128 protein-coding genes and 5 pseudogenes (1 of these 133 running past the window's edge) are annotated in these 115,343 nt (G+C 39.2%); 83 read left to right on the forward strand and 50 right to left on the reverse strand.

Annotation, left to right across the window (positions count from 1 at the left end):
• Positions 1 to 44: 44 nt before the first annotated feature.
• The 13 genes from I593_RS08185 to paaA all read right to left on the reverse strand — a co-directional run bounded on the left by I593_RS08185 (position 45) and on the right by paaA (position 12,029).
• Positions 45 to 656 (reverse strand): DUF805 domain-containing protein, encoded by a 612-nt coding sequence (locus I593_RS08185; RefSeq protein ID WP_016167086.1) that lies wholly within the window; start codon positions 654 to 656, stop codon positions 45 to 47.
• A 313-nt stretch (positions 657 to 969) separates the two neighbouring features.
• Positions 970 to 1,572 (reverse strand): carnitine operon protein CaiE, encoded by a 603-nt coding sequence (locus I593_RS08190; RefSeq protein ID WP_016167087.1) that lies wholly within the window; start codon positions 1,570 to 1,572, stop codon positions 970 to 972.
• 37 nt (positions 1,573 to 1,609) lie between these two features.
• Complete coding sequence (locus tag I593_RS08195) at positions 1,610 to 2,551, reverse strand: PaaX family transcriptional regulator (RefSeq protein WP_016167088.1); 942 nt, start codon at positions 2,549 to 2,551, stop codon at positions 1,610 to 1,612.
• A gap of 65 nt (positions 2,552 to 2,616) precedes the next feature.
• Positions 2,617 to 3,909: a phenylacetate--CoA ligase PaaK gene (gene paaK, locus I593_RS08200; protein WP_016167089.1), complete on the reverse strand. Its 1,293-nt coding sequence runs from the start codon at positions 3,907 to 3,909 to the stop codon at positions 2,617 to 2,619.
• 60 nt (positions 3,910 to 3,969) lie between these two features.
• Positions 3,970 to 5,181, reverse strand: coding sequence for a 3-oxoadipyl-CoA thiolase (pcaF, locus tag I593_RS08205; RefSeq protein ID WP_016167090.1), 1,212 nt, complete (start codon positions 5,179 to 5,181; stop codon positions 3,970 to 3,972).
• A gap of 13 nt (positions 5,182 to 5,194) precedes the next feature.
• The gene (locus I593_RS08210; protein ID WP_016167091.1) at positions 5,195 to 6,751 is read right to left on the reverse strand and encodes a 3-hydroxyacyl-CoA dehydrogenase; all 1,557 of its coding nucleotides are present in this window, start codon (positions 6,749 to 6,751) and stop codon (positions 5,195 to 5,197) included.
• A 3-nt stretch (positions 6,752 to 6,754) separates the two neighbouring features.
• Positions 6,755 to 7,546 (reverse strand): 2-(1,2-epoxy-1,2-dihydrophenyl)acetyl-CoA isomerase PaaG, encoded by a 792-nt coding sequence (gene paaG / locus I593_RS08215; protein ID WP_016167092.1) that lies wholly within the window; start codon positions 7,544 to 7,546, stop codon positions 6,755 to 6,757.
• Positions 7,546 to 8,316, reverse strand: coding sequence for an enoyl-CoA hydratase-related protein (locus I593_RS08220; protein ID WP_016167093.1), 771 nt, complete (start codon positions 8,314 to 8,316; stop codon positions 7,546 to 7,548). Before I593_RS08220 ends, paaG begins: the two co-directional genes overlap by 1 nt.
• A 21-nt stretch (positions 8,317 to 8,337) precedes the next feature.
• Positions 8,338 to 9,396, reverse strand: coding sequence for a 1,2-phenylacetyl-CoA epoxidase subunit PaaE (paaE, locus tag I593_RS08225; protein WP_016167094.1), 1,059 nt, complete (start codon positions 9,394 to 9,396; stop codon positions 8,338 to 8,340).
• A gap of 68 nt (positions 9,397 to 9,464) precedes the next feature.
• Complete coding sequence (gene paaD, locus I593_RS08230; RefSeq protein ID WP_016167095.1) at positions 9,465 to 9,965, reverse strand: 1,2-phenylacetyl-CoA epoxidase subunit PaaD; 501 nt, start codon at positions 9,963 to 9,965, stop codon at positions 9,465 to 9,467.
• Positions 9,966 to 9,990: 25 nt separating this feature from the next.
• Positions 9,991 to 10,746, reverse strand: coding sequence for a 1,2-phenylacetyl-CoA epoxidase subunit PaaC (gene paaC / locus I593_RS08235; protein ID WP_016167096.1), 756 nt, complete (start codon positions 10,744 to 10,746; stop codon positions 9,991 to 9,993).
• A 17-nt stretch (positions 10,747 to 10,763) separates the two neighbouring features.
• Positions 10,764 to 11,054, reverse strand: a complete 291-nt coding sequence (gene paaB / locus I593_RS08240; protein WP_016167097.1) for a 1,2-phenylacetyl-CoA epoxidase subunit PaaB — start codon at positions 11,052 to 11,054, stop codon at positions 10,764 to 10,766.
• 30 nt (positions 11,055 to 11,084) lie between these two features.
• A complete protein-coding gene (paaA, locus tag I593_RS08245; RefSeq protein ID WP_016167098.1) occupies positions 11,085 to 12,029 on the reverse strand; it encodes a 1,2-phenylacetyl-CoA epoxidase subunit PaaA in 945 nt (314 codons plus the stop codon).
• A 261-nt stretch (positions 12,030 to 12,290) separates the two neighbouring features.
• Between paaA and paaZ the strand changes: the two genes are divergently transcribed.
• The 5 genes and pseudogenes from paaZ (at position 12,291) to I593_RS08270 (ending at position 18,249) form a co-directional block, all read left to right on the forward strand.
• The gene (paaZ, locus tag I593_RS08250; protein ID WP_016167099.1) at positions 12,291 to 14,399 is read left to right on the forward strand and encodes a phenylacetic acid degradation bifunctional protein PaaZ; all 2,109 of its coding nucleotides are present in this window, start codon (positions 12,291 to 12,293) and stop codon (positions 14,397 to 14,399) included.
• A gap of 192 nt (positions 14,400 to 14,591) precedes the next feature.
• Positions 14,592 to 16,034: a spinster family MFS transporter gene (locus tag I593_RS08255; protein ID WP_026440850.1), complete on the forward strand. Its 1,443-nt coding sequence runs from the start codon at positions 14,592 to 14,594 to the stop codon at positions 16,032 to 16,034.
• 414 nt (positions 16,035 to 16,448) lie between these two features.
• Positions 16,449 to 16,793: pseudogene (locus tag I593_RS20015) on the forward strand (SMI1/KNR4 family protein).
• A 692-nt stretch (positions 16,794 to 17,485) separates the two neighbouring features.
• Positions 17,486 to 17,698: a cupin domain-containing protein gene (locus I593_RS19755; protein ID WP_016167102.1), complete on the forward strand. Its 213-nt coding sequence runs from the start codon at positions 17,486 to 17,488 to the stop codon at positions 17,696 to 17,698.
• Complete coding sequence (locus I593_RS08270) at positions 17,698 to 18,249, forward strand: GNAT family N-acetyltransferase (protein ID WP_016167103.1); 552 nt, start codon at positions 17,698 to 17,700, stop codon at positions 18,247 to 18,249. Before I593_RS19755 ends, I593_RS08270 begins: the two co-directional genes overlap by 1 nt.
• Positions 18,250 to 18,318: 69 nt before the next feature.
• Here the strand turns inward: I593_RS08270 and pobA are convergent, their stop codons facing one another.
• A complete protein-coding gene (pobA, locus tag I593_RS08275; protein ID WP_016167104.1) occupies positions 18,319 to 19,533 on the reverse strand; it encodes a 4-hydroxybenzoate 3-monooxygenase in 1,215 nt (404 codons plus the stop codon).
• A gap of 141 nt (positions 19,534 to 19,674) precedes the next feature.
• On the opposite strand from pobA, the gene I593_RS08280 reads away from it, so the two are divergent.
• A complete protein-coding gene (locus tag I593_RS08280) occupies positions 19,675 to 20,490 on the forward strand; it encodes an IclR family transcriptional regulator (protein ID WP_016167105.1) in 816 nt (271 codons plus the stop codon).
• Between the two features lie 158 nt (positions 20,491 to 20,648).
• Here the strand turns inward: I593_RS08280 and I593_RS08285 are convergent, their stop codons facing one another.
• Positions 20,649 to 21,245: a hypothetical protein gene (locus tag I593_RS08285; RefSeq protein ID WP_016167106.1), complete on the reverse strand. Its 597-nt coding sequence runs from the start codon at positions 21,243 to 21,245 to the stop codon at positions 20,649 to 20,651.
• A gap of 333 nt (positions 21,246 to 21,578) precedes the next feature.
• On the opposite strand from I593_RS08285, the pseudogene I593_RS20395 reads away from it, so the two are divergent.
• A pseudogene (locus tag I593_RS20395) lies at positions 21,579 to 21,731 on the forward strand (IS982 family transposase); the annotation flags it as partial.
• Positions 21,732 to 22,336: 605 nt separating this feature from the next.
• Here the strand turns inward: I593_RS20395 and I593_RS20830 are convergent.
• The 9 genes and pseudogenes from I593_RS20830 to I593_RS08330 all read right to left on the reverse strand — a co-directional run bounded on the left by I593_RS20830 (position 22,337) and on the right by I593_RS08330 (position 32,945).
• On the reverse strand, positions 22,337 to 22,573 hold the full coding sequence (locus I593_RS20830; protein WP_016167107.1) for a hypothetical protein: 237 nt from the start codon (positions 22,571 to 22,573) through the stop codon (positions 22,337 to 22,339).
• 75 nt (positions 22,574 to 22,648) lie between these two features.
• Complete coding sequence (locus tag I593_RS08295) at positions 22,649 to 23,992, reverse strand: hypothetical protein (protein WP_228130568.1); 1,344 nt, start codon at positions 23,990 to 23,992, stop codon at positions 22,649 to 22,651.
• Positions 23,949 to 24,977, reverse strand: coding sequence for a hypothetical protein (locus I593_RS08300; RefSeq protein WP_016167109.1), 1,029 nt, complete (start codon positions 24,975 to 24,977; stop codon positions 23,949 to 23,951). The genes I593_RS08295 and I593_RS08300 overlap by 44 nt, the downstream gene beginning before the upstream one ends.
• Positions 24,977 to 27,841, reverse strand: coding sequence for a type VI secretion system Vgr family protein (locus I593_RS08305; protein WP_016167110.1), 2,865 nt, complete (start codon positions 27,839 to 27,841; stop codon positions 24,977 to 24,979). The genes I593_RS08300 and I593_RS08305 overlap by 1 nt, the downstream gene beginning before the upstream one ends.
• A 271-nt stretch (positions 27,842 to 28,112) precedes the next feature.
• A pseudogene (locus I593_RS20835) lies at positions 28,113 to 28,856 on the reverse strand (tyrosine-type recombinase/integrase); the annotation flags it as partial.
• A 306-nt stretch (positions 28,857 to 29,162) separates the two neighbouring features.
• Positions 29,163 to 29,945, reverse strand: a complete 783-nt coding sequence (locus I593_RS08315; RefSeq protein WP_016167113.1) for a hypothetical protein — start codon at positions 29,943 to 29,945, stop codon at positions 29,163 to 29,165.
• A 140-nt stretch (positions 29,946 to 30,085) separates the two neighbouring features.
• Positions 30,086 to 30,286 carry a helix-turn-helix transcriptional regulator gene (locus I593_RS08320; protein WP_016167114.1) on the reverse strand — a complete coding sequence of 67 codons (201 nt, stop codon included), beginning with the start codon at positions 30,284 to 30,286 and terminating at the stop codon, positions 30,086 to 30,088.
• 187 nt (positions 30,287 to 30,473) lie between these two features.
• Positions 30,474 to 31,127, reverse strand: a complete 654-nt coding sequence (locus tag I593_RS08325) for a phage/plasmid replication protein, II/X family (protein ID WP_016167115.1) — start codon at positions 31,125 to 31,127, stop codon at positions 30,474 to 30,476.
• A gap of 573 nt (positions 31,128 to 31,700) precedes the next feature.
• On the reverse strand, positions 31,701 to 32,945 hold the full coding sequence (locus I593_RS08330) for a tyrosine-type recombinase/integrase (RefSeq protein ID WP_016167116.1): 1,245 nt from the start codon (positions 32,943 to 32,945) through the stop codon (positions 31,701 to 31,703).
• A gap of 456 nt (positions 32,946 to 33,401) precedes the next feature.
• On the opposite strand from I593_RS08330, the pseudogene I593_RS08335 reads away from it, so the two are divergent.
• Positions 33,402 to 34,134: pseudogene (locus tag I593_RS08335) on the forward strand (Fic family protein).
• A 310-nt stretch (positions 34,135 to 34,444) separates the two neighbouring features.
• Here the strand turns inward: I593_RS08335 and I593_RS08340 are convergent.
• The 14 genes from I593_RS08340 to I593_RS08405 all read right to left on the reverse strand — a co-directional run bounded on the left by I593_RS08340 (position 34,445) and on the right by I593_RS08405 (position 53,981).
• Complete coding sequence (locus tag I593_RS08340) at positions 34,445 to 35,107, reverse strand: hypothetical protein (RefSeq protein WP_016167119.1); 663 nt, start codon at positions 35,105 to 35,107, stop codon at positions 34,445 to 34,447.
• Entirely contained in the window at positions 35,107 to 36,987 is a 1,881-nt protein-coding gene (locus I593_RS08345) for a dynamin family protein (RefSeq protein WP_016167120.1), read from the reverse strand. Before I593_RS08345 ends, I593_RS08340 begins: the two co-directional genes overlap by 1 nt.
• The gene (locus tag I593_RS08350; RefSeq protein WP_016167121.1) at positions 36,962 to 39,106 is read right to left on the reverse strand and encodes a hypothetical protein; all 2,145 of its coding nucleotides are present in this window, start codon (positions 39,104 to 39,106) and stop codon (positions 36,962 to 36,964) included. Before I593_RS08350 ends, I593_RS08345 begins: the two co-directional genes overlap by 26 nt.
• Before the next feature lie 404 nt (positions 39,107 to 39,510).
• Positions 39,511 to 41,313 carry a GmrSD restriction endonuclease domain-containing protein gene (locus tag I593_RS08355; protein WP_016167122.1) on the reverse strand — a complete coding sequence of 601 codons (1,803 nt, stop codon included), beginning with the start codon at positions 41,311 to 41,313 and terminating at the stop codon, positions 39,511 to 39,513.
• An 831-nt stretch (positions 41,314 to 42,144) separates the two neighbouring features.
• Positions 42,145 to 42,969 (reverse strand): hypothetical protein, encoded by an 825-nt coding sequence (locus I593_RS08360; protein WP_016167123.1) that lies wholly within the window; start codon positions 42,967 to 42,969, stop codon positions 42,145 to 42,147.
• 10 nt (positions 42,970 to 42,979) lie between these two features.
• On the reverse strand, positions 42,980 to 43,606 hold the full coding sequence (locus I593_RS08365; RefSeq protein WP_016167124.1) for a hypothetical protein: 627 nt from the start codon (positions 43,604 to 43,606) through the stop codon (positions 42,980 to 42,982).
• A 91-nt stretch (positions 43,607 to 43,697) separates the two neighbouring features.
• Entirely contained in the window at positions 43,698 to 44,951 is a 1,254-nt protein-coding gene (locus I593_RS08370; RefSeq protein WP_016167125.1) for a restriction endonuclease subunit S, read from the reverse strand.
• Positions 44,941 to 46,578, reverse strand: coding sequence for an HsdM family class I SAM-dependent methyltransferase (locus tag I593_RS08375; RefSeq protein WP_016167126.1), 1,638 nt, complete (start codon positions 46,576 to 46,578; stop codon positions 44,941 to 44,943). Before I593_RS08375 ends, I593_RS08370 begins: the two co-directional genes overlap by 11 nt.
• Positions 46,572 to 49,631 carry a type I restriction endonuclease subunit R gene (locus I593_RS08380; RefSeq protein ID WP_016167127.1) on the reverse strand — a complete coding sequence of 1,020 codons (3,060 nt, stop codon included), beginning with the start codon at positions 49,629 to 49,631 and terminating at the stop codon, positions 46,572 to 46,574. Before I593_RS08380 ends, I593_RS08375 begins: the two co-directional genes overlap by 7 nt.
• A 379-nt stretch (positions 49,632 to 50,010) precedes the next feature.
• Entirely contained in the window at positions 50,011 to 50,241 is a 231-nt protein-coding gene (locus I593_RS08385; RefSeq protein ID WP_016167128.1) for a helix-turn-helix transcriptional regulator, read from the reverse strand.
• A gap of 68 nt (positions 50,242 to 50,309) precedes the next feature.
• On the reverse strand, positions 50,310 to 51,239 hold the full coding sequence (locus I593_RS08390) for a recombination directionality factor (RefSeq protein ID WP_016167129.1): 930 nt from the start codon (positions 51,237 to 51,239) through the stop codon (positions 50,310 to 50,312).
• Positions 51,240 to 51,360: 121 nt separating this feature from the next.
• The gene (locus tag I593_RS08395) at positions 51,361 to 52,404 is read right to left on the reverse strand and encodes a YqaJ viral recombinase family nuclease (protein WP_016167130.1); all 1,044 of its coding nucleotides are present in this window, start codon (positions 52,402 to 52,404) and stop codon (positions 51,361 to 51,363) included.
• A gap of 149 nt (positions 52,405 to 52,553) precedes the next feature.
• The gene (locus I593_RS08400) at positions 52,554 to 53,600 is read right to left on the reverse strand and encodes a DUF932 domain-containing protein (RefSeq protein WP_016167131.1); all 1,047 of its coding nucleotides are present in this window, start codon (positions 53,598 to 53,600) and stop codon (positions 52,554 to 52,556) included.
• Between the two features lie 63 nt (positions 53,601 to 53,663).
• Positions 53,664 to 53,981 (reverse strand): hypothetical protein, encoded by a 318-nt coding sequence (locus tag I593_RS08405; RefSeq protein ID WP_016167132.1) that lies wholly within the window; start codon positions 53,979 to 53,981, stop codon positions 53,664 to 53,666.
• 813 nt (positions 53,982 to 54,794) lie between these two features.
• Between I593_RS08405 and I593_RS08410 the strand changes: the two genes are divergently transcribed.
• Both I593_RS08410 and I593_RS08415 read left to right on the forward strand, forming a co-directional pair.
• Entirely contained in the window at positions 54,795 to 55,913 is a 1,119-nt protein-coding gene (locus I593_RS08410; protein WP_016167134.1) for a hypothetical protein, read from the forward strand.
• A gap of 107 nt (positions 55,914 to 56,020) precedes the next feature.
• Positions 56,021 to 56,542 carry a hypothetical protein gene (locus I593_RS08415; protein ID WP_016167135.1) on the forward strand — a complete coding sequence of 174 codons (522 nt, stop codon included), beginning with the start codon at positions 56,021 to 56,023 and terminating at the stop codon, positions 56,540 to 56,542.
• A 107-nt stretch (positions 56,543 to 56,649) separates the two neighbouring features.
• On the opposite strand, the gene I593_RS08420 is transcribed toward I593_RS08415, so the two are convergent.
• The gene (locus I593_RS08420) at positions 56,650 to 57,516 is read right to left on the reverse strand and encodes a hypothetical protein (RefSeq protein ID WP_016167136.1); all 867 of its coding nucleotides are present in this window, start codon (positions 57,514 to 57,516) and stop codon (positions 56,650 to 56,652) included.
• 70 nt (positions 57,517 to 57,586) lie between these two features.
• Positions 57,587 to 58,528 (reverse strand): YagK/YfjJ domain-containing protein, encoded by a 942-nt coding sequence (locus I593_RS08425; RefSeq protein ID WP_016167137.1) that lies wholly within the window; start codon positions 58,526 to 58,528, stop codon positions 57,587 to 57,589.
• 518 nt (positions 58,529 to 59,046) lie between these two features.
• On the opposite strand from I593_RS08425, the gene I593_RS19770 reads away from it, so the two are divergent.
• Entirely contained in the window at positions 59,047 to 59,925 is an 879-nt protein-coding gene (locus I593_RS19770) for a hypothetical protein (protein WP_016167138.1), read from the forward strand.
• A gap of 40 nt (positions 59,926 to 59,965) precedes the next feature.
• On the opposite strand, the gene I593_RS08435 is transcribed toward I593_RS19770, so the two are convergent.
• From I593_RS08435 to I593_RS08445, 3 genes are all read right to left on the reverse strand, one after another.
• Positions 59,966 to 61,102, reverse strand: coding sequence for a tyrosine-type recombinase/integrase (locus tag I593_RS08435; protein WP_016167139.1), 1,137 nt, complete (start codon positions 61,100 to 61,102; stop codon positions 59,966 to 59,968).
• Positions 61,103 to 62,196: 1,094 nt separating this feature from the next.
• Positions 62,197 to 63,228, reverse strand: coding sequence for a phage portal protein (locus I593_RS08440; protein ID WP_228130569.1), 1,032 nt, complete (start codon positions 63,226 to 63,228; stop codon positions 62,197 to 62,199).
• A gap of 47 nt (positions 63,229 to 63,275) precedes the next feature.
• Positions 63,276 to 65,057 (reverse strand): terminase large subunit domain-containing protein, encoded by a 1,782-nt coding sequence (locus I593_RS08445; RefSeq protein WP_016167141.1) that lies wholly within the window; start codon positions 65,055 to 65,057, stop codon positions 63,276 to 63,278.
• A gap of 140 nt (positions 65,058 to 65,197) precedes the next feature.
• Between I593_RS08445 and I593_RS08450 the strand changes: the two genes are divergently transcribed.
• From I593_RS08450 to I593_RS08560, 25 genes are all read left to right on the forward strand, one after another.
• Positions 65,198 to 66,118, forward strand: a complete 921-nt coding sequence (locus tag I593_RS08450; RefSeq protein ID WP_016167142.1) for a GPO family capsid scaffolding protein — start codon at positions 65,198 to 65,200, stop codon at positions 66,116 to 66,118.
• Between the two features lie 14 nt (positions 66,119 to 66,132).
• Positions 66,133 to 67,161: a phage major capsid protein, P2 family gene (locus I593_RS08455; RefSeq protein ID WP_016167143.1), complete on the forward strand. Its 1,029-nt coding sequence runs from the start codon at positions 66,133 to 66,135 to the stop codon at positions 67,159 to 67,161.
• Positions 67,162 to 67,163: 2 nt separating this feature from the next.
• Positions 67,164 to 67,994, forward strand: a complete 831-nt coding sequence (gpM, locus tag I593_RS08460; RefSeq protein ID WP_016167144.1) for a phage terminase small subunit — start codon at positions 67,164 to 67,166, stop codon at positions 67,992 to 67,994.
• 3 nt (positions 67,995 to 67,997) lie between these two features.
• Positions 67,998 to 68,396 carry a head completion/stabilization protein gene (locus I593_RS08465; RefSeq protein ID WP_016167145.1) on the forward strand — a complete coding sequence of 133 codons (399 nt, stop codon included), beginning with the start codon at positions 67,998 to 68,000 and terminating at the stop codon, positions 68,394 to 68,396.
• The gene (locus I593_RS08470; protein ID WP_016167146.1) at positions 68,393 to 68,596 is read left to right on the forward strand and encodes a tail protein X; all 204 of its coding nucleotides are present in this window, start codon (positions 68,393 to 68,395) and stop codon (positions 68,594 to 68,596) included. The genes I593_RS08465 and I593_RS08470 overlap by 4 nt, the downstream gene beginning before the upstream one ends.
• A gap of 10 nt (positions 68,597 to 68,606) precedes the next feature.
• Positions 68,607 to 68,978 (forward strand): hypothetical protein, encoded by a 372-nt coding sequence (locus tag I593_RS08475; RefSeq protein ID WP_026441115.1) that lies wholly within the window; start codon positions 68,607 to 68,609, stop codon positions 68,976 to 68,978.
• A 14-nt stretch (positions 68,979 to 68,992) separates the two neighbouring features.
• Positions 68,993 to 69,508, forward strand: a complete 516-nt coding sequence (locus tag I593_RS08480; RefSeq protein ID WP_026441116.1) for a glycoside hydrolase family 108 protein — start codon at positions 68,993 to 68,995, stop codon at positions 69,506 to 69,508.
• 2 nt (positions 69,509 to 69,510) lie between these two features.
• A complete protein-coding gene (locus tag I593_RS08485; protein ID WP_016167149.1) occupies positions 69,511 to 69,903 on the forward strand; it encodes a phage tail protein in 393 nt (130 codons plus the stop codon).
• Positions 69,903 to 70,340: a phage virion morphogenesis protein gene (locus I593_RS08490; protein ID WP_016167150.1), complete on the forward strand. Its 438-nt coding sequence runs from the start codon at positions 69,903 to 69,905 to the stop codon at positions 70,338 to 70,340. Before I593_RS08485 ends, I593_RS08490 begins: the two co-directional genes overlap by 1 nt.
• Positions 70,337 to 70,450, forward strand: coding sequence for a Com family DNA-binding transcriptional regulator (locus I593_RS21045; RefSeq protein WP_081401230.1), 114 nt, complete (start codon positions 70,337 to 70,339; stop codon positions 70,448 to 70,450). Before I593_RS08490 ends, I593_RS21045 begins: the two co-directional genes overlap by 4 nt.
• Positions 70,451 to 70,492: 42 nt before the next feature.
• Positions 70,493 to 71,341 carry a DNA adenine methylase gene (locus I593_RS08495; RefSeq protein WP_016167151.1) on the forward strand — a complete coding sequence of 283 codons (849 nt, stop codon included), beginning with the start codon at positions 70,493 to 70,495 and terminating at the stop codon, positions 71,339 to 71,341.
• An 80-nt stretch (positions 71,342 to 71,421) separates the two neighbouring features.
• Positions 71,422 to 71,946, forward strand: coding sequence for a phage baseplate assembly protein V (locus tag I593_RS08500; protein WP_016167152.1), 525 nt, complete (start codon positions 71,422 to 71,424; stop codon positions 71,944 to 71,946).
• 12 nt (positions 71,947 to 71,958) lie between these two features.
• Positions 71,959 to 72,321 (forward strand): GPW/gp25 family protein, encoded by a 363-nt coding sequence (locus I593_RS08505; RefSeq protein ID WP_228130570.1) that lies wholly within the window; start codon positions 71,959 to 71,961, stop codon positions 72,319 to 72,321.
• Complete coding sequence (locus I593_RS08510) at positions 72,318 to 73,214, forward strand: baseplate assembly protein (RefSeq protein WP_016167154.1); 897 nt, start codon at positions 72,318 to 72,320, stop codon at positions 73,212 to 73,214. The genes I593_RS08505 and I593_RS08510 overlap by 4 nt, the downstream gene beginning before the upstream one ends.
• A complete protein-coding gene (locus I593_RS08515) occupies positions 73,207 to 73,728 on the forward strand; it encodes a phage tail protein I (protein ID WP_016167155.1) in 522 nt (173 codons plus the stop codon). Before I593_RS08510 ends, I593_RS08515 begins: the two co-directional genes overlap by 8 nt.
• 8 nt (positions 73,729 to 73,736) lie before the next feature.
• A complete protein-coding gene (locus tag I593_RS20035) occupies positions 73,737 to 74,750 on the forward strand; it encodes a phage tail-collar fiber domain-containing protein (protein ID WP_016167156.1) in 1,014 nt (337 codons plus the stop codon).
• Positions 74,751 to 74,875: 125 nt separating this feature from the next.
• Positions 74,876 to 75,490, forward strand: a complete 615-nt coding sequence (locus tag I593_RS08525; protein WP_016167157.1) for a phage tail sheath protein — start codon at positions 74,876 to 74,878, stop codon at positions 75,488 to 75,490.
• Positions 75,491 to 75,528: 38 nt separating this feature from the next.
• Positions 75,529 to 75,834, forward strand: coding sequence for a hypothetical protein (locus I593_RS08530; RefSeq protein ID WP_016167158.1), 306 nt, complete (start codon positions 75,529 to 75,531; stop codon positions 75,832 to 75,834).
• A 141-nt stretch (positions 75,835 to 75,975) separates the two neighbouring features.
• Positions 75,976 to 76,599, forward strand: coding sequence for a phage tail sheath C-terminal domain-containing protein (locus I593_RS08535; RefSeq protein WP_016167159.1), 624 nt, complete (start codon positions 75,976 to 75,978; stop codon positions 76,597 to 76,599).
• An 11-nt stretch (positions 76,600 to 76,610) separates the two neighbouring features.
• A complete protein-coding gene (locus I593_RS08540; protein ID WP_016167160.1) occupies positions 76,611 to 77,117 on the forward strand; it encodes a phage major tail tube protein in 507 nt (168 codons plus the stop codon).
• Between the two features lie 44 nt (positions 77,118 to 77,161).
• Positions 77,162 to 77,488, forward strand: coding sequence for a phage tail assembly protein (locus I593_RS08545; RefSeq protein ID WP_016167161.1), 327 nt, complete (start codon positions 77,162 to 77,164; stop codon positions 77,486 to 77,488).
• Positions 77,489 to 77,502: 14 nt separating this feature from the next.
• The gene (locus tag I593_RS20040) at positions 77,503 to 77,622 is read left to right on the forward strand and encodes a GpE family phage tail protein (protein WP_081401254.1); all 120 of its coding nucleotides are present in this window, start codon (positions 77,503 to 77,505) and stop codon (positions 77,620 to 77,622) included.
• Positions 77,619 to 80,204 carry a phage tail tape measure protein gene (locus tag I593_RS08550; RefSeq protein ID WP_016167162.1) on the forward strand — a complete coding sequence of 862 codons (2,586 nt, stop codon included), beginning with the start codon at positions 77,619 to 77,621 and terminating at the stop codon, positions 80,202 to 80,204. The genes I593_RS20040 and I593_RS08550 overlap by 4 nt, the downstream gene beginning before the upstream one ends.
• Positions 80,205 to 80,214: 10 nt before the next feature.
• Positions 80,215 to 80,628 (forward strand): phage tail protein, encoded by a 414-nt coding sequence (locus tag I593_RS08555; protein WP_016167163.1) that lies wholly within the window; start codon positions 80,215 to 80,217, stop codon positions 80,626 to 80,628.
• Entirely contained in the window at positions 80,625 to 81,608 is a 984-nt protein-coding gene (locus tag I593_RS08560; RefSeq protein WP_016167164.1) for a contractile injection system protein, VgrG/Pvc8 family, read from the forward strand. Before I593_RS08555 ends, I593_RS08560 begins: the two co-directional genes overlap by 4 nt.
• 51 nt (positions 81,609 to 81,659) lie before the next feature.
• Here I593_RS08560 and I593_RS08565 read toward each other — a convergent pair whose 3' ends face one another.
• Both I593_RS08565 and I593_RS08570 read right to left on the reverse strand, forming a co-directional pair.
• Positions 81,660 to 82,076 carry a type II toxin-antitoxin system HicB family antitoxin gene (locus tag I593_RS08565; RefSeq protein ID WP_016167165.1) on the reverse strand — a complete coding sequence of 139 codons (417 nt, stop codon included), beginning with the start codon at positions 82,074 to 82,076 and terminating at the stop codon, positions 81,660 to 81,662.
• Between the two features lie 76 nt (positions 82,077 to 82,152).
• Entirely contained in the window at positions 82,153 to 82,332 is a 180-nt protein-coding gene (locus I593_RS08570) for a type II toxin-antitoxin system HicA family toxin (RefSeq protein WP_005289169.1), read from the reverse strand.
• A 165-nt stretch (positions 82,333 to 82,497) separates the two neighbouring features.
• On the opposite strand from I593_RS08570, the gene I593_RS08575 reads away from it, so the two are divergent.
• Entirely contained in the window at positions 82,498 to 82,683 is a 186-nt protein-coding gene (locus I593_RS08575; RefSeq protein ID WP_016167166.1) for a hypothetical protein, read from the forward strand.
• A 548-nt stretch (positions 82,684 to 83,231) separates the two neighbouring features.
• Positions 83,232 to 83,570 (forward strand): hypothetical protein, encoded by a 339-nt coding sequence (locus tag I593_RS20405; protein ID WP_154653737.1) that lies wholly within the window; start codon positions 83,232 to 83,234, stop codon positions 83,568 to 83,570.
• A 45-nt stretch (positions 83,571 to 83,615) separates the two neighbouring features.
• On the opposite strand, the gene I593_RS08585 is transcribed toward I593_RS20405, so the two are convergent.
• Complete coding sequence (locus I593_RS08585) at positions 83,616 to 84,440, reverse strand: hypothetical protein (RefSeq protein ID WP_016167168.1); 825 nt, start codon at positions 84,438 to 84,440, stop codon at positions 83,616 to 83,618.
• Positions 84,441 to 84,980: 540 nt separating this feature from the next.
• Here I593_RS08585 and I593_RS08590 point away from each other — a divergent pair.
• The 5 genes from I593_RS08590 to I593_RS08605 are packed head-to-tail and all read left to right on the forward strand — an operon-like array spanning position 84,981 to position 86,615.
• Entirely contained in the window at positions 84,981 to 85,202 is a 222-nt protein-coding gene (locus I593_RS08590; protein ID WP_016167169.1) for a hypothetical protein, read from the forward strand.
• Positions 85,199 to 85,375: a hypothetical protein gene (locus I593_RS20625; RefSeq protein WP_016167170.1), complete on the forward strand. Its 177-nt coding sequence runs from the start codon at positions 85,199 to 85,201 to the stop codon at positions 85,373 to 85,375. Before I593_RS08590 ends, I593_RS20625 begins: the two co-directional genes overlap by 4 nt.
• Positions 85,372 to 86,049 (forward strand): hypothetical protein, encoded by a 678-nt coding sequence (locus tag I593_RS08595; RefSeq protein ID WP_026441119.1) that lies wholly within the window; start codon positions 85,372 to 85,374, stop codon positions 86,047 to 86,049. Before I593_RS20625 ends, I593_RS08595 begins: the two co-directional genes overlap by 4 nt.
• Positions 86,050 to 86,058: 9 nt before the next feature.
• The gene (locus tag I593_RS08600; RefSeq protein ID WP_016167172.1) at positions 86,059 to 86,376 is read left to right on the forward strand and encodes a hypothetical protein; all 318 of its coding nucleotides are present in this window, start codon (positions 86,059 to 86,061) and stop codon (positions 86,374 to 86,376) included.
• An 11-nt stretch (positions 86,377 to 86,387) separates the two neighbouring features.
• Positions 86,388 to 86,615 (forward strand): hypothetical protein, encoded by a 228-nt coding sequence (locus I593_RS08605; RefSeq protein ID WP_016167173.1) that lies wholly within the window; start codon positions 86,388 to 86,390, stop codon positions 86,613 to 86,615.
• On the opposite strand, the gene I593_RS08610 is transcribed toward I593_RS08605, so the two are convergent.
• Positions 86,578 to 86,919, reverse strand: a complete 342-nt coding sequence (locus I593_RS08610; protein WP_016167174.1) for a helix-turn-helix domain-containing protein — start codon at positions 86,917 to 86,919, stop codon at positions 86,578 to 86,580. The genes I593_RS08605 and I593_RS08610 overlap by 38 nt on opposite strands.
• 112 nt (positions 86,920 to 87,031) lie before the next feature.
• Here I593_RS08610 and I593_RS20410 point away from each other — a divergent pair, with 112 nt between their 5' ends.
• The 9 genes and pseudogenes from I593_RS20410 to I593_RS20630 all read left to right on the forward strand — a co-directional run bounded on the left by I593_RS20410 (position 87,032) and on the right by I593_RS20630 (position 92,379).
• Positions 87,032 to 87,196 (forward strand): toxin-antitoxin system HicB family antitoxin, encoded by a 165-nt coding sequence (locus tag I593_RS20410; protein ID WP_016167175.1) that lies wholly within the window; start codon positions 87,032 to 87,034, stop codon positions 87,194 to 87,196.
• 148 nt (positions 87,197 to 87,344) lie between these two features.
• Entirely contained in the window at positions 87,345 to 87,728 is a 384-nt protein-coding gene (locus tag I593_RS08615; protein WP_016167176.1) for an ogr/Delta-like zinc finger family protein, read from the forward strand.
• A 7-nt stretch (positions 87,729 to 87,735) separates the two neighbouring features.
• Entirely contained in the window at positions 87,736 to 90,462 is a 2,727-nt protein-coding gene (locus tag I593_RS08620) for a toprim domain-containing protein (protein WP_016167177.1), read from the forward strand.
• Between the two features lie 69 nt (positions 90,463 to 90,531).
• Positions 90,532 to 91,167 carry a DUF2528 family protein gene (locus I593_RS08625; protein ID WP_016167178.1) on the forward strand — a complete coding sequence of 212 codons (636 nt, stop codon included), beginning with the start codon at positions 90,532 to 90,534 and terminating at the stop codon, positions 91,165 to 91,167.
• 3 nt (positions 91,168 to 91,170) lie between these two features.
• A complete protein-coding gene (locus tag I593_RS08630; protein ID WP_016167179.1) occupies positions 91,171 to 91,488 on the forward strand; it encodes a hypothetical protein in 318 nt (105 codons plus the stop codon).
• Positions 91,476 to 91,814, forward strand: a pseudogene (gene ssb / locus I593_RS08635) (single-stranded DNA-binding protein); the annotation flags it as partial. The gene I593_RS08630 and the pseudogene ssb, both read left to right, overlap by 13 nt.
• A 26-nt stretch (positions 91,815 to 91,840) precedes the next feature.
• Positions 91,841 to 92,038 (forward strand): hypothetical protein, encoded by a 198-nt coding sequence (locus tag I593_RS08640; RefSeq protein WP_016167181.1) that lies wholly within the window; start codon positions 91,841 to 91,843, stop codon positions 92,036 to 92,038.
• A gap of 2 nt (positions 92,039 to 92,040) precedes the next feature.
• On the forward strand, positions 92,041 to 92,196 hold the full coding sequence (locus I593_RS20415) for a hypothetical protein (protein WP_016167182.1): 156 nt from the start codon (positions 92,041 to 92,043) through the stop codon (positions 92,194 to 92,196).
• A 6-nt stretch (positions 92,197 to 92,202) separates the two neighbouring features.
• The gene (locus I593_RS20630) at positions 92,203 to 92,379 is read left to right on the forward strand and encodes a hypothetical protein (protein ID WP_016167183.1); all 177 of its coding nucleotides are present in this window, start codon (positions 92,203 to 92,205) and stop codon (positions 92,377 to 92,379) included.
• Positions 92,380 to 92,416: 37 nt separating this feature from the next.
• On the opposite strand, the gene I593_RS08645 is transcribed toward I593_RS20630, so the two are convergent.
• The 3 genes from I593_RS08645 to I593_RS08655 form a co-directional block, all read right to left on the reverse strand.
• Complete coding sequence (locus I593_RS08645; RefSeq protein WP_026441120.1) at positions 92,417 to 93,565, reverse strand: tyrosine-type recombinase/integrase; 1,149 nt, start codon at positions 93,563 to 93,565, stop codon at positions 92,417 to 92,419.
• Positions 93,566 to 93,735: 170 nt separating this feature from the next.
• Complete coding sequence (locus tag I593_RS08650; protein WP_016167185.1) at positions 93,736 to 94,005, reverse strand: hypothetical protein; 270 nt, start codon at positions 94,003 to 94,005, stop codon at positions 93,736 to 93,738.
• A 1-nt stretch (position 94,006) separates the two neighbouring features.
• Entirely contained in the window at positions 94,007 to 94,630 is a 624-nt protein-coding gene (locus tag I593_RS08655) for a hypothetical protein (protein WP_016167186.1), read from the reverse strand.
• 223 nt (positions 94,631 to 94,853) lie between these two features.
• On the opposite strand from I593_RS08655, the gene I593_RS08660 reads away from it, so the two are divergent.
• The 31 genes from I593_RS08660 to I593_RS08810 form a co-directional block, all read left to right on the forward strand.
• The gene (locus I593_RS08660) at positions 94,854 to 95,126 is read left to right on the forward strand and encodes a helix-turn-helix domain-containing protein (protein ID WP_016167187.1); all 273 of its coding nucleotides are present in this window, start codon (positions 94,854 to 94,856) and stop codon (positions 95,124 to 95,126) included.
• 10 nt (positions 95,127 to 95,136) lie between these two features.
• Positions 95,137 to 97,287, forward strand: coding sequence for a Mu transposase C-terminal domain-containing protein (locus tag I593_RS08665; RefSeq protein ID WP_016167188.1), 2,151 nt, complete (start codon positions 95,137 to 95,139; stop codon positions 97,285 to 97,287).
• A 55-nt stretch (positions 97,288 to 97,342) separates the two neighbouring features.
• The gene (locus I593_RS08670; protein ID WP_026441121.1) at positions 97,343 to 98,092 is read left to right on the forward strand and encodes an AAA family ATPase; all 750 of its coding nucleotides are present in this window, start codon (positions 97,343 to 97,345) and stop codon (positions 98,090 to 98,092) included.
• 12 nt (positions 98,093 to 98,104) lie between these two features.
• A complete protein-coding gene (locus I593_RS08675; protein ID WP_016167190.1) occupies positions 98,105 to 98,818 on the forward strand; it encodes a hypothetical protein in 714 nt (237 codons plus the stop codon).
• Positions 98,808 to 99,029 carry a hypothetical protein gene (locus tag I593_RS08680; protein ID WP_016167191.1) on the forward strand — a complete coding sequence of 74 codons (222 nt, stop codon included), beginning with the start codon at positions 98,808 to 98,810 and terminating at the stop codon, positions 99,027 to 99,029. Before I593_RS08675 ends, I593_RS08680 begins: the two co-directional genes overlap by 11 nt.
• Positions 99,010 to 99,360, forward strand: a complete 351-nt coding sequence (locus I593_RS08685) for a hypothetical protein (RefSeq protein ID WP_016167192.1) — start codon at positions 99,010 to 99,012, stop codon at positions 99,358 to 99,360. Before I593_RS08680 ends, I593_RS08685 begins: the two co-directional genes overlap by 20 nt.
• Positions 99,361 to 99,370: 10 nt before the next feature.
• Positions 99,371 to 99,580 carry a TraR/DksA C4-type zinc finger protein gene (locus I593_RS08690; RefSeq protein ID WP_016167193.1) on the forward strand — a complete coding sequence of 70 codons (210 nt, stop codon included), beginning with the start codon at positions 99,371 to 99,373 and terminating at the stop codon, positions 99,578 to 99,580.
• A 10-nt stretch (positions 99,581 to 99,590) separates the two neighbouring features.
• Positions 99,591 to 100,208 (forward strand): DUF3164 family protein, encoded by a 618-nt coding sequence (locus tag I593_RS08695; protein ID WP_016167194.1) that lies wholly within the window; start codon positions 99,591 to 99,593, stop codon positions 100,206 to 100,208.
• Positions 100,209 to 100,235: 27 nt separating this feature from the next.
• Positions 100,236 to 100,508 (forward strand): HU family DNA-binding protein, encoded by a 273-nt coding sequence (locus tag I593_RS08700; protein ID WP_016167195.1) that lies wholly within the window; start codon positions 100,236 to 100,238, stop codon positions 100,506 to 100,508.
• A 92-nt stretch (positions 100,509 to 100,600) separates the two neighbouring features.
• Positions 100,601 to 100,915, forward strand: a complete 315-nt coding sequence (locus I593_RS08705) for a hypothetical protein (protein ID WP_016167196.1) — start codon at positions 100,601 to 100,603, stop codon at positions 100,913 to 100,915.
• Positions 100,916 to 100,976: 61 nt separating this feature from the next.
• On the forward strand, positions 100,977 to 101,390 hold the full coding sequence (locus tag I593_RS08710) for a hypothetical protein (RefSeq protein WP_016167197.1): 414 nt from the start codon (positions 100,977 to 100,979) through the stop codon (positions 101,388 to 101,390).
• Positions 101,387 to 101,686, forward strand: a complete 300-nt coding sequence (locus I593_RS08715) for a hypothetical protein (RefSeq protein WP_016167198.1) — start codon at positions 101,387 to 101,389, stop codon at positions 101,684 to 101,686. The genes I593_RS08710 and I593_RS08715 overlap by 4 nt, the downstream gene beginning before the upstream one ends.
• On the forward strand, positions 101,683 to 102,114 hold the full coding sequence (locus I593_RS08720) for a gp16 family protein (protein WP_016167199.1): 432 nt from the start codon (positions 101,683 to 101,685) through the stop codon (positions 102,112 to 102,114). Before I593_RS08715 ends, I593_RS08720 begins: the two co-directional genes overlap by 4 nt.
• Complete coding sequence (locus I593_RS08725) at positions 102,080 to 102,514, forward strand: Mor transcription activator family protein (protein WP_016167200.1); 435 nt, start codon at positions 102,080 to 102,082, stop codon at positions 102,512 to 102,514. Before I593_RS08720 ends, I593_RS08725 begins: the two co-directional genes overlap by 35 nt.
• 119 nt (positions 102,515 to 102,633) lie before the next feature.
• Complete coding sequence (locus I593_RS08730) at positions 102,634 to 103,035, forward strand: M15 family metallopeptidase (RefSeq protein WP_016167201.1); 402 nt, start codon at positions 102,634 to 102,636, stop codon at positions 103,033 to 103,035.
• Positions 103,032 to 103,628 carry a DUF7940 domain-containing protein gene (locus I593_RS19775; RefSeq protein ID WP_016167202.1) on the forward strand — a complete coding sequence of 199 codons (597 nt, stop codon included), beginning with the start codon at positions 103,032 to 103,034 and terminating at the stop codon, positions 103,626 to 103,628. Before I593_RS08730 ends, I593_RS19775 begins: the two co-directional genes overlap by 4 nt.
• Before the next feature lie 63 nt (positions 103,629 to 103,691).
• On the forward strand, positions 103,692 to 104,126 hold the full coding sequence (locus tag I593_RS08740; protein ID WP_026441124.1) for a hypothetical protein: 435 nt from the start codon (positions 103,692 to 103,694) through the stop codon (positions 104,124 to 104,126).
• Between the two features lie 9 nt (positions 104,127 to 104,135).
• Entirely contained in the window at positions 104,136 to 104,483 is a 348-nt protein-coding gene (locus I593_RS08745) for a hypothetical protein (protein ID WP_016167204.1), read from the forward strand.
• On the forward strand, positions 104,480 to 104,794 hold the full coding sequence (locus I593_RS08750) for a hypothetical protein (protein WP_016167205.1): 315 nt from the start codon (positions 104,480 to 104,482) through the stop codon (positions 104,792 to 104,794). Before I593_RS08745 ends, I593_RS08750 begins: the two co-directional genes overlap by 4 nt.
• Positions 104,795 to 105,343 (forward strand): DUF3486 family protein, encoded by a 549-nt coding sequence (locus I593_RS08755; RefSeq protein WP_016167206.1) that lies wholly within the window; start codon positions 104,795 to 104,797, stop codon positions 105,341 to 105,343.
• Positions 105,340 to 106,887 (forward strand): hypothetical protein, encoded by a 1,548-nt coding sequence (locus I593_RS08760; protein ID WP_016167207.1) that lies wholly within the window; start codon positions 105,340 to 105,342, stop codon positions 106,885 to 106,887. The genes I593_RS08755 and I593_RS08760 overlap by 4 nt, the downstream gene beginning before the upstream one ends.
• 66 nt (positions 106,888 to 106,953) lie before the next feature.
• Positions 106,954 to 107,586: a hypothetical protein gene (locus I593_RS08765; protein WP_016167208.1), complete on the forward strand. Its 633-nt coding sequence runs from the start codon at positions 106,954 to 106,956 to the stop codon at positions 107,584 to 107,586.
• A 121-nt stretch (positions 107,587 to 107,707) separates the two neighbouring features.
• The gene (locus I593_RS08770; RefSeq protein WP_016167209.1) at positions 107,708 to 109,285 is read left to right on the forward strand and encodes a DUF935 domain-containing protein; all 1,578 of its coding nucleotides are present in this window, start codon (positions 107,708 to 107,710) and stop codon (positions 109,283 to 109,285) included.
• Positions 109,285 to 110,607 (forward strand): phage head morphogenesis protein, encoded by a 1,323-nt coding sequence (locus tag I593_RS08775; protein ID WP_016167210.1) that lies wholly within the window; start codon positions 109,285 to 109,287, stop codon positions 110,605 to 110,607. Before I593_RS08770 ends, I593_RS08775 begins: the two co-directional genes overlap by 1 nt.
• Positions 110,608 to 110,701: 94 nt before the next feature.
• Positions 110,702 to 111,178 (forward strand): phage virion morphogenesis protein, encoded by a 477-nt coding sequence (locus tag I593_RS08780; protein WP_016167211.1) that lies wholly within the window; start codon positions 110,702 to 110,704, stop codon positions 111,176 to 111,178.
• A gap of 205 nt (positions 111,179 to 111,383) precedes the next feature.
• Entirely contained in the window at positions 111,384 to 112,457 is a 1,074-nt protein-coding gene (locus I593_RS08785; protein ID WP_016167212.1) for a phage protease, read from the forward strand.
• Positions 112,454 to 112,864: a hypothetical protein gene (locus I593_RS08790; RefSeq protein ID WP_016167213.1), complete on the forward strand. Its 411-nt coding sequence runs from the start codon at positions 112,454 to 112,456 to the stop codon at positions 112,862 to 112,864. Before I593_RS08785 ends, I593_RS08790 begins: the two co-directional genes overlap by 4 nt.
• Positions 112,861 to 113,769, forward strand: a complete 909-nt coding sequence (locus I593_RS08795; protein WP_016167214.1) for a Mu-like prophage major head subunit gpT family protein — start codon at positions 112,861 to 112,863, stop codon at positions 113,767 to 113,769. The genes I593_RS08790 and I593_RS08795 overlap by 4 nt, the downstream gene beginning before the upstream one ends.
• A gap of 11 nt (positions 113,770 to 113,780) precedes the next feature.
• Positions 113,781 to 114,209: a gp436 family protein gene (locus I593_RS08800; RefSeq protein WP_016167215.1), complete on the forward strand. Its 429-nt coding sequence runs from the start codon at positions 113,781 to 113,783 to the stop codon at positions 114,207 to 114,209.
• Positions 114,203 to 114,811 carry a phage protein Gp37 gene (locus I593_RS08805; protein WP_016167216.1) on the forward strand — a complete coding sequence of 203 codons (609 nt, stop codon included), beginning with the start codon at positions 114,203 to 114,205 and terminating at the stop codon, positions 114,809 to 114,811. The genes I593_RS08800 and I593_RS08805 overlap by 7 nt, the downstream gene beginning before the upstream one ends.
• Before the next feature lie 296 nt (positions 114,812 to 115,107).
• Positions 115,108 to 115,343: the start of a phage tail sheath C-terminal domain-containing protein gene (locus I593_RS08810; RefSeq protein ID WP_026441125.1), read on the forward strand. Its footprint extends 574 nt past the window's final position; the window shows 236 of its 810 coding nt (coding positions 1–236); its start codon is at positions 115,108 to 115,110; its stop codon lies beyond the right edge, outside the window.

Genomic DNA, 115,343 nt, shown 5'->3' on the forward strand with positions numbered 1-115,343 from the left:
TTTAAGTTTGTTAAAGTCGCATTATCTTAAATTTGCTAATCGAACTACTTCGCAGGCTCTCCCCACTGGTTCGATTCAGGCTTGGTTTCCATTACAGTCCAAATCAGCAATGGAATAAGCCCAATAATCGTAAACATCAAAAGCATCCACCACCCCGAACGGTCTACATCATGTAAACGACGTACTCCGGCTGCAAGCGTGGGTAATAAAAAAAACAGTGAAAGTAAGCCTGAGATAGCATCTATTCCATTGTCACTCATGCCCATAATACCCAGACTTAAGCCAATCAGCAGCCCAATTAAAATTTGGAATAAATAGAAATACCAATATTCTTTACGACGTGCGCGCCCTGAAAAATTGGCATAATTCTTTAAACATTTAATAGTCCAATCAAATAAACCAAAGTTTTCTTCAGTTCGTAGTTGTTCTGCATGCTGATTATTTGTTTTTTTAAAAACAGGCTGACGCGCAAATGCCTGCACATAAATACTGACAGCCTGATTTAAATCGTTCACAGCAAAATCGACATTTTGACCACGTGCGGGTGAAGTATGGTCTTTCCATTCCGAACCAAAAAAGCTGTAGCGCTTTCCATCGTCCCCTTGAATCACGCCTTCATTAATCTGGAAATTAAAATCTACTAATGTACCTTTCATTATAAAGTTCCAATTGATATTCAATATTTTATTGTTGGAAATATCATCATACTGGAACATTTTATTTTATAAAGCAAATTCCTGTAATCCGCTCTAAAATGCCCTACTGGCGATTTTTAAAGACTGTATCCATTCAACTTTTTAACACATCCAATCAATATGAAAAGTTGTCTTCCCCCAAACACAGAACAGGACGATTTTCGCGATCTAAAATTTGAAGTGTTGAAGAATATTGAATCTAACAATTTGGAAAAATAGATAATTAAACAATGTTATGGCTTCACGTGAAGCCATATATTCCGAAGTCTCAACTTTAAACTGCTTTGCTCTTAATTACATGGTCAGTATTAAAATGTGTATGTGTTAAACGCGTTGCTGAGTTTTCCGTTAAGGGTTCAACCTCTTGTAGACTATTTAAACAGCGTAGAGTCAAATCCATATATTGCTGTGTACCCTTAAATTTCCACGCAATTTCTTTTTCATCCAAGCTACGAATCACGCGTGCAGGACTACCGACCACCAAAGAATTTGCTGGAATTTCAGCTTTGGCTTTGACGGTACTATTGGCACCGACAATGCTATTTTCGCCAATAACTGCTTCATCCAAAATTACGCTGTTCATGCCAATTAAGACATTTTTAGCAATACGGCAACCGTGCAAAATTGCACCATGTCCAATATGACCAAACTCTTCGACCACGGTGACATTGTTCGGGAAGCCATGAATAATGCAGGAATCCTGTACATTGGCATTTTTATGAATATGAATGCCGCCAAAGTCTGCGCGCAAGGCAGCAAAAGGACCAATATAAGCCCCTTCTTCAACAATTACATCCCCAATTAAAACTGCTGTGGGATGCACATAAGCTTTTGGGCTCACCACGGGAATGACGCCATCGATGGCATAACACGGCATAGTTTCTTCCTTAAACTGTAGGGCTATTTTTAAGAGCTTAGTAACTCGGCTCTTCTTGCTTTAAGCCACCAAAACGCTTATAGAATTGTGGATGTGCAGGTGGCATTGAACCTTCTGACGTCCGTGCGATGTCGAGGAAGAATTCATCCCCTGCCAGCACCACGGTTTGATAGAGATTACTGCTTAAATTACGTGAATTGAGCGACAGCCAATTCGATGGTAATAATTCAAAAGGTAAATTCGGATCTTTCAACAAAATTCGACGATATTGATGAATCAATAAAATTCGAATTTGAAATGCTTGCATCGGATCGAGTTCATCTTCACTTTCGACCAAATTAAAGAATTCTCTGAAATCACTGATGAACTTTTCATAACGCTGATGTAGCTCTTGTACAGGCCAATTGATTTCGACCATGCGCTTCACAGTTGGATAAGACTCTTGCCATAACTGTAAAGCTTCAGCTTTAAAGATCACCACTTGGTCGGTCATCTTTAAACTAAGCAACAAATTTTGTAATTTGAGATGATCACAACCTGGATAGGCCATGACATTAGTGGCAATGTTGGCAAAACCGAGCCATTCCAACTCTTTTTTCAAGGTGACTTTATTTTCCAACTCAACAGAACTGAGTAAAACCAGATCCCATTTTTGGTCCCATTCTTGTTGGGTGAAACTATAAATTTTCTGGTCGGCCATAATAAAACGTTGGCGACTGCTTTCCGTGACACGGTAGTAACTGGTACGTCCAATTTTCTCGGAAATCAGCCAACCATTTTGGACAAGGCGAAATACGGCTGTACGAACTGAACGCTCGTTAAAACCAAACACATCCATTAACTGAATTAAGCTGGCAAGACTAATAATGCCACCACGGTGAAAAATACAGTCACCAAAGATGGTCATAATCAGAGAGGTACCGCTCAGAGCTTCGTTGCTAATGAAATCATCAATAACTTGTTTTAATTTTAGATTCATTTCGTTCAACTATTACCTTGTCAGATCGGAATGATAAATCATGAGATCTATCATTCAACTAAAACTTATGCCGATTTTCGAATATCAAAGACGCGTTGCGCTTTCCCCTCAGAACGTGGCAAGCTACCTTCTGGTAAAATTTCAACCATCACTGAAATACCCACCATGGTCTTAATTTGGGCTTTCAATAAAGCTGCAATTTGTGGCGTCAACGTTTCACTCACATCTCTACGCATTTCAGCACGAATATGCAAAGTATCCAAGTGTCCTTTTTTGCAAATTTGAATTTGGTAGTTTGGTACCAATTGTGGAATATGTAAAATTTGCTCTTCAATTTGTGAAGGGAACACATTTACCCCACGAATAATCATCATGTCATCGCTACGACCCACAATTTTATCCATACGGCGCATAGGACGCGCAGTCCCTGGCAATAAACGTGTCAAATCGCGGGTACGGTAGCGAATTACAGGCATGCCTTCTTTGGTAATGGTCGTGAACACTAACTCGCCCAACTCACCATCAGGGAGCACTTCCCCTGTTTCAGGGTGAATGATTTCTGGGTAGAAATGATCTTCCCAAATGGTTGGACCATCTTTGGTTTCTAAACATTCCATTGCGACGCCTGGCCCCATCACTTCAGATAAACCATAAATGTCCAAAGCATTAATACCGAGACGATCTTCAATCTCACGACGCATTTCATTGGTCCATGGCTCAGCACCAAAGATGCCTGTTTTGATTGAACAGTCTTTTGCTGTACCAAATTTCTTTTCTAACGCTTCAATAATGTTTAAGCAGTACGATGGTGTCACCATCAATGCTGTCGGCTTAAAGTCATGAATCAATTGTGCTTGACGCTCAGTTTGACCACCTGACATTGGAATTACGGTTGCACCCAAGCGTTCTACGCCATAATGCGCACCTAAACCGCCTGTAAACAAACCGTAGCCATAAGACACTTGAATGGTATCTTTATTCGACAAGCCCGCTGCACGTAATGAACGTGCCACAACATCTGACCAGACATTAATATCATTTTGGGTATAACCCACCACAGTCGGCTGACCTGTCGTACCTGATGAAGCATGAATACGAATAATTTGTTCCTGCGGCACAGCAAACATGCCAAACGGATAGTTATCACGTAAATCTTTTTTGGTTGTAAATGGAAACTTTGCCAAGTCTTCTAAAGATTTGAAATCATCAGGATGTACCCCTGCTTCATCAAATTTCTTTTTATAGACTGGGCTATTTTGATAGGCGTGTTGCAGTGTCTTTTTCATACGCTCCAATTGCACACTACGTAATTCATCCACCGATACCGTTTCGATTTTTTCCATTGCATTGTTATTCATATTTTGTCTCCTAATACAGTCATCCTGACTGCGGGGTATTCCATTTTTTGGATTATTTCCTTAATCCACATTTTCTATAATCAGTGCGACACCCTGTCCTACGCCAACACACATCGTACAAAGTGCATATTTTCCATTACGGCGCTTAAGTTCTTTCATCGCAGTAATCACCAAACGTGTTCCGCTCATCCCCAGTGGATGACCCAGTGCAATTGCACCGCCATTTGGGTTGACACGCTGATCATCATCTTGCAAACCGAGTTCACGCATCACGGCAAGCGATTGCGCTGCAAAGGCTTCATTTAGTTCAATCACATCCATTTGATCGAGGGTTAAGCCTGTTTGCTTCAATACTTTTTGTACCGCAGGCACAGGACCAATGCCCATGTATTTGGCTTCAACGCCAGCTTGCGCAATTGCCACCACTTTCGCCAGTGGTTTTAAGCCATGGTTACTTGCAAACTCTTGGCTGCCCAATAATACACAAGCCGCGCCATCGTTTACACCTGAGGCGTTGCCCGCAGTCACCGAACCACCTTCTTTACGGAAAGGCGCTTTTAAAGCTGCCAAGGTCTCAAACGTGGTATCCGCACGTGGATGTTCATCGGTATCAATGGTAATGCTGTTTTTCTTACGGTCTTGAATGGTCACTGGCAAAATTTCTTCTGCTAGAATGCCATTTTGCTGTGCCACTGTGGTTTTTTGCTGACTGCGGTAAGCAAATAAGTCTTGATCATCACGGCTAATTTGATACTTTTCCGCCACATGTTCAGCCGTTTCAGGCATGCTATCCACGCCAAAATTCGCTTTAAATTTTGGATTGATAAAACGCCAGCCAATGGTGGTATCGAATATTTCAGGGGTACGGCTAAAAGCTGTGGTTGCTTTAGATTGTACAAACGGTGCGCGGCTCATCGACTCCACACCACCAGCCAATACAAACTGGACTTCACCCGATTTAATCGCACGTGCCGCCAGTCCTACCGCATCTAAACCAGAGGCACATAAACGGTTTACGGTAATGGCTGGAACTGAATCGGGTAAACCAGCCAATAAGGATGCCATACGTGCGACATTACGGTTGTCTTCACCTGCTTGGTTGGCACAACCTAAAATCACCTCATCCAGTTCATTCCAAGGCAAATGTGGATGCTGATTTTTCAAATATTGAATCGGCAAGGCAGCCAAATCATCGGCACGAATGCCACTTAAACCACCAGCATAGCGACCAATCGGTGTACGAATACCATCTAAAATATAAACTTGTTCCATTTGTCTTCTTCCTTTAGCCAGCAATAAGAAATTGTTGTGATTGCGGGCTGTTTTGCACCTGTCCTCGTGCAGTTTTCTTCGCTAAATATATACTTGGTCTGTAGCGTTCTTCACCATAAATACGATACAGATTTTTTAGAATTTTTAAAATAGTGTTATATCCTATTTTTTCTGCCCACTGAAATGGACCTTGCGGATAGTTCACACCATATTTCATTGCATAATCAATATCTTGTTCAGATGCAATACCATGTAAAACCGCTTCACATGCTTCATTCACCAACATGGAAATAGTTCGTAACACATAAAGTCCTGCATGATCCTGTGTCCAAAGTGGTATCACATCCATACCAATGAACAAAATATCAACAACAGACTGATCAACTTCCGAACATGCCACTGAAGCTACAACAGGAATCGCCTTGGCTTGCGCCCAATCTGCATGCCAATCCATCAACATGACTTTTTGATTTGCATAATCCAGATCGACCGACTCGCCCAATGAAAGACGGATTGAAACTTCACCGACTAGGATTTCATCCTGTGCGCCTTCTACAAACTTCACTTCAAGGTGCGAAGCATGTGCCAAACGTTGAATTAAACCAGACGAATGCTTCCAATCACCTTTCACGGTAATCGCTAATTTCTCAACAGATTTGGCATAACGAACTGGCAATTCAAACTGTAGTGTTGGCGTTGCTTGCGCATAATCGTAAAAACCCTGTTTGGTTTTACGACCGAAACAGCCTGCATCCACCAATTCTTTTTGAATCAACGAGGGACGATAACGTGGTTCATAAAAGAATTCTTGATAGACACTTTGCGTGACTGAAAAATTCACATCCTGACCAATCAAATCAGTCAATTCACACGGTCCCATGGCAAAACGACCACATTCACGCAGAATAAAATCGAGTTCTTCAGGGCGTGTCACATTTTCCTGTAGCGCACGGAAAGCTTCCGCATAATAAGGACGCGCCACACGATTGACGATGAAACCCGGGGTGGATTTTGCCAATACAGGCACTTTTTTCCATGACTTCATTAATTCCAACAAAGCATCTGCAATTGCGACTGAACTTTTTAAGCCACGGATAATTTCCACCAATTTCATTACAGGTGCCGGGTTAAAGAAATGCAAACCCACTACACGCTCTGGATGTGGAATCGCAGCAGCAATGGCTGTAATTGAAATTGAAGAAGTATTCGATGCAAAAATCGTATTTTCAGAACACACCGCAGCCAACTGCTGGAAAAGACTTTGTTTCACTTCTTTTTTTTCAACAATCGCTTCAATAATCAGTTGCGCAGATGCTAACTTTGGCAATTCCTGTGCAATGCTTAAATTAGCAAAGGTACTGTCATACAGCTCCTGCGTCATTTTTCCCGCTTGCACGCGCTTTGTGAGTTGTGCAGCAAGTTGCTGTAACGCAGCTTCAGTTTTTGTCGCATCTACATCATACACAAAGGTTGGATGTCCATGCATCGCAGCCAATTGGGCGATACCAATTCCCATGGTACCTGCACCAATTACAGCGACAGGTGCCTGCTGTAAATTGATCTTATCCATGTTTTAGCAACCTTTATATTCTGGAGTACGCTTTTGCATAAATGCTTGTACGCCTTCGCGGTAATCACTTGAACGACCTGCCAAACGCTGTAAATCACGTTCTAGAATCAACTGATCATCTAAATTATTGTGAGCAGCGGCATGAATAGCTTTCTTAATTAGGGATAAACCATAGGTTGGTTGTTTCGCCAAATGTTCAGCCAGTTTTTGTGATTCTGCTTTCAAGGCATCATCTTCAACCACTTGCCAAATCATACCCAATTGCACCGCTTGTTCTGCTGGAATTTTATCGCCCAACATGGCTAAGCCCATTGCCTGCGCACGACCCACCAAACGTGGCAGGAACCATGTTCCACCAGAATCTGGAACCAAACCTAAGCGACAAAACGCTTGGATAAATGACGCTGATTTTGCAGCAACCACCAAGTCACATGCCAAAGCAATGTTGGCACCCGCACCTGCTGCAACGCCATTCACGGCACAGATCACAGGTTTAGGCATTTCAGTAATCAGTTTGATCAGCGGGTTGTAATATTTTTCAATCGACAAGCCTAAATCGGGTGCATCTGCATTTGGATCCACCACACGGTCATTTAAGTCCTGACCTGCACAGAAACCACGTCCTTCTGCCGAAATTACCACTGCACGAATATTGCTGTCTTTAGACCATGCTTTGAGTACGCTCGATACTTCTTTGTGCATGGTTTCATTAAAGCTGTTGAGCTGCTGTGGACGGTTAAAAGTGAGATAGCCCACTGCATTTTTTTCTTCAACAATTACGGTTTGGTATTCCATTACACACCTCTAAATTCTGGTTTTCTTTTCTCTAAAAATGCATTGATGCCTTCTTGGCGGTCTTGAGTTGCTGCCAACCAAACGAAATGCTGACGTTCTAGCTTTAAACCTTGGCTTAAGGTCACTTCATGAATCGATTTCAATGATTGCTTGATGACACGAATCGCCAATGGTGCCTGTTTGGCAATTTTTTCTGCCAATTCCACCGCATATTGCACGGTTAAACCGACTGGACATACTTGGCTGGTAATGCCATGTTGCAAAGCGGTTTGCGCAGAAATCATTTCACCTGTCATTGCCCAGCGCATGGTGAGTTGCTGCCCGACCAAACGGGCTAAACGCTGCGTACCGCCTGCGCCTGGCAACATGCCGAGTCCAATTTCTGGCAAAGCAAATTGTGCATTTTCACCCGCAAGCACGATGTCGCCATGCAGTGCCAATTCAAAGCCCGCACCAAAGGCATAGCCGTTGATGGCCATAATCAAGGGTTTAGAAAATTCATCGATGCGTTTCCACAACTGTGGACGCAAATCTTGCTGAATACTGACCACATCCAACTTAGACAACTCATTTAGGTCTGCACCTGCGGCAAAACATTGTGAATTACCTGTAATCACCACCGCTTTGACCGATGAATCTGCTTCTAGCTGTTGTAGATAATCGGTAATTTCTTGCAAGGTGGCATTGTTTAAGGCATTGCGTTTTTCAGGTCGATTCAGTTCAATCAGGATTACGCCCGATTTTGGAGAACTGGTTTTAATGTATTCCATCTTACCGCTCCTTGTTCAGGCTTATTCGTCAAAGCTCAAACGAACATTGGCTGAAGTTGGCAATGCCTGACAGCTCAACACATAACCTTTTTCCACTTCATCTTGTTCAAGGCTATAGTTGATCGCCATTTCGACCTGACCTTCTAGCACCTTACATTTACAGGTTGCACAAACACCGCCTTTACATGCATATGGCAAGTCCGCACCTGCACGCAGCGCTGCATCTAAAATGCTGTCATCTTGTTTAGACACTTCAATGATCAGTTCACGACCATCGAGAATAATGTTGACCTTTTCTTCGCTACGGCTTTCGATTTGCTGTGCCGTTGCGCGTGGCGCTGTGCCCGTATTAAAGCGTTCGGTGTGAATTTTGCTGCGCTCAATACCAAATGTTGGCAGTACTGTTTCTACAGCGGTCATCATTTCTTCTGGACCACAAGCAAAGCAATGATCCGTGTCAGCATTAATCAATTCAGCTTTGATGAGTTGCTGTAATTTTTCTGCATCAATACGACCATTGAAAATTTCACTGTCGTTCATTTCACGAGAAAAGATATTGATCAGTTGCAAACGCTCTTTAAAACGGTCTTTCAAATCCATGATTTGTTCTGCAAACATGGTTTGTTTCCAAGAACGGTTGCCATACACCAAAGTAAACTGTGCATCTGCTTGGCGGTTTAAGACCGATTTCACAATCGATAAGATTGGGGTAATGCCGCTGCCCGCAGCAAAACCAAGATAGTTTTGACCACCGACTTTCGCGGCTTTCTGGAAGAACACGCCTTGTGGTGGCATCACTTCAAGCACATCGCCTGCTTTTAAGTGATCATTCGCCCACGTTGAAAATTGACCCTGATCAATTTTCTTAATCGCAATGCTCATGTCTTCTGCCACATCACTACAAATGGAGTAGCAACGACGCAATTCACCTTCATCCGTCATATGACGAATGGTTAAGTGTTGTCCTGGTTGATAATCAAATGCAGCGAACTGCTCAGGTGCCAAATCAAATGAAATGCAAATCGCCTGTTCAGTTTGTGGCTGAATGGATTTAATCGTTAATGGTACAAATTGGCTCATCTAAAATTCCCTCTTTCTTTTCGATTTTTTCAATGTGTGAGACATGGGTTCTTTGCAAATGTCCTGAATTAAATGCACTTGAAATAATCGAAAGGTTCTAAGCAGTCTTGGCAACGATATAAGGCTTTACATGCTGTCGAACTGAATTCACTTAATAATTTGGTGTGCTGACTATGGCAGCGCGGACATTGAATGCCATCGGTCAAAGCGACATGCGTACCACAACTGTGAGAATTACCCTGCGGCGGCGCAATGCCATATTGCTGCAATTTTTCTTTACCCGCTTCACTCATCCAATCCGTGGTCCAAACTTCAGAAAGATCCACCACCACTTTTACTGGGGTCAAACCTTTGGCTGCAAAAGCTTGGGTAATATCTGCCGTTAAAACATCTGTCGCAGGGCAACCGCTATAGGTGGGCGTGAGTCGCACGACAATTTCATTCTGCGCGTTGAGTTCAACACCACGAATCATGCCTAAGTCGAGTACCGACAACACTGGAATTTCAGGATCAGAGACCTGCGCTAACACACTCCAGCATTCATCTGCGACATGTCGAATTAAATTCATACGACTCACTCCCTGTGATTTCGTTTTACCAAGCCATATTTGGATATGAACGTTGTATGTATTGCATTTCTGCGAGGATGTAACCTAAATGTTCCGTGTGCAGTCCTTGTTTTGCACCACTTCGATAGGCACCAGTCTCTGGAAGGCTGAGTTGCATACGGGCCAATTCTGACTGCACTGTCTCAAGCCATTGATCTTTTAAAATCTGAAGATTTGGAATTAAACCCGCATCCACCAACTGTATTTCATCAGCGCTGAGTTGGAACAATTCTTGAGTAAACCGCCATAACTGGTTTAAACCATTTTGAGTTTTTTCATGTGCTTCTACCGTACCTAAACTCAAGCGCTCCATCCATGTGGTCGAGAAGCGCAAGTGGTATTTCACTTCTTTCAAAGATTTGAGTGCAAATGCTGACACATCGGCATGGCTGCTGTTGGTGAGTGCCGCCAACAATAAGGCATGATAGTGATCCATCAACCATTGACGCACGATGGTTTGGGCGAAATCACCATTCGGCTGTTCAGCCAACAATAAATTACGGTATTCACGTTCGGTTCTGAAATACGCCAGTTGATCTTCATCACGGCCTAAACCTTCAATCTGACCTGCAAGGCTTAAAGCTGTGCGTGCCTGACCCAACAAATCTAGACCAATATTGGCTAAGGCAATGTCCAACTCTAATTCAGGTGCATGTCCGCACCATTCTGCCAAACGGTGTGACAGGATTAGTTGACTATCGCCCACATGTAACAGGAATTCTGCTAAAACTTGTGTACTCATCGTTTTTCTCCCTTCCCTTACATGTGCTCAATGCCATCTGGAATGTTGTAAAACGTTGGGTGGCGATAGACCTTATCTAAAGACGGATCAAAAAATTCTGGTTTTTCATCTGGTTGAGAAGAAGTTATCAGTTCAGATTTCACGACCCAAATGCTGATACCTTCATTGCGACGTGTATACACATCACGTGCATTTTGCAATGCCACTTCATCATCCGATGCACGTAAGCTGCCCACATGACGATGACTTAAACCTTGTTTGCTGCGAATGAACACTTCGTAAAGTGACCAGTTATTTTTGTTATCCATGACCTTATTTCCCTTCATCTCTGATCTGAATTAAGCAACTTTCTGTGCTTGCTGCTGTTCTTGCTGTTTCTTGGCATACACTGCGGCAGATTCACGTACCCATGCACCGCCTTCCCATGCCTTACGACGTGCTTCAATACGCTCGTGATTACATGGACCTTTACCAGCAATCACGTCAAAGAATTCATTCCAATCCACCTCACCAAATTCGTAATGACCAGTGTCTTCGTTGAATTTCAAGTCTGGATCTGGAACGCTTAGACCGAGTTGCAAGACTTGTGGTACGGTGTTGTCGACAAACTTTTGACGCAAAGCATCGTTACTGAATAATTTGATTTTCCACTGCATGCTTTGTGCACTATTTGGAGAATTATCATCACTTGGGCCAAACATCATCAGGGCTGGCCACCAGAAACGATTCACCGCATCTTGTGCCATTTTCTTTTGTTCTTCAGTGCCATTTGCCAATTGCATCATGGCTTCAAAGCCTTGGCGCTGGTGGAAACTTTCTTCTTTACAGATACGCACCATGGCACGCGCATAAGGACCATAAGAGGTACGGCAAAGCGCAACCTGATTCACAATGGCAGCACCATCCACCAACCAGCCAATCGCAGCCACATCAGCCCACGTTAAAGTTGGGTAGTTAAAAATCGATGAATATTTCATGCGACCTGCGATGAGCTTATCCATCATGTCATCACGGTCAGCACCTAAAGTTTCTGCGGCACTATAAAGATACAAGGCATGACCTGCTTCATCTTGAACTTTAGCCAACAATACTGCTTTACGTTTTAACGATGGTGCACGTGTAATCCAGTTGCCTTCTGGCAACATGCCCACAACTTCAGAGTGGCCGTGTTGACCAATTTGGCGAATTAAGGTTTTGCGGTAGGCATCTGGCATCCAATCCTTTGGCTCAATTGAAATGTCCTTTTCAATGCGCTGATCAAAAGCTTGTTGTTGGTTATTCATTTTTCCCTCACTTATCCCAAGTGTCGATACAATTAAATTAAAACGATACACAAATAAAATCAATATTAATTTTTAGGTATCATTTAATTAAAATTCAAATTTTACCACAAGTTATTGTTTTTATTGTTTTTATTAAATTTTATTTTTTGATTTGATTTTTTTACATACGAATTACGATTGACTTTCAGACGTTTTAATACCAAATTATGAAACATCAAAATTAAAAAACAGCTTAAAACGTATCATAAAAGGAGTTTTACCATGCTAGAGTTAGAAAACAACTCAGTGGAGCAACACGATACAACTGAAGAGCACCAAGCTCAGACCCTTAAAACCCTGAGTTCTTTGGTGTGTGGACAGGAATATTCTTCGCAGGCGGAATTACGTACGGTTTATCATGCCATTACAGGTGAAGCGATTTATCAAGTGAGTAGCCATGGCATTAGCACCAAAGCCATTGTGGATTATGCGAAAAAGCAAGGTGCAGCCATTGCGACGTGGACTTTCCACCAACGTGCCAATGCCCTGAAACAAGTCGCACAATATTTATTAGAGCGTAAAGAACACTATTACGAACTCGCCAAAGCAACGGGCTGTACCCGTAAAGATGTATGGATTGATGTTGAAGGTGGGATTGGAACTTTATTTGCTTACTCTAGCCTTGTGCGTCGTGAACTGAGTGATGAAACCGCGCTAGTAGAAGATGCATGGATTCCATTGTCTAAACACGGCAATTTTGGTGCTAAACATATTCTGACCTCTAAAGCGGGTGTGGCATTACATATTGATGCCTTCAACTTCCCAATCTGGGGTATGCTAGAAAAAATTGCACCGACGCTTTTAGCAGGTGTGCCATGTATTGTGAAACCTGCAACCGAAGGTGCTGAACTTACCCATGCGGTGGTGAAAGATATCTTGGCAAGCGGCTTCCTACCAGCAGGTTCACTGCAACTCATCTGCGGTCAAATTTATGATTTAATTGAACATTTAAACCCACAAGATACCGTTACGTTCACAGGTTCCGCAGCCACAGGGCAAAGCCTGCGCGCGAATCCTCACCTAAACCAATACTCAATTCCATTTTGTATGGAAGCAGACTCAGTCAACAGTGCAATTTTGACTGAACACGCCAATGATGAAACCATCGATTTATTTGTCCGTGAAGTTTTCCGCGAAATGACCACCAAAGCAGGACAAAAATGTACCGCGATCCGTCGTGCCTTTGTTCCAGCGGCATTGCTCGAAACCGTGCAAACACGTTTAGTGGCAAAACTACAAAAAGTTGTAGTCGGCGACCCTGAAATTGAAGGCGTGACTATGGGTGCCTTGGCCAGTGTGAAACAAAAATTCAGTGTTGCTGAAAAAGTGGAACAACTTAGCGAAGATGCCAAAATTGTGCTTGGTGGACACTTGCGCCAAGACTTCGAAATTCAAGCAAAAAATCCTGAAAAAGGCGCATTTTACCCACCAACTTTGCTTGTTTGTGAGCAACCAACTGAAGCCAAGCATATTCACGAAGTAGAAGCCTTTGGTCCAGTTTCTACTTTGATGCCGTATCAAAATCTGGCTGAATTGGCAGATCTAGTGGCGCGTGGTGAAGGCAGCTTGGTGGCTTCTGTGGTGCGTAATGTCGATGAGAACATTGAAGCACTGATTACTAAAATTGCACCTTGGCATGGTCGCGTACATATTCTGGATGCGGAAAGCGCGAAAGAAAGTACAGGCCATGGTTCTCCACTTCCGTATTTGGTGCATGGTGGTCCAGGTCGTGCGGGTGGCGGTGAAGAACTCGGTGGTTTACGTGCGGTGAAACACTATATGCAACGTACCGCTTTGCAAGGTTCACCAAATGCCATGACCCAAGTTGGTCATAGCTGGACAGCAGGTGCACAAGTGTTTGAAGACCGCGTACACCCATTCAAAAAAGACTTTGATGAACTCCGCGTGGGTGAACGTTTACTTACAGCACGTCGTACTGTGACCGAAGCAGACATTGTGAATTTTGCCTGCCTAAGTGGCGACCACTTCTATGCACACATGGATAAGATTGCAGCGGCAGATTCTCTGTTTGGTGATCGCGTGGCACATGGTTATTTCATTGTCTCTGCCGCTGCTGGTCTGTTTGTAGATGCAGCAGCAGGTCCAGTCATTGCCAATTATGGTATGGATAACCTGCGTTTTGTAGAACCCGTAAAAATTGGCGATACCATTCAAGTCGAATTGACCTGTAAGCAAAAAACACCAAAACCACAACGTGATCCAGAGCAAAAACCGCATGGTGTGGTGGTTTGGGACATTAAAGTCAAGAACCAACGTAATGAATTGGTGGCAACCTATGACATTTTGACCTTGGTTGAACGGGCGGCCTAAGTCTGACATATAACGAAAGAGAATCACATGATTCTCTTTTTTTTATAATAAAAAATAATTGTATCTTTTTATCACAAAGTAATTGACCCCGTCTGATTTAACCCGTAGATTAAAAATAAGACGATACACAATAAAAACAAAAATAAATATAAAAGTATCAAATAACCTCAAACAGTCAGCACAGGAAGTTGCGTGATGAACGATAAATCCATCGATATAGAACTGGTTGAAAGGACGATTCAACCAGAAGCACAAAATTTTGAACACCAGCCAGTTTCAGACCATTCACCTATGCATGATCAAACGACGCAAATGCGTAGCAGTGCCTACCATTGGTATGTCGTGATTATTTGTATGGTGGCCTACATTCTTTCTTTTGTAGATCGTCAAATTTTATCCTTGATGATTGAACCAATTAAACATGACCTGATGCTGAGTGACACCCAATTCAGCTTGTTGCAAGGTTTAGCATTTTCATTGTTCTATGCGGTTATGGGTGTACCGATTGCAGCCCTTGCCGACAAAAAATCACGGATTAAAATTATTGCGATTGGGATTGCCTTCTGGAGTTTTGCTACGGCAGCTTGCGGCCTAAGCAAGAATTTTCTACAAATGTTCTTGTCCCGCCTTGGTGTGGGTGCAGGTGAAGCGGCTCTTTCTCCAGCCTTCTATTCCATTGTTGCCGATCTTTTCCCTAAAGAAAAATTGGGGCGTGCTCTTGGTCTATATGCGATTGGTGCATTCATTGGTTCAGGGCTTGCCTTCTTAATTGGTGGTTATGTGATTGGTTTACTCAAAAATGTAAACTTAGTGACTCTACCCTTGATTGGTGAAATTAAAACTTGGCAACTGACCTTTATGATTGTCGGTTTACCTGGGGTGTTATTGGCGTTGTTAATGATTTTGACGGTGCGTGAGCCTGAGCGTAAGGGTTTGAAAATTGGTCAAGATGGTCAAGTAGTAAAAGCCTCTTTCAAGAACTCGATTGCCTTTATTAAAACCCATAAAAAGACTTTCTTCTGTCACTTTATTGGTTTCTCTTTTTACACTATGATGCTGTACGCATTACTTGGTTGGGCACCTGCGTTCTATATGCGTAATCATGGCTTAGATGCCAGCCAAACAGGTTATATTCTTGGGATTATCATTTTGGTTGCCAATACTTCGGGCGCATTATTCTGCGGTTGGCTTATCGACTGGTTCTCTAAACGTGGGTATAGCGATGCAGCGATTCGTAGCGGTATGATCGGCTGTGCAGCCCTTATTATTCCAAGCGTCTTGTTTACACAAGTGGATAACATTTACCTGTCGTTTGCGCTGATTTTTGTGGCGATGTTCTTCTCGACATTTCCGATTCCAGCATCTGCAGCAGCAACACAAATGCTCACGCCAAACCAGTTACGTGCCCAAGTCTCAGCCAAGTTCCTTTTGGTATCAAACTTAATTGCTTTAGGCATTGGAACTACGGCTGTTGCTTTAATAACCGACAAATATTTCCAAAATACCGTGATGGTGGGTAATTCAATTTCGATTGTGAATGCTGTAGCAGGCGTACTTGGTACATTCTTACTGTACAAAGGCTGCCAATATTATCGTGATAGTATTCAAGTGGAAAAAGCGGCTGAACACTTATAATCATTTCACATTTTCGAATCCGTTCTAGCGAAAGGTTCTCCTTTCGCTTTTTTATTTACTCACGATAAGACGTTTTGGATCTGTTTATTTTCAACGGATCATTGAGCAGAAATCACTTCTACCCCCGCTTACTTTATAAAATACATATTCTTATTCTAATAGACACCAGATCTCACAAAGAAATGAACAGAGAGTCGTATCTAACTTGGTCACTTTAAATGGGTTCTAACAAATGTACTTCATATAATCGCCATTATGTTAAATTGATCTAAAATTTTTAATGCTATGGAACTATTATGAGTATAGAAAAAATTATTAAAGCAATAAAAAATTATAGACTTACATGAATTAGATGATGACTTTTCTGGTATCAAAGATGAAAAACTAATTACTTTGGCAGAAAAAACTCTCGATTTGAAATTTCCTGATGACTATAGGTTTTTTTTACAAGTATTAGGATGTGGTGACTTAGGTGGTCGAGAGTTTTACTGAGTGATTGATTCAGACTTTATTAATTCATCCATACCAGATGTTGTCTGGATAACATTACAAGAGAGATTGGAATCAGGTCTGCCTAATAATTATATCGTTATTAGTGATACTGGTGATGGGAGTTATGTTGTATTGAATTGCATAGAATGTGATGAAGATAAAATCATGATATGGACACCTGGCATAAATGACCCAAATACTTCATTTGACCGATATTACAGTGATTTCGAAACTTTTTTTTATGATCAAATCGTTAACTTAATCTAAAATTAACATAATGCACGTTATACGCAATTCAATTTTTTATTTCATATAATTCAATGTTTTAATAGTTTACTATACTCCATGATTACTTATTAAACAATGTTCCACGGTTTTGTGTAGTCTCATTTACCCCTAAAAGATAAAAAATTGTCCAGATGAAATATGAATAGATGTCCAAGTAGTTATTGATTTTGCAATAAGATATCAAGCACGTTAAATCCCATCTTCATTCATGCTTCTTGATGATTTTTCAATAAATGCCAGTGATCTGTTGTTGATTGATCTCGATTCCCATCTTCGAAACTGTATCTTCAGGATATTGATTAGCATTATTTTGCGGTAAAAATCTATTATCTTAAATTATTTCTAATATATTGGATTTTAAATCCTGATCAGATGCTGACATGGATATACATCAACAGATTTCACAGCGTATTCGTGAACTAGGTCTAGCGAGGTTATACCTTGGAAGATCTGACGAATGGACTGGGAGTTTCGCTTGCCAATGTATTCAGTGGCATGGAATTCCTCACATCCTTTAAGCCACTGTTACGCCATGCCGAGCAACCGGTTTGGCAAGATCCTGAATCTGGCTATATTCGGTGTAGCCTTAGCCCACTGGGTTTGAAAACCTCAGTACAACTGGTTGAAGTGCATTTTCCCGGACATGCACACGTCACCTACGACATCATGCCATGCAGCAGCCAATCTGGATTACCACTGGGCAATTTGAGATTCAATTGGGTGAACAAACTTATCAACTGTATCAGGGCGATGACCTTGCCCTCTGTGTAGATCATCCCATTATTTTTATCAATCCAAATGTAGAGCCTTATCGTTATGTTTTAGCGATTGAAGATAGAAAAATCCCATACAATATGCGCCTTACACCTGCTTGGAACCTGTGATGTCACAAAGTGAAGCCTCTTTAACCGAGTTTAAACTGATTGAATGTAATGAAACCGAGCATGCCGTTGCTATTTTAGAGATTCTGAATGAGGCGATACTAAATTCCACCGCCCTGTATGACTATCAGCCACGCACATTAAAAAATATGCAAACGTGGTTTGCGACCAAACGAGAGCAGAATTTTCCTATACTCGGCATTATCAACCCGACTGGAAAATTACTCGGCTTTGCAACATGGGGAACCTTTAGAGCCTTTCCTGCCTATAAATATACGGTTGAGCACAGTGTGTACATTCACCATGAGCATCGCGGTTGCGGGTTGAGTAAAATTCTGATGCAGACACTGATTGAAAAAGCACAACAGCAACAATTGCACGTCATGGTGGGCTGTATCGATGCCGAGAATACTGCCAGCATTCGATTACACCAAAAGCTCGGTTTTACCCATTCAGGCACGATTCAACAGGCAGGATTTAAATTTGGGTGTTGGTTAGATGCCGCATTTTACCAACTAACGCTTACGACCCCTCTAGATCCTCTGGATGGTTAAACTCAATTCCATCTGTTTAAAAATAAAAAAGAGAGCATTGTGCTCTCTTTTTAGAATAGAAAAAATGGGTTAACTGGCTTGCTGAAATTCACTTAAATGCTTAATTTCATAGGGTAAACCGACATAGTTTTCTGCCAATGTGGTTTGCCCAGCCAATGAACCGAGGATATAGCTCAATTCAGCCTGTTTAATCTTATGATCAAACTCGCTTTCGGTTTCAAAACGATGCAATAAATGCGTCATCCACCAAGAAAAACGTTCTGCTTTCCACACCCGTTGCAAACATTTTTCCGAATATTCATCGATGCCCTGCTCGGAACCATCTAAGTAATACTGAATGAAGGCACTGGATAAATAGGCAATATCTGATGCTGCCAGATTCAAACCTTTCGCGCCTGTCGGTGGGACAATATGTGCAGCATCACCTGCCAAAAACAGTTTGCCAAACCGCATCGGTTCCGTCACAAAGCTACGTAATGGCGCAATGCTTTTCTCAATCGATGGACCTGTGACGAGTTTTTCTCGACTTTCAGGGTCTAGGCGGTTTTTCAACTCCTCCCAAAACTGTTCATCTGACCAGTTGTCGACATGATCGGTCAATGGCACTTGTAAATAATAACGGCTGCGGGTTTCTGAACGCATACTACATAAGGCAAAGCCACGTTCCGACTGCACATAAATCAACTCATCTGCCACAGGTGGTACATCTGCCAACACACCTAACCAGCCAAAAGGATAGACTTTTTCAAAGGTTTTAATCTTGTCTTCAGGCACACTGGCTCGACACACGCCATGAAAACCATCACAACCTGCAATGAAATCACACTCAATTTGATACGACTGGTTTTGATATTCAAAAGTTACTTTCGGCTGCGTATAAAAATCATCAATCTGCACATTCTGCACTTCATAATATGAGCTCAAACCCGCTTGCTCACGGGCATGCATTAAATCTTTGGTCACTTCGGTCTGACCATACACGGTCACTCGCTTACCACCTGTCAGTGCAGCTAAATCCAGTCGATGCTTTTGTCCTTGAGTCAGAATTTCAATACCTGAATGCGGTAAACCATGCGCCTTGAGGTTTTGATCAACACCAGCTTCGGTCAACAAATCTACCGAAACCTGTTCCAAAATTCCTGCGCGAATACGCGACGCAACATAGTCAGCGCTGCGCTGTTCAATAATAATATGATCAATGCCTGCTTTATAAAGTAACTGTCCGAGTAGCAACCCTGCGGGACCTGAACCAATAATTGCCACTTTGGTTTTTACAATTTCCATGCTGTTCATCCTTGTTCGTTCCTTGTTTCAGATTACGCTGGGATGTTTTTTTGAGCTATATCGCCATATTGAAATTGACCGTATGCCATTAGAGTTGTCCGAATATCGGACAAAAATAATTCATTTTTCAGGATAAGCAGTATGGAAGCTGAGCAAAACAAGGTCATACATCCACATTCACAAGACGTTATACTTCAAGCCGATTACATTACAGGTTTAGCCAAAGGCTTACATATTTTGGAAGCCTTCGGAGTCGATCGACAGCGTCTGAACGTAACCCAAGTGGCTGAGCGCACAGGCATCAGTCGTACTGCAGCGAGACGACATTTAAAAACCCTGAAGTTTTTAGGTTATTTGGAAACCGATGAACATTATTTTTGGTTAACGCCACGAGTCTTACGTTTTTCTAGCGCTTATTTAAGTTCAGCACATTTGCCTAAAGTGGCGCAATCTTTACTGAACTTACTCTGTGCACAGACATCTCTAACCTTTTCCATGGTGGTTTTAGATGAACATGAAGTGGTGCCGATTGCCCGAAGTTATCTACCACAACAAGATCAGTTTCGGGTCAATCCATATGGTATGCATTTGGGCAATCGCCTGCCTGCCCATGCCACTTCGACAGGTAAAGTTTTACTAGCCGCTTTATCGAAAGAAGAGCAACAGACTTGGGTAAATAAATATGGACTTAAACGTTTAACCCCTTTAACTATTACCGATAAAAATCGATTCTATGCCGAACTTGAAAAAGTGGCTTTATCGGATTATTGCCTGTCTAAAGAAGAACATGAGTTAGGTATTATTGCGCTAGCAGTACCCGTATTAAATGCACAAGGTCAGACCATTGCTGCCATTAATTGTATGTCGCAAAGCAACCGTACCAGTGAAGAGTATTTAATACAGCAAGTTTTACCATTGTTGAGACATGCGGCAAATGAGTTGCGTGGCTTAATTTAAAACCATCTTAGCCTTAAGCTCTACTCAGACATCTAAAAGTTAAACATTTAATCCAGAACATGTACCGAATGATTCGCATATGTATTCAGCATAAAAAAGCCATGATAATTACATGGCTTTTTTCAATTTTAAGAGATAAAAATAAGTGCTATATCCGCTTATTTCACAGGAATCATAAGATGTTGATAAGGGGTTCCTGACCACATGATATAAGGAACTGAGGTGTCAGGTTGTGCACTTTTTGGATACATATCATAAAAACTTTGTGATGCGCCCACAATCATGACATGTGGACCTGTTTGCAGCCAATGATTGTTTGCGGTTGGTTTAGTTGCATAAGGATCAACATTGCTCGCGTCAGTCCCACCCATAAGCATGTACATAAAACCGACTTTACCCTCAACAGGTTTTTTATGACCAATCCAAGCTTCTGCCCATGCCAATGCAGCGGGATCCATACACATCGGGTCTGGGCCAGGTGTTGCAGGATTATCGGGCATACATGTAAAGTTATTTTGTCCTTTGTGTAAGGTACGCATTTTTCCGTTTGCATCCATCGCAACAATTGTCGCTTTTGCACTGACACTCATCGGAGCAGCGCTCATTGCACTGACAATCGCTTTTTTATCTGCAGTTGAAAGTGAACTTTGCATAGAAGCTTCCATACTCGAACCACCGTAGGATTCCATTGCGAAAGCCATCGGGACCAATAAAGAAACATATCCAGCAGTGATTAAAAACTTGAGGAAATTCATGGCATATCCTCCGATTTTGAGGTTAAGTGTGTAATAAAAACTTCCGTTCAGCACTACACCTGCCATAGCTTTAAAAAAAATGGAATGAAACTCAAGATTATCATTCTTATAAAGTCTATTTTTTAACCACAACAAGATAAAGTCAATATTATGGATACCTTATATTACAAAACAAAAATTTTTATAAAAATCAGTACTATGATGCCTTGCTCAATTTATTCTGTGTTTCTTTTTGCTTATATAATTTTCGGAATTTTGTATGACTAACAATGCTACTATACAAACAAGCCAATGATTCATCTTGTGAAAACATCGGCTTAAGTAGGATTCGAGCTATTTAGCCTGTTAAAAGGGAAGTATCATTTGGTGACGAGTAAAGCTAGAAGTATTGAAGGATAATTAGCTGGGATTTATGCTTCTTTATGTGCTTACCAATTATGCCATCGAAACAAGCCAACTATTCGAGTAAAGCAATTATTGGATTAAAACAGGATTAGGGTTAATTAACAAATTAGGCCAAACTCATACCCAAGTTGTCACATAAATTTGAGTGACTTAGAAACATTCTATCTTTAAAAGCTTTATGCAACAAAGCCCACTTAAACTATAAATTGAATCTTCACGAAATATTTTTAATGAAAAGCCATTGAATGGCATAAACCTCAGGCTGTAAGTTAAAATTTTTCAGCAATAACTTTAAACAATTATCTTTAAAAAAATAAATATTACACGATATTTTTATTAAAAAAGATAAAATCACCCTAACTTAATAATCCACTTTTCTTTGTCAATAGATTTAATAATAGAATTTTTTGATATTATTAGCTGCTATTTTACTTTTTTTCAAAAGCCCCCAAAAATAATTTTGCAAGAAATATCTTTAATTAGCAATTTCTCAACTTGTTGTTTTTCTGTGCATGTATTCATTGACTAATTTTCACAAACTTTGAAATATCCTGATGAAATATATTTACCATTTTCAATCCGCCCCTCATCTATAGCGACTGAGCCGACAATCGAATAATTTTGAATTCCATCACACTTTAAATGTGAATATTTATATTTTTCTCTTTGATAAAAATTACTTAGATTTATTTTGTTGTCACATCAAATTTAAATACATCACCGCTTAGCCCATCCAAATGAGAGTAAGTTAGATTAATTAGATTCAAATCATTAACGACGATTTCCTTATCATTCTTATCTAAAGGGCTACACGCGGATAAGAAAATACCTGTTAATATTAATAGGAAAAATTTTATTTTAGACAACTCTCTCAATAAAATATCTTGGGCACTTAAATTACCAATAATTTTTTCTTGTATCATCAGTCTAAAATCCGCATGTCTATAATTTTAATTTGTCACTGGTGTGGTTAGAAAAATTATCGAACTATTAACAGATTATTCTCCACCCGCCCAATACCAATAAACCTCTCCCCAATCTAGTTCAGAAAATGTAGGAAGTATTTCACCTTGTTCAAAATACTGTCGTAAATCTGGTCGTGCTGGTGTTTGCCAATAACCAGTTTGTGGACATAACGCTCCACCTTTCACTTTAAGTTTCTCTTCTTCTAGCGGTAATCCATTAACTTTATTAACTCGTTTCCCTTCAGGCCAACTACTGTCTTCATCAAAACGACGCATCCATGCTATGCCTTCGTCATAACTTAAATGCTCATTTGGATCATCATCCCATTGTGCATAACCGACCAGTTTCAGCTCATCACAACGTATTGACTTGATTAAAGCATTGGCATAGACAGGCAAAACAGGTACACCGTCTTCAACAGGATACATGGAGAGCTCCCCGAGTCGAATCCATAAGCCTGTTTGATTTTCTGGATACCCAATTTCATTAATCTCGACTTCTTTAAAGCAGCTAAAGTAAGCTTTGATCTCTTCAGCAGTTGTATTTAATTTTGCAATCCAATATGGATCAAGTAAAAAACTCCAAACAGGTGTTCGAATGCCAGAGCCTAACCGTTGATAATCAATATAGCCATCTATCCGTTCATGATCATGAGTACCATTAAAATCTGGATGATCAATGTCTACACCATAGAAGGCTTGAGTAACAATCTTTTCAAGACTGTTAATCTCATAACTCCCCAAATGCATAGATGCAGCTTGGGCAATCTCAAAGCCACTATAAGCATGACGAGGCTTTAATTTATCAATACAACGTTCAACAAACTGAGTCCACTTCTCTTTATTCTCCTGACTTGCAATATACCAGGCATACCTAAAGTTCATTTTTAAATGGCTGTATCGCATATATGGTCTTTCAGCAATAGTCATTGAATATGACCACACGGCTGAACTAATTTCAGTATCGTCTGAGACAGTTGCTGTAAAATAAACAGAATCCGTCTTCTGATACTGTCTTTGGCAAATTGCATCTAAATCTGCCAGTAATGCTTCAGCCTTTTCTGCTTTAATAAATACATCTTTGATTGGATGTATAAAATGCGTCCATTCCTCATTCTTAATTTGATTAAACTCATTAAAGAGTTCAATAAATTTAGTAATCAGTTGAGGGGCTTCTTCTACTGAATGATAAACATAAAAAGAAACATAGGGACCTATTCCATAAGCATCTTCCCCTTCATCTCCAGTCACCCAGAGCTTATCTGTAGCTTTAATCTCTTCGATCCACTCTACTTGCTCTTCTACCGTTAAGTAAGGTGTTACAGTACTCATATCATTTGCCTCTATTTCCAGCTTTCTTTGTTCCTGTTTGCTCATTCGGTTTACCCTTGCCTTCTTCTAAAGCAATATCTTCAGGATAACGGAACAAAGAAAGATACCCACCTTCTTTTATACCTTTACCCGAATGATTGTTTTTCTTCCCATACTTACCCTCTTTAGCTACCTTGCATTCTTTCAATAAATCATCATATTTAGAAAATTGTGCCTTTTTAATAGAGTCCCCCTGAAACTTGATTTCGACAATCGCAAAAAGATTTGTTTTTGAGATCGGTTCCAAACGAGATTCTGGAATAATTAGATCTGCAGAAATACTACCTCTTTGATTATTATAGGGACTTGGATAAAAGGGGTTTAGGTCAAAAGCACCAGTTCTCTTAAGCTTAGGATTGCCAGGTAAAACCAATTGAGGGTCTTCAAACTTTGCTCCAAAACATACCTCTGTTTTAAGTGGTGCCTTCCAACCCAAAATTTCATCCACAAATTCAAATATGATGGAAGCTGCTAATTGCTTTAAACGGGCGACTAAAAACTCACTTCCAATATCCTCATTCACAATCTCGGATAAAATTAAACCTGCCCAACTTTCCAATATTTTTTGTCTAGCTTTGGGTAAATCACTGACCTTCACTCCCTTTTTCTTTTTTAGTTGTGGAAAGCTATTCGTATTCGCTTTATCACAAACTTCAGAAATTATTTTTCTAAAAGGTATTCGTTCAGAAATCTGTTTCTTAAAGCCTTGGTGACCACGTTGTCTGGGTTGACGTGTCTCAGTATTCTGAGGGTCGTCTTTCCTTAATTTCTCTAAATAAGCAATTTCTGATGCATATAAGAGATGACTATTAAATTCTTTTTCTAGATTATGGATGGTCTTCTTTATTTCTGACTTAGCTTTTTCCAGTTCTTGTCGATAATTTGCCTGCCCTTCGTACAAGTTTGAACCATAGCTATACAACTCATATACAGTCAATGCGGCTGTAAATGCGCGTACAAGTACCATCCCCAAGCCGATTAATGGCAACATTACTCAACTCCTTCGAGATCAATAAAGTGCTGATCGAGCTGGCTTAGTAAGTTCTCATATTTCCCCTCAAGTTGGCTCTGCCAACTGCTTGAAATTCTTTCAGCCTCTTTTAATATTTTCACATCATAAGTGATTTTTTCTGATTGCTCGGTCTGAACATAATCGGTTTCACCAAACTGATTGGTGATACCTTGCTTGAGTATATTTCCTTCTTTATCCAGAATTTTATATTCATGTTCGATAAATGGACTACCATTACCTTTATACAGAAAGAATTTACCAATGTTTTTGTCTAGAGGCGGTGGATTTGGTAAGGTTATTTTTTTAGTGGAAACCTTTTCTCCCCCCATAAACACATGCTGCCCCGCCTTTACCTCTAACTTGCCACTAGTCGTTGGAAAAACACCTGAACCATCTATTTTAAGTTGCGAACCACCTGCGGTAATCACAATCTCTTTAGGACTGGTAATTTCAATGCGGTCTTCTGTAGAAACAATCTGAATGTTTTGTTTAGCTAAAATACTCAAGGCATCGCTTTGAGCCTGCATTTCAAACTTACCTTTGGCAGCGACTTGCTTAATACCCCCCTGTGCTGCAAATAAACTGAGTTTGTTTTGCGCGTGTGCAATCAAATTCTTTTGCGTACTCAAGTTGATGCTATCGCCTGCAAACTGGTTAATTTGTCCATCAGCCGAGACATGAATGTCTGCATTTGTGCTTAAACCAATCCCATCTGGCGAGTTTAAAAGTAATAGCGCCTTTTCAAATTTAGCAATCTGTTCTTGGATTTGATCTGCAAACTCTTTGAGTTGTTCAATCGATTCTATTTCATCGGTTTGCTGGTTTTTGGCAACTTCACTGAGTGCTTTGGCATTATTCTGGTTGCTTTCAAATTGTTGTTTAGCAACTTGTGCATCCAGATGTTCGCCCTGAGCCTGATCTTGTTTATAGGTGGAAAGAAGTAGTCCTTCTCCTGCTCTTAGCGCCCCCCATTGGTCAGTACGGAGTTCAAAGCCTTCGCCTCGGTCTTCACTTTCTTCGGTGGCTTTGGGATGACTCAGTTTACCTAGGTTGAGTTGGCTTGCTGCATGACTGCTTTGCAACTGGGCACTAATTTGACCTGTGCTGTCATCAAATCGGAGCTGGTTAAAGCCCTCTCCCTGATATTCTTTAGATTTAATGCCTGCCAGTTTTTTGGTATCAGGGAGTTGTCCTGCATTATCAAATTTTGTAGGAGAACGCTGTGCTTCATGAAGACGCCCCACCACGAAAGGACGATCTATGTCTCCTTGAAAGAAGTCAATGACTACAATTTCCCCAATACGCGGCAAGAAACGTGCCCCGTAGCCTTCACCTGCCCATGGGGTCAGTACATCCACCCAAGCAGAGTCCGTATCGTTATCATTGCTGCCCGCGCCGCCATCATGCATATGGTCTTCATTTCTTGTGAATAAAAAGCGGACTTTGATGCGTCCCCATTCATCCACATGGATTTCTTCACCATTCGGTCCAACCACCTGAGCACGTTGCGGGTGGGCAGCTGGGCGATGCTGCTCAGGATGATAAGCGGGGACAGTTTTAATCTGTCGACGTTGTAAGCTCAGCAGATTGCCTTGGCGCTGTTCACTTGCAATGCTGCTTAGTGTAGACGTGAATTGCCAATGACTTTGTTGGAGAAGTTGCTCCAATTGCTGGTTTAAATCTTTAGGTAGGTTATTTTGGCTATAAAAGGTTTTTTCGGTAATGAGAAATTCTTTGTCTGCACCACTGTGTTGATTAATTTCAGGATGATCTTGCAGTTCAAACCAGTAACCCACATGAGCATCTCGCACCGTAGACTGGGCACAGAAATGCTTGGCTTGTGCATTGTAGTAGTCCGATAGCTGCTGGTTAAATTGTTCTAGTTGTGGATTGCCCGATGCTGTTGCACCATCCTCCCCATTCAGGTCTTGCATCCATGCGGGTGAAAAATGCCATGCTTGCTCTAGCCCTAAACTTGCAACATCATACTGCTCACTCTGCTGATGTTTGCTTTGTACACTGCCTGCACCATCATCTTGGGTCAGTGCATCAGCTTGCCAGCGCTGAACATGCACTGCTGTGGGCTGTAACTGGCGTTGTGCCTGCCAATCGATAATGCTATCTACGACTTGAACGGCACTACTCTGATGAAAGCGGATAAAACGTCGTGGCAGGACTTGGTAGTGCTGGTTATCATCAATTAAGCGTAGCTTTTGTGCTTGAATCGGTTGGTGAATTTGGGCAAGCAGTGTTTGTGCTTCATCAATCAGCCAACTCATCCCTTCACTTCTGAGTAGACGTGTCAGAAAGTCATAATCACTTTCATTGCTTTGCATGATGAAAGGTCGAATGTCATACTCTCGGCTCAGCCCTGCTAAATCAAGGCTCAGGCTTGCCGCAAATAGCGGACTTTTTTGTTGCCACTCTTGGAACAGTATGTTGACCACATCCACCACATTTTTATTCATAAACACACGACTGTTACGGCGTTGTTTCCATAATGTGGTCGGGTCTTCAAGTGTGAGGCGATATAAGGTCAGTGCACCATCGCTTGCTCCAGCTTGAGCTTGGGTGATGATACCTGTGATACGGCTCAATTGGCCTGTGTCAGTCACTTGGTCGATAGCAACCTGACAGCCAATAAACTGTTTTAGCGGAATAAATGCATGTGTCGACATGCAAATTAAACTGGCGGTTAGGCCTTGATTTAAGCCATGCGTCCCGTCTATTCGCTGTAAATAGACCTGCTGATTCAGCAACGCATTGGCAAACTGGATATGCAATACACGTTTTTGTGTAGTGAATCCTAGCTGTTCTAAAGCAGCATAAATATGATTCAACATAATGTTTTTAATAAATATAAAGTGGATGTCGTAATTATAAAGTTTGCCGTATAGTATAAAAATTTAGCGTTTTTGACCAGCGCCAGGCTGAATTTTATGGCACTTTATGACGTAAATTGACAATATAGAAAGCAAATTATGCAGTATTATTTAGGCTATAAACGCATGATTTCATGAATGAAAATGCGCTAAATATTTAACGGCTTTGTTGCACAAAGATTTATAATTTGAAGAGTTTCCAACTCACTCAAACTTCATTCATAACTCGGGTATTCCACTTATGACCATCTAGATCAAATTCATCCCAACGTGCTTGTAGTAACTCACTGACTCGAACACCAGTCAGCATAATTAAAATGATAGCATGATGTGTCTGAGCATCACTTGGATAAGCTCTAACTTTCCTTAGAAATTCAGGCATATCTGAAGCAGGTAATGATGCTAAATTTTTCACACGCTTATTTTTCAGTGCATAAACCAAATCACCCGCAGGATTATCGTAACGATATCCATGAGCAATCGCATATTTCATTACCATACCACAGCGGGATAAAGTCCGTTTTGCCACTTCAAGCGATCCTCTAGCCTCAATCTTTTTAATAATTTACAGTATTTCAGGTGCCTGAATCTGATTGATGCGCTTATTGCCTAGAGCAATATAAAGCTCATCTAAAGAAGCTCGAACATTACTAATATGTTTAGATGACCACGTTTCTTTCTGGTTATTAAACCAATCTTCTGCGACATTATTAAAATAAGGCTGCACCTCCTCAACCTCAGTCATATTTTTGAGTTTATACCTAAGATCAAGCGCTATCTCTCTTGCACGCTTTAGACTCAGTTCAGGATAAACACCCAATGCTTTTGACTTCCTTTGTCCATTTTCCGTATATCTAATAGACCAATATTTTTTCCCATTCGGATCGATTCGCAAAGAGAGACCATTAATATCAGAAAGGCGATACTGTTTTTCTTGAGGCTGTGCTTTTTTACACATCACATCAGTTAGTGACATATCTTTGTCCCACTTAATTAAACTTATTTAGTGGGTCAAATTGTCCCAATATTGACCCACACAAAGCAAAAATAGGGTCAAATGGCTCTGGACAGAATCGGACAATACAGCCAATAAAAAAGCCCTTAAACATTGAGTTTAAAGGCTTTTTTACATTCAGTCGAACTGCTCTGAATTGAATTTTGGGGCTGTCGTCAATTAAACTAAACATATAAGCAATTGATAAAATTTAAAATAAATTTTATTTAACCCAAAACCATACAAAATACCATACAAAAACTTTCTTAAATAAAAGTGAGAGTAGTATCAAAATACAGTTTTAATTACCTTATCTACTCCCTCAACCAACTCCAGAACCTCCTCTTTTGTTGGCTCTCGCTCTTTATTATGATCACACAAATTTCTGATATCACCGAGATGCTGAATAAATCGCCATTTAGGTGTATCAATAATCTCATTTTCTTTTAAAAGTTGATAAAAATCAGATATTGAAGGATGCTTTTTCCGTGTACTTAATCCATGTAACTCACAAACATGTCCTAAGTGCTTTTCTAGGACAACACCTGCAATTGCTCCTGCACCTCTAGCAAAACCTTTCTTGGCTAAATCTTTTGCAGCTCCAAGTTCTGAATCATAAATATCTGCCTGAATGACTTCCTTGATGTCAAATAATTGACTCTCAAATCTTTTTTGAGCAGATTTTAATATTGTAATTTGATTTTGCATCTTGGGAATTGCAGCAGACTGGTTGGAAACGGCTTGCCCGCCTCTCGATGTTTTCAAACCTAAAAGATAATCTGAAATCCCATAGGTTAAGAAATCGATTTCTTTTCTCTTTTCATCTTTATATTGCTTAACAAAATCTGCTAATCGATCAGGAATGATTTGTTTTATAACTAAAAGTGCTTCTGAATACCAAATGTCATACTCTGTTATGAAATTAGGAAATTCTATATCTTTTTCCTGAAACATTTTTACTGATTCGGGCGACAGCTGTCCCTGTGCATTTGCCATAGAATAATAAAGGAGATCTCCTTGTCTTATCAAATCTTTCAATTCCATTTTTAATTTATCAAACTTAGATTCCACAGTAGTCCTCTTTTAAGTTACTTTTCATTATGCATATAGATTTCTAATAATATAAATTTATAACATGTTTACTATAAGTTATTCATTTGATGATTATAAAAAACCAAGACAACATAAGCTATCTTGGCCTTTATCATATTTTAACAATAACGTTTTTTCTTTTTATCTTCCCACCAATCTAACAATTCACTGTGATCAAAATACACAGCAGCTTGCCTGCTTGCACCTTCCTTAATTGGTCGAGGAAAACTTGGATCATCCTTAACCATTTTATTCAACTTATCGCGTTGTACAGATAAAAAATGGCAAGTTTCATTCATCGTTAATCTCAACTTTTGCATCCTATTTATACCCCCTTAAAACCGTTATATTGCGTGTTATAGCTACGTTTTCCATTCATAGCAATATTCCATACTGCTTAGCCAAATCACGCTTAAATCGCACTGTAGTAGATGCTGTATAGGCTATTGGCAATGCTCCCTGCTTGTAGGTTGCCAAGAATCTTACATACTTCGGTGGCAAGTCTGCTTAAGCTATCGGAGCTGGTAAATTCAGTAGTGCATGCTGATCATCAACTGTTTTCACAACTAAATCATGATCCCAAACATGACCGTAATTTAAATTGTTATCACGTAAATGCTGACTATATAAACGTACCTCACATCGAACCATACAATCTGCATATGCTTGCAATTCTGCTGTGATACGTTTGTGCTGCTTCTTGTGCGTACTAACCTCAGTGCCTTTATGGTAATAAAGCAGAGTTGTACGTGTACTCCTCAAACCAAAGTAAGTACCATTATCCTGCGTTTCTTTCTTACGCCGTGGATAAGTACCATGCTCTTTGATCTTTGCCAAATACACTTGAGCTTGCTGTTTATCAGCAAATAGAATCGCTTTATTCAAGTCAATACGATGAATCTTAAACAGCCCTTGCTTGATATTATCTAGCTCGTCATTTGTCGGAGTTAAGGCATCAAATACATGAGTCAACTCATCAACTGTATCTGAAACTAATTGGATTAAATCGGTACTACCTGTGACATTATGTCCGTATAACCACTTAAACAAGTTACCCTGTATGACTATCGTATTAGCATTTTTAGCTTTAACTTGTATCCGATCATTATGAGAACCATGTACCCATTGCTGACCATAAGATTCTTGTTGTCTTGAATACACACCATCAAATTTAGTAAAAGGAACTACTACTTTCTCAGATAATTCACTTGGATTATTTGTTAGTTGTAATTCTATTTTTAAGTAGTCTATAGCGTATAAATTAAGGTTAGTTTTTTCCTCGTTAGTTGCTAAGTTAAGGTTAAGGTTAAGGTTTTGGATATTAATTCTCCTTTTAACAAATTTTAGAATGCAGAAAACCCCACACCTCGATAGTTCCTTTTGAACTAGATGTAGAGCAGTTAAGTTTTAGATTGAATTACCCTGACTTGGATAATTTAGAAATTAACTATGCAATTGCACAATCATTCCGTTATGTTGCATTAACATAGAACATAAGACTTTTCAATATAATTTATTTATTAAAATATTTCAACTGTTATGTGATTGTTTTTTAACCACTTAGGCTTATTGTTAAACCCTCGCCCTAATGTAAACCAACCTTAAATTTTATAAATTAACAATGGGCGTGGGGAACAAGTTTGCCCGACATCTAAGAAATATCGACAATTTGTATACATAGGGTTTAACAATCTGAACTACACCCAACGGCGTTTTAGGCATGATTTTAAAATATCAAGCTTTCTTAAATTGAATAACATTTTCATCAGCTAACTTTTCCAAATAATCGGCATACCATTGCATCATGACTTTCCGCTCATCAAAATGTGTCGCTTTATCATATGTTCCTTTAACACCATCTTTAGCATGTGCTAAACAAGCTTCCACGACTTGAGGCTTGTCACTAAACTGGTTATTTAGAATTGTACTGGCAATATGGCGAAACCCATGAGGGTTTTGCTTTCCACCATATCCCATTCTCTTTAACGCTTCGATAAAGACTGTATCGGACTTAGGCTTATTTTTACTGGTTCTGCTTGGAAATAGGTAATCTGAATAACCTGTTAATTGTTTTAGCTCTTGTAACAATTCCAAAACTTGTCTTACTAACGGTACTTTGTGTTCTTTCCCCATCTTCATTCTTGATGCTGGAATTAACCATATACCCTTTTCCAAATCAAACTCCCCCCAAGTCGCCTCTCTTAATTCTGATGGTCTACTAAAGATTATTGAAAGCAATTTAAGACCAATACGTGTATCCAATGCTGGATATTTATCTATAGCTCGCAATAATGCTGGCAGTTCCTCATCACTTACATGCTTCATCCCATTACTTTCGTGCTTTTTCAGATACTTATGCAAATTAGTAATAGGGTTATATGTTGCTTTACCTGTTACCTCAGCATAATCATACATTTCTCGCACCAATGCTGTAACGCGCTGCCCTGTTTCAATAATCGGCTTACCTGTACGAGGGTTAAGTTTCTTTTGAATATCCTGAAAAAGACCATGCCATTCTTGCTTGGTGATATTTCGGTAATCCTTTTTACCCATTGTAGGCATGACATGGTTATTTAGTGCACCTACATTTCTAGCCTTAGTATCAGGTGTCCATGTTTTTGTAAGATAAAACTCTTCAGCGAGTTGTTGAAAAGTAAAAGCCCCTTGCTCCAATGTCGCTAGTCTAACTTCCGCTTTCTGTACAACTGGATCAACACCTTGAGCAATTAACTTACGAGCCTCATCAGCTTTCTTTCTTGCAAAGCTTCCACCAACTTCAGGATATGTACCTAAACCCACCCATGACCACTTACCAGTGCTAGGCTTTTTATATCTTAACTCCCATCGCTTATTGCCTTTAGGGTGAACTACAAAATGTAAGTTATTTCCGTCATTAATGCGGTACTCTTTTTCTTCTGCTTCCAATGAACCTAATACGGTATCTCGCATCGGATAAGACTTTACATCTGATTTTTTCATCGTATGTCTTGTATGGTGGCTTTTCACTAACTCACACTATACACGCTACCATACACAGCAACAAGCTATAAGAAACTTCATATAACGGCATAAACAGGCATAAAAAAAGCCTAAACCATTAAGATTTAAGCTTTATTTACTTATATAACGTCATATTGCGTTATACAAATTTAAGTATTCGGTGGAGGTGGCGTCAGTTGAACCAATTTTACAAGATATTGATTTTATTAGTTTTAAAATAAATTAAGAAGATGCTTTACCCAGTTTTTACCCATTGATTTTTAAGGCATTTTTTCGGGTAAAAATCTTGTTCAAATCCTATCTCAGGACTTGAACTTGAATTATAAATATAACAGATTTAATTAAAGACTAAAAATAAAATGATATAACATTTCATATATTGTTTTCATGTAATATAAGTCCAAAGTATCTTGTAGCATTTAGGGAGAAAAAGGAATGTTTGATGATATTGATCAATTGAAACGAAAATTAGATCAGTACCGTCCTCTTTCGCCTTCTATTATAAAAAATTTGCTAGATGATCTGATTGTACGTTGGACTTACCACTCCAATGCCATTGAAGGGAATAGCTTAACCCTACTAGAAACTAAAGTTGTGCTTGAAGGTATCGCTATAGGGGGGAAATTACTGCGAGAGCACTTTGAAGTAATCAATCACCGTAATGCGATCTACTATGTTGAAGACATCATCAAGAAACAAGAACCTTTTTCTGAATGGCAAATCCGGAACATCCACCAATTGATTCTTAAAAATATTGATGATGACAATGCCGGACGTTACAGACAGCAAAACGTACTGATTTCAGGTGGCTACCACTCCCCCACCTGATTACACCTTATTGAATGACAAAATGGCTCAATTTGTAGATTGGTACAATACTGAAGCAGATCAACTCCACCCTATTGAACGGGCAGCCAAAGTACATGCTGACTTTGTGGGCATACATCCATTTATTGATGGTAATGGTCGTACATCACGGCTATTGATGAATTTAGAATTGATGAAAGCTGGCTATCCGCCATGTGTTATTAAGGTTGAAAACCGTTTGGCTTACTATGACGCTCTAGATCAATGGATGACTTACGGAAAAACTGAAGCCTTTATCAAGTTAGTCTCCAATGCAATTATCGAAGGTTTTAAGCCATATCAATTGGTTCTAGGCCTTTGAACTCCTCACACTCAATATATTTTAGACGAGAAGAATACTGCTTGTACGGTAGCTTGTACGGTAGCTTGTACGGTAGCTTGTACGGTAGCTTGTACGGTAGCTTGTACGATGTATCACAATTTACTGTTCAATCAAATATTATCTCCAAAATTAACTCAATAAATGATAGTTAATCTGAATGATTTGTATTAGCTTGCAATGTAATGCATCGTATCGTGGTAAGCTTTTTGGTTTTGGTAAATCAGACTTTCAACAAGAATATTCGTAACTGTATCTAATATGCTTTAAAAATAGAAATAAGCGTATTAGATTAACTTTGAAAATTAATATAAATTAATATAGTAATAAAAACTAAATTAACAATGCTTACAATGATTAATCCGACCTGTAATTTACTATTTTCTTGACGTTGGGTGTCGAATTGTAAAGAAATCTTTTCTAACTCATCAGAACTTTCATTTAATTGTTTTTTCATTAATTCAAATTTGTTTGTAGTATCTCCAGATTGGTCTCTTAAAAATCTTTCTATATCATCAAATTGAGTATCAATATGTAATAAGCTTTTATGTAATTCATTTTTTAAATTTTCTAAGCTTTTATTATAATCTTCTTTATGATCTTTTACTAATTGCGTAATTTCCTGTTGATATACTTTCAGAATACTTTCAATATCATTGAATCTTTCATTTACACTACGTGATATTAAATTACTTTGATCTCCAATTGATTCTTTAATCGCATCAAAACCATCAACATTATCTTCAAATATTTTCTTTATTTCTTTTTTTATATTATTACTTATAGAAATATTTTCTTTTATTTTTTCTTTAGCATTCTCAATAGTCCACTTTAAATCATCAACATGATTTTCAATATTTTCATTTAATGGTGTATTAATAATTTTATTAACGAGCTGTTTTAAGTCATCCATGGACGTATCATTTACATCTAAAATATCAGTTTTATTTAACATTAGTCTCTCACCTCAGAAAACTTGGTATATTGCTGTTCTAAAACCATACTAAACCACAATCTATGGAATTTTTTTACCATATTCTTTTCTTCAACAAAATCTCTCTTTGACTGTTTACATGCATCTTCAAATGAGCATTTCATTAAATTATGAAAACTTTCTGCATGTTTTTTCGCATTTTTCATATTTACGATAAATTTTTCATGTGTATTGCTCAGAATATTTAGTGAACTTTGAATCTCGTTTACTTTTCGTTCTATCTCACCCTTCGAAAACTCAAATGATTTAATATCATATCTAATATTTTGGAGTTCCTTCCTCTTTTTTATTAATTTTTTTTTGCAATATTCTTTTATTTGTTTATCAGCATCTTTAGCAAAATTAGCAATTTCCAGTTCTATAGCACCATGCAAAATATCAAAATCTTTATTGAAACTCGCATCAGACCAATAGTCATCAAACCAATAGTCACATAACATTTTATGACAAGATGCCAAATTTCCTGTATCCAATGATGGAGGATTCCTAAGATAAAACTCTTCTGATTTTACGATTAAATCAATTTCTATTTCTGTCCAACTTTGGCTCAATAGCATCGTAGCCTTTTTAAGCCACATCTTTAATGCTGGAACCGTATGCTTATCAGGTTTCCGTAAATTAGACACTTTTACAAATTTCTCAATCATATCTGCAATAAATGATTTCTTCTCTAAATCTAATAAATTATCAATTTCACTCTGAATTTTTTTGATCTTATATTCATACTCAGTACAAATATTTTTTAAATTATTTATATCTGTTTTATATTTTTCCAATTCTTCATTCATTTTTTTGGTTTGTTGCTCATAATTATTCTTTTCCTTATTAACTTTATCTACAACCAGATATTGAACATTAAAACCATTCATAAAACGAGCATATGGATTTGCTGCCTTATGTAAACTATCATAAAGTGAAGAAAATGAATCATGATTAACTCTTTTAATTACATCAAAATAATCAGGATGCTTACTTTGTATATTCACCAATGAGCGTCCAAACTCTAATGGAAATATTATTTCCTTATATTCATCTGAATTAATGAAATCATGGGTACAGAGTTGCTCGATAATTCTTTTCTTAAAACCATTTAAATCAAAATGCTCTTTATTAGCCTTTACATAATCCAAAACTGTTACTGGGGAAAAAGAATATGTTAAAACGATCCTAAATCGATTTATCTGTGATGTCCAAGATTTAAATTCATTTAATGCTAATCTCTCAGGATTTAGGAAAGATAAGTCATCTAATCGTCCAACCAAAAGTACAATATCAGCTGTTGATGCATATGTTCTGGCTATTTCCTCTACATGTCTCTGTTCATTTTCATCTCTTGCTTGAATTCCTGGTAAATCCAAGATACGGATATCTAATGGTTTTTTATCAGCATCTACATAGAAATATTTATTAGGGATATGAACATCAATAATCTCTTTTTGCCATGACTCACCCTGTTCTACAGCTTCTCGTAATTTTCCAAAATATTCATTGACTGTATTTACATCAATAGAATTATTTTGACTATCTCTAAAATGCCACTGATCATCCACAGATTTACGATAGCGAATAGGTATAACCGTTGATGATTTTCCAATTTCTCGACCACCACGTAATGGTTTTGATACTTCATCTATATAATCATCATTAATCCTAAGTAGTTTAAGAATTAAAGTTGTCTTTCCTACTTGTGTCGATCCATAAACAACTATAGTAATTTGATCAGAGCGTGTTAAATCAGCTTCTAAGTCTGGATCAACTTGATCAAGGAAATCCTGATATGCTTTTTTTGCCCATTGGTCACGTTGGCTATAAAGTTCAAGCCAATCTCGATTGCTTTCCACTTAATAACCTTTGTAAATTTTCTTGAGAATTTTTGACTACATTTAGACAACGATATATTGTATCTTTTTTAAGCAAATCTTTATTCAATCCATATGCCTTGTCTAGATTATTACGTATTACTTCACGAATGTTTTCCATTACATCATCATAATGTTCCAATGATGTTTGCACATTTGCATCACCATAATGTCCTAATACAGCCGCAATATATTCTTTCTGACTATTGTGATAGTTCTCTGTTTCCTTTCCTATTTGATAAGCTAGATAACCTGCAATAATAACACCTGCAGCTACCATAGATACCGTTCCACCAATACCAACTGCTCCTGTAGTGGAGGCACTATTTCCTGACAACACTGAGATTAATGCAGGAATCGTATCAATTTCTGCATCTGCGACAATATCTACAGCAAAAATAGTTGCCATAGTTCTCATTATAGGTATAAATGACTCTTTGAATTCCGGTAGACCTTCACTGGTTGATTTTGCAATATTCTCAATTAACTGAGACTCACTCATACCTTTTTCAATATTTATGCTTGGGGTTGCGATTGTAGCAATTTGCATGATGCGCGCATACTCCATAACAATGGCTGGTACTAATGCTATTGCTTTTGGAAAATCAGAGTTTTCATCAAATTTTATCTCATCCTTTTCTTTTACTAAATCAGGACGAAATAACAAATTGAGTCCATCCTTTACCTCGGGTTTCTCAAGCAGAGTAATCTTGTCATGAGATATGTCTCCCAATATCTTTTGTGTATTAATTACCATGTTGCCATTTCTTTCATAATTTATAGCGACATCTAACTTTAATTGTTCTTTAGATAGATATGACAAGGCTAATAAATTACTTTCGATAATTGTTCTTGGCTGACTACCGTCTGGATTATGATTATCTAACCAAAACTGTCTGATCCGTTCTTTATGACGACCACTATCACTATTTTGTATTAATGTATTAGTCGTATTTTTTAGCCAATTTCCCAAGCCTTCTTCATTATTTTTATAGGAATTTTCAGCGCTTTGTATGGCTGCATTAACGTAACTTTGAGTTTGAGTAACAAGTTTTCTACTATAGCTTTTTTTAAATTTTGCTTTAGCCTCATCAAATTTTAATAAGATTTCTTCAACAGTTTTATCTTTTCCAACTGTAGATTTTAATCCCATAGAAAGTAAATCATCTTCAATCTGATCAATAATGAAGTCAATTTCATTAGATAAAATTTCATCTAACTCACTATATTTTGCATTTTCGGACTCTCTGGAACTAAGAGTATTATTATAAACTGCAAAAATTAACGCTTGTTCCCACTTACTCTTATATTCATCATCACATGCACCTGTTAATACAATATTAGTTACTTGCTGTCCTGAACATTGAAAAACTTCAACTGCTGTTTTTTTCAACTCTTGACGCTGTTCATCAGTTAAATTTTCTGTTTTAGTTACAGCAATGATTGGATGACGATATTCTAAATACTTACTCCGCAAATCATTTAATATTTTTCGTGAGCTATTTGCTGCAAGACGTGTTTCATCTGTAACTAAAATACAACCTAATGCATGAGTTAAAGTATGACGCATCAATTCTTGCCATTTTTCATTTACACGCGTTTCTAGCTCATAACCTGGTAATAATACAAAACCTAACTCTTCACCTTTAAAATGCTTGATTGGGACATATAATTTGACCAATAGTATTGTGTTGTCAGCCTTATAATTTCTTAATATTTCCTGCAATTCTTCTGACGCAATTTTTCTTTCTTTTTCTATCCCTTCTTTTTCATCCAACTCAACTTTAACAGCATAAGGTTCTGTACAAGTTTTATTTTCAAGAATAAAGAGCGGCAACTGCTCACTTCGTCCTTCATTTTCTAATAACCATTCAGAGTCTAAGTTATAAATTTCACGAATCAATCGTGATTTTCCAGCACTTTGTGTCCCTGCTACAGCAATGTATTTAGTATTAGCCAACTCTCTTGTAATTCGGAGCTTACGATTAGTTGTTAAAATTTGATTTTTTAATTTATTATAATTTGGTGTCCCTGACAGACTAAATAACAGATTAACTAATGCTCTTTCTAATCTATTAATGGTATCTGTTTCTGTAGTCATATATTATTTTACAACCCCGTATTTAATTATTTAGTCAGATTTAAATTTTTACAACAATATTTCTATTATTTTCTAATACATTTAAGTCTAACAATGAAAGGCAACTTAGTCTTTATTATATCATCAGCTAAAAAAAATGTTAATGAATTAGGAAAAATACATCAACATACTAAGCAACAATCTGTATGAAATGCAGGCCTAAAGTCGTAGTATATCTTCAGCAAAGATCTCCGATTTACTCTTGATGAATAATTCCGAGATGGTGGCAGTTTAACCCAACAAATAATCCCAATAAAAAAAGATACCTAGAACTATGAATAAAGAACTTTATTACCCAATTTTACCCGTTCATCGACTAAGATGAATTGTCTGTACCAAAAGTTACAGACAATTCTCTTATATAGTTAAAGACTTCTATAAAACATTTTGACTTTTTGTGCCATTAGCTTACGACGCTGACTTAGAAACTCGCTATATTGATTTGAGTCCAATGAGCTAATGTTTTCTGGTATGCAATGATTGACTAAGTTTTGATCTAAACATTCCTGATCTCTCAATGAGGTTATTTCATTCTTCTGTGTATTTATGTCTTGGATAATTGTTTCCATGTATTTGCTTGGTGAAGCATTACCTAGCTTGATGTTGACTGATTGCTCAGTATAAACATAGTTTGCAACCTGATTATATTCGCTTTTCTTAAAACCATTTTTGGCTAAATAATCTTTAGGAAAAACATGATGCACATCCCCTCTCTGCTCAATCAAACTACGTACAGTTAGACTATCTGATAAGAAAGATTGTTCATTCAATTTACATTGCGCTGCTAGATAACACAGATAAGCATTGTTAACTGTACTTGAGGAATCAAGCTCATTAACTAATCTGTAATCCCAAAAACCATCATCAAGGTCTGCTTGCTCAATTTGGGCCAAATAAGCTTCTATTCCTTTTTCTAATATCTGTTTACTATCACGTTCAATTGCTGTTTCAGATGAACCTGAATAACGCCCAGTTAATAGTGAAACAACATACCAACGCTTTACTAAATTTTGAATTTGTGGTTCTGGTATTTTTGATGCGCGTAGCTGTAAATAAAGCGCATAGGCGAAATTAAGACTGGTTTGGGAACTAATCAACTTTTTATTAATAAAACCAGCAGACTGAATGATTGTGATAAATCGTTGGTAATTAGTTTGGTTAAAAAAGTCTTCCAAACCTTGTCTTAACTTCTTATAGCTTTCTTCAGCGATAGTTTGAACATTCCGTCTATTTTCAAAATCTCGACCTGAAAGCAATGCAACTAAATCACTAAATTTTCCTCGATTAAATTGACATGTATAAGCCACACGTAAGACATCTATATAGCTTGGCTGATACAAATCATCTTTAATCTCTGCTATCCAACTAATTTTTTTATAGTCATCACTACTAGCAAATACTTTATCATTTTGCTGGATGGTTTTATTAAAACTACTGTCTTTTAACAAATGACAGAAATAATCAATCATTTTACGTAGCCGATTGCCACCAAAATGCTCATCAGATGCAATCTTCGACATAACAAAATCGGCATTGCTTAGCACCACACCTTTCTGATTGATTCGAATAAAAATCTCAGTCACCGTATCAATATCAAGAGATGAATCCAACTCAATAATACCGATTTGACGGTTTTTGATTGCTTTTAATTTTTCGAGTTTATCTTCGATAAAATCTTCATTAGCATCAGGATTTAATGCCATATATGCACGTCGTGCCTGAGAGATTGAAATATCACCATTTAAAATGGGAGCAATGTTATTGACCCAAATTGGATTACGTTCGATTGCAGTATTACATACTTCAAACAAAGGTTCATCATCTGCAGCCGTTGGGTTATAAGCAATACGAATATTCGTTTCTTTATAATCTTTATCTAATACAGCCTGACCTACGACTGCCGCTGTTAAGGCTGTGATACGTTGCTGACCATCAATAAGTACTTTTTTACCTGCTGAGAGTGTGCCATCTTTTAAACGAATATCTGGATTACGCCATGTAATAATATAACCAACGGGATAACCTTTATAAAGCGAATCCATCAAATCACGTACTTTACTACTTGACCAAACAAATGGGCGTTGAATCTCAGGAATTGCTATTTCACCAGATTTAATCCAAGAAAGTAGTGTATCGATTGGATGTTGATGTACCGAATACTTTGCCACGAAAACCTCTCAATTATAAATACCTTAGATTATACAAATAAAAACTCTATAAAAATTGATTCAATGCTCTAATCATTTCTTTAGAAAACTTTATTTTAAGAATTGTTTAATCCATATCCACAGTATAGCAGTATATAAAGAGACTTCCCCACTTATTATCCGTTGATGAAACTAGACCTTATACAAAGTACCCCATATGTTCTGGACCATCTTGAAAGCTCTGGCATAAGTCAAAAATACATGAGAAACTAGCCAGCTCATGCATGATAATTACTATGGTCGATTTTACGGAATTCTTTTCTAAAATAAGTATATAAAACTCACCCTTAAAATCTGATATATCATCAGAATTTAGTAAAAATTTCTTCAAACTTTTAAAAAAGTTTGTATTTGTTTTTCTAATAGATTTAAAGGCTTCATAAGTTTTAGACAGTTATCTAAATTAAATTTCCCATCAAAAAATATCATTAATAACTTAGTTTCTATTAATGAGGTAAAAAATGAACAAAATCTAGACTATCAGAAATAATCTCTGCAAACTCTCCCCAAAATTTTCTTTGAGTCTTAGATAATATAAGTTATCGTCTAGATTATTTTTTAAATAAATTAGATGAAAACTCAATATCCCCAAGGTTTTATTATGGTATTTTTCAATCTCATAATTACACCTAAAATAGAAACCAATTAATAAAAAGTAATACTGAGAAGCTATTTTATTTAGAAAAAATTCATGAAAGTTTAAATAATAAAAAAAATATCTTAATGATAATATTTTTGATCCTTAATTTTAAAAAAATTAATTAAAATCGAGACCTCCATGATTAAAAACAATTAAACTGAAACATAGGCCTGAGCTAAACGCTTTTCTGTAGATGCTTGTGTTGTGTAAAAACGCTCTTGGATGGCATATACAAAATTCTTTAAGGACTCTTCGTCTGTAATCGTGTATTTACCATTTGCATCCATAGGTAAGCCCAAGGTTTGAATATAGCTATGTAAGCTATTTTGAACTTGAGGGCTATATGAATTGTAAGTATCTAATGCTTTAGCGATATTCTTACGATTTGGAATCCCCACTTTGTCTTCAGTGTATGAGGGATCAACAGCTAATAAACCGCCCAATTGAAAGAATTGTGTTACTTCTGCAGTTGTCGCTGCTCTATAAAGGGTATTTAATCCTTTAAAAATACTATTCATGGCACTTAAGCTTTTAAAATACAAATGCCCCGTATTTTTATCAAAAATTGCATCTGGAGAATCGGTCAAAACGACAATAGGATTATCCAACACCTCAGGCTGATTTGAAAAACTTAAAGTCTTTCTATAAATTTTTGCGCTAGGTAAAACTTTTTGGATATAGTAAAAATCATCGTTTTGACGCTTAAAAATTAAATACTTAATATCTTTATACTGAGCAGCACTGATGGTAGGCAATGAAGTATTTACTTTTTTTTCTAATTCCAGAATAGGGTTTGTTACATCAGTCAACGTGTTTAAGTCCACTTTAAACCAATCACCATTTTGGGCTATCGCTGTTGGGGTATAAGAAATAGTATTTAAAGTAGTCGGTAATAAACCAGCATAAAAATCAGGACAATTCTGCCCCGACAAAACGACATGAAACTTTGCATTATTCCGTGAATACAGAAAATTCATTACCACCCCCTTAGTCTAAAATTAAAAATGTATATTCGTTCACTTTTGTAAGAGCAATATAACTTCGCATATCACCATTACCATCTTCAAAAAGCTCATCAATAGTTTTTATTTCCCTCTTAGAAATCACCAAAACTTTTGAATCATCTATATGTTTTATAAAATAAAATTTATATCCTAATACTAAAAATATTGGATTAAAGTAAAAAAATCGAGTCCTAGCTAGGACTATTAGCATTAATACAAAGAAAAGCAAGAATGATTTCAATGTAGGTAAACTAATGGCAACAAATGCATAACCTAAATAAATTGGAAGATAAAAGTCATTTCCCTGCTCAAATGCTTTTACTTTTTTTCTCTCTATAACATCCTGATCTAAATACTTTAAGCTAAATCTAATCGAAAAAAATGAAAGAAACAGCAAAGCTATAAAATAAATCACATAAGCAACATACGTGACTGAATCAGTGATAAATTTTTCACTAAATCTAAAATTTTCAATGCTTAGTAAAAGTGAGATTAGGTACTTGACCCACTCCCACCTCAACCAAACTGTCTCTTCATGAGAAATAAGAAAAATTAATCCTGCTAAGGCGATGGAAATAGCAGTCAAAACTATATGTAATAGATGTTTCATGCTAAATCTCCATCTGTAATCAAAGTCTATTGTGCTTAATTTTTATCCCATTTCATAGCATAAAGAGACACAGCTTGACGCATTAAAAACTTTATCCATTTTGCTCAAAAGTTTTAGCTATATGCTCTTCAGCATCTCGAATAGAAATCTGACCATTCATCAGCATAGGTAAAAGCCAATCCCTTAATTTAATCAACTTCTCTGATTCTTCATCTAAACTTACTATTAGTTCAAAATTGCTACCTATATAATTTTCAAACTTTAATAAAAGTTCTGAAGGAGGTATAAGTATCTTTGACTGCTTAAGATGATCTAGAGTGATATGCCCCATTGTTGTTTTTCTAAGATCAGCAATCATTTTAAAATGATTTAAATAGTTTAAAAGTTCAAAATATACAAAGCTTTTAGGGTAGTATTCTTTTGGTAAAACTTTAAAAATATGCTGATTCAAGGCAGCCTTTCCACCTGTCCAAATTTTAACATCTAATGAAGCTGACCAAGAAAATAAAATATCTCCATTTTCAATAACTGCTGACAATGGAATATCTTTTGATGCTTTTTCAGTATCAGCATTAATTCCATTATTCATTTCCCGTATTTTCACTACAGGTAAAAAATCGGTATTATTATTTGGCCTATACTTTTGCATAGGCAAGCCATTAACATAATTAGCAATATCCCATAAACTTTTTACTTGCCAATCTACTGGAATTTCTCTTTTTAGGGTTTTATTATAAACAAGTTCTTTCTTTAAGAGACTAGGATAATTTAATTGAATAAACCAAAAATCATACGCTAATTTTGAAAAAATTAATATTTTTGATTTAATTAAATTATTCAATTCAATTTTATCATCTAAAGTTTTCAATACTTTCGATAAACTCTTCTGTTTTTCTACGGACTCAGGAATTCTAATCTCGAAATTTTTTATATCATTTGTATTAAGGTTTTTTCGAACCCCTGAGGCAAGATCACGTATTTCTTTATACTGATTTTTTAAAAAGTAATAGACATATTCATTATCAGCAAGGTCTTTATTTAATTCAATATTACAACATGCCTGATTCGTAGCCATTGGTTTTTTCATAATGGCAACATTCCCACGTGTTTTTCCCTCCCCATACATAGCTAGAGCAAGTGTATCTTTAGGATATACACGAATACTGGTCTTTTCTAAGGCTGCTTCTGTAATATATTCATTTGTATCATATATATATTTAAGCGAAAGCTGCTCTGTTTTCAACCAAGGAATATTTCCCTCACTCCAAAAAATGGGGTTACTTCTTAGAGGAGTTAATCCGCTAGAAATTTTCAGTGAAATTTCGCTAAGTTTCTTAGTGATCATAACTCAAACTCGACAATTGTTTTTTTAGTTCCTTTTCTAACTCTCTTGATTGGAGGAATAATGCATCTAAATCTTTTTCATATTCTTTTAACTTAAGATTAAAATCTTCATTCGTTAACTCTGAAAACTCAATCTTAATATCAAAGTACTGACCAGCACTTAAGCTATAATTTTTTGCTTCTATTTCGTCATATTCAACTAATACTGAAAATCTATCTTTCTCAGTTTTCGAATTAAATAATTCTATTATCTGCATTTCCTCCTCTAAAGTCAGAAGTGTTTTCTGATTTTTACCTTCTTTTACTTTATCTCCGAGATTTGAAGCATCTATTAAAATAACTTTTTCTTTATTAGTAGCATCAATGAATATTATTGATACATTGGTACCTGTAGTTGCAAAAATATTAGATGGCATAGAAATAACTCCAGCTAACATTTTATTTTTAATTAAATGTTCACGGATATTTCTATCAATTCCTGATTGAGCAGATATAAAGCCAGTAGGTACCACTACAGCTGCCTTACCATTTTCTTTAAGAGAAAAAATAATATGCTGTAAAAACAACTGATATATTTCCATTTTATCAGTGTCTTTAGGTTTAATTTTAGGAATACCTGCAAAGAATCTCTCTTTATTGACTTTAGTATCCAAATTATCTCTGAAATCACTGAAATCTAATTTAAATGGCGGATTGGAAACAATATAGTCAAATTTTTTAAGCTCGCTTCCATCCTTATGATAAGGGTGAAGCATAGTATTACCCTGAATAACGTTTGGAATCGAATGAACTAAGTTATTCAGAATTAAGTTCAAACGCAGTAAATTAGACGACTTTTGAGAAATATCTTGAGTATAGATAGCACAACGAGTTTCACCAATAACATGAGCCACATTCATCAGCAATGTGCCTGACCCCGCCGCAGGATCATAACAAGTTACATTCTTGACTTGTCCCTGCATATCCTTGGGAACAAGTATTTCTGCCATAATCCGCGCAACTGCATGTGGTGTATAATATTCAGCATATTTACCCCCACTATTCGAGTTATAGTCCTTCACCAAATATTCAAAGATAGAAGCATAAAAATCGAACTTCTGATCAAAAATACGCTCAAAACTAAACTCTACTAATTCATTAATGATCGCTTTGCAAAATTCATCACGCTTAGAAGGATCACTAATAAACTGGCTAAGCTCATCAAATAGCTTGATTTTTGCACCACCATCGGTTTGAACCGCAAAAATCTCATTATTCTGAATAGAAATATCTCTTAATGTATCATCAAAAAGTTTTGAAAAATCAGGTTCATTTTGTTGGCTGAATAGGTAACTTATAAAGTGCTGTGGTTTGAGAATTGCTGTATCTGCTGGCATTTGTAATGCAAGCATCTCTAACTCATCTTCCGACATGTTAGAGAGCACATCTTCCCATTTTTCAGCTTCAGCTAAACTTGGTTCAACTTTTTTTGCTTCATAAGCAAATTTATCATTCAAAAATTTATATAAAAAAGCCTGCGTGATAATTTTAAATTCATTACCATCATTACCAAGTCCATAGTTAGCGCAGATAGCTTTTAAACCATCAATAAGCTCTCTAACTTTTTGCTGAAACTGAATTTCTACCATTGCCCTGAACCACCATTGAACTCTTTGAGGTACTCATTTACCACAAGCTGGTTAATATACCTTGTAGTCATGGGATTTAATGCAATGTTCTGTTCATTTTTAAAGCGTTTGATAATATTCGGCATCATCACTCGAGCAAAGTATGCTTCATTATCTAATACATTTTCACTGTCTAGCACGCGCTCATCTGCATCCTGTTTGAGTCCGATCAAAGCTTCATAAATCTGTCTTTCAGATTTTGAAATATCTCCTTGCTCATACAGTCTCTTATGCACACGTGTGAACTTAATGTCCCCTTTATATTTATCACTGAGTTGCTTATTCGCACGATTCAATTCTTTTATACGCTCATGAATTTGTTGCAAAGTACCAATATTAGCGACCATCTCTTGCTGGGTGACTTCGCTCAATTTCTTCTTTTTGAATAGGCGTTCGAGTTCCTCTTTTAAGCAGATAAATTTCTCATCTTGCTGATCAAAATTACTTGCTAGAGCCTCTCTCGTTTTACGCAATGTATCTTTGAGTTGATCTGCTAGAACTAATTCTTCCTCAGCAATTTTCTTAAATTTGAAAATCACATCTTCAAGAGCTAAATTAAGTAAATTTGTAGTGTCCTCACCACTTTCTATACTTTCCTTTAAATTCAGCATATCTAAATGGTTGCTAGTCTCTCGGAACATGATATTAATCTTTACAAAGTCTAAAGATCGAAGTTGCTCATAGTCCCCCTGTAACCGCATGAGGTTATATAAGCTTTTTGCATCAGCTAAACTTTTCTTAAGTTCTAATACTTGTTTACGGTCAGAAATTTGTTGGATTTGCTCTGAGAAATTTTCCATGTTGTCCGTATTGAAACGGAATAATAGATCTTTAAGTTGATTAATTTCTTGATCAATTTCTTCTTTAGACTTAAAGAGATGAGAATAACTATCCATCTCATCACCTAGCTCCGCCTGTAACTCCTCAAAGTAAGCCTTGTTTGTTGCATCAAATTCTTTTCGAATATCAGCAAAGTCAACAACGTAACCATACCTAAAATCTTTGTAAGTACGGTTCACACGAGTTAATGCCTGAAGCAAGTTATGCTCTCTGATCACACGACCAATATAAAGCTTCTTTAATCGAGGTGCATCAAAACCTGTTAGCAACATGTTATAGACAAAGAGAAAATCAATTTTTCCTGCTTTAAAAGCATCAATCCAATCTTTACGCTCTTGTTTATCACCCACATCATGTAAAATGAGCGCAGCAGATTTAACTTTGTTTTTTTCCTTTAAATGCTCTGTATAAGATGTATCTGTCTTAATGGCATCATTGTCTTTTTTATATTTTGCATTAAAGATCTCAAACATCTGTTTCGCTTGTTCTGAGCTATCACAGATGACCATTCCACCTATTGTCGAATCATTACAAGCTCCACGACTATTCTCAAAATCCTGAACAATGTAATCCAACATTGGTTCTACAAAAGTTGGATGTGCATAAATAATTTTTTTATCGACATCTCCCTGTTTAACCTCTGCTTGTGCTAATGCCTCTTGTAAAGCAATTTTATAGTTGGTTTGGATATCTTCTCGAATCAAACGTAATGTATAGCCATCAGCAATTGAAGCATTGTAGTAATACTTATGAATGTAATCTCCAAACAACGATCTTGAATTATAATCTGTTCCTAATAGCGGAGTCCCTGTCAGACCAATTTTAATTGCATTACGATCAGAAACATCTAAATTTGCAAGAAAGCTACCTTTAGGATTGTAGCTACGATGTACCTCATCTAAGAAGTAAACACGCTGTATATCAATACTGTAATCCTTGGTGGAAACAATAGTTGGATCATCTGCAAACTTTTGAATATTGATTACAGTAATCTCTGGTTTCCCACTATTGTTATGAATGACCTTAGTAGCCTTAATATCTTTAGTAAATTCATCTCTGGAATTTATCGTATGTACAACTAACCCACGACTAGTAAATTCACTCTGTGCTTGTTGAAGTAAATCAAGGCGATCTACAATGAAATAAAATTTAGCGATTACGTTGTTTCGTTGGTAATAATCAGTCAAGAACTTTACGTTAAAATAAGTTAGTGCTGTCTTACCACTACCTTGAGTATGCCAAATAATTCCTTTCCGAACTCCTTCATCAAGTTTTCTTTGAATTGCCTTAGTTGCGAATAGTTGTGGATAGCGCATGATATGTTTTTGCACACCATTTTCTGTTTCCACATAAGCAATTGAATAACGTAACATAAATGCTAAACGCTCTCGGCTTAACAAAGAAGTACAAATTCGGTTAGTCGGTCTATTAGGATCTTTATTGGTAATAAATTCAGGGCTATTTTTAATCACTTCAAAGTTATTGTCTTTAAGAATGCGAATTTCTTCTGATTCAGCTAAGGGACTAAGTAAATGAGTTAGATTAAAAATTTCTTCTTCTCGGAAGTAATTAAAACTTGGCTTGTGATACGACGGAGTAGCATAAAAAGCTCCCATGATTGGCTGAATAGCCTCATCGTCGTATTCCATATTATTTGAGAAGATCATGAACTGAGTAATGTTGATAAATCTTTTAAATTTAGAGTTTTGGAAACGCTTATTTATGCGGTCTCTTTCTGCTAAGACACCATCTTTATTATTTGGTTTCTTCACCTCAATAAAAACTAAAGGCATACCATTTACTAGGATCGTGATATCAGGGCGGAATTCATCATCTCCATTTTGGCAAGTAAGCTCCGTAACAACATTGAATGTATTGTTATTGATATTTTCAAAATCAATGAGTTTGATGCCAGAGCGATTGACTAACTTGCTAAAGAACACTTTTCCCAAATCATCATTGTCTAAAGTTAGTTTTAGATCTTGTAACTCTCTTTGAATATCATCTTTTTCAAAGGAAGGATTAATTCTACTGATGGATTCAATGAAGATGTCTGGAAAAATGTTTGATTCCACATCCCATGTATGTTCATTTAAAGAAAGGTACTTATACCCGAGCCTTGTTAAATGAAGAATTGTTGGAATTTTTACACGAGCATCTTCATTAAACTTCATGGAACCCTCTAACTAAAATTTTAATTATCAAATACTAAGCTACTATAATACATATAAAACTCTACCAATGGGTAAAAGCAAATTCTGATATTTTACTCTTTGTTTAATTCGTAGATTTCTCCCTCCAAAAATCCATATCCATTTTCTTCTCCCTATGCATATCTGAGCCAAAACTAATGCTAATAATTCTATTAAATTTAGTAAGTTAACTAAAAATAACTGATACAAAAGCCCCATATAAAAATTAATGGTTCCTTGAACTAATTCATCTACGTATTCATCTACGTATTCATTATAGTATTTTATCACCTTAACAGTTGATTCTTAAGATAAAAATTTAAAGTAGTCTACTAATAAAAAGGGAGCGTAGGCTCCCATCTTATTCACGGCTCGCCAACTTACTTTCAATCCATTGATTAATCTCATAAGCTGACCAACCGATACGATTCTGAGTTATTTTTACTTTTTTGGGAAAAGTCGGATCATAGTAAGGTGAGTATTCATCCATCATTTCATAAATTGTTGATCTACCTACACCAACAAATTTAATTACTTCTTTAATACTAATCAGTTGATTCATTTGAAAAGTTTGTCCAACAAACGCATTCATGAAATTTACTCCAAATCAATAATGCGAGCGTTACTGCTCAAATAATCAGGAGGTCTGTAAAAAATTAACTAATTCACTGCCCTCACACTCCCCTGTAACCCTTTCTGCATATCCTGTACAAATCCATTATCTTGATTGAGCTTAGGTTTAGTCTTGGATCTCGAATCAATAGGCTGTTGCTCAACTTCAGAAGATTTTTCCACGTAAAAGTCCTCAACAATTTCCAATCCCTCATCACCACCCACTTCAAACTGTGCATTGCTCAAGCCTAGTCGTGCTGTTGCATCTAAGGCATTTTGATTGAAGCCTACGGTTTTACTTTGTTGGTCAATCTCCTTGGCAGCTTGAATCGCTTGTTGAAGGTTTATGCCATCTCGTAAGGTTAAATCCACGTAATAGACTGGCATACGATAGCTTTGCGTGGTGCTCTTGCCTCTTAAAGTGAGTTGCAAAGGTAGGCATGAAAGTAAGCCATTGGATGCTGCATGGTAATAACTGAGCCGTGCTGCCAAGGTACGAATGCTATTAAAGCCTGTGGTTCTAAAGATGAATGTTCCTAGTTCATCCGATTCATCTAAATTGACATACAAACGACCATAAGGCTTACACAGCCCACCTTGCGCCAATGGGCATAGATCAGGTGATGGACAGGGATGATGTTCAACCCCTTGATTGGTCAGCCGTTGGCAAGTTTCACCATTCCCCACACAAACAGGTCTACCAGTTTGCCGGTCAAACAAGCTGTACTCTGCTCGAAGGTTCAGTTCAGGATCATTGAAGATCATACGGACTGGTATTGAACGGAGTTTTTGATTCGGTGCTTTGGCCCGAAGCTGTTCATCCAGTGGATGTTTCACCCAACCCTCTTTATTTTGGATTTGGGAGGTCAAAGTAAATTGATCATCCTTTTCAGGGACACGTTTACCATTCTTTTCCACCATTTTACCGATACTGATCCGTCCGAGTATTGGCGGTGTAATTGCTAAACCTTTGATCATGTTGATATCCTCACTTTCTATAAATTAAATACGTATAAAAAAGCCCATATAGTGGGCATGGGCTGATATGAGCTTGTGTGATTGAATTAATGGTTTGATGCTGATGTGGATAAAATTTGACTTATCCACCGTTGGCATAAATCTGAAAACGCCGTGTCCCTTGCTTGGCTTGTGGAAATTGATTGAGATACTCGGGATATGATTTAAGCAAGGCTTTACTGTCTAAGCTGACCGAGTCTTTAGCCTTTTTCCATGTGACTGAACCCGTTTTAAAAGTCGCTCGTTCAGCCTCTTGCATCTTGGCTTGTAACTGATGTTTGAGTAGGTCAAATTGCTCTTGATGCTTTTCAACTTGATTGCGTACTCGGATCAGTTGTTCAAACTGTTGATTGGCTTGCTCATCTCCAGATAAGTCTGTCGTACTGAGTGGGATATGTTCTGGATACAGAAGCTGTAAGGCTTTGGCTGCTGATTCGCTGGCATCTGCTTCAGGTGGGGTATCCTTTTCCACACACTCCCAGAAGTAACGTTCGGCATTAATGATGTGTTGGATCACCGATTCTGAACGTGTCACTTTAAAAATCCGGGTTTCATGTCCACAGAGCAACACACAAATATGCGCTGCTTGTTTGCCTGTCACAGCCAATTGATGTTGCACCTGACATAAGACATACAATGGCACCCCATCTCTCCACAGTTTGGCCCCATATTCCCCTGCAGTTTTACATTCCAGTATTTGTACATCGGCATCTCCAACAACTGAGTAATCCAAGTTGGCTAACATAAAATGCTTGTCTGGATCAGGGTGTTGTAACACGGCATTGACCCGACGGACTTTATAGTTGGTATGCATGCTGTAGTATTCCGCAACGAGTGGTTCCAGCCGTTTACCCCAGTACAAGGGTGCATGACCTTCACTTTCATCTTCGATATTCTGTTGAATGCGTCCTGTCTTAATCATCCATAGTTCGAGCATCGACATATAAGGGTTTAGACCACAAGCTGCGGCACAGTCGCTGCTGCCAATACCTTTACGTCGTACTTCCAGCCATTCGGCCTGAGTCATATTTTTAGTCTCAACAAAGCGTTTTGCCGTGAAGAGTTTCGGACGATTGGTGTGGATATTGAGTGTTGCGTTGTTTGGATGAATTACGGCTGAGTTCATAGCGATTTCCTGTCATTGTTGAATTTTGGGCATAAAAAAAGCCGTGTCCGTAGACACAGCTTTTGAATAAAATAGTTAAGTCATTTGTTAGGTTGAGCGTTTCAGTATTGCGATGAGTCAGCTTAGGCTAATCAATAGATGCTTTGAAATTAAGCCAACATGCGTAAAGCTTGTTCCAGTCCACGTTGTTTGAGACCTGCCCCTGCCCCGAACCAAGCAGAATCAAGCCGATGATCCTGACTCATGGCTCTTCTTTCATGGTCACAGAATTCCGTGATACTGCAAAGTAAGCCATAAGCCGTGTCTTTGACTGAACTCAGTTCTGCCCCACGACCATGCCCATTAAACATGGTCATGACTTTAGACATGGCACGTCCATTCGGTTCAGTCTTGTTGTCTGCTTTGGTAGCTGAGTTGGCTTGGGTAGCGACATTGCGGTAGAACTGAATAATGCCATCCTCCTGCTCCATTGGACTCAGGCTGGTATTGTTAAACACTGTATCAAAATATGCTGCCGCTTCAGTTTGTGTGACTTTACGCTGACTGAGTTGTTTCATTTCATACATATGTTCATCCCATGCACGTACTGAAATCCCCAATTGCTGTTTAATTTTCTCTGCATCGAACTTGGTGCTGTGCGGGACTTTGACTACACCTGCACTGCTATTCTGACCTTTCAGAGCAATCGCTAAGGTGTTGTTACACACTACTCGGATACTGGTGAATTGTGCTGTGGTCGCTAAAGTTCCATCACAGGCTGTGGCTAAGAGGATGTAGCCATTACTAACATCTTTGCCTTTTAAAGCTGAGGTCTGTCCAGTTTTGGCTAATGCCCAGAACTTCTTACCGCCTTTGAGTACACCCGCGGTTTCCAGTTCAAAGCCCGATTTTTCGGTCAGGTCTTTGTAGAAATTTAGAATTTCCATTGGTTGCACCTCTTGATAGCGTTGACTGACCACAGACAAGGGTGCATGAGTATCAGAGCGATATAAAACACGTTGTTCCTCATAGGGCATGATGATGCTTTGCCCACGGTCATTTTTAGCCATATAGCTGACATCTGAAGACTCAATCCTCCAATCCATGCCTGCCTGCTGTGCCCAGACTTCAAGCGGCTGATTTTGGCTAAGTTGATTACCTAAGCCATGCCAAGGGGTTTCACCAACATAGGCCATTTGTTCAATTTGATGTGCCATGATTTTAATTCCTATAAAAAGTTGAATTGCTGTAAAAGGTAATTAGATAAATTTATTTAAAAATTAGTTACGGATGCTTGGACTAAAATCGCGGTCACAGTCGTTGCAGTAATAATGTCGGCTATAAACAGGATGTGAGCTGTTTTGGACTTCATCCTCCGTCACCAGCATCCAAATGCCGCCGATCAGCACCCCGACTAGGGCGCCTGCAATCGGGGGGATATTTAAACTTTTCGAAACACTGATACCTAAAGTTGCCAATGCCAGAGGTGACATCACATTGTTTTGCGCTGAAGGTAAATTGCTGTTGCTGACGAAATGTTGTGGGGATTCCAGCAGTACCGTGTCTCGGGACTGACAATAAGGACATGGCAAACTCATCTAAATAATTCCTGTAATAAAAAATGAGTGAAATAAAAAAAACCCTGCTTTGGGGGAAAGCAGGCAAAGCGTGAATTGGGTTATTGCATAAGGCTGTTTTGAAGGAGCCACATGCTTCTCATTTAAATGATATGTATCTGTATTTTTTTTAGGATGTGATTTTAATCGACGCTTTTTTAGATCAATTTTAATGACTTGATACAGGGATCAATTGACCTGATTTTTATCAGCGATTATGATGCAAGGGCTGGCCTACATTGCCAGTCGGTTTTAGCAGACCGCAGATCCAGCACGGTATATGAAAGTTATTTTGTATGTCGTGGAACCCTCGTGTCCCCCTGTTGTTGCGGTAGGACGGGAGGGGGACGCCTTGTGCGTGCTGGTTCCTTGGATCCCAGTCTGCTAACCCCCTTTCGTTCTGCCACCATTATTTAGCAGTAATTTGGTAGAACTTCTTATAATTCCAAGGAGTCATCTATCATGATTCAATTTACTGTGCTTTCGTCCCCTGCACTCGCTTCATTTTTATACCATCCCAAACTTCGGCATTTCACACCGATTCCAACCTTATTGTCTTACCCTGTGCTCTGATTCATTTCACCGCACTGATCAACCACTGAGTTTTTAATTCAGGGGCTGCTTTGTGCTGGAACAACATGATGAAATTTATCGCACAGCGGATTTGAGTTGTCATTATTGTGCTCACCAACCACACCTAGAGCCTGTGACAGCCAAGTAAATATGTTTGAAATTACAGTCAATTTCATAATTCATTTTTAAAATTTTAAAAATATTTGATGGGTAAATAATAGGATGAAATACACTGCAATTGCACTGCTTACCAGCCTAGCTTTGGTCGGCTGTTCAAAACCACAAAATGATGCAAAGAACGAAGAACTTACTCAAAGTATTGAAAAAATGTCATTAAATGATGATGCCCCTGTACAAACTGTTTCGTCTCCTTTGATTATCGCTCGAAGTGAAATTACCCCTCCGCTGACAAAAACAGGAAAAGACTTTCAGGAATTAATAAAAGATGAGGGGTATTTTTCATTTTATCCGCCATATGAAACGATATCTGGACTACAGATGTTTTTTGAAAATTCGGATGCAGCAGACTATTGTGCAAATTGCGTAAATTTCCAGACGGTTCTCAATGACTTAAGAAATACTCTGGCTTTAAAAAACAATCAAGTTCTGGTGATCGGGCATACAGGTCAACAATTTCCTGCATTCACTTTTGCTTTGGGTGACGATTATTCCTTGCGTGCAGCGCATGACACAGCAATCAATTATATAAGATCGACGATGCAGGTGATTCCACCGCAAAAAGATCAATTTGAAAGTACAGAACAATATCAACAACGTATCCAGACACTTCAAAATGAGCTAGATACTAAAAATGCCCATCTAAATTATGACTTGAAGCTTCTAGAAATCAGTTTAAATGCCACTTCTTCACAAAGTTTGTTCATGACGAGCAGCTATACACCGAATGATCGACCAAGTGGCCCAATTGATAACTTTGTTTACTATGATGCTGATTCGAAACAGTTACATTTTGAGGACATGAATTTCTCATCTGATCTTATCGTCAATTTCACAGCCCCATCCACACCAGAGTTAGCACAAAATATTATTACAGCTAGTGGACAAAAGTATGTCGGTTACATTTTTAACTTTAATAAGAATAAATTGGAGTTAGATAGCTTAGTCATTTATCAAGCTAACAATACTCAAACTGGTTCAGCAAATGAGCCTATCGCAATACTTGAACCTAGCACGATGTCTTTTCAACGCAAACATTTCAACGGTATAGAAAATGCTCGATTAAAGAGATTTGACGTCCCATTAAAAAAGCCAATTAACTTCAATTTTACTTTGGATAACTACACGCCTATCGAGAATGTCTTTAAAAAGATCGGCAAGTAATTCTCAAACTTATCAAGATCAAGACATTGATTTTATTAACTATCAAACATACAAAAATGGGCTTCCCCCTGTAGATCACCATATTCGATTAAGAACAGGTATTTATAATGAATTTTATTCCATCTATTTTTTTATCTAGTGTGCTGTTGCTGACTTTAACGGCCTGTAATTCAGGCAATGATGCGCCAAAGCCTAAAGATACCCAAACTCAAACAAGCGCTGCTGAGACTAGCACTTCGGCTCAGTCTGAGATGACCAATAAATCCGAGGATGATTTTGTCGTTGATAAATCATTTTTAGAAAATGGTGCCGATGCTGAGCAAGCACAAGAACTGTCACAGGAACCGCCATTACAAGAAGAATTCGAAGTCCGAGTTCGTCGTGATGAATCACAATATTCCATGACAGGCTATGTTGATAAGCTCAATATCATGTCCCTGAATAATGATCCAACCAGTTTAACCAACGTATCAATCAACCGCGGTAATTGTAGAACCAAAGGGTTTTATGATTATCAAAATATGCGCTATGGCTCAGTGGCCCAAGTCTATCTCGGTTGTGCTGCTGAAAATGTGCGTGAGGTGACCATTACCACCAACAGCGGATTGACCTATACCTATAATTTTTAGGCATGAATAATAAAACGGCTTTATTTCCGCTCCTGTGTTAATGGGAATAAATTTATTCCCATTAGACTGTTGATCAATATATATAAGAACAACATGTTTCTTTGTCTTTAAATCAAACTTAGGCCAATACGCTGACAATCAAAGGTTTTTCTACGGTGTCTTGTCACTCTTAAATAATGATTTCGAGCATGGTTGTTCATGCGAGCTTTTACAGCCTGCAAAGCACGTTGAGTCTGCTTGTCATCAAAACAATTTACCGAGATACCTTTTAAATCGTGCTCTTCAAATGAAACGGCTCCATACCCATTGGTGACCTCCAACCATTGTTCACCAATTCTGCGGGCATGATCCGTTAGAGTGACAGCTTGTGCCTGTCCAGCATAAATACAGAATAACTGAATATAGTAGCCCTGCTCTGGATTATGTTTGATCTGCCAGAGCACCGAATGAATTGAACGGAACAGCTCAGTATCTCTGGAGCGAATTAACTTTAGAAAAGCACTTAAGTAAAGATCTAGATCATATAAGCGAATCACTGATAGCGCTTGAGGTTGAGTACCTAAATAAATTGGAAAGATGGTTAATTGATCTTGTTGCTGTATACATTCTGATAGAAAGCGTTCAGCCTTTTTCACCTCTGCCTTATGCTGCTTCTGATCGGCTTGATAATCCGCTTCAATCAACCCTGCTTGATCTTGTACGTATTTGATAAAACCTTCCACCACATGATCAGGTAAGTCTTGAATAGAATCATAGAACTTAAACGCATTGGCTTTAAAGATGATCTGCTCAAGTAACTTAAACACAATGATTGCTGCGATGTAATTATTTCCGTCCACAAAGAAACGTCTGGATTTCTTAATCAAGGGAATGATCTGCTGTTTAAATTGATCAACACTAGTTTGATTGGCTAAGATTGCTTGAATAAAGTTTTCAATTTCACAAAACGTTTGAGATTCGTTGTAAGTCGTCATGGTAAAACACATCCTAAGTTATTTTCTTCATAGACTTAGGAGTGCTGTAACTTTTTAATGGTGAATGAATTTAGAATCCACAAAGCTGCAAGGTTTGTGCAACACCTCTACGCCAATGTACTTCAAATTGACCCGTACCAAAACTGCGCATATACGGGAGCTTCGCACGTAAATGCTGTGCATACTTTTCAGGATTGACCAGATACATGGCAGCATTCAATGCATTACTGACTTCTTGAGGATGACTGCATCGAATAGGCCCTACCCCTAAACGATCATTCCGAATAAACCTCTGCTTATGTTCCGTAGTATTACAATTAAAGTGCACGCCGATATTACCCGTAATACTGTTCCACATTTGCCAGACCTGATCAGCGAGATACCAGTCATTCTGACGTTTGGATGGATCATAGATCAGCAATAAGTGGCAATGGTAGCCTTTATCTCCTCCCTGCTCTAATGCCCATGCATAACCCCGTAAACCCATGAAACATCCATCTTGATTTGCGATACGATTTCTTAAAATACTCATATGCTGTTGAACATTCTCAATACCAATATCAACCTGTTGCTCTTTGAGATAACCTAAATCAACACGTACAAATAACAGTTCAGAATAATGTGTCATGAGTTTAGTCAGGTACTGATACAGTGAAATTCGATTCTGCTGTTCTTGTTGGATAAAACAGACTTGTTCTTTCCAGTATTCATTTTGATATTGATAGAGTACACAGCAGAGGATTGAAACTTGCAGAGTATTAAAATTTAAAATGCATGATATAGGTTGACCATTGAGGAAATGATCAATCCAGTATTTACACTGAATAAAATATTGAATGGATTCAGCGTAGTGAAGCTGTGCTGAATAGAAGTGTTGAAAGGCTTCATATAATGTACTGAGTGACTGTTTGAATTGTTGTTCACTCATCTGTTCAAAACAGACGTCATAAACAAAATCTTCAATCACAATACAAAGGTTAGATTCATTCCAAATCACTGTAGTCAAATTCATGTTGTGATACTCATCATGTTAGGATTCATATCACTTACTGTTCTGTAAAAAATTAATCGCCATAAATATACTTATAAAATATAGCCTATACATATGAATCAAGATATATAGAAGTATTTAATAATATTAATAACCTGTTAAGCCAGATATCTATTCCCCGTTAAGAACCCATCACAATCCAACACTTCAGTAGCTCAAACTCAATCAACTTAAAAAAGCTAAAGTTAATTTTAAGCAACAACCTTTGAACCGTCATTTGACCTTGGCTCAGCGTCTAGGGGGCTGGGCTAAAAATTTGAGTCGACTAATTTTTTAAAAAATTGATATGTGATTCATTGATTTTTACTTTTTTGAGCACTCTAGAGGGCTTTTTTTGGCAAAAAATGGTCTATATCTACATAAAATACTATATATGTATCACTTAAAATTTATTAAAAATTCACTAAAACGTCACTAGAAATTTATAAAAAAATAACTAATAATTTACAAATAATTCTACATAGTGATAAAAAATTAATATGCAATTGAATACACCTCAGCCTCTTCCAGTCAATACACCAAAAGAATTTGAGAATTTTAGTTTTCGAGAAATTCAATGTGCATGGAATTATTGTTGCAATAATGGTTGGGTCACGCAGCCTTTAATAAATACTATTTCTATAGATCAAAAAAGGATTTATTTGGAAACGTACTTAAACGGATTAGGAAATAGACAAAACATAATTGATCAGATAATCTCATATCAAAAGATGACATTAATTGATTACAGTTATTTCAACTGGATTGATGAAGAAGATAAAAGGTTAATTCACATTATTTTGACAACATTAGCGTCAAATTTTAATATTCCAATAAATATAGGTTTGTTGCCAAAAATATTTGATGAGCTAATAATTACTTTTGATGCATTACCATACGACATGTCTACGAAAATACACTTTATAACTAATCAAAGGGACACATGGGGCCAAATTAGAACAAAGGATTCAGAACTCAATTGGTTAGATCATAACAATACGACTCAGTTAAATTGGGCATGGGAATATTTAGGAAAATTTAATAAACGAATAAATGCAAATATAAATCCAATAGAAAATAATGATCTATTATGTGCAATCCAAGCATCTTTTGATTTCATGTCACATGGTTACAAATCAGATAAAGTTTTATTTCTTGATCGTATGAAAAAAACGTGGAGTCAAAAGAAGTTTAGAGACTCTGGAAAGGCGAAGAAGAATTATCATATCCCACTTACAAAAACTACTCAGATGCAATTAGAAAAATTAGCAGAGTTTAAAAATCTACGTAAAGATCAGGTCATTGAAGAATTAATCCTGAAAGAATACGAAGCTACGCAGTTAGATGAGAAGGGAAAAAATAAATATTTCGATAGATAGAGATCGTTAAGCTAACGATCTCTAAATCCATTTGAATTTATTATGTCAACCATCTTTTAACATATTCCCCATACCACTCCATAATTTTCACTCGCTCATCCCAGTATTGCGCACGGTTATAAGCTGAGCGAATTCTGTTTTGAGGAACATGAGCAAGCTGGCGTTCAATGGCATCGGGATTAAACAGATTTGATTCATTTACGATTGTACTGAATAGCGATCTAAAACCATGTGTGGTCATTCGACCTGCATAACCTGAACGTTTGATCACAGCCAAAATAGATTCACTGCGCATCGGTTCCTTGTTATTCAAACGATGTGGAAATAACAATTCTTGATTATGCGTCAAACGTAATGCCAGAAGCTCAGTAATCATCATGTCCGTCAATGGTACACGATGTGGAAGTCGATTCTTCATACGTTCTTCAGGAATATCCCACTTACGCCCTTCCAAATCAAACTCTTCCCAGCGAGCTTGTAGTAACTCACTGACTCGAACACCAGTCAGCATAATTAAAATGATGGCATGATGTGTCTGAGCATCACTTGGATAAGCTCTGACTTTTCTTAGAAATTCAGGCATATCTGAAGCAGGTAACGAGGCCAAATTTTTCACACGCTTATTTTTTAGTGCATAGACCAAATCGCCTGCAGGATTATCATAGCGATAGCCATGAGCAATGGCATATTTCATAACCATTCCACAACGAGACAGAGTACGCTTAGCCACTTCAAGTGAGCCTCTTCCCTCAATCTTTTTTATGATCTGCAAAATTTCAGGTGCTTGAATCTGATTAATACGCTTATTTTCTAATGAAAGATACAATTCATCGAGAGATGCTCTGACATTGCTAATATGCTTCGGGGACCACGTTTCCTTCTGATTCTCAAACCAATTTTCAGCCACTTCTTTAAAGAAAGGCTTTATGTCCTCATGAAGTACTGATTTTGAATGTTTATACTTAAGTTCATAAGCCATTTCTCTAGCTTTTTTCAAACTAAGTTCTGGGTATGGTCCTAGTGACTCAGATTGACGCTGCCCATGAACGGTATAGCGGACATTCCAATACTTCTGACCTTTAGTCGTAATAATCAGCGATAAACCATGTGAATCTGATAGACGATATTGCTTATCTTTCGGTTGAGCTTTTCTACATTCTGCATCTGTGAGTGACATATCTTTAACCAGAATTTGTTGTGTTAATTTCTGGGTAAATTTTGCCAATTTTTACCCACACAAAGCAAAAATAGGGTCAAATCGCTTAGGACAGCATCGGACAATACAGCCAATAAAAAAGCCCTTAAACACTGAGTTTAAAGGCTTTTTTAGATTCCGACGGATTACTTCGGAAAGAATTTTGGTGGAGGTGGCGGCTACATAATTAAAATAATAAACACTTGATTATTAAATATTAATTTTAAGATAAATACTTGTCGTATAACTTCTGTATAACAAATACAAAAACCACCGCCCTATCAGTTCAAATCCCAATATAGAAACTAAACTCAGAAAATATACACATATATGGCCACATTTTCAGACGTACTAATAACAGGATAAAGGTAAATATCTGAATTTTTGATTCTAAACTTTAGGTCATGAAAAATAGGGGTTACAAAAGTTACAGATGTTTATTTATATAGTTATATATATGATTATTAACAATTTATATTAGTTTTATAAAAGTTACATATAGGTAACTTTAAAGTTACATGTAACCTATTTTTGAGGTTACAACGTGTAACCTATTAAGTATATGATTTATATAAATTTAATGTATTTTAAAAAACTTTAGTAACCTCATGTAACCCCATTAAGGTTACAAAATATATTATTTAAAATCAATTACTTATAATATTAAAATCATGCTTTATAATTTATGTAACCTCTCTCATACCCTATATTTAGAGTTTAAAAGAACAGTCTTATTTAATTACTTTTTAAAGTCGCATCTAATTGAATCAGAGTGCATCAACAATCATTCATTAAAATCGGTCTAAGCCTTATGAAACATAAGCCTTAGAGCTTTTTCTGTTGTGCATCTAAAATGAGACATTTAGGAACTGCGCAGGCGGGAGAGGAGACTGCGTTTGACCTCACATCATATTGGTTTAACCTGACCTACTGACCTACTGACCTACTGACCTACTGACCTACTGACCTACTGTCAATTTTATTGAGCAAAAAAAAATGCCAAGCATTAAAACTTGGCATTATAAAAAAAGAATAAATATATATTTTATATAGGTTTTTTGATATAATTCAGATAACTATGGCTTAGTGATAGATGAAATTAAGTCATATTCTTTAAACTTAATAACTTCAATACCAAGCTGATCATTAATTTGTTTTAGTAGGTTTTGATAGTAAACAATCTCATTGTAATAAAAGACTCTTGCAGCCTTTTCAATATCACCAAACCCACCTGAGTTTTGCGGTACCACACCCATCAATTGAGGTGGAATACGATGGCCTGCAAGCTGATCATCACGACTGGCAATCTTAATATTATAAAACTCATCCTTAGCAGCGACTTCGGCAAGAGGAATAACGTTTAAGCCTTTCTCTTTTCCTCCTGGTGTGTAGACCAAAAGATTTTTAAAGTTGCCTGCCCCTTTTGAGTTTTGCAATGATTCTTCTAATGCATCAACATCTTTTTGAGATTTCATAGCATCAGTAATATGTAAAATAAAACCTGCATGTGCACCATTTTTGTAATAGCGTCTACGGAATAAAGTCGCAGCTTCATTTAATAAAATCGCATTGATGCTACTCAAATAATTTGGAACGCCATAAATTTCCTGCATGATATCAGCGTCAGCAACATGGATAATTTCTTCAGGTTCAAAAACATGTTGTTTACTTTGAAAGCCATCTAATTGATAAAACTTTGAAAGGTCAGTTCCCTTTCTCATATTGACGGCAGGACGTGATGTTAACTTCAACACACTTCTAAACCGATTATATTGAATATGGGTATAACAGTTTGCAAAAGTAATTAGATTCAATGCCAAAGAATTAAACTCATGTCGGCTTAATAATGGATGTGGAATAAAATCACCTGAAAGAATATTACGCTTGATCACGATCGCACTGGTATGGTGACTGGTACCACGATAAAGTTTTGCAGTCGCAGCAATATCAAAAGGTAATTCATACCAATCTTGCCAGACAGGACAATAACCATATTCAAATAGTGCATGTCCATCCAGTACTGGTTCTGGATCTCCGAAACTACTCATAATCATTTTTGATTGTGGTTGTTCTACAGGCAAAGATAAACCAGATCCTGATGCCGACATCTGCTCCAAACGTGGAAAAACAGTCGAAATAAGTTTGTCCAATATTCTCATGAATTAAATACTCTGATTCGGCTCTGATGTGCGCCAAGATGTGATTGATCAGCAACGTGAATAATTGGCGCATTCTCCAAACCATTCATCACTGCCCAAGCTATGTCACCATGCCCAGTTTCAGCACTACGACTTGTAACCAGTGTTTTATTTCCACCGCCACCAGTTAAGGCTTTTTTGATTGACAAGAATGACTTAGCAATAATTTGCAAACCAGCATCGAAATGTAGTCTACGCTTTTGAAATAGCTCTTTAACTCGAAGCCCCATACGGATTTTTAATTCAGGGGTGTAGTTCAAGCGAGTCAATTGAGGAAAGAAAAGTTCAACGTGTTCAGCCACGGCCAAACCGTTGCCTGTGTTATCAATACCGATAAAAGTCACGTTGTATCGTCCACAAACCTTTTTGATATACAAAGCTTGCTCGCTGGCTTTCATTCCATGAAATTGTTTAATCTCAAGAATTCGATAGGGTTCAAGCGGTGTTTGTGGCGGTGCTATAACTGCTAAAGCTGCATTGTCACCTGTGAATGAAGGGTCATAACCTAACCACACTTCCCCTGCATAACGTGGATTCTGATTCGGGAAAAAGTCTTTCCAGACTTCCCAACTGTCGACCATGTTCGGGATGATTTCTTTTAATGGGAAGTAAGATCCTGAGTCATCGATAAACTCACAATCAAACAGATTGGCAAATTCTTCATCACCATATTCGGCTAGCAGATCCTCACGATCAAATAGATCACAGCCTTTTTCTTCAGCATCTGTGAGGGTGACAATCTGCCTTGTTTTTCGGTCAGCACATTTGACTGGGGCTTTTAGTGCAGCTTTGCTGACATCGATCTCAATTGGCAGCTTGCGTTTGCTGTCTTTACCCGTCCAAAAGGTATAGGCTTCATGCAAAATACTGGATGGCGTAGACATATAAATTTGCTTATACATCTTTTGTGAAGCCATCGCTGAAGCGACTTTTTTGAACTGTAAAAATTTACGAATCCAAAAGAATTCGTCCATGATGACATCACCATGACGGCCTTGGGCTGTTAGCGCATTTGTCCCTAAGTAATAAACTGTTGCTTGGCCATTCGGTCCGTTAATAACAATCGGATCTCCAGTAAGATCCAAGCCAATCACATCCAATACAAAGGCTTTGATGTATTCAATGAATTGATATGCCTGCGCTTTGGATGCCGACATAAAAATTTTGTTTTTCCCAGTTTTTAATAAATCGATTAATGCCCAAAGCGCAAAAATATAAGTGGCACCAATCTGTCGTGATTTCAATAAAATAAAGATTCGAGACCAGGAAACGGCATCCATCCATTCCTCTTGATAAACGTATAAAAATTCCTTGAATGCCTCTTCAAGTTTTTCCAAGTCCTCAAGCGTGATCTGATTTTTTAACTTTTTCTTTTTCGGAGCTGCATTACGATTTTCCAGATTCGGATTGAGATCTGTTTGTTTCCCTGATTCCAGATACTTTTGAATTTTTGCCCATCGCTCGAATTGTCGAGCAATCATGTCCATTTCTTTGTAATTCGCATTACTTTTATTTTCCATAAAAGTCAGCGTCATATAGCGAATTTTTAAACCTGTTGTCACCTCATCATAAACATCCGTTTTAGACCATTGATCGCGCTGCTTCCAACTTTCGACAGTCGAACGATTTTCCCCAGTATGTTTGGCGATTTCTGAGACAGACATACCCATTGAGAAAAGTATTCTTCCCTGCTGTCTTGGGTTCATGAGTTCTAGGAACGTCAGTGTATTTGTATTCATGTGCTTAATGTTGCTTTAAGCACAAAAAATCTTTGAGTGATGTATTCCTGATTACCGCTTAATCAGGATAGGTTCGATTGCACCGAACCATAGCTCCAAAGCAGACTTCAATCATCGTAAAAATGAATGTGGAAAGACCAATGGAGCTACCAGGAGAAGGACGTGTAATTAAACGCTTTCGTGTTGCTCGTGAAGGGCAAACCGTTGATGGACGTGAATTGACACGTCAAGAAATTCAAGAAATGGCCGCAACTTACAATCCTGAACATTATGCAGGACGTATCAATATCGAGCATTGGACAGGCTTTTCACCTGAACCCCCCTTCAATGCGTATGGCGATATTTTGAAAGTTGAAGCGGTTGAAGAAAACGGATTGATGTGTTTGTACAACACACTTTCTGCTTTGCCGAACTTTGTAGCCATGAATAAAAAAGGGCAAAAAATTTACCCTTCAATCGAGTTCTATCGCAATTTCGCAGGGACTGGGAAAGCCTATCAAGTCGGTTTAGGTATGACCGATACCCCGAATTCTTTAGGTACTCAAGCCATTAAGTTTTCTGCAAGTCCTCATTCGCTCAGTACCCAACCTGATTCGGAGATCTATATCACCATGTCTGAACAAAACCCAAATGAAGGTAAAAGCTTGCTTGATCAGCTTAAAGAAGTATTCACGCCTGCACCTAAACCAAAAGAACAATTCAGCGATGAATTAGCAGCACAATTAACGCAAGGCTTAGTGCAATGCTTCAATGGTTTAAAAGCATTAACACAAGAAGTTCAAGGACTTAAACAGTCATTTAACACTCAACCTGTTACAACGCCAACACAACAAACGCCACCTGCAACGGCTCCAGTTCAGCAAACGCCATCTACGACTGCTCCAGAACAACAAGCCACCCAAAATCCAACTGCTGCTCCTGATGTTGATATGAAAGCAGTCTTGCAACAGTTATCTCAAGGTATTACTGGCTTACAAAACCAATTTAATACCATAAGCACAACCCCAATAAATCCACCGCCTGTTCACACAGGTAATACAGCTAACACAGTCGATTACTAAGGAATTAAATAATTATGTCAGTCGTTCTACAACCTCAAGCACGTCAGTTATTTAGTTCTTATAAAGCTGATGTTGCACGAGCAAATGGTGTTGAAAGTGCACGAGAAACTTTTGCAGTTCTACCTGCACCTACACAGAAAATTATCCAAGCCTATCAAGAAAATGCTGATTTTTTAAAGCTCATCAATATCTGGCCTGTTGATAATGCTAAAGGCGAAAAAATTTCACTCAGCATTGGTACAACCATCGCAGGCAATACCAATACCAACCAAAATCCACGCCAACCAACTCCTGTCGGTACATTAGATTTACTGGATGAATACGACTGTACTCAAACCAACTATGATGTGGCCATGAAATGGGTCTTACTGAATGCTTGGCGACATTTCCCAGACTTTAAGAAAAAGCTGCAGGAAATGGTGATTCGTGCGGTGGCATTAGACAAGCTTTGTATTGGTTTTAACGGTATATACCGTGCTGCAAATAGTGATCGTGTTGCAAATCCACTATTACAAGATGTGAAAAAAGGCTGGTTGCAAAAAATCCGTGAAATAGCCCCTGAGCAATATTACAAAGGCGAAGATGTGGGTGGCGGTGTTTTTAAAACACAGGTTGGTGCTGGGCACGAATTTAAGACATTAGATGGCTTAATTGAATTCGGGATTGAAGAATATATTGCAGAACAGCATCGTGACAGTGGTCTGATTGCTATTTGTGGCCGTGGGATTTTAAGCGATAAATATTTACCGCTGCTGAATAATGTTCAAGATCCAACCGAACAGTTAGCAGCGCGTACGATTTATGCCAATAAGCAGCTTGGTACTTTACCTGCCATGCACGTACCTAAATTCCCTGCAAAAACGATCCTGATCACTACACCTGATAACCTTTCGATCTATATCCAAAACGGTACTTTTAACCGTTCGATCGTAGATCAACCTGAATGGGATCGTGCAGTCGATTTTCAATCTATCAATGAGGACTTTGTAGTTGAAGACTATACAAAGTGCTTGTTAATCGAAAATATTGAAGTGGATGCTTAATTATGGGTATGAATTCAATGCGCCAACATCGTGAAAAGATGTTGGCAGAAAAAGCGTTAAAAGCGCAGCAAAGTCTTGATCCACGCCAGAAAGTTGTTACTGGTTGGGATCTCGCTTCAGGTCCTGATCAATCTGTTCAAATCACTCCTGAAATTTTAAGTCAAGCAAATGTTCCAAACGTTGAACTGCGTATGTTCAATCATTTGAATATCTTAAAAGATATGAAATCGATTCAAGAACGTATTGCCAAAAAAGCGGAATGGTTGCCTGAGTATCAAGGTTATATCGATGGCTGTCTTGCTGTTTCGCCTGCCCCTCAAAATACAGTATTAGTCCATTTAATGATTTGGGCTATTGATACCAATGAGTTTGAATTAGCTGTACGTATTGCTGAATATGCCGTGTTAAATGACATGGTTATGCCTGAAGGCTATACCCGTACAACGGCTGAATTTGTCACCGAACAATGTGCTGAAGTCTTTATCGATGATACTAACTTTGCGATCGCTCATGCGTCCTTGATTGAGCGCATCATCAATCTTGGTGAAGGCGAGCAAATGGTCGATGAAGTACGGGCAAAAATTTATCGTGCCTTTGGTGATGCATTGAACCAGGCACAACCAATGGAAGCTGTTTCAGCTTATAAGAATGCACTTCGATACAATCCAAAAGCAGGCTGTAAAAAAGATTTAGAACAGCTTGAAAAACGATTGCGTCTACCTGCAACCGAGTCGTCTCCCGACGCCACTGTCGGCTCGCAGGCAGTTTCAACGGCTGATCAAACAGCCGATGGGGCTGATCCTGCGTCCACCGACTCCAAGCCAAAGGAGTAAACCATGCTTCTAAATGCACCTGTCTCCAATGCTGAAGTACAAAATCCGATTGCTGAATATCCCAATATCAGCATTAAAGATTTACTTGCTCAGGTGCGTTTAGATCAGTCCAAAGGTGAGCCTCTGTTAACTGAAAAAATCATATTGGCGATGGATACCATCAACGGTGACTTAGACGGTATTGCTATCCAGTCAGAAGAACAGATTCGCAAATATAAACGAGCAGTGAGTTATGAAGCTGCAGCGCTGATTTGTGAAGATAATCTTGATTTTGATACCACGACCACAGGACAAGTACGTGGTGAAAATCAAAGAGAAAAAGCAGATGCTCTCCGCAGGATTGTTCAGCATACGATCGCTGATTTAACCAAGCGACCACGTAACCGAGTTCGGCTTATATGAAATCAGTCAAAGCTATACAGGGCGATACTTTAGAGTCGATTGCATATCGTTATTACGGATCAAATGCGGTCGATATGCTCCCTGCTTTAGTTGAAGCAAACTCAACGATTGAACAAATATTTTTAAACGAACATCAATCCATACAATTACCAGATTTAACCAAAGCAGCAGCACCACAAACACTCAAGCTTTGGGATTAAGGGGATGGGCATGAATGACCCAATTAGTATCAAAGGACTACCGTGGTTTATCAAAATCATTGCTGCCGTGATTGGGGCAATTCTAGCACTCACTCTGAGTGGCGATATTGATACGGAAGGACGAATCAAGATTACCAAAGGCTTAATTATTAAGTTTTCATTTAGTGTGTCCATCAGTCTTTATGGTGGTGCTGCCTTTATTGAATATTTTAAATTGACGCATTATTCACACCCTGCTCAAGGTGTTGTGATGCTATTTTTTGCCGTGTTTGGTCTGTTGTTTGTCGGTATCTTTTATCAATCGATTCGGTTGTTAGAAGGCAAAAAACCAAGCGAACTTATTACTGAAATTAAAGCTGCTTTTGCTGCGATGTTTAAGTAGGTGACAGAATGGAACTGACATTTGAACAAGCATTCGATCGTCTCATTGGCCATGAAGGTAAGTTTACAGATGATAAAAATGATCGCGGTAACTGGACCACTGGCATCATTGGAAAAGGTATTTTAAAAGGCACGAAATACGGTATTTCTGCCATGACCTATCCTGATTTTGACATCAAGAATCTTACCCTTGATCAAGCTAAAGAAATTTATAAGCGTGATTGGTGGGACAAGCTCAATGCGGATAATCTAGATCCTGCGATTGTCTTTCAGGTATGGGATTTCGCCATTAATGCTGGCATGGGTACAGCAAAGCGTAAATTACAAAAATCGGTTGGAATGGCTGAGGATGGGATCATTGGTCCACTGACGATAAAAGCCATCCAGAAAGCAGATTTAAATGATGTGCTTATGAAGTTTAATGCCGAGCGACTCAAGCATTACACCAGTTTAAGCACATGGCCACGTTATGGAAAAGGATGGACATTGCGTGTTGCTCAACAATTAAATTATGGTGCAATGGATAATTAAGCATGAAAGCCCTGATTCCACTCAAACCATATTTAAATGAGCGTTTTCCAATGATGTCAGCAGATAAATGTCATCTGCTGATTGTCAACGGAACGCATAAAGAAGGTTATTTGGAATATACCGTCAGATTGCTCATCCTTGATTACCGTTCAGATCCGATAGAAGTCATCGTCGCCTTGCGTGAATGGCTGAAATCTAAAAATCGGCATTTAGATGCGACCGCTAAAGATATTCAAATTTCATTTAGCTCTGAAATTATTGATACAGATACTTTCGATCTTGAAATTGATTTCCCTCAACGGGATAAAATTGTGGCTGAAGATGAAAGTTATCATGTTTGCCCACCTTTGGTTTGGGATGATATTAAAGGTGGCTTTTTCCCTGAAGGTGAATAATGGACGCAATTAATGGTTTAAATCATTGGCTTGACCAAATCACCTTATTGCTTGAACCCTCACAACGTCGAGAGCTTATGCGACGTTTAGGACAAGGTTTAAGGGTACGTTTTCGTGATCGAATCAAACAACAACGAGATCCGAATGGGAACCATTTTATTCCCAGAAAACGAGATCAAATTGGAAGTATTAAACGGCAAGGTGCCATGTTTCAGAACATCGGCAAGCAATTAAAAACTGAATATTCTGAAAATCATGTGTCTGTTGGTTTTGGTGGACGTACAGGTTTTGTGGCTTCAGTACACCAGGAGGGAAAATCAATCCGACCAAGCAAAAATGCAAAATCCACACGCTACCCAGTTCGAGAACTGGTTGGCTTTAGTAAAGATGATCAAGAATGGGTTAAGTCAGAAATTAAAAAGTTTTTAACACTATGATCGAACTAAGATGCAATTGCGGAAAATTACTGGGGAAAATTGAAAAAATCTCAGTAAAGATTGAAATAAAATGCCCACGTTGTCGTGTGGTAAACCATTGGAACGTCTAGAACGTCGGGTCAGATAGCCTTGAGCTACCAATGGAGCAAATTATGCGCCTTAAAAACTCGAACCAGGATAATACTCAGGATTTATCTAAACCAACCTATAACCCTTCAGGCCGTTCATTTTCAGGATGGCTCGGTGGTAAATCACAACTTGCCCGAACAATCATCGAAATGATGCCTGAGCATTCACACTATTGTGAAGTCTTTGGTGGTGCAGGTTGGGTCTTATTCAAAAAGTCACCTTCAAAATTTGAAACCATCAACGATATTAATGGCGATCTAATCAATCTCTATCGTGTGTTTAAATATCATTTAGATGCATTACTTCAAGAGTTTGAAACGCAGCTGATTAGCCGTGATGAATTTGAGCGTTTGAAAGTGATCCCATCACATACTTTGACTGACATTCAGCGAGCAGCGCGTTTTTATTATTTATTGCGTACCTGCTTTGGGGCAAAAATTTCCGATCCGAATTTCTTTAGTCATGTGGAACGTCCACGACATTTAAAGTTGGGAGACGAATTGCGCCAAGTCTTAACCGCTATCCACGAACGTTTGCAGAAAGTTACTGTTGAAAATCGAAATTTTGACGTTTTGATTAATAAGATGGATCGACCCGACACACTTTTCTATTTAGATCCACCATATTACAACTGCGAAAATTATTATGGCAAAGACATTTTTAGCCGAGATGATTTCGTAAAACTCCGCGATATTTTAAAAGGTATCAAAGGTAAATTTATTTTGAGTCTAAATGACGTTCCAGAAGTTCGAGAGTTATTTGGCGAATTCAATTTACATAGCAAAAAGATTCGTTGGTCTCTCAATACGGAATCGACTGATGAAAATAACGGTAAAGAATTAATCATTACCAACTTTCCACTTCCTGAATAGGTTTTAATCAGGAATGCCTAAATAGCAAGCCTTATACAAAAAGCCCATGATCCAACAATCATGGGCTTTTTAGTTTCAACATGAGCAATTTAAACAGGCAATTTCAAAACTTAGCAGGTATCGGAACCGTCATTGCAGTCGATGCATCTGCAGGCAAAATTCGCTTAAAAATTGATGAGAACGAAACCGATTGGATTCCAATCCCAACCATTGCTGCAGGTGTGGTGAAATTCTGGCGATGCCCTTCAATAGGTGAACAATTTTCTATCACAGCTCAAGGCGGTGAGCTCACCAGTGCCATACCTCAAATCAGCATTTTTTCTGAGGAAAATCCACCTCCGACCGACAATCCTGACGAAGTTTTTATACAGCTAGGTGAGTATAGCATTGTCGTCAACGTCGCCACGGGTGTAGCTAATTTCAAATTAAACAAATGTATTTTCGATGTGCCCGAAACGATCTTTAAGGGCAAAGTTCATTCTGAACAGGAAATCAGTTCTGCCATTGATGTCATTGCTGGAAAAGTAAGTTTAGTCAAACATCCTCATGGTGGTGTTCGTGGTGGACCCGATCAATCTGGTCCTCCTATGGTTACTGGAGCATAAATAATGAAAGGTATGTCTAGATTAACTGGTTTAGCAATTACAGATGATGAAAGCCAAGAGTATGCCCACTTAAAACAATCCATTCACGATATTTTGAGCACCCTTATCGGCACACGCTTATGCCGTCGCAATTATGGCTCATTGGTTCCTGAGTTGATCGATCAACCCTGTAATGAACTTACTGAAGTTAAACTCATGTCTGCTGCTGCAACTTCACTAATTCGTTTTGAACCTCGTATCAAAATCAGTCAGATCCGAGTGAATCAATCCTCGCAGACACCAGGGAAATGGGATTTTTTCATTCTGGGCAACCAAATCTCAGCTATGGGTGAAAAATCCTTCACCGAAAACTTTCTGATTGGAGCTGCTGCATGAGCACCACACGTATTGATTTATCAGCTCTCCCCTTCCCCAATGTATTAGAAACGTTGGACTACGAAGCCGAGCTACAAGAATGTAAAGCTGATTTAATTTCGAGAGATCCTGATCTTGCACCGGTTCTAAATTATGAAAGCGAACCTTTGGTCAAATTGCTGCAAACGTTCGCATATCGACAATTATTAAAAACTGGCAACATTAATGAAAAAGCCAAAGCCTTGATGCTTGCTTATGCCAAAGGCTCCGATCTGGATCACCTCGCAGCGAACCGAAAGGTTTATCGTAAAACCATCATTGAAGCAGATCCAACCACATCCCCACCGACTGAAGCGGTGATGGAAGAGGATGAAGATTTAAGACGACGAACTCAACTCGAACCAGAGTCAATGTCGGCAGGTTCAGATGGTTGCTATCAATTTTGGGGATTATCAGCACATGGCCATGTCAAAGATATTGCGGTGAGTACCCCCAATTCTGGATACGTTGATATTTGGGTACAAAGTCATATAAACGAAATTGCGCCACAATCACTTTTAACAATCGTGGATCAAACACTTACTCCAAGTACGCGCAGACCCTTTACCGATAAAGTCACGGTTAAAGCTGCCACACCTACCAATTGGACTTTAAATGCGTCATTGGTACTTTTCCCTGGTCCCGATGCTGAAGTCGTGAGGCAGGCTGCTGAAACTGCTTTAGCTGAATACATCAAGATCACTAACTCATTAGGCTATGACGTAACTCGCAGCGGATTATTTCGAGCATTGCACCAGGGCGGAGTTCAAAACGTCATTATCAATAGTCCACCGACTGACATTGTTATACCTAAAAGTAGATATGCAAAAAATATTGGTATAACCATCAATATTACGGAGTTTAGAGATGTCTAGCTTACTCCCTCCAAATGCGACAAAACTCGAAAGAAATATTGAACAACTTGGTGAACGTACTACTCGACTACCTGTGCCATTCATTGAGTTGCACCGAGTCGAGCAATGTCCTGTGCCATTTCTTGCTTGGCTTGCTTGGGATCATCGCGTTGAGTATTGGAGATCCGATTGGAGCGAAGCAGAAAAACGTCAGGCCATTGAGGAAAGTACAGCATTCAATGCCCAACGTGGCACACGTTCTTCAATAGAAAGTTTGCTCAGCAAATTTGCAGAAAATTTTCAGCTCAAAGCATGGCATGAGTTCAATCCACCACAAGCCCCTTTTACCTTTGTGGTGATTATCAAAGATGTATCTATTTCTATTGATCAACTTTTGCAGATTCAAACTGCGGTCGAAGCCACCAAATCTGCTCGAGATAATTTTTCAATTTCCGCCAAAGTTGTGAGCAGTGGAAATATTCAAATCGTGGGTGCCTGCCATTCAGGTGAAACCGTTAAATTAAGTACACTTTAGGAAAGAATATGGCAGCAAAATATTATGTGACGCTTACGGATTTCGGTGCAACTCAAATTGCACAGGCGCATGATGTGGCTTCAATTACATTAAGTCAGCTTGTCATTGGTGATGCCAATGGCATTCCTTATGACCCCATCACTCAAAAAAGTCGAACGGCTCTAATCAACCAAAGGGCAAGTGTTCCCGTGCAATCCGTTCAAATCAATGGTGCTGTAACCACCGTTACTGCAACTATTGAAGCCAATATCGGTGGATTTAATTTGCATGAAATTGGTTTAAAGGATAATGCAGGAAAACTGATTTATATCGGAAATTATCATGGGGGCTATAAACCTGCGATCGCTGAAGGCGCAGGTGGTGAATTAACGATTAGCATTGATATTACTGCAGAGTCTGGCAAAGATGCATTAATATCAATTGATCCAAATCTGGTGACTGCAAATAAAGATTGGGTGATTAAAAATTTCGCTTCGATCCTTGCATTAACTGAAGTTGATGAACGATTGAGTGCTGCTATAGTCACTTTAGCAAGTGCATTAACCCCATTTATGGTGAAATCGGGGTTCATGATGATATGGACTACACCCGTATGCCCTTCTGGATTTCTTGAATGTAACGGGGATATTTATCAAATTTCAGAATATCCAACTCTGTTTGCAATTATTGGCAATACTTTTGGTGGGGATGGCATTACAACCTTTGCAGTACCCAATATGACGAATAATTTTCCACGAGGGTGGGATCACCTGCGCGAATTTGGTAGCTTCCAAAAAGCGTCCTCCATTTTCATGGGAGACCCAACAACTACAGCAACTCGTATCCCTACTCTTATCAATACGCTTGATGATAGTTCTGATACGCTTAGAAATGCACTTAATGGTGAAGCCACCACAATTGACCCAACCCATGTAACAGTCTTATCCAGTGGTGCTGAGCTATTCGATAGTGTTACCCCAGTTCAAGCAACGATGTCAGTACGCCCAAGTAACCTTGCATTAATGTTTGTCATTAAAACATAGAGGCAAACATAACCTCATATTTCAATATTATCCTGAATAGCATTTAATCAGGATTCAAGCATTCGCACCTTAATGAATCCCCCCTCAAGATAACTCCACAAGCCAAACTACTTTTGGAGTTATCTATGGCACAGTCCCATCACGGCATTTCTGGCCGTGAAGTTCAAAGCGGCATCATCCCTATGCGTGATGCTCAAACAAATGTTATTGCAATGATTGCATTTGCCGATGACGCAGATCCTAGCGTATTTCCTGAGAACGTTCCTGTTCGTGTTCCATCAATTAATCAAGTTTTATCCAGTGCAGGTGTAACAGGTAACTTGCGAAAAAACTTAGAAATCATGGCATTAATCACCAATCCAACACTGATTATTGTTCGAGTCCCTACCCCATTTAATGGTCCAATATTTACAGCAAGCAAAGTGATTGGGACAACGACATCGGCAGGTCGTACTGGCATTCAGGCGCTACTGACAGCAAAGTCTATTTTAGGTCTAATCCCAAAAATTATTATTGCTCCCGATGTTGAAAGCCCTGATGTCGTTGATGGATTAGCTGCTGTGTGTAAAAAGCTACGCGCATATAGCTACGTGACTCCACGTGATGAAGATGCGGTAATGCTGGATACGGCTGAAGCAGTCACGGCTTACCGACAAACTTTAAGCCATCGCGAAATTGAAATCATCTGGCCCGAATTCACCAGTGGCAATGTATTTTTAGGTACTGACTCGGGGGAGTAATACCCCCTCACACAATAAGTTGTGAGGGGGCAAGCCAAGTGATCGCATTTAGTCATCTAGCAGGTCATTGGGAATTATATGTAAATGATATGGATAACCCATTTGCAAGCGGTAATATCGGAGCAATTTTAGGACAATTTTCATTAGCGTATGTGGGTCGAATCTTGGCTGACTTCGACGGATACGTGAATATGCAGAATCTTGATGATGTTGCGTATAGAATTAAATTTGTACCGATCTCTGACGCTTTCTACACATTAAATCCTGATGTAGTGAACTCATCGTTTATAGAACATGAGGATGGAAGTTTAACCTTCTGCTTAAATCCAACACCGACCACTTGATCAAAAAATTAAAAACCACCTTCGGGTGGTTTTTTAGTATTTCGTTAAATCCTGAATAGCATTTAATCAGGAACACTCAAATAGCAGCAGCAAAACATTCACAGCATGATTAACCCATCAATCCTATGACATGGAAATATCATGCCTGAACCAACCCTATTGTATGGACACGGTATTTTTACTGCCGTTGTCGCTGCAGCAGCTCTACGAGCTGAAACCGACGAAAAAGTCGGTTGGCATAAATCCGTATCCAATATCCCCGTGACTGGCCCAACTGGAATCAGCCAGCCCATTACTTGGGATCTGGAAGATCCTGACACAGATGCAGGCTACTTAAACCGTAACGACTGCACAACCCTTATGCAGCATTTAGGTTTTCGATTCTGGGGCAATCGCAATTGCTCAGACGATCCGCGCTTTTCTTTTGAAGTCGCAACACGTACCGCTCAATTCATCCTCGAAACCATTTTAAATGGCTGTTTCCCTTTTGTGGACCAACCTCTTACGCCTTACTTGGCCAAAGACATCATTGACTCTATCAATGCTGAGCTACAAGAGCATGTCACGGCTCGTCACCTATTGGGGGCTTCGGTTTGGTATGACGCTGCTCAAAACTCAATCCAAGGTTTACAACAAGGTCAGCTCTGGGTCGATTATGACTACACCCCTGTTCCAACCCTTGAAAACTTAGGCTTAAACCAACGCATTACCGATCGCTATTTAGTTGATTTCAGTAAATTGCTTGGTGGTGGCACAACGACCTAAGGAGTCCATACATGCTTCCTCGTACACTTAGAAACTTTAATGTTTTTGTTGATACACATTCTTGGGCAGGTGTTGCAGAGTCAATCACAATCCCCAAAATCACCAAGAAAACAGACGACTATCGTGGCGCAGGCATGATTGGTGATGTTGCACTGGCTATGGGCTATGAAAAGCTCGAAGGTGAAGTCACCTATGCAGGCTTTGACGTTAAACAATATCGTCAACTTGGCGTTTGTGGCACTTCTGATTTACCCGTGCGCTATGTCGGTGTTTATGAACGACAAGACAATTGCACCCGTCAAAATGTAGAAATTTATATGCGTGGCCAGGCATTAGAACTTGATCCTGGTGATAGCAAAAATGGTGAACGTACCGAAATCACAATGACCTACAACTACACCTATTACCGTATGGAAGTAGACGGTGTTGTACAAGTTGAGCTTGATTTCATCAACGGTAAAGAACGTTTTGGCGATAGTGATCTCGCAACAGCAATCCGTGAATTACTCGGTCTATAAGATCGGGTAACCCCCTCCCCCAAAAATTGAACCAGGATAAATCCATGACAACTGCTGAACAAACTCAAAATGCTGAAACCATTGCAGATCCAAATGTTAAAACGATTAACTTTGACTATGGTTTTAAACGTGGTGAAACAACAATTAAAGAAGTCACTATCCGTAAACCTAAAACTGGGGCGTTACGTGGTCTGACTTTGGCAGACTTGTTACAGCTCGATGTAAATGCAATTGCAGTACTTACACCCCGTATTACTAGCCCTTCAATGTCACAACAAGACGTGTATGACCTTGATCCAAGTGACTTAACCAAAATCGGTAAAGAAATTATCAGTTTTTTCGTGAAAACGACGGACGAAGATTTCCAATAAGCGTTGATGAAGTCATTGCTGATCTCGCAATCGTTTTTGGTTGGACACCCAATGAGTGCAGTGACTATTCGATCGAAGAATTAATGGATTGGCATGAACGTGCCCGTAAACGATGGGAAACCAATAGTAAATGAGCGAAATTACGTTAAAGGCAATGCTTGAGCTTGTAGACAAAGCGACTGCTCCACTCAAGGAGATATATGGATCAAGCACCCAAGCAAGCAAAGCTCTCCAGTCGCAACGTGAAGAACTCAAAAAACTATCAAGGGCACAATCAGATATAACTTCGTTTCGTCAGTTAAATACTGCACTTAAACAAACTAAAGCTGATTTAGAGGACGCCAAGTCCTCTGCAGCTCGTTTAGCTCAAGAATACTCAAAAGTTGAGAAACCAACTCGTGCTATGACCAAAGAATTTGAAATGGCCAAGCAGAAAGTTAAACAACTGAAACAAGCTGAACAAGAACAACAAATCCAACTTTCGTTATTAAGAAATGGGCTAACTCAAGCAGGAATCAGTACAAAGAATCTTGCTAAGGATGAACAATCCTTAAAACAGAAAATTGATTCTACGACTCAAGCATTACAGAAAAAAAAGCTACAACTCGACAAGCAAGCAGCAAGTCAGAAACGATTGGCTGAAATCACTCAACAACATAAAAAGGCTCAGGAACTTGTTGGTAATTTGGCAGGTTCTGGTATGGCTGCAGGCGCAGCTGCGGCAACTGGAGCTGCTGCTATTGGATTCCCTATTAAAGCATTTGCTGAAGCTGAGGATGCATCGACAACTTTGAAAGTCTCAATGATGCAATCAAACGGTTTAGTCGCCAAAGAATATTCAGAAATTAATTCTCTGGCCAACAAACTGGGAACTCAACTTCCTGGTACAACGGCAGAATTTCAACTTATGATGGCAAAGCTAGTACAGCAAGGGATTAGCTATAAAGCCATTCTTGGCGGTGTAGGTGAAGCATCAGGTTATTTGGCCGTGCAATTAAAAATGCCTTTTGAAGCTGCAGCCGAATTTGCAGCAAAAATGCAAGATGCGACTAAAACCTCAGAAAAAGACATGCTAAGTTTAATGGACACGATTCAACGCGCTTACTATCTAGGGGTTGATTCAGACAATATGCTACAGGGCTTTTCAAAATTATCTGCAGGGATGAAAACAATAAAAGCAGAAGGTCTCAAAGGTGCACAGGCTATGGCACCGCTTTTAGTTATGGCGGATCAGGCAGCAATGGCGGGCGAATCAGCAGGTAACGCCTACAGTAAAATTTTTGCATCCATGATGGATACCAAAGGCATTCAAAAGGCCTTGAAAGGTTCAGGTATGGCCATGAACTTTACCAATGGTAAAGGTGAGTTCGGTGGGCTGGACAATATGTTCAAGCAGCTTGAAAAACTCAAAGGCCTTTCGACTGAAGCACGTTTGCCAATTCTGTCCGATATGTTTGGCAATGATGCCGAGACTATTCAAGCACTCAATTTATTAATTGATAAAGGTAAAGCCGGGTATAACGAAACATTGGCAAAAATGAATGCTCAAGCCGATTTGCAAAAACGCGTCAATGAACAACTTGGCACCTTAAAAAATTTATGGGATGCCGCGACAGGAACGTTCACCAGTGCAATGGTGAATTTTGGTGCTGCAATTGCACCAGAGTTAAAGCAAGTCGTTACAGGCATAACAAACATGACGGAGAAATTAGGGGCATGGTCTAAAGAACATCCTCAATTATCTAATACCATCATGAAAACAATTGCCATCATTGTTTTGCTTTTAGCAACGTTTAGCGCATTGTCATTGGGACTTGTCGCCTTATTAGGACCAATGGCAATACTACGCTTAACATTTGGAGTGCTTGGAGTAAAAGGATTAAGCCTGATTAATATTATCAAACTGATTGGGTCGACGTTCATGTGGCTTGGGAAAGCAGTCGTTTTTGTCGGTCGGCTTTTTATGGCCAACCCAATTTTATTGGCCATTGGTCTTTTGGCCACGGCTGCATATCTAATCTATCGGAACTGGGGTTCAATCAAACAGTTTTTTCTTGATATTTGGAACTCAGTTGGTACGTCTGGAATGACGACTTCACAAAAGCTTGTTTTATTTTTTCAACTCGCCCTTCAGAAAATTACCGCGTTCATTTTAAATTGGTCTCCAATTGGCTTGTTTTATCGCGCCTTTGCTGCAGTCATGAATTACTTCGGTGTGCAATTGCCAAGTACGTTTACAGGCTTTGGCCAAATGCTTATGCAAGGTCTATCCAATGGTATCAGCAATGGTATTGCAGGTGTCATCAGTAAAGCAAAAGCAGCTGCTTCACAGGTAACGAATACAGTTAAAGGGGCTTTTGGAATCCACTCCCCTTCTCGTGTTTTCGCTCAATTTGGCGCATACAACATGCAAGGTTTAGCACTTGGAATTGATAAAAATTCAAGCCTACCTGCCACTGCAGTTAATAATGCAAGTAAAGGAATGCTTGACTCATTCGATACAAGTTCAATTCGATTTGATACACGCCAACCTATTTCAAAATTAGCTTCAGGTACTGCCCCTGCAGCTTCGGCTGCACCGATGCAATTGACGATCAATGTCTACCCATCTGCAGGTATGGATGAAAAATCTATTGCTCAACTTGTAGCAACTGAGTTTGCAAAAATTCAACGTGCACCATCAAACAGCCCTCGTTCTTATAACGATAATGATTGAGTAATTCACCATGCTTATGTGCTTAGGACAATTTGCCTTTACCACGGACACACTTACCTTCACTGAGATCCAACGCCAACGCTCTTGGCAATATGCAGACAATGCAGTGGCCACAGGACGTAAGAAACGTCAATTTATAGGCTCAGGGGATGACAATATTTCACTCCCTGGTCTTATTTATCAGGAGCATGGTTTTGGTAATCGTGTTGCACTTGATGACCTAGCAGCGATGGCTGATACTGGACAGGGCTTTGTTCTGGTCGATGGCAGCGGTTATTTGTATGGGGTTTATACCATCGACAGCATTGACGAGACCAAACAAGTTTTATTGTTCAACGGTGTGCCCAGAAAGATTGATTTTACGATCAAACTTAGCCGTGTTGATGATGACCGTATCGAACAGCAGACAGGGGCAAATACATGATTAAAACGCCAGTTTGCCTACTCACTGTAGACAGTAAGCCCCTAAATGAGCAAATCCTTAAACGCATCATGAGTGTGACTGTAACGGACAATCGCGCAAATGAAGCAGATCAGCTCGACATTACTCTCGATGACAGCGATGGGGTTTTAGAGTTACCACGACGAGGAGTTAAAATTAATTGTCAGCTTGGTTTTGTGGGTGAAGGTATGCACGACAAGGGCGACTTCATTGTCGACGAAACTGAATGGTCAGGCTCCCCCGATATCATCACCATAAAAGCCTCCAGTGCAAATTTTAAAAGCAAAATTAAAGAGGCAAAGTCAAAATCTTACCATCGGAAAAAATTTGGTGAGATCGCTACAGAGATTGCTAAAAATCATGACTTAACTTTAGTCATGACCGATGATTTAAAGAAAATTGACCTTCAGCATATCGACCAGACCAATGAATCAGATCTCAATCTACTTGTTCGGATCTCAAAGCAAAATGGCGCTGAAATGGCGGTTAAAAAAGATCGTTTACTCATCTTTAAAGCTGGTACCGCAAAAACTGCTTCTGGTAAAGATTTACCATCGATTACCCTTACCCGTAACGATGGCGACCAATTCCGTTATTCAGAGCAAGACCGCGACTCAGACTATACAGGTGTATCTACAAGTTATCACGATACAGGTAAAGCCAAACGTGAAAAGGTGATTACTGGTGAAAAAGGCAAGGTGAAACACTTAAAAGGGACGTTTGCCAACAAAGCCGAAGCCGAACGTGCGAGTGCTGCAAAGATGGCTGAGATTAAGCGCCAAATGGCGAAATTCAGCATCAATTTGGCTTATGGTGTACCACAGATCAGTACAGAGTCACCCATCCAACTACAGGGCTTTAAAGCTCAAGTTGATAAGCTGAAATGGATCGTTGAAAAAGCTACTCATAGTTATTCTACAAGTGGCTTGACTACGCAGCTCGAACTTGAATCAAATATTTGATTCACCAATAAATAAAGCCACCCTAAGGTGGCTTTATGATTAAGAATCTATTTAGGCAACGACTAATTCAATCTTTCTATCAAGTGCATTAAATGCAGCTTCGATAGATTCCAATTTTGTTGAATGATCTAATGACCATAATCGATTAATTTGCGCTTGCTGCCAGTGCAATCTACGACCTAACTCTGCTCTAGTGACTTTTTGCTTTATCATTTCGTTATATAAAGCAACTTTTACAGCAACCTGTGCAGGTAAACGAATCAAATGTTCACCTTCAAGTGCTTGAGATGGCAAAGGTATTTCCTTTTTCCCATCCATATAATAGATCATTAAAGCCGTTTCAATTCCGTCCAAGGCTTCGCTCTGTGCCTCTTCTAAAGAATAACCAACGCTGTTAAGTTCAGGTAGATCACGGCATGTCACTACAAACGCATCACCTTCGCGAGCGATTTGTACTGAATATTCCATAATTTATCCTCATAAATAAATAAACATATAGATAAATAAATTGAGCATACGTTTCGCTATTTAAGGGTCTAGGGGCTTAAAGCCCCAAGTCCTTCTTGATTTTTAAACGGGTTCCATTGGGTATCTCTTTACTGCCGTGGTCAGGGAAAACACTACGTTTATCATTTAACTGGATAATCCAGTGTGAACCCTTACCGCGACGAACAAATATCACACCTTGTTCAATCAGCCACCGTTTAAACTCGCTATAGCTCATCGCTAGCTCCTGTCTAAACAATAAACCAATAATATAACAAATTTGTTATATATACAATATGAAATATATCAAATTTGTTATATTTTTTGCTTGCTATCGTCGTCAAAGAGAGCGAACATATCCCTATTGAAACAATATTATCATTTTGATTAATAGGACTTTTTTATGACAAACGAACACTTAGAAGCTTACCAAATCCAAGTAAATCAGCTTAAAGCTAAACTTGACCATTTAAAGGAGCAGATTGAAAAATTAACTGAGGAACCAAACCCAACTGTAGCCCATGAAATTTGCTTAAATCATGTTCATGAAAATATGAATCAAATCATAAAGTTTTTAAGCCCACTATAATCAAACAGCCACCGAAAAGGTGGCTTTTTTAATAGCCAAAAAAAATCCACTGTATGGGGTACAGTGGATAAGTCATGGAACTACTTTCTTCATAAAACTACTATACATCGTAGTTTTATAAAAATAAACTGATATTTCATAAGATCATAAAAATGGAAATATCATGGTTAAATGTCCAACTTGTTTAAAAACGTGGTGGTTTTCAAGAGAAGTAAAGTGCGACTGCGCCAAACCAAAACGCATGGTCGAAAACAAACAATCACGAGTTTGGATGAATCTTAAAACTGGTGATGATTCAACACAGCATTACGATGACGCAACTTTTAAAAGACTATTTTTAAATGATTTTGCTACTTCAGAATCAAAAGAAATCCTTCAACCATTGCACCAGGATAATTCCAATTGTTGCGAATCAAGCTCTATACATAATAATCATTCCTCAGACCATAGCCATTCAAGCTGTAATTCTAATTTTGGCTCTAATGAGTATGGATCTAGTTCAGGATCGGACTACAGCAGCTCGTCCAGTTCGGGTTCGGATTATTGACATGCAATATACCAATTTAAAATATTTAACAGGTTTTCTTCATTATCTTAATAAGCATCATATTTATTTAAGATCGCGTAGAAATGGCATAGTGATGCACTTTTTAAAACTATGCCACTGTCAAACTGAAGGACTAAAATGGACTTTTTCAGAAGGTCATTTTCCATTTGACCCTAAAACAGTCCCAAAGATAAAAAGTAGAAAAGCTCGTAAAAACTGTTATCGATGTTTTTCAAAATATAAAAGGCCACTAGGTGCCGAAAAATCAAATAATGTTTGGGGTGAAGTAAACGATTTTTTTAGGCAAAATAAAAATGAAATTATAGCTTCTCAACATTAACCTATAAAAAACCACTCATTAGAGTGGTTTTTTAATCATTTCAAATTAATAACTTTCTATTTTTTTTGCCAAATAAATATTGCCACTTTCTCCTCTATACTCCAGATCTCCGTTGGTATCGATCACAAAATATTGGGTCTCGTCAGGATCTTTATAACGGAAAGTATTTCCATCCTTGACTAACTCATAAGGCTTCATAGTCGCATCAATATAGAATTCTTTTTTAAAGTATTGCTGTCCCTTTTTATAAATTACATCAATATGGTCTGTTAACCCATTTGGTGAAATCCACGTCCCTATCACATCGCCATCAACATCAGCTTTTAGACTCAATAACTTATTAAAATCATCAGCATTCAAACCAATAAACTTGATTTCTAAATTTGGATCAAAGTGTGTGGTTGCCCATGCAGCTACACTTTTCTCACCCTGAATTCGATACATGATAAATGTACGCTCATAAGTTTCTTTATCAGCATCTTTTATTTGATTGGCGATTAATTCAAGCTGCTGTTTCGTTAAACGCTTAGACAACTCAACTTGTACTTTTCGGGTAATATTTCCGCGTTTATCATCAGAAATAATTTCATAGCTTGGCTTGTCCACAGACTGTTGGGTGTCTGTTGATGGCTTCGACGTATCTGCTGTGTTTTCTGCAATTGCCGCATTTTTGTTTGGATCTGGCGCTGTTAAAGTAATAATAATGCTTAATATGATTGTCCCTACAAAACCAAACAATAAAACCTGTCCCCTTGTAACGGGTTTACTTTTTCTAAAGTTTTGAAATTTCTTAGGACTCACCAAACCGATTAGAGTTAATACCCATAAAACAATCACTGTCAAAAATGACAAAACGAATATAGCTTCCATAATTAACCCCTCTATAAAATTTTAATAAATATAATGTATTAACTTATAAACAATGGATGACACGATGTATAAGTTCACAATGACCCTATCCATCAGCTCATAATGAGCCAAAGCATTGTATCAAAATGACCCTTTCTTTCCTTATATAAATAAAATAAGCAGTAGAGTTATAAAAGAATCTAAAAATTATCATTCGCCAAACATTAGAAATTCTTGCTTTACCAACATTCCCCCATCCTGAAATCAAATCAAAAGTTAAATTCTCTTGCTTTCAAAAAAAAATATGATTATATTTCGGAAATCACAGCAAAATCTGTGAGCAGGCGTAGGAACCTGTTGTAATATCACTGAGCGCAAATCAAAGTCGCTTATGCGGCATTTTTTTTGCCAACTGTTTAGTCAGTCGTTTTGGTAGGCTAGGCAGGGCAGCTTCGTGCTGGCCGTACTCAGTGAACGGTATTCCTACACCCTGCTTAGTCTGCCACCATCCCGTAGGAAGGATGGTGTCAGGTTCTAAAACTTGTCACTGAGAAAACGCCTATGAACACTTCTTCAAAAAGTGTGCATCCTGTTCGCACACGTCTACACCCTGAATTTATTGGTCCAGCCCATCCACGTGAAGTACTTCATCACGTTTTAACAAATCAAACTGCCCAACAAAAATATCCAGCTACGCGCTCATTCAAATTATTTGTACACCCTTCGATTATTGCCTTCATATTTTTCGTCTATGCCCTAACAAACATAGGCGGTGCAGTATGAGCGTATATATCTACACCGAACTAGGCACTGAAAAAATGTGTAGTAGTTGCGGTGAGTTCTACCCTTTCGACGAAGAATTTTTTAATAAGAATGGCATTCGTAATGGTCGCCAACAGTGGACTGCGAAATGCAAAGCCTGCTTTGCCGAACTTTATCGGGGGGCAGTAATATGAAATTACTTTTACAACAAAACGAATATCCCCTCATAGCTTCGCCAGAATTGGCGAAGGTACTGGGGATCACCGCAGCAACCTTTCTGCAAAAGCTCTATTTTTTAATTAATGAAACTTCAAAGCGTAAATCCAAAAAGAATCTAACCACTTACAAAGGTCGTAAGTGGTGGTTTCATACATTTGAAGAATGGCAAGCAACCTTAGGCATGTTTAGCGTATCAACCATCAAACGAGCAGTCGCTAAACTTAAAGAATTAGGTTTAATTCAAGTTGCTAAATTGTCTGAAATAAAGTCCATACGTGTGAACTACTACACCATCGATTATAAGAAATTAAAGACCCTATTTTGTATCGACGTACCGACCAAGAATGCCCCTGCAGCTAAACCTGTACCGCCACCGCACCAGGATAAAATTGTCGGGACTGAAGCACCACAAAACCCACAAGCAACCCCTGAACAGTTAAAGGAATTGCCCGATAAACAACGGCAGCTCTATAACCAGTTACGCAACTTAAAACTCGATATAACCCCAGATGATCCATTACTCGAAATTTGGGCACACAACGCAAGACTCATTACGGCCTATGCTGCTTCAGCATCCTCGCGTTTAGACATCGCTAAATGGCACTGGCATACCCCTGAACAAATTTTTCCAAACCATTTATTGGCTTAAGGACGAATCATGAGAATAGAAAAAATAATCATCCGAATTAAAAATCCGCACACAAATAAACGTCAGCTTTTTATTAGTTCAAAAAAACTGCATCAGATTTTAGGGTGCGACATTTCATATAAAACATTCATTGAAACGAATGTAATATGGTCACGTTTACGAGAAAATATCGACTATCACTTTAATCAAGAGTTCGATACTTTTAATTTAAGCATCTGCGCTGTTCAAGCCATTTTAATAATGGAGAACACAGAATTAAGTTGGAGATTATTTAATGAGCTTACAGACCTGATCAACAGCGGTTTCCCAACCATTCTAATTAAATAAAGGGGAAAGTCATGTATCAACTAAATGAAGAGTCTTATTATCTCTTGCAACAGCTTAAAAATAAGGTGGGATTTATTCGTCGAATTTCTACATCTGGTAGAGGTGTAGAAAATATCGAAGTTATTTCAGTAGAACAAATCGCCACTATATTTGATGAAATGGAGCATCAGCTCGACAACATTTTGACTGGTGTCGAAGGGACTAAACTTCTTCAACCATTAGATGAATCATCTTCATAATTTTAGCTTGTTTATTTTCATCGACTTGATCGAGCAGCCTGAGTATTTCAATATGCTCAGGCTTTACAGTTTTTAATGATTCATTTTTCTTAATACCAAAAACCACATACATCATATCAAAGCCTATCTCCTCAAGAGCTTGTAATACTCTCAAGTCAAACGGTTCCCCTCTCTTTTCAAACCGAACCCAACTTTGTTCTTTCATGTTTACTTCATCAGCTGCTGCTTTCTGTGTCAGCCCAATACGCTTGCGCTCTGATCTCAAGCGGTCACCACGGTCTAAAGAAATAAAATTACGTTCCATAGTATTTCCTGTTGAAAACTATCATATATAGTAGTAAATTGTTTTTTGTGAAAATCAAACATTGCACGATTTTCACAAAATAACCAGTGTAGCCTTTTACAGAGTCAATGCAATGAATGCAAATCCGAATAAGCAAATCGTTTACCGTCTTGATGAAACCGAACATAAAAAGCTTCGTCTGAAAGCTGCTGAAGAAGGTCTAACCCCTAACCAATACGCTAGAAAATTCATGCGAGATCACATTAACCAATCTGATAAAAGCGTACAGAAATCATAAAAGACCGCTTTTCGGCTTCTCACAGATTCGGAAGCCATTCGTGTAATCATTTAGTAAAGAAATGAAACTGTTTGTAAAAACAGTAAAAAATAACAAGTGAGTGTCGTCGGGAGCAACAAATCACTTGGTCGATTCACTAGGGGTAATAATGAGTAAATCTATAGGATTCTACTGTCCGCATTGCGAACGCAGAATGCACGTCACAAGTCGTAAAAGACCGTCACCTTTGCTTCATAACATTATCGTCAGTTGTCAAAATCCCGACTGTTTAGCGAGTTTTGCTGCAGATCTAGAAATTACACGATCTATCCATAACAGCCTTAGCCCTAAACCTGATCTTTCACTGACAAAGCAAAAGTGGGAAATCGAAATAGAAATGCAGTTATTCGCTTTAGAGCTGCAGCCCGAAATTGATCAATTTCAAAAATCTTATGTCGAAGGTGCAATCAATGCCTTGTTCTGGACAAACAAAATTGATTTGGCCACCGCGCAAAACTATCGCAATCGTCTCCTCCAAATGAAATTGATCTAGGTAACTCATGGATATTTTAGAACGTCGCATAGACGAAAGACTGAACCAAATTTTCAAGTTCAAACGTAAGGGAGATTGGTATCGCGAAGGAATATGTCCTAAATGCTCCCAAAAAGAAGCCTATACACATGCACTTACACCGAAGGTCGTAAAGTGTGGCCGTATCAACAAGTGCAGCTATGAAGAACACGTCAAAGATATTTGTGAAGATCTATTTAAAGACTGGTCTGAGGATTTCCCTAAAACGGCTACAAATCCGAATGCTTCTGCAGATGCATATTTGCAACATGCACGAGGGTTTAAAATTGAACCGTTAAAAGGTCATTACACTCAAGAACTTTATCGCGATTTTAAAAATCGAAACTTAGTTACTGCAACAGTTCGCTTTCAACTTGCACCAGGTATTTTCTGGGAACGTTTTATCGATCGTCCTGAACGTTTTGGACGTATGAAAGCAAATTTCATTGGTGAGTGGAAAGGACTTTCCTGGTCTGTTCATAACTTAGATGAACTTTGTAATGCTGGCAGTATTTGGCTGACTGAAGGCATCTTTAATAGCATTGCCCTTGCTCAATCAGAGCTGATCAGTATCAGCACCATGAATAGCAGTAATTATCCGAATAAAATCCTTCAGCAAATCGCTGCTCGATGCACAGAACTTAAGAAAGATCGCCCTCGCCTCATTTGGGCATTGGATAACGACAAAGCAGGCAAGAAATTCTTGCCTAAACAAATTAACCAAGCCACTGAGGATGGTTGGGTTTCTACCGCAGCATTACCTCCAGTCGGTAAAGACTGGAATGACTTATTCCAGAATGGTCAGCTCACACCAAAAGACCAGGATAAATATATCCACTACGGCAAGCTACAAATTGCTAAAACTGCAGAAGAAGCAGGCTTACTGATTTATAACTTTTATAACAATAGCCTTGCAAAATTCTTCTTCAACCATGCCTATCGTACTTACTGGTGGGAGTTAGATTTCAAAAAATTTAATCTCGTACTAGAAGCCACAGAACAAGCTCAAGGTTCAATTTTGTCTGAAGATGAAAAGCGCGAGCAGGCGCTTAAAAACAGTTCTTCAGTCGTTGAAATCTGCAACGCACAACTCGAACCTCTCTATTTCCAACGCAATGAAATTACCGACGAGAGTTGGTATTACTTTCATATCCAATCACCGTGGGGAGAGGTCAAAGCCACCTTCACACCCGAACATATTTCCTCACGTAGTAAATTTAAACCCCGTGTTATGGGGGTTTTATCTGGGGCAATGTGGACTGGAACCGATCAACAGCTCGAAACCTTTATCAAGCGTAAAACTGAGCGACTGAGAGAAGTCAAAACCATTGACTTTATTGGCTATAGCAAAGAACACGATATTTATATTTTCGACCAATTTGCTGTGCATAAAGGTCAAGTTATCCCCAAGAACGAACACGATTATTTCAAAACAAATAAAAAGGAGATCAAGACATTGGCTTCTACACCCGTTATTCATTTAACAACCAAGAAAGAATTTAAGCCAACATGGTGGCGTGATTACTACGACTTAAATGGCGAAGTAGGATTAATTCTTTTAGCTTGGTGGACTGGCTCATATTTTGCCGAGCAGATCCGTGCTCAGCACTCATCCTATCCTTTCTTTGAACTTGTTGGCCAAGCAGGTTCAGGTAAATCAACACTGATTGAAATGCTATGGAAGTTTAGCGGTCGTGAATCATACGAGGGCTTTGACCCAAATAAATCAACCAGTGTGGCGATTTATCGTAACTTTGCCCAAACCTCAAATATGCCGATCGTCCTCATTGAGGGCGACCGTAACGATCAACAGGCATCACAAAAAGCCAAATTTAGTTGGGACGAATTAAAAGATGCTTTTAACGGTCGTGCAATTCGTTCTAAAGGCTTAAAAACCGCAGGTAATGAAACCTACGAACCACCGTTCCGAGCTGCAGTCATGATCAGCCAGAACACCCCTATTCAAGCATCTGAAGCAATTCTTTCACGTACTCTGCACATTTCTGTCGACACCAAAGGACACAGTTTAGAGAAAAAGAATATTGCGACCCGTTTGTCGCAAATGCCATTAGATGAAGCATGTACTTACATGACTTATTGCTTAAAAAATGAAAGTAAGATTTTAGAGACCTACTTCAACAACTTAAAACAAATTGAAGCAGACTTTCATGCCAAAGGCATAACCCACGTGCGTATTGCCCTATGTCATGCCCAAGTATCAGCGATGATCGATGCATTGGCCGAGCATGTATTCAAAAAAGAAATTAGTGCAACTGAGATCCAAAATTCAAAAACCATGCTTGAAAACATGGCGCGCAAACGTGTCGATGAAATTGGCTTAGACCATATCTACGTTCAACAGTTTTGGGATGCTTATGAATACCTCAATGGCATCCGTACCTCACATTTCCATCTTAATCATTACGAGCCTACCGAGGCTCATATCGCAATCAATCTTAATGAAATTTACAAGGTCGCAGCGAGAAATTTCCAAGCCCTGCCCGATGTAAATGAAATGAGAAATTTACTACGCACAAGCAAACGCTACAAATTCATCGAAGCAAATAAGCCAGTCCGTTCATCTAAGTACCCTGCAGATGAAGTTAAGCAAATCGGAGATAAAACCAATGACAACCCAATCCAATCAGACCGTATTGTTAAATGTTGGATTTTCACCAATCCAAATCAAATTAAACAACCAGGATCTAAAAAGTAATTACTGAAACTAAAACACATGCAAAAGCGGCAACTTCTGCATGTGTCACACAACCACTGGAGAGCAATTATGCAAAACGATTCTAACGTAGAAATGGCATCACCTGAGAGTCAATTCATTAATAATGTGGGTTTAAAGAAAGCAAAAGATATTATTCAGAACATGCCTGAAGGCGCTAGATATTGGGTAATAACGACTGGTTATCACAATGATATTCCAGATTTTTCACAATACAAATTCCAGCATCTCTATAACTTAGAACTTTTAAAAAAACATATTGAGGAATATGAACAGACCCATGGTGTTAATTTTGGCATTCCTGAATATCTTCTTTGTGAGCCACGTACTTACAAAGTAAATCTGAATTCATGGCATGAATCTACATGTGACCTTGAGTTTACGATCGTCATCAAATGTACAGATGACCAACTACATGAGCACAATAACTTTTGGGCAGGCCATCAGCATCGCCTTGAAGAGAGCAACGGTGATGTTGTGGCAATCATATTAAAGATGATCGGTCGCAAAGTTTTTTGGTTTTGCTACGAGAATGGTTTTTCACCCTTCTCTGGAGCTGAATATGCAAATGAGATTTTTCAACAGGAAGGATGGTTATCAGATTGTTTTGAAATCACCAAGTTACATTTTGAAAACTTAGTCGATGATGATGAATTTGAATTTGAACCTGTAGCGGTGGAGGGTTAAGCCATGTCTAATTATCGCTGTAATTGTGGCGGTTTAATCCTGCCAAATTTTGAAGCCTATCAAGTGGGTGATGAAGTCAACTTTATGATCCAGAAACGCAAAAGCATCGGCAATGGAAAAATTTCAGTCAACCAAACTGCACATACAGGAAAAATTACTCAAATTGATGGTGATGACATTACAGTCAAAGCCCATGTACGAACTTACGAACTTTCGCGCTTTGAAATTACGCCAAAGGATGCACCAGGACCAATTGAATATTTCCGCATTGGTCAATGCCGTTGTGAATTAGATCAGGAGCAAAAACCATGCGCGGAGTAAATAAAGTCATTTTAGTCGGTTCACTTGGTGCGGATCCTGAAAGCAAGACCTTTCCAAATGGTGGTTCATTGTGTCAATTCTCTATAGCCACATCGGGAAAATGGCAAGACAAACAATCTGGCAATTGGATTGAAAATACAGAATGGCACCGAATTGTAGTCAAAAACCGCTTAGGTGAAATTGCCCAGCAATACCTGAAAAAAGGTTCAAAAGTCTACATTGAAGGCAAGCTGCGTACCCGTTCATGGCACGATCAAAATAACCAGGAACGCTACACCACAGAAGTACATGCAGAAACTATGCAAATGCTGGATTCAGCACCACAGGCCAATAGTTATTAAAGGGATGAACAATGGACTTTCAAAACATTATAAAAGCTCGTCAGGCGATTACGGATAAGCATGGTACCAAAAAACCACAATTAACTTTTGGCGGTGAAATGCCTTGTCCAATCTGTGACAAAGGTACATTAGGCTATCAAATCAGTGCAGTGAATGGGCATATCAATGCAAGTTGTGAGACTGAAGAATGTGTTCATTGGATGGAATAAATATGAATTTCATCGAATGGTTTAAAACCACCAAAGAATATGGCCAACTAAGTTGGACATATTCAGAAGCTCAAATTTTCGAGCATAACGGCACTGAATACAGTTTCATGTGTGTCAGTACTGCATATCAGGCTTTTGAATATTTAAAGAAAGGATAATGACAAATGAAATGGTATCCAATGGTAAAAGTCGCTGCTGAACTTGGTATCTGTGTAAATACCTTTAAAAAGCATTATCTGGCAAAGTACCCACCAGAGCGCGTGTTTGTTAATCGTAAAGAATGGACCGAAGCAACACTAAATCTAATGAAGTCAGACAAAAATATTGGTTCTGCAGCATAACAAAAGGGGCTAATTGCCCCCTTTTTAATATTCATTGCTAACCTTTTAACCAACTATCAACTTCTCTTGCATACCACTCCATCATTTCTACACGTTCAGCCCAATACTCTGCGCGGTTATAAATGCCCCGAATCTTATCTTTTGGTACATGGGCTATCTGGTATTCAATAACATCATATCTAAACTTAGCTGAGTCATTTGCGTGGGTCGAAAAAACGGAACGAAAACCATGTGTCGTCATCCGTCCAGCGTAGCCATTGCGCTTAATGATGGCCAAGATACTTTCGGATCTGGCTGGTAAATCAGGTTTATGTGCATGTCTAAAAATAAAACCTTCACTTTTCCGTCGGTCATACAAGGTTTTAAATAACTCAACAGTCTGATCAGTGAGTGGTACCACATGATCCCGACGCATTTTCATTCTTGATGCAGGAATCACCCATTCACGCGTTTCAAAATTAATTTCTTTTGTGTCCCAACGCGCTAAAAGAAGTTCAGAAATACGAACAGCCGTATAACAGGCTAATTTAATTGCAATCATCAAGTCTTCTGAAACTTGCGAACGCTGCACCCTTCCCCAAAATTCAGGCATTTCGGCAGGCTTTAAAGCTGCCAAATTTTCTACTTCCTGTTTCGGTATAACATCAGCTACCAGTAAGCATGGATTTTTCTCGGTGTAATCTGAAGCGATCGCAAAATTAAAGACATCACTCAAAAGCCTTAAAGAACGTTTGGCAGTTTCAATCGTACCTTTGGCCACAATATTTTTAACGCTATTAACGACCTGTTTTCGTTCTAATTCATCAACACTGATATTTTCAAAGTCTGCAGTAATGTAACCAAGCCGATAAACAACTGTATCAATGTACTTTTGGCTGCTCCAACTTGGCCGCATAATTTCAAGCCATTCTTGAATAACTTCCTTTACTGTTGGGGCATTCAGCTTTTTACCTGTAATTTGCTGCTTAAAATCACGGGCCAATTGCCTAGCATCTTTACAGCCTGTTTCTGGATATTCACCTAGCGTTTTTTGATTCTGTTTACCCTGGTGTCGGTATGACAGCACCCATTTCTTTTTCCCTGTTGGAAATACAGAAATGATTAGCCCTTCCCCATCAGCAATTGAATATCTTTTTTCCTGTGGCTTTAAATTTTTTACTTGTACGTCAGAATGTGACTTATTAATTCATTCTGCACTGGAGTGATGCGGGAAGATTCGGGAAGTCCTGGGATTATGTGGGATGAAAGCTTGAGCTGATAAGCATTTGAGGATTTTTTTAAGGGCAAACCAGGTTGAACTTGATTTGCCCTTTATTTTGCACTGAATTTTGCGGTTTCTCTGGATGTGTAGTTTTTTTAGTTTTTATTTTGCACTGTTTGAATGAGAGGAATTCGGTTTAATAATGCTTCAACAGTTGCCCCTACCGTTTGGGTAATGGCCTTGTCTGGGCTGTTGAGATTATCCAGGTTAAATTGCAGTGTGCAGAGTTCTTCATTTGCGAGCTTTAGGACTATAGATATTGGCTGGGTCTTTGTACGTTTTGAGAAAATTCCTAAAGCATTTGATGGTAATTCAATTCCAGCTTTGGCTAAGCTAGACAGACTACCATTATTATTTTCAAGCATGTTACGAAACACTCCTTATAAGTTGGTCTAATGCGGATTTCAAGTGCTCTTGAGTCCATGGCTTGTCATAATAGAAGTTGTAAATGACTAAAATCAATTCAGTTTTTTTCGATGGCGACATAGAGCGTCGCGTCTCTTTCAGTGCTTTTTCAATCAAGCTAATACAGGCTTTTAGCAGCTCTTCACTTACATTGTTTAAATTACCATTAAAGAAAAGCGTGCTAATAAATTCGGCTTTGTCGTCTGGTGTCATGGTGCCGTTGGCAATCTCCAGAGCTTTTTCAGCTGTTTCAATAGACTGCATCAGCAGCTGCTGATCTATGCTTAAAGGCACGTCTGTCTTAACACTGTGATCCGCTACAGCAACAGGCTGTGCTGTTTCAGGGTTTTCTAGAAATGGCTCTCCTATTCCGTCATTCAACCATTGATAGCTACACCCTATTAATTGCGCCCAATGTTTAACTGTTTTCGGTAAAGGTTTTTTTTGACGATTCTTTGCTGACTGAAATGCCGACTTATTAATTCCTTTTGATTCAGCCCAAGGATATGGACGTTCTTCGCCAATCAAGAACTGCATTCTCTCCCAAAATTTTAAATCACGATCTTGAGTAACATCCATTTGCATATACCACACCTTAAATGCAAAACCTGCACGCAAAAATTGAATACTTTTTGCATAAAAACAATTAAATAAAAATCAATCATTTAATAGATTTTGAATACTTTTAAATAAAATTAATATGCAAAAGCATTGATTTGAATATTTTTGCATACTAATATGTATTCAGATTAGGCAATTGCCCAATCTAACGAGTTTAAAAAAAGCCATATTGGCCTAGGAGTTCTACATGGGTTCTATGCGAAATCCACCCAAAGAACAAGTTTGGGATAGACATGAAATAAAAGCTGCAATTGAGCGTAAGTGTAAGAGCCTTACAGCTTTAGCGCGCCTTTATGACATGCCTTCTCAAACTATCCGCAATGCCTTGGATAAACCAAGTAAAAGCGGAGAACTTGTTATTGCAGACTTTCTAGGTGAACCAGTACACGTACTGTTTCCTGATAGATGGACTGAGAATAACAAACGAATCTATCCACGAACCTTAAAGCGCAAACAGTAGGAGTTCGTTGATGGAATTATTTTATAGTATTCAGGAATTAGTTGAATTGCAATTAGTTATTCAAAACCCACAGTTTCCTAATAACCGTCAAGGTTTTGAATACCGCGCAAAAAAAGAGAAATGGGATTTTAAAGAAGAGAAATCTACTGGTAGAAATGGCACTAAACGTATGTATTTAGTTCCAGTTGAATTAGCCATTAGTATTCAAAATCATCTAAAACCTATTTCTACTGCGGCTGCAATTAATAAGTCTGAGCTTCTTGTTTCTGAAGTTAAAGATGCTACCAATTTAATGAATTGGCAGCGTGAAATTGCTGAGAACCGTTTGTTTGTGGTGCGCTACATTCAGCAGCAGATCAAGCAAGGTATGAAAAAGACACCTGCAATCGAGCAATTTATTGCAGATGCTGATGCCCTTTTATTGCCTGAAGAAATGCAGCTGGCGGTTCAGAAAGCCAATGCCAAAGCTGGTGAAGGTCGCACTGTTTCACGTCGTAGCGTGTTCGACTGGGTGAAAACTGTAGAAGATGCTGAACAACATAAAATCAATGTGATCAGTGTTTTGGCACCTAAAGCACGTCGTTCAGACATCCCTGTTTGGGCAATGGATTTATTAACGCTTTGGGCACAACCGCAAAAGCCAAGCTTGGCGGCTGTGTTGGAACTGCTTCCAAATTATTTGAAAGCAGATGTTCCCTGCCCTACTTACAACCAAGCCTATCGTTTCATTAAAGAAAAAATGGGTAATGTTGAGGCGCAACGTGGCCGTATGGGCAACCGTGAGTTGAAAAACTTACAGCCATTTATCCGCCGTGATACTGAGCAGCTATTACCGACTGATGTTTATACCGCAGATGGTCATTGCTTTGATGCAGAAGTAGCACACCCGATGCATGGTAAGCCTTTTCGTCCTGAGATCACCGCCATTATTGATGTGGCAACACGTCGTCTGGTGGGCTGGTCGATTGATCTTGCAGAAAGTGGCTGGGCTGTTTTGGATGCTGTGCGTATGAGTGCTTGCGAATGCGGTATTCCTGCAATTTTCTATGTGGATAACGGCTCCGGTTATAAAAACCAGATGATGGGTGCAAAAGGCCGCGGTGTGATGGCCCGTTTAAATACCGAAATGAGCCATGCCCTTCCATACAACTCGCAAGCCAAAGGTTTGATTGAACGCAGTCACCAGACTTTATGGATCAAAGCTGCCAAAAATTTACCGTCATATATTGGTAAAGATATGGATGCAGAAGCCAGCAACAAGATGTTCAAGCTCACTCGAAGCGAAATTAAACAGATTGGCGTTTCAAAAGGGTTAATTAGCTGGACTGATTTTCTGGATTATGCAGCTAAAGTTGTGAATGACTACAACAATAAACCGCATAGCAGCCTGAAACGCATTACCGACCCTGTGACTTTTAAAAAGCGTCATCAAAGTCCGTTAGAAGCGTGGAATGAAGCGTTAGAAATGGGTGCACCGATTGACCGAGTTGAAGACTGGGATGCCGAAGATCTGTTTCGCCCTTATGAAGAACGTAAAGTGCGCCGCGGTGAAATTGAGCTATTTGGCAACCGTTACTTTAGCCAAGAGCTATCTGAGTTTCACGGCGACACAGTGCTGGTGGGCTATGACATACACAATGCTGACCAAATTACAGTACGTGACGAAGATGGTCGCTTGATTTGCTATGCGAAATGGAATGCAAACAAACGTGCTTACTTCCCGCAAACAAAAGTTGAACAGGCGCGTCAACGTCGTGCTGATGGCCGCTTACGTCGCTTAGCTGTGAAACAGGACGAAGTTCGTCTGGAAGCTAATCCACAGTTGGTGATTGAGCACATGGAAAACCAAAACGTTATTCCATTTAACGGCAACAAGCACCAACAGCTTATGGACGAATTAAATGCTTTACCTATACGCCAAGAAAAGGAAGTTATTTATTTCAAAGAGCCTGTTGTGACTTCGCCTATCACTGAACAAGCAAACCAAACTTTAACCCCAGTACAACGCTGGATGGAATTAGATCGACATATACAGAAAGGAGGGCAACTAACCCAAGAAAATCAGGACTTTTGGGAAATGTTCCAACTGTCTAAAAAGTTTAGGCAACTGGAAGAAGATGACGCTGAACTAAATACATATTTAGCCCAGCGCCAAGGTTAGACGGTACGGCAATACCGCCCAATTACAAACAACTTATTATTTTATGGTGATGCAAATGAATGCAGATGTCAATTTTTCAAACTCAAGTATTGCTCAGATTCGCAATATTTCTCAGTGCTATGAAGCAGTTAAGCGCACGATGGAACGCAATCCCCTGTTGCCAGGCATATCTGCTTTTTATGGTCCAAGTGGCTTTGGTAAGTCTACAGCAGCAAACTTTGTAGCGACTAAAACCAATGCTTTTTATGTGCAAGTCAAAAGCACATATACCAAGAAAGCCTTTCTACAAGCGCTATTGCGGGAGATGAGTATTCCTTACCCTGCAACGCTTAGTGAAATGATGGAGCTGGCAACTAGCGAACTTGCTAAGTCAGGTCGACCACTGATTATTGATGAGTTTGACCATTTGGTGCAAGGCAATAAAGTCGAAATTATTCGTGACTTATACGAAGGCAGCCAAGGAACTTTCTTGATTATTGGTGAGGAAATGCTGGCACGTAAGTTGGAAAAGTGGGAGCGCTTCCACGGTCGTATTTTGAATTGGGTTCCCGCACTCCCAGCAGATATTAATGATGTCACGCTTTTAGCATCAATTTATGCACCGAAAATTGAAATTGATGAACCTGTACTTGAGCAACTGCTTGCCCAGGTCCGTGGATCGACACGTCGTGTATCAACCAACTTAGAAATGTTGAATGAAAAAGCGTTAGAAGCTGGAGTGCGTCATATCTCCAAACAAGGACTTAAGGAGCTCTTACCGGACGGCTTTGTAACTGGCGAAAGCCCTAAGCCACGTAGCTTCTGAGGTAACTAATTCATGCAAGCTGGTACAAAACTATCATTAACTCAAGAACTGGGAAGTAATCTTATGAATGCAGGACAGCCTTATCAATCTCCACGTCAACGGGTGTGGACTGCTATTCGTAAGCATCGTGAAGAGTTCACTATCAAACAAGTCGCTGAACTTGGTCAGATGAAATATGACAGTACTCGTGATTTCATCACTGGCCTCAAAAAGGCAGGAATCATTGCCGAAGTTAGACGAGAAAAATTGCCAAATATGAGCAAGAAAATAGAGTTGATCTATTTCAAGCTTGTTGAAGATTACGGCTACAACACTCCTTCTGTGGATCGCCAAGGCAATATTCTGGGCAAATCTGCGACTGTGAACAAAGCAATGTGGAATACCTTGCGTATTACCAAACAACCAGTAAATGCAATTGAACTTGCTGCGATTTCAAGTACGGATGAACTGCAAGTTTCGATTGAGACCGCAGATAGTTATTTACGCTTTCTACATCATGCAGGTTACTTAAAAATTGCACGTGTAGCTCATCATGCTGTTCGCAAAGCGAAATATCAGCTTTTACCAGGAATGGATACTGGTCCAATCCCCCCACAAATTCAACGGGCCAAGCAGGTGTTTGACCCAAATACAAATACAGTTATGTATTCAGAGCGTCCTGAACTCGAAGAAGAAATTAAACACGGCACTTTGTTACTGAATGATGAGGAAATTAATGATGAATAATCCTGCAAAAATTGACCCAGAATTTCACCGCTTTGTTACGAAAGACAGAATCCGACTATTTACTGAACGTAATGAGTTTAAGCGTTTGGCCGAGCAATATGAACAGGAACTCTATGACATTCAAGAACGTAGTAAAAAGCTGATTTCATTTTTACTTTGCCTATGTACTGTGCTGCTTGGAGTACTTGCTTATGTCTTATCCAACAGCTAAACCGCAATGGGTCGTACTGGTTGAACAACGCATAGAGCAGCTGGGTAGTATTCAGAAAGTTGCTAATGAATTGGGATATGCCAGACCCAGCCTTTCACTGGCTTTACGCGGTAAATATAAGGGAAATACAGACCGTTTAGAACAAACAGTTATGAAGGTGTTGGGTAGTGTTCACTGCCCTCACTTGAACCAGAAACTCAGCCCTGATGAGTGCATTAACTTCCGTGAACGTGATGCACCTACTCAGAACCCAGCAGAAATGCGGCACTGGCGAGCTTGTCAGCAATGTGATGTGGCTTGCAAAAAGAAAAAACGTAAAGAAATTTTTTGAGGGTAAATAGATGGCTGATTTAGCAGACATTGCTGGTGAAATTGCTGATGAGCGCCTGGCTCATACGCTTGAAAACCATCAGCAATATAACGCTGAAAGTGAGTTTGAATGCCTTGAATGTGGCTGCCAGATTCCAGAAAAACGTCGTGCCTTGGGTGGTGTGACACTTTGTATTGACTGCCAAACGGTAGTTGAAATTCAAAACAAACAATATCGTTAATGGGGAAATAATGAACGCAATTGTAGAAGTTCCAGCAGGTTATCGTATTGATGCCAAAGGACGTTTGATCCCGGTTGATCAAATTAAAGCGATTGATATTGAACGTAGTGACCTGGTCGAACGTTTGATTGGTGGTGCCAAGCTGCTGCAGCAACAAATGCTGGCATTTAAAAAATTAGCATTTGGAGATATTGCTGCCTTTATTCAGCTTTCTGCTGAACAGCATGGTGTGCAATTAGGTGGTAACAAAGGCAACGTGACGTTATTCAGCTTTGATGGCAAATACAAGATTGTGCGTCAAAGTCAGGAAAGCATCCGTTTTGATGAAAGCTTGCAGGCTGCCAAAGCGTTAATTGATGAATGTATTTCTGAATGGGCTGCCGGATCTAACGACAACATTCGTGTACTGATCAATGATGCCTTCCAGGTAGACAAAGAAGGAAAAATTTCAACTGGTCGTGTACTCAGCCTGCGTCGTTTAGACATTCGGGATGAAAAGTGGCTACGTGCAATGGATGCAATCAGTGACAGCATTATCGTGACTGACAGCAAAAACTATGTGCGCTTTTATGAGCGTGACAGTGAAGGCAAGTATCAAGCGATTTCGCTCGATTTTGCGAATGTTTAAACTTCAACAAATACAGGTAATAAAACCATGAACAAAGCAGAACTTATTCAACACATCGCAACTACTGCGGGAATTAATAAAACTCAAGCTACAGCTGCCCTTCAGGCATTTGAAACGGCTGTTATTGATAGCTTGGCAAATGGGGAAACGTTAGAACTTAAAGGCTTTGGTACTTTCAAAATTACTGAACGTGCTGAACGTCAGGGGCGTAATCCAAAGACTGGCGAAACCCTTACCATTCCAGCAACTAAAAGCCCGACGTTTAAGGCAGGGAAAGCTTTCAAGGATGCTGTGAATTAATGCGATTCCAAACCAATTGATTTAACAAAAACAAAAGGTCCCGCCTTTTGGCGGGATTTTTTTGGCCCAAATTTTACAAATGAGAAAGCAAAATGGGAATTAAAAAACTCGTAACGATCACTGTGGAAGCTCAGATTGAAATTGAGTTAGGTGACTGGGCACAAAACCCAACAGCACAAGATATTGAAGGCATTAACTACTGTGGTTTTGAAGTCGAAAATTCTGATGACATTTACAAAGAAGCGGCCTTAATCATCCTTCGTGGGAATGCACATTGTAATAACGATGTATTCGGATACATCCACTCCAAATGGATCTTTGGAAAACCAGAAGAAATAGATCCCCATTTTTATGACATAGAAGATTTGTATGTAGAAGACTTCACAGTTGAGGCGGTGGGAAAATGATTAAACGCGAAGATTTAGACCAATTGCCACCAGAAGTAATCATCAGCCTTGGAGAAACACCATGAGCCTAAGCAAAGAACAGCAAGATCATGTACTCAAAGAATTAGACATTCCTTACAACAAAGTCATCCTGCATTGTGATGGCTACGATGTCACACTTCTCCTGGTGCGCATGAAAATGAAATTGGTCGTTGATATTTACATTGACCAGATGTTTAAGGGAATCTGGCTGACTGAACCAGATAAACATCCAGAGGCAAAATTTTTACCGACTAAAAAAGTAAAAATATACAGCCAAAAATCTAAAGCTGAAATCATTAAACTTTTAGGTAAACGTGAAGCAAAAAAATCATTTCCTGACTTAGACAAGGTCATTGAGTCGAAATCTTATTATTTTTCTTCACCTAAAGCAGCTCTATCACACCTGATCAAAGTCAGCGATTCAATTGAACTTCTAGCGGAGATGGCTGCATGAGTAATAAAAAACAACCAACTAAAGTGACAGGAACTGTAGAACAACATGCAAAATATATTTTTGATCGTTTTATCATTCCTGCACATGCCCAAATTGAAAATATTGATGAATCATCAGCTGACGAATTTGCCTTCTATATTGCAACTAAAGCTGTTGCAGGATATCTGGGTTCTGCCAACGACCTGGACAGCGCCAAAGAATTGTTGCTGTCCAATATCGAATGCATATGCAAAGACATTCAAAACGAAAAAAAAGGCTTAGGTATTTTGGCTACACCTATGGGGAAACCTGCATGAAAAAATCCTCTCGCAATGAACGTTTAGCTGCCATTCACATGGGAAAAAAAGCGTTAAATCTGGATGAGGATACTTACCGTGACATGCTTGAGCATGTCACCAGTAAGCGATCTGCCAAAGACATGGATATGAATGACTTGCTTAAAGTCATTCAGCATCTGGATCAGCTCGGATTTTCTAAACGCAACTTTGGCAAAAAGCCGAAGGTGAAGCTGTCTAAGGAGGCATTAATAGGCAAAATTGAGGCACATTTAACCGAGCATAAATTGCATTGGAATTATGCAAAAGGCATTGCAAAACAAATGTTTCAAAAGGAAGCGTTAGAATTTTGTACAGAAAACGAACTGTGGCGTATAGTGGCAGCATTGGAGTACAAAGCTAAGCGGGCCACTAATGAAACAAGACGAATACCTGGACAAACTACCTGAAAACCTTCGGCTGATTATTCAGCTGACTGACTATAGAACTGCCATGATTCTGATCAAGCATTATGGCGGTTCGGACTATAGTTTCCCTCCCCTGAAATCTATTTCTGAAAGCCATGAACTTGCTGAACTGTTAGGATTCAATAATCTGAAAAAGCTCTGCCAGTTCTGGAATGGCGATATTGTTTACATTCCTAAGTCTGACCGTTATCTGGGTATTTTACGTGATAAGCGTATTGAACAGGACCTTGCAGAATTAGGGGCATCCTCTGATATTCAACGTCAGCTTGCTAAAAAATATAATGTCACAACACGCTGGATTCGGTCCGTCCGTAAAAATCAGGTCAGTAAGACTCCAGCTGTTTCAAAGTATGACCGACAACTCGATATGTTTGCCTGCTAATTGCTTTTACTTTTTCTCCACTGACCGCCTCCGGGCGGTTTTTTTATGGAAGTAGTTCCGCAAGGAATAGATTGCAAAATCATCAAAACTTACAAGACGTTAAATAAGAGTTTATTTCAATGTCTGAAGTTCAAAAAAAGAAATTTGTTTTATCCAGGCTGAGCTTAAGCCGTCTTGAAGGTGTTCACCCAGATTTAGTCAAAGTGGTTAAACGAGCAATTGAAATCACTGAAGTTGATTTCCGTGTTTCAGAAGGACTTCGGACCAAGGCCAGACAAGCTGAACTGGTGAAATCAGGTGCAAGCCAAACTCAAAACTCTCGCCACCTTACGGGTCATGCTGTCGATCTAGTTGCCATGATTGGTTTAGACATTCGCTGGGATTGGCCGCTGTATTACAAAATTGCCGATGCCGTTAAACAAGCCGCAAAAGAACTGAACGTCCCTATCGAATGGGGTGGTGACTGGAAAACATTTAAAGATGGTCCACATTTTCAACTACCTTGGGGAAGCTACAAATGACTCATAAAAAATCAAAGATTCCGCATTCCTTGATCCAACAGCGTATTGAAGAAGGCATTAAATTTAAGTTGGAAATTCTTGGCAAGGCTGATTACCGCAAAGGTTATGAAGAAGGCAAAAAAGACCTGCAAGCCCTGGTTAATGCAGATGAGTCAGAAAAGATTCAAAAGCTGCGTTTATCCATTTCCAGTCTTGAAGGACAGTTGGATCAACAGGCTATTGAATTCAGTGAGAAAAACCGTTTATTGCATGACGCAACCAAACGCAATACAGAAAAAAATCAGAAAATCCTGGAATTGGAACGTCAGCTTGAAGTTTTAAAAAATAACTTTGAAACCTTCAAGAAGGAACAACAAAGTTTAGCTGCATTAGGTTTTGTGGATAAAAGCTTCATTGTCCACAACTGGCGTGACAGCTGGAAATGGCTCAGTAACTGGTGTTTTGGCTTGGTGATGTTCTTTGCTGTTACCCCGCTTCCACCAGAACTGCTTGCAGTACTCCCAGAACATATCCGTTTCTATGTGATTGCCTGGATTGCTTTCTGCGGCATGGTCGGACGCTATATCAATCAAAGTACAGCAACCAAGCTATGACCTTAAAAATATTTGTGCGAAAGAATTTTTCCGCTGTTCTGTTCTATACCCTGATGGATGCATATGACTGGATCAGCAGCCCAATACAACGATTTAAAAAGAGAATCCAACATGTCAAAAGTCATTTTTTCAAAAAGCGCCATCATCAGCCTTGCCGACTATGTTCTGAAAAATTACGGGCACATCAGCGAGACGATTGAGGCTGGGATTATTGCCACCCAAAAAACTTATAGCAATTCAAAACTGACGGCTTTAGCAGTCTATGACATGTTGCAAACAACAGCTAAATATATGCAGGCGGTTGAGAATGAGGGTGTTCTTAAAGGGGTTGCCAAGAAGGAAGCTGTGCTTGAATTCATAGTTAAAGAATACTTAGAAACTCAAGATGAAATTAAACAGATCTGGTCTGGCTGGCGAACTACCGTGTCCTGGTTTATTGACCAGTTGATTTCCATGTTGAATAGCGGCCGTCACGTTCTTCAGGCCTTTGTAGGTTAAGGGGGAAATGTGGCGATTCAATTAGAAGCTTATCAATGGATCATGATCCTGATCTCGATCATAGGCACAGTTATTACGACCATTAAAATTTTATGGGGTCGAATTGAAGAAAACCTGAATAACAACTTTCAAGTGATGCAAAACAAACTTGAAGATGTTGCTAAGCAATCTGCTCAAAACTCGGATGACATCCGTGATCTAGAACGCAAGTTCTATAAGTTTCAGATTGATTTGCCACATACCTATGTTGCCCGTGAAGACTACATTCGCGGTCAGACTGTGATTGAAGCCAAGCTTGATGCACTGGCTTCAAAAATCGAGAACGTTCAAATACGCCAAGGAATGAATAAACCATGACAGATCTTGTAAAAGCCCGCCGGGAAAACATGCGCTGGTTGTTACTGAATGCACTAAACAATGCCCGTCCATTGGGGGCTATGGATGTACTTGTTCTAACAGTTGTGCAAGCTATTTATCCAGATGCCACAGCCAATGAATTACATGCCCAGTTGGCATATTTAGAAAATAAAGAACTGGTTGATATTGAACGGCAACCGGATGGACATTGGCACTCTGTCCTTAATTCTAACGGGATTGATGTAGTGGAATATACCGTGAATTGCCCTGCCGGGATTGCACGCCCAGCGAAGTACTGGGGAGGTGCATAAATGGCGAAGCAATCTGCAATTGATCAGCTCAATCCTGATGATAAGTTTTGGCTGGATACCTGGTTCAAAGATAAAGGCTTTTGTGGCTATGTCGAGATTGCTGAAATCTTGATGGAACGTGGCTACAGCATTAGTAAGTCTAGCGTACACCGTTATGGACAAAAGCTTGAACAGAAGCTTGCTGCCGTGCAAGCCAGTACTCAAGCAGCGATTTTGATTGCAGATGCTGCACCTGATGATGGCGATGTACGTTCTCAAGCGGTGCTATCACTGATTCAGACCGAGCTGTTCAATGCGCTGATTGCACTGCAAGAATCCAATGATCCTGATGCTGATCCGGCTGACCGTCTAGCACTGATTGCCAAATGCGGTAAAGGTATTGCAGAAATTACCAAAGCCTCTGTGAACCAGAAAAAATGGATGCTGGACGTCCGTGACCGTGCCGAGAAAGCAGCTCAAGCGGTTGAAAGTATCGTTAAAAAAGGTGGCTTGTCTGCTGAAACAGCGGCCTCTATTCGTGCCCAGATTTTAGGTATTGTTCAAAAATGACCGAAAACAAACCGTTAGATTTATTACAGCCTGATTTTGATAGCTCAGTACCGGCAGTCCTGTTGCCCTATCAGCAAGCATGGATTGCCAATAAGAATCCGCTCAAAGTGGCTGAGAAATCTCGACGGATTGGTTTGACTTGGGCTGAAGCTGCCGATGCCGCTTTAGAGTGTGCCAGTGACCGCAGTGCGGGTGGTCAGAACTGTTATTACCTGGGCTATAACAAGGATATGACAGTTGAGTTTATTCAGGCCTGTGCCATGTGGGCGCGTGCCTATAACCTTGCTGCAGATGAAATGGAAGAAGGCATCTGGGAAGATGGCGATAAGGAAATTAAAACGTACATTATCCGGTTCCCAAATTCAGGCTTCCGTATTGAAGCACTCACCAGCCGACCTTCCAACTTACGTGGCCGTCAAGGTCGTGTGATTCTGGATGAAGCAGCCTTCCATGAAGACTTAGACGAACTTCTTAAGTCAGCAATGGCCTTACTAATCTGGGGTGGTTGTGTCCGCGTGATCAGTACTCATGATGGTGAAGACAATCCATTCAATGAGCTGATCAAGGAAATTCGGGCAGGTAAACGTAAAGGTTATGTGTTCCGTTCTACTTTTAAAGAAGCTGTGGACCAGGGCTTATATCAGCGTGTTTGCTTGCGTAAGGGCATTGAATATAAGAAGGATGAAGAACAGACATGGATGGATGATGTCTACAGTTTCTATGGCGATGCAGCCGATGAAGAACTGGATGTCATTCCAAGTAAAGGCGGTGGCCGCTGGTTAAGCCAGGCATTGTTAGAACAGCGTCAGAAAGAAGTTCCGATTATTCGCTGGTCTGCACCAAAGAACTTTGAACAATGGTCTGAAGAGTCACGACATACTGAAATTGAAGTGCTGTTTGAGACTTTGATCAAGCCACTGATTGATTCATTGCCTAAGAAGGTTAAAAGCTTCTACGGTCTGGACTTTGCCCGTCGTTCTGACCTGTGCGTGTTCTGGCCCTTGATTGAATACCAGGACACACGCAAGCACTGCCCTTTTGTGCTTGAACTTTCCAATATGCCGTACAAGCAGCAAGAGCAGCTGTTTAAACTCATTGCCAAGGCATTACCAAATTTCAGCAAAGGTGCACACGATGCCACAGGTAACGGTGGCTATCTGGCTGAAGCCATGCAGCTTGCCTTTGGTGAAAAAATCGAAGCTATTCATTTAAGTGAAGGCTGGTATCGGGAGCATACGCCACACTTTAAGGCAGCGTTAGAAGATGGTGATATTCCCATCATTCCAAAAGATAAGGACATTATGGATGACCACCGTGCCTTTGTTTTGGTGAATGGTGTAGCACGTATTCCGCAAAAGAGATCCACTGGTGCAGATGGATTAAAACGACATGGTGACAGTGCGATTGCCCACTTACTTGCTGACTATGCCAGCAAGAATCCAAGTGCAGCGATTGAATTTATTGCGATTCCATCTAAGGATGAGATGGAACTGGAAATGAATAATGAGGGTTATGATTGGGATCGTGATGTTGGATGTATTTAAACCTTTTGATTTGTTTAAAAAATAACTAAAATATTCAAAATCTTGTATGAAAATAATGAGGGTGTAATGAAAGGTACAATTTTAGCAAGCATATTTTGTTTAGTTTTATTGGCAGGGTGTTCAAATTCTGAAGGTAAAGCTGAACCGACAGCTGTGTCAGAAAAAAAGGTTGAAAAAGAACTCACTCAAGAAGAAAAAGATAAGAAGTTCGCTGAAAATGTTGCTTCTGCGTCAACCTTAGATGAAGCGGTAAGCCGAGCAGCTCCCAAGTTAGGAGTGGAATTTCAGGACAAGGAAAAAGATAGTGTTTCTCTGGGTGCAAGTGGCCTTATTTGGTGGGCACAAGATCACTTGGTATGGAGTTCATTTGATAAAATTCCAAGTACAACCTATAACGAATTTAGAAAAGACCCATTTAGCGAAAAGGGCAAAAAAATCTGTGCCGATGTTCGTGTATCTGAGATATATACCATACGAGATAAAGATAATGTTTCCTATTTTGCAACCTTAGTTGATCGAAAATTGCCATCCCAGTTCTACCAAGCGGTTCTATTAAAATCTACAAAAAACATTGTTGAAGGCTCTAAAGTAAGATTTTGCGGGATTGCACTTGAAAATTATCAATATAAAAATATTGCAGCGAAATATACCAACTCAATTTTTATAGTTGGAATATTGGACATCCCTACTAATAAATAATGAAATTAAGCTTCGCTAAATGGGGGGCTTTTTTGTTTCAACTTAATGGAAGTACTTCCACAGCAAAACTGTACAATGCTAATTCAAACTAAGCACAATATCCGTATTGTGCTTTTTTATTATGGCTAAAAAAGATAAATCTCAGAAACAAGCGTTAGAAACCACTCAAACCGCTGACGTTGCATGGTTTCAAAACCAATGGCAAGAACACCCTGTTGTAGGTTTAACGCCTTCACGCCTTCACCAGTTGCTGTTAGGTGCAGAACAAGGCAGCTTACAAGCCCAAGCCGATCTATTCGCAGATATGGAAGAACGTGACGGTCATATTTTTAGTGAAATGGATAAACGTAAGAAAGGCGTTAATGGCTTGCCATGGGGAGTCAATCCACCTAAAAATGCCTCTGACCAGGAAAAGAAAATTGCAGAAGAAGTCTATGAATGGATTGATGAAATCCAAGATTTTGAGATGTTTCTTTTTGATGCTATGGATGCTGTTGGTCATGGCTACAGTTGCCAGGAAATTAAGTGGCAGCGCTTAGGTAATTTATGGCTGCCAGAAAGCTTCGAACATCAGCTTGCACGCAATTTCATGACTCCAGTCAATCAGCCAAATAAACTGCGACTGAATGATGGTTCTATGGAGGGTGCCGAGTTCTGGGACTTCGGCTGGTTTATTCACCGCCACAAAGCCAAGTCCGGCTATATTGCACGTTCAGGCCTGCACCGTGTATTAAGCTGGCCGTTCCTGTTTAAGAATTATGGTGTCCGTGATGTCATGGAGTTTTTGGAAATCTATGGCTTGCCGATCCGCATTGGTAAATATCCTGAAGGTGCAACGGCTGAAGAGAAAATGACTTTGCTTCGAGCCGTGATGAGCATTGGGCGTAATGCCGGTGGCGTCATTCCTAAAGGCATGACCATTGATTTTGAAAATGCGGCCAATGGTGATACTGACAATCACATGGCACTCATTAAATGGTGTGAGCAGACCCAGTCCAAAATCATTGTGGGTGGAACATTGCTGAGCCAGGCTGATGGCAAGACCAGCACCAATGCACAAAGTCAAACCCATGAAAACCAGTTTGAAGTCATTATGAAATCGGATGCCAAGCAGCTTGCCCGATCTATCAATGATTCGCTGATGACGCATCTCATGCGTTTGAACTACCCCAATATCACCCCAGACCGTTATCCAAAGTTTTATTTTGATTTAACGGAAACAGAAGACCTCAAAGTATTTAGCGAATCCATTGGCGCCCTTGTAGATAATGGTATGAAAATTCCATTGCGCTGGGCACATGAGCGAACCGGTATTCCGATGCCTGCAGATGACCAGGAAGAAATTCTGCAAAAATCGCCTGCACAATCTGCAAGTCCCGCCCCTAACCTTGCAGCCAATACTTTTTTACCGCAACTTCTAACGCAACGTCTGGCTGCCAATACAGTGAGCGTCCCGTTAGAAGACCAGGCAATGCAACTGCTATTAAACGAACAAGTAGAAAAAAGTCAGGCTGTATCTGAGCAATGGCTTTCAGGTTTAGTCAAGAAATTACAAACCGGAAATGAGGAAGAAGTACTGCAGCTGCTGTCGGATCTGCATCCGCATGATGATGAACCGGCATTGCAGGAAAAGCTGACTCAACTGATTTTTGCATGTGAAATGCTGGGCCGTTTAAGTGCTGAAGCGGAGGCTGAATAATGCCAACCCCTCACCGTCCTGAATTAAACGCCCTGTTTAATAAGCCTCCTGCAGATGCTATTGAGTACCTGCAATCCAAAGGCTACAAAATTGGCTGGGACTGGCATCAGACTTTGGATGATGCTCATAGCCGGGCATTTACTGTGGCTAAAGTTGCCAAGCTGGATGTACTTCAGGACATCCGAAAGTCGTTAATTACTGCTTTGGAAAAAGGTCAGAGCTTTGAAAAATGGCAGGCTGAGATTACCCCGATACTTCAGGAAAAAGGCTGGTGGGGGAAAAAGACTGTGATCAATCCTGCTGGCCAGGAACAGGAAGTTCAGCTCGGATCACCGCGTCGGCTACGCACGATTTACCATACCAATATGCGTTCAGCGTTTAGTGCTGGACGTTATAAGGCCATGCTGGAAGCGACTGAAACACGTCCATTCTGGGAATACCGCCATATCACTATGGTGAACTACAGGGAAGAACATAAAGCCTGGAATGGACGTATTTTAAGAGCAGATGACCCTTTCTGGACGGTGGCCTATCCGCCTTCTAAGTTTGGCTGTAACTGTCGTGTCATTGCTAAATCAGCCAGTGAAGTCGAAGGTAAAGAGATCTTAAGCAGTGAAGGATATCAAACCCAATACTCTGAAAAAATTGGCGTAGACAGTTTTACGGGAGCAGATGTTTATGGAACACGGCAACGTTTTGACATTCCTACTCAAGATGGCACCACACTGACCTTTAGCCCTGCTGCCGGATTTAATAACTCGCCTGCGACCAGTTATGCCATGGATCAGGTACTGGCAAACCGTGCTACCAAGTATCTGGGCAATGAACAGGGGGTAAAACAGGTCCAGCAAATCATTACAGCACCAGTTCGGCAAAAGGCGCATTATGCCTTTATTGATAATGCGCTGAGCTTTGGCAAAGCCCAGGGCAAAACCAGTACTGTAGGCGTATTACAGGCTGAAGATATTGTGTTTTTACAAAGTAAAGGCCAATCAATAGAAAGCCCGATCGTGACCATTGCTGACCGTTTATTGATTGGCAAAAAAGCAAAACGGCATGAAACCGCTGGAGATGCTTTAAGTACTGCGGAATGGCAGGAGCTGCCGCTGCTCATCGCTCAAGTAAAAACTGTTTTATATGATGTAAACAATGACAGTGTTTTATATGTGCTTAGAGGTATGGATAGTGAGGAGCAAAAAGTCATTAAGCTTTCTTTACGCGCTCAAAATGGCGTCATTGAAATTGTGAGTATTTTTAAAGTTAAACAGTCAGATATTTCAGCGGGGGTCAAATCGGGACAATATGAAGTCATTCGAGAGTGAGATGGCGGCCGACTTGCACAGCATAATATCAATGCCTTGCGGCATTCATAACCTTTCTATTTGGAAACTACCATCTCAGAGTTCAGTATAGATTATGAGCATCATACAAATCAATAATGACGAGTTAGTCAGAAAGTTCACTAAAGTCGCTTTGGGATTGAGCCGCCCGAAGGACTTAACTTCAGCAATTGCTGGTAGCTTCCTCACCATTGTTGAAGACAACTTTGATGCCCAGGGTCGCCCAGCTTGGGCTGGATTAAGTCCAGTTACTGAGGCCAGACGTAAGCCAGGCAAAATTCTAAGCCAGTCTGGACAACTTAGAGACAGTATTCAGCCAGACTCTAACGATACTGAAGCCAGTATTAGTACTGCTGATCCCAAGGCAGCAACTCATCAATTTGGTGCCAAACAAGGTCAGTATGGAAAGTCCTCACGAGGTGGACCAATTCCCTGGGGAAATATCCCTGCGCGTTCATTTATGCCTATGGATGAAAATGGCAATTTGCAACCGGAGGCAGAGAATGCCATTTATGACGATGTAGATTATTTTTATCAGAAGCTACTCGATTGAATTAAATATAGCGTTAGATAGCCGTTAGATTGTTTTTAATCATCTCTTGAAAACAGATTCGATGAATCTTGAATGAAATATTTTTTGTGTCTTAAATCGCCTTACAACGCTAAATAGAAAAATACGCAAAATAAGGAAATTCTTCCAACTCTAAAGCCCTTCCTTTTTTTTCATACTCAAACTTCTTAAAACCTGAAGCAGAAGTATGAAGCTTAAAACATTGATTGCTGCTTGCTCAATGAGTTTATCAGCACAGTCTGAACATTTCGTGATTATACCCGAGGGTGAATTCAGTGGCATTGATGGTCGTCCCTTTGATGCACCGACATGGATTTTAACTCCGGAGCGTGGTCATGAAATTGTCGCTGTACTGAATCAACGACACATTGACATGGTCATTGATTATGAGCATGCCACTTTAAAAGCAATTGAAACTGGTGAGCCTGCTCCTGCTGCTGGATGGTTAAAACCCAATGGTTTTGTCTATGTAGAAGGAGTCGGAATATGTAGTACTCAATTTGAATGGACCGATAAAGCGAAAAACTTTATCGCTTCGGGTGAATACAAATACATCTCTCCAGTGCTCTTTTACAACAAAACCGGTGCAGTTATCGGACTGCATAGTGTTGCGCTTACCAACAAACCTAATTTAGATCAGTTGCCTGAAGCCAAACTTGCAGCAGCTGCTCAAGACTTTTTATCAACATTTCAGGATTCAGAAATGAATGAAGAATTATTAGAACGCTTGCGTTGGATGTTGAATCTGCCTGTCTCTGCAACTGCTGATGACATTATTGCAGAACTCAACAAACTCGCTTCTCAGTTGACTGAAACAACAGGCACTACCGTTGCTGCTAATGCTCAAAACTTATTTGATGCAGTCGCTGCAATTGAACAATTAAAAGTGGCTGCAAACAGTCAGTCTGAACCAGATCCAATGCTGTATGTGCCAATGGCAGTTCATAAAGAAGCTTTGGCTCAGGCAACTTCTGTAGCTGCAAATGCACAGGCCAAAGAAGTGGATGACCTGATTTTAGCGGCATGTTCTGACGGTCGTCTAACAGGTAAGGCCACGATTGATTGGGTCAAGGACAAGGCCAAAACCAATCCGGAATTTGTGAAGTCTTATTTAGGGGACTTACCCAAAATCGCGGCGTTGAATCAGCAGCAGACCCAAACCGTCAATATTGCAGCAAATACCCAAACAGCAGCTTACACACCTGAAGCTTTAGAAGTTGCACGTTTAATGGGTGTTGAATTACCAGGAGCAAATGCATGAGCAGTATTTTAAGCGGGTCAGACCGCCAAACCCCACGTCGTGATTTGGGTCTTATTTCTGTCAAGTTGAAAGCCAATGCCATTATTCGTGCTGGTTTCATCGTCGTGGCAGGATCAACCGGTTTTGCTGAAGAAGGTAAAACGGCAACGGGTCTAACTTATTTAGGGATTGCAGATCAAACCATTGATAACACTGGTGGTGCAGATGGTGATGTATCTGTTTTAGTGCGTACACATGCTGCATTTTTATTGGATAACTCAAGTGCAGATGCGGTAGATCAAACCTTAATTGGTAAGAAGTGTTATATCCATGATGCTTCAACGGTCTGCAAAACATCAGCCACAAACACAAAATCAGAATGTGGTGTGGTTTTAGAAGTAACTACTGAAGGGGTATGGGTAGCATGAAAATTAATGGTGCAACAATTGCAGGCTTATTTGTCAGCCTTAACTCGGCATTCACAAACGCTTTCTCTGCTGGTGAAGCAGAATGGCCTGAAATTGCTACAGAAGTTCCAAGTACAACCAAAGCGAATGACTATACCTGGTTAGCTAATTTCCCAGGCATGAAAGAATGGGTTGGTAAAAAGCAAGTCAAGAAGCTGTCTGAATATAATTATGTAATTGTGAATAAGCCATACGAAACTACCATTGCTGTAAGTCGTGATGACCTTGAAGATGATCAACTTGGCATTTATAAAGCTCAAGCTGAAGGTGCAGGTTATGCAGCAAAGCAGTGGCCAGACGAATTAGTCTATGGTGCAGTTAATGGCGGTTTTACGAAAAAATGCTATGACGGTAAAGCATTCTTTGCAACCAACCATCCCAACGGAAAGTCAACTGCATCCAACAAAGGCACTAAAAAACTTTCAATTGAAAGTTTTGCCAAAGCTCAAGCTTCATATGGTGCTGCACGTACTCAAATGCAGTCTTTAAAGGATGAAGAAGGCCGCCCACTCAATGTACGTCCAAACATCTTACTGGTGCCACCCGCACTGGAAGACATCGCCAATGCGTTAATGACGGTGACGCAACTCGAAGATGGTAAGCCAAACCCTTACAAAGGTACAGCAAAAGTAAAAGTGTCTGGCCGTTTAACAGACCCAAATGCATGGTTCTTGATAGATACCTCTAAACCGCTTAAGCCATTCATTTATCAACCACGTAAAAAGCCTAATTTTGTTCAGCAAACCACCGCTGAATCTGATGCAGTCTTCATGGAAGGTGAATTCAAATTTGGTGCAGAAGCCCGTGGTGAAGCTGGGTATGGTCACTGGCAGCTGGCCTACGGCTCTGATGGTACTGAAGCATAAGGAGTACGGCCATGTTTGCAACGCTTGAAGCAATGACGGAAAAATTTGGTGAGCGTGAACTCATTGGCCTTACGGACAATGAAAAGCCTTATCAAGATGTAATTAACATGGACAAGCTGAATGCTGCGATGGATGAAGCAAACAGTGAAATCGAAGGTTATATTGCTGCTCGTTATTCCCTGCCGTTGCAAACTGTGCCGCCATTTCTTAAGTCCTTAGCGTGCCACATGGCACGCTACCATGCCTGCACCGGGGCAATGTCAGATAATGATCCCATTAAAACCCGTTATGAAAATGCGGTTAAATCCTTGAAAGAAATTTCAAAAGGAACGATTGCTTTAGGTGGTTCACCCGTTGGTGAAAGCACTCCAGTAAAAACTTCAAATAATAGCGTGGTGATGAACATTGGACGGCATGACTTCGGAGGTCGTGGATGGTGAATCTGGATTTAGGCACCATTGAGCAAGCCATTAAAGATGTGCTTGCAAAACAGGTTCAGAGCAGAGCATGGGATTGGATTCGGGAAATTAAAACCTATGGCGGTGAATTTGATGACGATATCTCCACTATCGTGAATCACTTCCCTGCTATCTGGGTGGCTTTCGTAGGCTCTGGAACACCTAAAAAAACCAGCCATAACAAAACTGAATACCCTGTTACTTTTGTGGTTCTAGTGGGTGCTCAATCCGTTAGAAATGAAGAAGCCAGACGTCATGGTGCAGGTTCAGACATTGGCACCTTTGCCATGCTTCATCACGTTCAAAACCTTTTGATCGGGAATGATTTGTCATCTGAAGGTGTGAAAGGACTGAGTCCTTTAGAACTTGGCAAAACTAAAACCATTTTCAATACAAAAACTCGCAGCCAATCAATCAGTGTGTTGTCTCAAGAACTCACGACGCAATACACCATTACTGCTTCAGATCGGGACCGTGAAGAAGCGGCAACTGAATCTGAAATCCATAAAGTTAATTTTGATTATTACTTTCAGCCTAATGATACGCATGTTGATGAAAGTGATTTAGTCAATCTGAAGGAATAATAAATATGCCGCCAGTTCAAGCAGGTATTAAAACACCAGGTATTTATACTGACGTAAATATCAATACGCAGCGTGCCGGTCTTCCATCAAATGAACATAAAGTTTTATTTGTGACCGACGATGCAAAAGTAATGGCTCAGCCCGTTGCGATTTATGATGAACCTGATGCAGCAGATAAGATTGTTGCCAACAGTAAAGTCGGCAAGATGATTAAAGCTGCTGTTAAAACGAATCGTTTGGTTGATGCCTATGCAATTACTTTGGCAGTGGATAATACAGATCCTCAAGTGCCATTTATTGATGTAGATGAAACCTTAGACATCATTTCACCCTTGGGCCATACCATTATTGCCTTAAATAGCGCACCGACTGTAGGTGATCAGACCATGGCATGGACTGACCATTTACACTTTGTCAGTGATGCAATTGAACAACGTCCGGCTATTTTGGTTATTCCTTTTACGGATATTGATGCAGCAACCACATTTGCTGCCCAGGCTCCAGTTGAAACAAGCTATCGAATTGTTGTTGC

Source organism: Acinetobacter tandoii DSM 14970 = CIP 107469 (assembly GCF_000400735.1).
In the GTDB taxonomy this organism is placed as follows: Bacteria; Pseudomonadota; Gammaproteobacteria; order Pseudomonadales; family Moraxellaceae; genus Acinetobacter; species Acinetobacter tandoii.

Coding starts and splice junctions, on each gene's coding strand:
- I593_RS08690 (WP_016167193.1), top strand. CDS start 99,371: ATGGCTGATTTAGCAGACATTGCTGGTGAAATTGCTGATGAGCGCCTG.
- I593_RS08505 (WP_228130570.1), top strand. CDS start 71,959: ATGTCTAGATTAACTGGTTTAGCAATTACAGATGATGAAAGCCAAGAG.
- I593_RS08485 (WP_016167149.1), top strand. CDS start 69,511: ATGAAAGCCCTGATTCCACTCAAACCATATTTAAATGAGCGTTTTCCA.
- I593_RS08780 (WP_016167211.1), top strand. CDS start 110,702: ATGAGCATCATACAAATCAATAATGACGAGTTAGTCAGAAAGTTCACT.
- I593_RS08805 (WP_016167216.1), top strand. CDS start 114,203: ATGGTGAATCTGGATTTAGGCACCATTGAGCAAGCCATTAAAGATGTG.
- I593_RS08210 (WP_016167091.1), bottom strand. CDS start 6,751: ATGGATAAGATCAATTTACAGCAGGCACCTGTCGCTGTAATTGGTGCA.
- I593_RS08405 (WP_016167132.1), bottom strand. CDS start 53,981: ATGAGTTTGCCATGTCCTTATTGTCAGTCCCGAGACACGGTACTGCTG.
- I593_RS08570 (WP_005289169.1), bottom strand. CDS start 82,332: ATGAGCTATAGCGAGTTTAAACGGTGGCTGATTGAACAAGGTGTGATA.
- I593_RS08300 (WP_016167109.1), bottom strand. CDS start 24,977: ATGTTGCCATTAATCGGCTTGGGGATGGTACTTGTACGCGCATTTACA.
- I593_RS08775 (WP_016167210.1), top strand. CDS start 109,285: ATGCCAACCCCTCACCGTCCTGAATTAAACGCCCTGTTTAATAAGCCT.
- I593_RS08770 (WP_016167209.1), top strand. CDS start 107,708: ATGGCTAAAAAAGATAAATCTCAGAAACAAGCGTTAGAAACCACTCAA.
- I593_RS20415 (WP_016167182.1), top strand. CDS start 92,041: ATGAATTTCATCGAATGGTTTAAAACCACCAAAGAATATGGCCAACTA.
- I593_RS08365 (WP_016167124.1), bottom strand. CDS start 43,606: ATGAAACATCTATTACATATAGTTTTGACTGCTATTTCCATCGCCTTA.
- paaC (WP_016167096.1), bottom strand. CDS start 10,746: ATGAGTACACAAGTTTTAGCAGAATTCCTGTTACATGTGGGCGATAGT.
- I593_RS08510 (WP_016167154.1), top strand. CDS start 72,318: ATGAGCACCACACGTATTGATTTATCAGCTCTCCCCTTCCCCAATGTA.
- I593_RS21045 (WP_081401230.1), top strand. CDS start 70,337: ATGATCGAACTAAGATGCAATTGCGGAAAATTACTGGGGAAAATTGAA.
- I593_RS08270 (WP_016167103.1), top strand. CDS start 17,698: ATGTCACAAAGTGAAGCCTCTTTAACCGAGTTTAAACTGATTGAATGT.
- I593_RS19775 (WP_016167202.1), top strand. CDS start 103,032: ATGACTCATAAAAAATCAAAGATTCCGCATTCCTTGATCCAACAGCGT.
- I593_RS08660 (WP_016167187.1), top strand. CDS start 94,854: ATGGGTTCTATGCGAAATCCACCCAAAGAACAAGTTTGGGATAGACAT.
- paaA (WP_016167098.1), bottom strand. CDS start 12,029: ATGAATAACCAACAACAAGCTTTTGATCAGCGCATTGAAAAGGACATT.
- I593_RS08730 (WP_016167201.1), top strand. CDS start 102,634: ATGTCTGAAGTTCAAAAAAAGAAATTTGTTTTATCCAGGCTGAGCTTA.
- I593_RS08500 (WP_016167152.1), top strand. CDS start 71,422: ATGAGCAATTTAAACAGGCAATTTCAAAACTTAGCAGGTATCGGAACC.
- I593_RS08640 (WP_016167181.1), top strand. CDS start 91,841: ATGGACTTTCAAAACATTATAAAAGCTCGTCAGGCGATTACGGATAAG.
- gpM (WP_016167144.1), top strand. CDS start 67,164: ATGGGTATGAATTCAATGCGCCAACATCGTGAAAAGATGTTGGCAGAA.
- I593_RS08605 (WP_016167173.1), top strand. CDS start 86,388: ATGTATCAACTAAATGAAGAGTCTTATTATCTCTTGCAACAGCTTAAA.
- I593_RS08600 (WP_016167172.1), top strand. CDS start 86,059: ATGAGAATAGAAAAAATAATCATCCGAATTAAAAATCCGCACACAAAT.
- I593_RS08655 (WP_016167186.1), bottom strand. CDS start 94,630: ATGCAAATGGATGTTACTCAAGATCGTGATTTAAAATTTTGGGAGAGA.
- I593_RS08610 (WP_016167174.1), bottom strand. CDS start 86,919: ATGGAACGTAATTTTATTTCTTTAGACCGTGGTGACCGCTTGAGATCA.
- I593_RS08440 (WP_228130569.1), bottom strand. CDS start 63,228: ATGTCGGCATCAGGATCTGGTTTATCTTTGCCTGTAGAACAACCACAA.
- I593_RS08295 (WP_228130568.1), bottom strand. CDS start 23,992: ATGAGCAAACAGGAACAAAGAAAGCTGGAAATAGAGGCAAATGATATG.
- I593_RS08420 (WP_016167136.1), bottom strand. CDS start 57,516: ATGACGACTTACAACGAATCTCAAACGTTTTGTGAAATTGAAAACTTT.
- I593_RS20405 (WP_154653737.1), top strand. CDS start 83,232: ATGCAATATACCAATTTAAAATATTTAACAGGTTTTCTTCATTATCTT.
- I593_RS08630 (WP_016167179.1), top strand. CDS start 91,171: ATGTCTAATTATCGCTGTAATTGTGGCGGTTTAATCCTGCCAAATTTT.
- I593_RS08350 (WP_016167121.1), bottom strand. CDS start 39,106: ATGACTACAGAAACAGATACCATTAATAGATTAGAAAGAGCATTAGTT.
- I593_RS08320 (WP_016167114.1), bottom strand. CDS start 30,286: ATGCAAAAGTTGAGATTAACGATGAATGAAACTTGCCATTTTTTATCT.
- I593_RS08390 (WP_016167129.1), bottom strand. CDS start 51,239: ATGATCAAAGGTTTAGCAATTACACCGCCAATACTCGGACGGATCAGT.
- I593_RS08680 (WP_016167191.1), top strand. CDS start 98,808: ATGATGAATAATCCTGCAAAAATTGACCCAGAATTTCACCGCTTTGTT.
- I593_RS08280 (WP_016167105.1), top strand. CDS start 19,675: ATGGAAGCTGAGCAAAACAAGGTCATACATCCACATTCACAAGACGTT.
- I593_RS08470 (WP_016167146.1), top strand. CDS start 68,393: ATGAAATCAGTCAAAGCTATACAGGGCGATACTTTAGAGTCGATTGCA.
- I593_RS08785 (WP_016167212.1), top strand. CDS start 111,384: ATGAAGCTTAAAACATTGATTGCTGCTTGCTCAATGAGTTTATCAGCA.
- I593_RS08220 (WP_016167093.1), bottom strand. CDS start 8,316: ATGGAATACATTAAAACCAGTTCTCCAAAATCGGGCGTAATCCTGATT.
- I593_RS20630 (WP_016167183.1), top strand. CDS start 92,203: ATGAAATGGTATCCAATGGTAAAAGTCGCTGCTGAACTTGGTATCTGT.
- I593_RS08525 (WP_016167157.1), top strand. CDS start 74,876: ATGGCACAGTCCCATCACGGCATTTCTGGCCGTGAAGTTCAAAGCGGC.
- I593_RS08650 (WP_016167185.1), bottom strand. CDS start 94,005: ATGCTTGAAAATAATAATGGTAGTCTGTCTAGCTTAGCCAAAGCTGGA.
- I593_RS08715 (WP_016167198.1), top strand. CDS start 101,387: ATGAGTAATAAAAAACAACCAACTAAAGTGACAGGAACTGTAGAACAA.
- pcaF (WP_016167090.1), bottom strand. CDS start 5,181: ATGGAACAAGTTTATATTTTAGATGGTATTCGTACACCGATTGGTCGC.
- I593_RS08760 (WP_016167207.1), top strand. CDS start 105,340: ATGACCGAAAACAAACCGTTAGATTTATTACAGCCTGATTTTGATAGC.
- I593_RS08755 (WP_016167206.1), top strand. CDS start 104,795: ATGGCGAAGCAATCTGCAATTGATCAGCTCAATCCTGATGATAAGTTT.
- I593_RS08195 (WP_016167088.1), bottom strand. CDS start 2,551: ATGAATCTAAAATTAAAACAAGTTATTGATGATTTCATTAGCAACGAA.
- I593_RS08665 (WP_016167188.1), top strand. CDS start 95,137: ATGGAATTATTTTATAGTATTCAGGAATTAGTTGAATTGCAATTAGTT.
- I593_RS08425 (WP_016167137.1), bottom strand. CDS start 58,528: ATGAATTTGACTACAGTGATTTGGAATGAATCTAACCTTTGTATTGTG.
- I593_RS19770 (WP_016167138.1), top strand. CDS start 59,047: ATGCAATTGAATACACCTCAGCCTCTTCCAGTCAATACACCAAAAGAA.
- I593_RS08725 (WP_016167200.1), top strand. CDS start 102,080: ATGAAACAAGACGAATACCTGGACAAACTACCTGAAAACCTTCGGCTG.
- I593_RS08705 (WP_016167196.1), top strand. CDS start 100,601: ATGGGAATTAAAAAACTCGTAACGATCACTGTGGAAGCTCAGATTGAA.
- I593_RS08285 (WP_016167106.1), bottom strand. CDS start 21,245: ATGAATTTCCTCAAGTTTTTAATCACTGCTGGATATGTTTCTTTATTG.
- I593_RS08795 (WP_016167214.1), top strand. CDS start 112,861: ATGAAAATTAATGGTGCAACAATTGCAGGCTTATTTGTCAGCCTTAAC.
- I593_RS08380 (WP_016167127.1), bottom strand. CDS start 49,631: ATGAAGTTTAATGAAGATGCTCGTGTAAAAATTCCAACAATTCTTCAT.
- I593_RS08585 (WP_016167168.1), bottom strand. CDS start 84,440: ATGGAAGCTATATTCGTTTTGTCATTTTTGACAGTGATTGTTTTATGG.
- I593_RS08695 (WP_016167194.1), top strand. CDS start 99,591: ATGAACGCAATTGTAGAAGTTCCAGCAGGTTATCGTATTGATGCCAAA.
- I593_RS08455 (WP_016167143.1), top strand. CDS start 66,133: ATGTCAGTCGTTCTACAACCTCAAGCACGTCAGTTATTTAGTTCTTAT.
- I593_RS08535 (WP_016167159.1), top strand. CDS start 75,976: ATGCCTGAACCAACCCTATTGTATGGACACGGTATTTTTACTGCCGTT.
- I593_RS08560 (WP_016167164.1), top strand. CDS start 80,625: ATGATTAAAACGCCAGTTTGCCTACTCACTGTAGACAGTAAGCCCCTA.
- I593_RS08450 (WP_016167142.1), top strand. CDS start 65,198: ATGGAGCTACCAGGAGAAGGACGTGTAATTAAACGCTTTCGTGTTGCT.
- I593_RS08545 (WP_016167161.1), top strand. CDS start 77,162: ATGACAACTGCTGAACAAACTCAAAATGCTGAAACCATTGCAGATCCA.
- I593_RS08385 (WP_016167128.1), bottom strand. CDS start 50,241: ATGAATGCGTTTGTTGGACAAACTTTTCAAATGAATCAACTGATTAGT.
- I593_RS08515 (WP_016167155.1), top strand. CDS start 73,207: ATGTCTAGCTTACTCCCTCCAAATGCGACAAAACTCGAAAGAAATATT.
- I593_RS08475 (WP_026441115.1), top strand. CDS start 68,607: ATGAATGACCCAATTAGTATCAAAGGACTACCGTGGTTTATCAAAATC.
- I593_RS08700 (WP_016167195.1), top strand. CDS start 100,236: ATGAACAAAGCAGAACTTATTCAACACATCGCAACTACTGCGGGAATT.
- I593_RS08565 (WP_016167165.1), bottom strand. CDS start 82,076: ATGGAATATTCAGTACAAATCGCTCGCGAAGGTGATGCGTTTGTAGTG.
- paaE (WP_016167094.1), bottom strand. CDS start 9,396: ATGAGCCAATTTGTACCATTAACGATTAAATCCATTCAGCCACAAACT.
- I593_RS08410 (WP_016167134.1), top strand. CDS start 54,795: ATGAAATACACTGCAATTGCACTGCTTACCAGCCTAGCTTTGGTCGGC.
- I593_RS08670 (WP_026441121.1), top strand. CDS start 97,343: ATGAATGCAGATGTCAATTTTTCAAACTCAAGTATTGCTCAGATTCGC.
- I593_RS08620 (WP_016167177.1), top strand. CDS start 87,736: ATGGATATTTTAGAACGTCGCATAGACGAAAGACTGAACCAAATTTTC.
- I593_RS08720 (WP_016167199.1), top strand. CDS start 101,683: ATGAAAAAATCCTCTCGCAATGAACGTTTAGCTGCCATTCACATGGGA.
- I593_RS08710 (WP_016167197.1), top strand. CDS start 100,977: ATGAGCCTAAGCAAAGAACAGCAAGATCATGTACTCAAAGAATTAGAC.
- I593_RS08800 (WP_016167215.1), top strand. CDS start 113,781: ATGTTTGCAACGCTTGAAGCAATGACGGAAAAATTTGGTGAGCGTGAA.
- I593_RS19755 (WP_016167102.1), top strand. CDS start 17,486: ATGCAGCAGCCAATCTGGATTACCACTGGGCAATTTGAGATTCAATTG.
- I593_RS08190 (WP_016167087.1), bottom strand. CDS start 1,572: ATGCCGTGTTATGCCATCGATGGCGTCATTCCCGTGGTGAGCCCAAAA.
- I593_RS20625 (WP_016167170.1), top strand. CDS start 85,199: ATGAGCGTATATATCTACACCGAACTAGGCACTGAAAAAATGTGTAGT.
- I593_RS08435 (WP_016167139.1), bottom strand. CDS start 61,102: ATGTCACTCACAGATGCAGAATGTAGAAAAGCTCAACCGAAAGATAAG.
- I593_RS08400 (WP_016167131.1), bottom strand. CDS start 53,600: ATGGCACATCAAATTGAACAAATGGCCTATGTTGGTGAAACCCCTTGG.
- paaZ (WP_016167099.1), top strand. CDS start 12,291: ATGCTAGAGTTAGAAAACAACTCAGTGGAGCAACACGATACAACTGAA.
- pobA (WP_016167104.1), bottom strand. CDS start 19,533: ATGGAAATTGTAAAAACCAAAGTGGCAATTATTGGTTCAGGTCCCGCA.
- I593_RS08330 (WP_016167116.1), bottom strand. CDS start 32,945: ATGAAAAAATCAGATGTAAAGTCTTATCCGATGCGAGATACCGTATTA.
- I593_RS08305 (WP_016167110.1), bottom strand. CDS start 27,841: ATGTTGAATCATATTTATGCTGCTTTAGAACAGCTAGGATTCACTACA.
- paaB (WP_016167097.1), bottom strand. CDS start 11,054: ATGGATAACAAAAATAACTGGTCACTTTACGAAGTGTTCATTCGCAGC.
- I593_RS08550 (WP_016167162.1), top strand. CDS start 77,619: ATGAGCGAAATTACGTTAAAGGCAATGCTTGAGCTTGTAGACAAAGCG.
- I593_RS08465 (WP_016167145.1), top strand. CDS start 67,998: ATGCTTCTAAATGCACCTGTCTCCAATGCTGAAGTACAAAATCCGATT.
- I593_RS08685 (WP_016167192.1), top strand. CDS start 99,010: ATGTCTTATCCAACAGCTAAACCGCAATGGGTCGTACTGGTTGAACAA.
- I593_RS08395 (WP_016167130.1), bottom strand. CDS start 52,404: ATGAACTCAGCCGTAATTCATCCAAACAACGCAACACTCAATATCCAC.
- I593_RS08675 (WP_016167190.1), top strand. CDS start 98,105: ATGCAAGCTGGTACAAAACTATCATTAACTCAAGAACTGGGAAGTAAT.
- paaG (WP_016167092.1), bottom strand. CDS start 7,546: ATGGAATACCAAACCGTAATTGTTGAAGAAAAAAATGCAGTGGGCTAT.
- I593_RS08495 (WP_016167151.1), top strand. CDS start 70,493: ATGCGCCTTAAAAACTCGAACCAGGATAATACTCAGGATTTATCTAAA.
- I593_RS08490 (WP_016167150.1), top strand. CDS start 69,903: ATGGACGCAATTAATGGTTTAAATCATTGGCTTGACCAAATCACCTTA.
- I593_RS08370 (WP_016167125.1), bottom strand. CDS start 44,951: ATGATCACTAAGAAACTTAGCGAAATTTCACTGAAAATTTCTAGCGGA.
- I593_RS20035 (WP_016167156.1), top strand. CDS start 73,737: ATGGCAGCAAAATATTATGTGACGCTTACGGATTTCGGTGCAACTCAA.
- I593_RS08340 (WP_016167119.1), bottom strand. CDS start 35,107: ATGTTAAATAAAACTGATATTTTAGATGTAAATGATACGTCCATGGAT.
- I593_RS08765 (WP_016167208.1), top strand. CDS start 106,954: ATGAAAGGTACAATTTTAGCAAGCATATTTTGTTTAGTTTTATTGGCA.
- I593_RS08615 (WP_016167176.1), top strand. CDS start 87,345: ATGAGTAAATCTATAGGATTCTACTGTCCGCATTGCGAACGCAGAATG.
- I593_RS08540 (WP_016167160.1), top strand. CDS start 76,611: ATGCTTCCTCGTACACTTAGAAACTTTAATGTTTTTGTTGATACACAT.
- I593_RS08415 (WP_016167135.1), top strand. CDS start 56,021: ATGAATTTTATTCCATCTATTTTTTTATCTAGTGTGCTGTTGCTGACT.
- I593_RS08595 (WP_026441119.1), top strand. CDS start 85,372: ATGAAATTACTTTTACAACAAAACGAATATCCCCTCATAGCTTCGCCA.
- paaD (WP_016167095.1), bottom strand. CDS start 9,965: ATGAATTTAATTCGACATGTCGCAGATGAATGCTGGAGTGTGTTAGCG.
- paaK (WP_016167089.1), bottom strand. CDS start 3,909: ATGAATAACAATGCAATGGAAAAAATCGAAACGGTATCGGTGGATGAA.
- I593_RS08790 (WP_016167213.1), top strand. CDS start 112,454: ATGAGCAGTATTTTAAGCGGGTCAGACCGCCAAACCCCACGTCGTGAT.
- I593_RS08445 (WP_016167141.1), bottom strand. CDS start 65,057: ATGAATACAAATACACTGACGTTCCTAGAACTCATGAACCCAAGACAG.
- I593_RS08375 (WP_016167126.1), bottom strand. CDS start 46,578: ATGGTAGAAATTCAGTTTCAGCAAAAAGTTAGAGAGCTTATTGATGGT.
- I593_RS08555 (WP_016167163.1), top strand. CDS start 80,215: ATGCTTATGTGCTTAGGACAATTTGCCTTTACCACGGACACACTTACC.
- I593_RS08590 (WP_016167169.1), top strand. CDS start 84,981: ATGAACACTTCTTCAAAAAGTGTGCATCCTGTTCGCACACGTCTACAC.
- I593_RS20830 (WP_016167107.1), bottom strand. CDS start 22,573: ATGATACAAGAAAAAATTATTGGTAATTTAAGTGCCCAAGATATTTTA.
- I593_RS08625 (WP_016167178.1), top strand. CDS start 90,532: ATGCAAAACGATTCTAACGTAGAAATGGCATCACCTGAGAGTCAATTC.
- I593_RS20410 (WP_016167175.1), top strand. CDS start 87,032: ATGAATGCAAATCCGAATAAGCAAATCGTTTACCGTCTTGATGAAACC.
- I593_RS08750 (WP_016167205.1), top strand. CDS start 104,480: ATGACAGATCTTGTAAAAGCCCGCCGGGAAAACATGCGCTGGTTGTTA.
- I593_RS08575 (WP_016167166.1), top strand. CDS start 82,498: ATGACAAACGAACACTTAGAAGCTTACCAAATCCAAGTAAATCAGCTT.
- I593_RS08360 (WP_016167123.1), bottom strand. CDS start 42,969: ATGAATTTTCTGTATTCACGGAATAATGCAAAGTTTCATGTCGTTTTG.
- I593_RS08740 (WP_026441124.1), top strand. CDS start 103,692: ATGACTGGATCAGCAGCCCAATACAACGATTTAAAAAGAGAATCCAAC.
- I593_RS08185 (WP_016167086.1), bottom strand. CDS start 656: ATGAAAGGTACATTAGTAGATTTTAATTTCCAGATTAATGAAGGCGTG.